Raw genomic sequence first — 115,343 nt, forward strand, 5'->3', positions numbered from 1 at the left:
GGAAATTTGCAAAGTGGCATGGTGCGGCCGAGAGGCTGCTTGAAATCGACGCCGAACTGGTTCGCCTTGTAGAGCGTGGCGGGAAGGCTGTCGGGCGCTTGGCCTCTTTCCACCCATGCCTCGATGGCGCTCAGCGCGTCGAAACTGCCGGGGCCTTCTCCGATCCCGCCGCCACTGCAATGCGCGGTGCCCGGCAACATGAACATGCGGATGTTCTTGTGGAGCTTGTCATAGCCGCCGAACGTCTTCGCAAGATTCTTGTAGTAGTTGACGGACATGTATGGGGTAAGAAGGTGATCGCTCAGGTTCACCCAAAGGATCATCTTGTGATTGCTCTTGATGAGTTTTGCGGCGTTCTTCGGAATATCGCCGATACCCATGCGTAGCGCTGCATTCGCCCTGGCCACTTCCGTTGCCGGTGCGATTACCCGGAAACCGGTAACGGGCCCGGTGCCACCAGAGCCAAACGAAAGTACCGATGTGGTCTCGAACTTTGGATCATTGCGGTGAGAGAAGATGCGGATGACGGTGTCTCCGAGTAGCGCCATGCCGTTGGCGGCACCGGTTGCCGGATTGCCTGTATCGGGCCAGGGATTTGCAGTGCCCGCGTTGGCCGGCGGCAGCATGAGCGAGTTTTGCAGTTCGCTGACCGAATAGCCGGGCTGAACGACGCGCCCTTCCTTGTCCGTGGCTGCGGTCAGAACGGTGCTGACGCTTTCGATCTGCGCCTGCGTAAAGCAGCTGGGACCGGGTTTGTTATCGCTGCAGCGCGGCAGATCCTTTTCAGGCCGGAAGTCGCAGGCCACCGGGTTCTGGATGAGGCCGTCCTTGACACCGTCCACAGCATCGCACTTCGCCATGACAAGCGGGTTGATCTGGGCCACAAGCGATGCTGGCAGGCCCGCATCGGGCGAGCGTACCGTCGCCAGTGAGGCGCCGGTGGTCAGGAATGCGAGATTGGCGAGATTCGCATAAGGTGAGCCCGACACGATCCCGTCAAAAGCCTCGGGAAAGTAGGCTGCCGCAACAAGAGCATCGCGCCCGCCGCCCGAGCAGCCGCAGAAATAGGAATAGGCGATCTTTTGGGCAGTTCCGCTTGCTTTGGCATAGAAGGCGGTCGTGAATTCCTTGCCCATCATCGCCAGGACTTTTTGCGAGCGATAGAGATAGTCGTCGAGGTAATCCTGGCTGATCTCTCCAGGCCCCTTGATCGCCCACTTGCCTTGCGTGAAGCCGGCATGGCCTTCATCCGTCGCGAACGAGGCGTAGCCTTTCCTGATGCTGTCACCGGGCTTGCCCTGATTGGTGATGGTGATGGTGGGAGATGCCGCATCGCTTACCGCAAATGTCCCGCAATGCCCGCCGCAGCCAAGCTGCAGGTATTTCCGGTTCCAGCTTATCGGTAGGGTTGCGAGGAAGTTCGCCGTCTTGCCGGTGGCAGGGTTGGTGACGAAGCTGCCGGTGACCTGGCAATAGGCGGGAAGGTCGCCGCGGGCCGGTGTGAAACGCGTTCCGCCTTCAAGGAATGGGCCTGGTTGCTCTTCGGACGGCAGTTTCCCGATCGTAACCTTGATGTCCAGCTTTGCCGCAATGGCCTGGATCGCGGCAGGTTGGCACAGTTCGGCCATGCTCGGGGCGGCGACACCATCGGTGATTCCGGCATTCGCGCGCGATGACGGTGCGGCGATTGGCGGGGATGTCGGCGTAGCGGCCGCATTTACGCCGTTGCCGAGGTTTCCCGTCGCTGTCGCGGCGATCAGTAACGGCGTTCCGGTCCACAAAGCGATCCGAGATGATAGGCGCATGCTTTTTGTCCCCTGCCCAAATATCGACCTGTTATGTCTACCAACCATTCGGTAAAATTTAAAGGCTGAATCTTGCTTTGACGGTCAAGGCAACCCTTGAGGTTCGGGTCTCGAATAATCCGTCCGCACAGCTTTAGACTTACCGACTATATGGTATATATGGTTCCGACTCGATATGTCCGGGCAGGGGAGGGCTCGGTGAAACGACTCGATATCCAGCAATCAGCATCGGGAGGAAGAGTGCGAGTTGTCGATTTCTAGCGACGCCCTTCCGAAGTGTCTTATCGGTGAAATGAATTATACAACGATATGACGCGAAATATGCGCAAGAAGTTATGATTTTATTCGTCGAAATATAAATAAAATAAAGTACGGGAGAGAAATAAATATGAAGAAATCGAGCAGCCGTTTGCGGTTTGTCGTCGTTCTGAAAGGCGGGGTCGCGGCCTCTGCATTCTGCCTGGCTATCCCGGCCTTTGCCCAGGCCGATAGCCCGCCGCCTCAGGATGACAGCAAGGATCAACTGACCGATCGCCAGATCCAGGAAATCGTGGTCACGGGCACTCTTATTCGCGGCGTGGCGCCGGCGGGCACCAATGTCATCGATGTGTCGCAGGAGGCCGTTCAATCGACTGGTGTTACAACCACCGCGCAATTGCTGCAGACAATTCCGCAACTCGGACAGTTCAACTCGCTCCAGCAGCCGGCAGGCGCTTTTAACAACGTGACGACAAACCGCCCGAACCTGCGCAATCTTCCGGGCTTTCAGACTGCGGGCAGCTCTCCCACGCTTGTCCTTCTCGACGGGCACCGCATCGTCGGCATGGGAATCCAGTCTACCAGCCCCGATCCCGATATCATTCCGCCTGGCGTGATCGAGCGCGTCGAGATCGTTCCCGACGGCGGCTCCGCCATCTACGGTTCGGACGCTGTCGCGGGTGTCATCAATTTCATAACGCGCAAGAAATTCGACGGCGTCATGGTGGATTCCCACTATGGATTCGCGGACGACTACCACGCTTTCGATGCCAATATGACGGCGGGCAAGTCGTGGGACACCGGATCGATCTACATCTCATACAACTATTCGGAACACGGAGCGATCTACGGCCGGGATCGTGACTATGTTAAGATGTATACCAAGACGATTTCCGGCGTTCCCTTCCCGATCACGAGCCTGCGCTGCACTCCGGGCAACGTGCAACTGGTTCCGTCAGGCACGGTCTATGCGCTGCCCTATACTTCCGCCACGGCGACGGCGAACACCGCAAACCAGTGCGACGAAAGCGACGGTGCGCCGATCTATCCGAGCGAAAATCGCCATTCGGTCTTCGCGGGCTTTTCGCAGGACCTCAACGAAGCGCTGAAGGTCGACGTCCGGGCGTGGTTCACCCAGCGCAAGGTGTCTGCGGATCTGGGGCCTATTTACGATTCCCAATACATCGGTCCCGCCTTTATCGGCCTGACACCCAGCCCATACATGGCGGCTTACAAGGTCAATCCGGCCAATCCGTTCGAGATCCATCAGGTTTCGTATTCCTACGGCGGAGACGACACGGAGCAACAGAGGTTGTCGCTCAGTACCTGGGGCGTGACGCCGACGTTCACGGCGGAGCTCGGCAAGGGGTGGCAACTTCGTGGCATGGGCAGCTATGGCGAAAGCACGACTCAGAACATCGTCGGGCAATACAATTCCACCGCGGTTCCGCGTGCTATCGCTACCGGTCTTCTCAATCCCTATGACATCAATTCAAGCAGCCAGTTGGGGCTCGATGTCCTCAGCAATTTTGAATCGTTCGGACGCACGCGCCAGCAACTGATCAACGGCCGATTGATCCTCGATGGCGCCTTGTTCAGGTTGCCGGGCGGAGATGTGAAGTTCGCCGGCGGTGTCGAGTATAATCACGAACAATTGCGCTCCCAGAAGGGCTCCATTGTGCCCGGCACGGAAAACACCGGTTACGAAGGGCTCGTCTATAACGGTGTGACGGTCATCGCGCCTTACGCAAACCTTCCGGTCGTCACGCTTTCCCGCAGCACCAAATCGGCATTCGGTGAAATGGTGGTGCCGATTTTCGGGGTGGATAACGGGTTCGGGGGAATGCGCGAGCTGACCGTCTCCCTCTCCGGCCGATATGACGACTATTCCGATTTCGGCAATACCTTCAATCCCAAGATCGGCGTCACTTACAGACCGGTAAACTGGGTGAAGTTGCGCGGATCGTGGGGCAAATCCTTCGTGGCGCCGAGCCTTGCGGACAGGCCGGAAACCGACGTGACTTCCTATAACCAGGTCAATGGGCTCTCATTCCTGTTGCCGCCGGCCAGCCTCGTTGCCAACGGCACCTATCCTGCCCCGCAGAACAGCAACGTGGCGGTCGTGCTTGGCAGTGCGCCGGATATCAAGCCGGAAAAGGCCACCACGTGGTCGCTCGGCTTCGATATCGAGCCGCCATTCGTTCCGGGGCTCAATCTCAGCCTCACTTACTGGAATATCAAATTCAAGAACCTGATAAATCTGCCGAATTTCACTAATCAGGTTGATTTCTGGACGAACTTCGGCTCGGTCATCACGGTCAATCCAACGCAGGCCCAGATCGATTCCTACCTTGCCCAGTCGGATACGATCGTGGGTTCCGGGTGCTCGGTCGCAGGCACCGGCCCAACCGGCTGTTATGCCATCCTCGATGCTCGCAAGCGGAACTTCGCCAATGTGGAACTGGATGGTCTTGATGCCGCGCTGAGCTACCGCCTCGATGCGGGCTTTGGCTCATTCGATCTGGGGTTCAATGCCAATTACGAACTGAACCGCAAGCAGCAGCCGATCGCAGGGGCGGCCTTCAGCGACTTGCTCGCCGCCAACAACAGCCGTTTCAAGTTCAGCACCGTGCTTGGCACGACGATCAGCGGCCTGCGGGCCCAGGTCACCTGGAATCACACCGGTGGCTATGACCTCGATCCTGCTGTCAGTTCTGCAGGCGAACAGGCACGGGTCAAGTCGTTCAACGTTATCAACCTGTTCTTCAAATATGACGTCCCCGGCGAGGGGATCTTCAAGGACCTCTCGTTCACGCTGAACATCGACAATGTCGTCGATCAGGATCCGCCGCGCTACATCCAGCAGTCGATCACGCCTTCGCAGGATGGCTATATCAACGGCAACACCCTTGGCCGCTTCGTGCAGTTCGGGGTGAGCAAGCGCTTCTGAGCTGATCGCGATGCGCATTTCGGCGCCGCCTTGTGCGGTGCCGAAATGTCTTGCCGGCACCGTGAACGGGTGCCGATGGATGTAAACCGGGAAAAGCGCGGTCAGAACCGGCGCGAGAGGCCGAAATAGAGCTCCAGGTCCGGCGCGTCCTGGTCCAGCCCGGCGTTGGCGCCGGCATCGATCTGAAGGTCTTTCGTGGGCTGCCATCCTAACGAAAGCCCGGAAACATGGGCAACGCTGTGGCCCTGCGGATCATGGTCGGCAGTGACTTCATACTCGGCAGTTGCGCTGAGCGCTTCCCCGATCTTGAGTGACGCGCCGACAACTTCGTCGAAGGCGAAATGTCGGCCGTCGCCATCTTCGTCAACCGCGGCATCGAACTGCGACGTGGTGACGAGGCTCCACTTGTCGGAAAGTTCGTACGACAGCGGTACGCGCGCGCCTGCGGCCCAATCACCGTCGCCGATCGGCTGACGGCCAACGGGAAGCGATATGTAAGGCATCACGGCGATCGACAGGCCCGATCCGTCGGGGTTCAGCAGGTTTCGCCGCAGCGCGAACGTGGCGTCGCCGGAACCGCTGCGATGTTCCACATCGCCTGTCATGCGATCGCGGGTGCGTGACCAGCCGAAGGCAGTCCAGCCGACCTGAATCTCCGCATGCCGGGCCACGCCGTAACGGACAAGCAGTTCCGCCGCTTCGAAGACGTCCTGTCGCTCCTGCCGGTCCTTGTCGAGTGTCCAGTCTCCCATGCCGATTTCGACGGAAGCCCGCCCCGGTTCGAGCGTGCATGCGGGCGTGCCGATGCCGGGGCGGTCGGGGCAATAGTCCGGTTCGTCGGCTCTGGCGGCCGCAGGCATGAGCGTAGAGCCCAGCAGGGCCGCCGTCAGCATGACACCTCGCGACGGTCCCGCAAGACGATGCAAAGAGATCGGCGAACGGGACACTGTCATTCCGGTCATGCTGTGCTCCCAGGCCACCTGTCACGCGGAAAAGGCGCGCGTATTTCTTCCATTCCTGAAGCACGCGCAAATGCGCCCGAAGTCAAGCTCCGGGCGCGTTCCTGCAGGCAGGCATGGGGTAAGCGGCGACAGGATTGGCATGAGCGCCTCCGGCTGCATGGCTGCAAGCCGGAGGCCGTTCGTCGCTCCTGTCAGAACCGGAAGCCGAGCGTGCCCATGATGTTGCGCGGCGCGCCCATGAAGCAGTCGCCACGGGCCAGGCACGAGGCATAGTACCGCTTGTTGAGCAGGTTGGTGGCGTTGACCGAGAAGCGCCACTTGTCCCAGCTGATCTCGGCCAGAGCGTCAACCGTGGTGTAGTCGGGCGTCATGATCGTCCATGCACTGCCGACCGAACGACGCTTGCCGGTGTAGACCACGCCGGTGCCGAGCCGCAGTTGCGCGTCTTCGGACAGGCCGAAGCTCTTCGACGCCCAGAACGAAGCGGTCTGGCGCGGCAGGTAGTCCAGGCTCTGGGTGGCCTTGATCTTGTTGTAGCCGTAGTTGGCCAGCAGCTCGAAGTCGCCCGGCAGGGTGTAGTTGCCTTCCACTTCGATGCCCTTGGTGGTGAGCTGCCCGGACTGGGTGACGGAGTTGTTCTCGCCATAGAGAACACGGTTGCGTTCCTTGATGTGGAACGCCGTCACGGTGACGAGGGCATGGGCATTGGGTTGCCACTTCAGGCCGGTTTCGAACTGGCGCCCGGTCTGGGGGGTAAGCAGGTTGCCGGTTACAGTGTTGATGCCGCTGACCGGAAGGAAGCTTTCGGTATAGCTGAAGAACGGAGAAATTCCCGCGCCGAGTTCGCCGATGATGCCCGCGCGGAAGGTCGTGGCCTTGTCGATCCCGCCGCCGCGATTGTCGACGCGGTCATGACGTCCGCCGAGCACGATCGAGACGCGGTCGTAGAAACGGATCTGGTCCTGCACATAGACGCCGAGCTGCTTCTGGCCCGAGGTGGTCCAGTCGGCGCCGATCGCGGGAATGGTGAGGGCGTCGTAGTCGATGTCGTAGAGGTCGATGACCTCGTAGCCGCTGCCGCCGCGCTTCTTCACCCGGTTCCAGGCGTAGTCGATGCCGACGAGCAGCTTGTGCTCGATATTGGCGCCGGTGTTGAAGTTGAACTGCAGGTTGTTGTCCGTCGAGAAGACGTTCATCCGCGCGACGGTGGCATCGCTGTAGAGACCGATCGTGCGGCCTTCCGGATCGAGGTAGGGGTTCGTCGGGTTGCTGTAGCTGTTGGCGTAGTGCGTGAAATAGTCGAGGTCGCTGTCGATGTAGCGCGCCTTCAGGCTCAGCGTGATGTTCTCGTTGAAGTGGTGCGTGATGCTGCCGCCACCCTGGAGCAGACGGCCGTCATAGCGGTCCCAGCCCGGCTTGCCGACAAAAGTGTAGCGGTCGAGATGTTCGGCATTGTTGGGGTTGGGGCGGAAGGTGCCGACGATCGGCAGGAACTGCGTGGTCGAGCCGGTGTCGTCCTCCTGATAGAGACCCGTCAGCACCACGTCGGTGTCAGGCGTCGGCTGCCAGCGAAGCGAGGGTGCGACGAACACGCGGTCGTCGGGCACATGATCGACATAAGTGTCCGCGTCGCGGGCGCGGCCCACGAGGCGGAAGGCGAAAGTGTTGCTCAGGGCCAGGTTGACGTCGCCGTAGACTTCCTTGCGGTCATAGCTGCCGTAAGTCGCGTTGATCTCGCCGCGCGTCTCGAAAGTCGGCGCCTTGGTCACGAGGTTGACGAGGCCGCCGATCGAGCCCTGGCCGAACAGCACCGAGGCGGGACCACGCACGATCTCGACCTGCGAGAAGTTGTAAGGGTCGGACGTGATGCTGGCATAGAAGCTGTAGACATCGCGCATGCCGTCGCGGAACTGCAGCGCCTCGATGCCGCGAACCACGAAGCTGTCGACGCGGGTGTCGCGGCCATAGGCGTTGGCGGTTACGCCTGCGGCATACTTCACCGTGTCGCTGATGCTGATCGCGCCTTGCGAGAGGTACTGGTCGGCCGTGATGACGGTGACAGGCTGCGGCACCTGGATCGGCGGCGTATCGGTCTTCGTTCCGGCGCGCGAGCCGGTGACGAGGATCTCGCTCGCCGTGTTGTCCTGGTCCGAATCTGCTTCGGCTGCAAAGGCACCCGTCGGCATCGCGACCAGTGCGATCATCGCTACGCCGCACAGCGCGAGCTTTCCTGTTTGCTTCATTTCGATTTCACCCCTCGTCGATGTCGATGTTGGGCACGCGCTTATTCGATAATGAGAGGCGTTCGCAATATCGGTGTAAAATTTGTGAATTACGTTGCAATTAGGACACAGACGCATGGGGGCATGCAAATAACCGGATACACGCGTCGCGCGAGCCGGCATTGCGGGAGATGGGTTTTCGCGATCTACGCGATGGAAGCGCGGGATTACGTTCCCTGCGCGTAGATGCAAAGACGTTCGATCCTGTTCTCGCCATTGAGATAGAAGAAATTCGCCGTGCTGCGCAGGCTTCCGTCAGGCAGGCGTGCCTTGATTTCCACGGCTGCCGCCTGCGGGCCGATCACGCGGGAACCGGGCGTCGGGATTGGCGCGCCGCGATTGAACACGTCAGTCTGGAATGCGCGGATGGCCACCGTTCCCTCGATCAGGCTGCCGTTGGGGAGCGTGACCGTGGCATCGTCGGCGTAAAGAGCGAGCAGGCTCTCGATGTCGCGGGCGCGAATGGCTTCGAAATAGCGATCGGCCACTTCGGACGGGTTCATCGGGACGTTCCTTTCGGCCATTCAGGCAGCATGGTTGGCAAGGATGATTTCGCCGGCCCGCCAACCGATCGCCATGGTGGGGGCATTGGTGTTGCTCCCGGTGATCGACGGCATGATCGAGGCATCGACGACCCTGAGCCCCTCGGTACCGCGCACGCGCAGTTCCGGGTCGACCACGGCTTCGTCGTCCGATCCCATCCGGCAGGTTCCCACGGCGTGGAAGCCTGTGGAACCATGTTTGAACGTGGCTTCCAGCAATTCCTCGTCGCTGATCGCGCAGGGCCCGGGGATCAGTTCCTCGACGATATGTTCGGCAAGGACAGGCTGCGCTGCGAGCTTGCGAATGTAATGCAGGATCGCGACCGCATTCTCGCGGTCATAGGCAGTGGCCATGTAATTGGCATCGATCCTGAGGGGGGCGGACGGATCGCTGGAGGTGATTTCCAGTTCGCCCCGGCTTTCCGGCCGCAGCGTATAGCCGTAGATCGTGATCGCGGGATAGGGACTGACGCCTTCGCGCCCGGGGGTGAACGGTCCCAGTCCGATCTGCGCATCGGGCAGTTTCAGTGCCGGATCGGTCTTGATGAAGCCGCCTGCAACAAAGGTGGAGCGGGCGAGGGGGCCCCGTCCCAGCAGGCCGTATGTCAATATCGAACGGATTAGCCCGAGCCCCTGAAGCCCCTTGTTGCTGCCCCCGCGCCTGACCCGGTACTGCACCGGCAGGGTACGGTGATCGCTCATGTTGCGGCCGACTTGCGGGCGGTCGACCAGGACGTCGATGCCCAGATTGCGCAGCAGTCCGGCGGGGCCGATGCCGGAGCGCTGGAGAATGGCCGGCGAATTGAGGCCGCCTGCGCTCAATATGGTTTCCCGCCCGGCGGTGATGCTGAACGTGCGTCCGCGATGGCGGACATGCACGCCGGTGGCACGTCGGCCTGAGAACGCGATCGACAGGACTTCGGCATCCGTCACTACATCGAGGTTCCGGCGCCGCATCGCCGGTTTGAGGAAGGCGCGCGCGGCGCTGAAGCGCTTGCCATCCTTGCAGATCGTTCGCGGCTGCCGACCGAAGCCGCCGGCCACGTTTGCCTCGACGCTGTTGATGTCCTCGACGACGGGATTGCCAAGGGCGGCCGCGGCCGAGATCGTTGCCCGGAACAGCGGATCGTCGCTGGGCGACAGATTGACTTGCAAGGGGCCTGATCCGCCTCGCGACGGCGCGGGGCCAAGTTCATGGCGCTCTATCTCCGCATAGCAGCGCCCGATATCCTGCCAGCCCCATCCCGGCGCGCCGTTGGCCTCCCACCCGTCATAGTCGTCGGGTGCGCCGCGGGTGTAGACCATGCCGTTGATGGAACTCGACCCTCCCAGGGTCCGTCCGCGCATCCAGAACTCGGCGGGGCGGCCTCCCCCCGGAGAAGCCATATAGCGCCAGATGTAGGGGCTTTCGGGCCCCATCAGCTTCGCCAGTCCCATCGGAACAGTGATGAGCATGTTACGGTCCGATGGGCCGCATTCGAGAAGCAGCACCGAGTTGCGGGGATCGGCCGACAGGCGATTGGCCAGCACGCACCCGGCAGAGCCGGCGCCCACGATCACATAGTCATAGGAAGGCCGCATCAAACAAGACCCAGTGCCGTGCGGATCGCATTGCCCACGGCGCTTGCGCCGTCCGCCGCGCTCATCCGGTTGTGGCAGAAAGCGACGGCAAGGCCTGTCGCCGGATCGGCCCAGCCCAGCGAACCGCCTGCGCCCGGACATGCGATCGCAGTGGCCGCGCCCAGCGCCATGGTGAGCGGCGACTGGCCGTCATACATCCAGTAGCCGCCCTGACTGAGTGGCATCGGCATGCCGAAGAAAACCGGGTCGGGAAGCGTGCCGCCCGGTCGCATCTGGCAACTCATCGCCACGCGTTCCCGCGATAGCAGCCGTTTCCCGTCAAGCTCGCCGCCATTTGCGAGGATCGACCAGAACCGTGCGAGACTGCGTGCCGTGAAGATCCCGCCGACGCCGGCGATAGTCGCCCGGCGAACGTCTTCCCGCTCGAAAATATCGGGCGCGAGCCGGACCTCGAACGGCATTGCCTTTTCGAGGACCGTACCTGCCGGCGGCGGCTGCATGTTCAGCGCATCGACAAGCCTGGCGATGCGCGGTTCGGCTGCTTCCGGGACACCGATCCACAAATCCTCGATATCGAACGGGCCGGCGATTTCCTGTGCCACGAAATCCCGGAAGCTGCGCCGCTCCGGGTCGGTGCGGCGAACGATTTCGCCGACCACCCAACCGAAGGATACGGCCTGATAGGCGGGCTGCCCGACCGGGAAGATCGGCTCCAGCGCGGCGATTCCGGCGGTCATCGCGTCCCAGTCGCACATCATCTCGGGCGTTACCGCAGGCGGCATTTGCGGCGTGCCGGTTCGATGGGAGAGCGCATCGCGAACGGTAACGGCCTCTTTGCCGTTCGAGCCATATTCGGGCCAGTAACGCGCCACCGGACTGTCGTAATCGACAAGGCCGCGTTCCGCCTGGACATGAAGCGCCGTCGCCGCGACGGCCTTGGTCACCGAGAACACATTGAACAGAGTGCCGCCATCTACCTTGCGGCCCGTGGCCGGATCGGCAACTCCGGCCCAGGCATCCACCACCAGTTCGCCATTCAGGTAGGCCGCAACCTGCACGCCGATTTCGGTGCCCTCCTCGACCAGAGCGTCAAGGACCTGTTGGACGGCGGCATTGGCCGCCTGATGCTTCGCCATGTCTACACCTCTCACCGTGGGGCGGCGTGAGGTTCGTGCCTTCGCCGTCTCTGCGAAGTTCATAATAGGTGTGTTATAAGCGAGTCAATCGGGCATTTCCGGCGTAACGGCACCAATATCTCTTTTAAACATGCATTATTAGAATTCCTCTTGAAGAGAATGCGGCTTGCGTGGATGGAACGCGGATGGCCCTGCACCGCGGGCCGAACCTTGGGAGCAATGTGCAAATGGCGCGAAAGCCATCGAAGGAAGGCCTGGTCTCCGGCGCGGTCGACCGGATGAAGCAGATGATCCTCGCACAGGATTCCGGTACGCAAATCGGCTCCCTTCCCGACATTGCAAAGGGGCTGGGCGTTGGCGTCGTGACGGTGCAGCAGGCCGCGCGCGTTCTCGAGCATGAGGGTTTCCTGAAGGTCAAGCGCGGGAACGGCGGTGGCTACTACGGCGCCCGCCCCGACGCTGCGTCGCTGGGGCGGGCCATGGCGGGTTTCCTCCAGGTCAACCGGTCACGCGAGCATGAGGCCATCGAAATCATGACGCTGCTCGACTGCGACCTGATTTCCGCAGCCGCGCTTGCGACTGACGAGGCGCTTCGCGAACGGCTGCGCGATCATGGCCGTCAGATCGACGCCTGCAACACGCCCGAGCAACGGGGCGCTTTTGAGCAGGAGATGCAGGACATTATATACGCGATGGTCGACCGGCCGTTGATGGAGATGCTCGCCCGTGTGACCATGGAGCACTATTCCTCGCATGTCCGCGTGCCGATCTATCCGGGAGCCGAAGGCGCCGAGCGCTGGAAGCAGGAGCGCCACAACATCATCTATGCCATTCTCCGGCGCGATGCCGGGCTTGCCCGGTTCGAGGCGCAGCGCCGGCGGGAGGATATCCTGCAGCGGCTTGCACGGGCGCCGTCGAACGCGGAAGGGCAATGAACGGCGCCGCCCTGATCCGGTCTCTTGCGGGTGATTAACGGTATTAAAAGCGTTTTCCCCTAGCCGCGGGGGATGATTTCGAGCGGTTATCGAAAATGGTCCTTGGCGGTCTTTCTGCTGCTGGCGATGCTGGCGTGCTTCGGCGCCGGTTGGAACAACGTAGCTGCCACGCATGAAACGCGAGAATTCTGCCGGGCGTCGGGTCGCATGTCGGAAGACGTCCTGGCGGTAGCTGCGGAGGCAGGGCGATGGTCTTGTGGCGACGGGAAATTCTCCATTGATGCCGAGCGCGCACTCTTGCGCTTCGAAATCCATGCCGACGAGCCGCTGCCGCGATTCTTCCTTTCAAGGCGGAGCGCGCTTGCGGCGATACATCTGCTTGCCATCGACCGGGATGGTACGGTTCGCCGCCGCTCCATTCCCGCAGACTCCCTGCGCAGTTCGGTCGCCGGCGGGTACTTCATAGCGCCCTTGCCGAACGTGACGGGCGCGACCAGGCAGGTGATCGTCGCGGTTGACCTGCCCAGCCACCGGATGACCCTCGAGAAGGGATATCTCGCGCGGGCGGACGCGACAGGGGGGCTTGCGGGCATGCGATCCCTGCTGGTCCTCGCAGGGCTGGCCGGAATGCTCATCATGCCGCTCATCTTCAATGCGGCGTTTTACCGGGCCTTGCGCGAGCCTTTCGTCCTCTGGCACTCGGCGCTGACGCTTTCGCTGCTGATAACCATCGTGGTGTCATCGGGCTTGTCGGTCATGTTGTTCGATCCCCCTGCCATGACATTGAGCCGGATGGCGACGTTGATCTTCGGGATGACGATCGGGTCGGGGGCGATGTTCACGTACTGCTTCATCGAGCCCGGATCCATGCATCCGTTCCTGCGGCGATTGCTGCCCTACTGCGCGGTATGGTCACTGTTGCTGAGCGTGTTTCATGCGGCATTCCCGTTCATTGCGCGGCCCATCCAGTCGAGCGCCTACACCGCGGCGTTCGCGCCGGTTCTTGCCGTATTCCTGTTGTCGATGATCGATGCATTGCGTCGAGGCAGTCGCGCCGCGAAGTTTCAGGCCGTTGGGTATACGCCGATGGTGGTGGTGGGTTTGATCCGTCTGGTGACCGGCGTGATCCCCTGGGCGCACAGTTCCGATGCCATGCTTCTGTTCTACATCGGCTGTATTTGCGAAGTCCTTTTCACGACGCTCGGCATGGCGGACCGTTTCGTCACGATGAAGCGGGAGCGAGACGGCGCACGCACCGAGGCGGAACTGCTTGAACGGATTTCCGAAACGGACCCGCTGACAGGATTGCTGAATCGCAGGGCGATAGAGCAGCAGTTCGACCAGCTTCGAATCGAAGGCTTCACCGCGCTGGCGATCATCGACCTTGATCACTTCAAGGCGATCAATGACCTGAACGGACATGCTGTCGGCGATGAGGTGCTAAAAGCGGTCGCCCGCGCGCTTCAGCCAACCCTGAGCGTCTGCGCGTACCGCCTTGGCGGTGAAGAGTTCGTGCTGCTCTTGCGCGGCGACGATGCCGAGATTCAGGCCGAGCTTCGGCGCAGGGCCATTCCCGCAATCGTCGCCAATGCCGTTACCGGTCTTGAACGTGCGGTCACTGCCAGCATGGGCATGGCCGTGCTCCACGGGGAGGAAGGTTTCGCATCTCTTTATGATCGGGCCGACAAGCTGCTTTACGAAGCCAAAAGCGCCGGGCGAAACAGAACCCGGTTTGCCTTAAAGTCGCCGCCGCTGGATGGCGTTTTGAGCGGCCGGGCGATGGTGGCATAGACCTAGTTGGCGAGATCGATGCGGGCGGCGACGCGAGCGGCCAGTGGGCGCCCGTCGAGCGCGTCCTCCAGGCGATCGAGCAGCGGTACGAGATGGCCCGCTTCGGCATCCAGTTCCTCGGCGCTTTCGTTCAGCGCTTTCCAGAGGGGGGCAAGCGATGCGACGAGCCGGTCACCTTGCGCTGTAAGTGAGAGGAGCCGACGCCGGGCATCGGCTTCATCGCTTCTGGCTTGGACCAGTCCCGCCGCTTCAAGCGCCCGTCTGGCCTGACTGACGGAGACATGAGTGACGCAAAGCGCATCGGCAATCTCGCCGACCGTCATCGCGCCGTTCAGGACGATCTGGTTGAGAATACCGAACCAGCGCTGTTCGAAGTGGACGTCCTGCGACGCGTAGATTTGTGCCGTTTCGCGGTCGATCCTTTCGGAAAGCCTGCGTAAGCGGGCCCCCAGCGCGGCTCCGCCGACTGCACGACTATAATCCATGCGCTTGTCCGTCATGCCAACGGCCCGGTGAGGAGGCGCTCGGCGATCGCCTTGATTGCAGTCTTGCTCGCAGGCGTAGCCGAACCATTGGTGAAGATCGCGACGCCGGTCGTCGAGGCAGGATCAAGGTAGACGGCGGTGAACACGCCGGGATCGCCGCCCCAATGGTTGATCCGCCGCTTGCCGAGTGCGCTGGATTCCATCCAGCCCAGCCCCTGTCCTGTCACCCAATCCGGCAGGCCCTGCGGTACATGCATGGTCAGCATCTCGGCCTGGTCGGTCGCCGTCAGGATCTGCGCGGGCCCGGCCGCTCCGCGATTGGCGGCTGCAGCGACAAAGGGCATGAAACCTGCAATCGAGGCGCGCAGCATCCCCACCGGAAAATCCGGGAAACCGACCGGTTCGGTCGGGACGATCCGATCATCGACGATGTCGTAGGGAGTGGCCATCAACGCCTTGGGCACGCCGGCGATGGTCCATGAGACCTGCCGCATACCAAGCGGATCGAACATCCTGGCTTGCGTGAATACGCGCAGGTCCTCGTCCGCGACACGTTCCACCAGATATCCGAGCAGCGCATAACCGACATTGCAATAGTCATAGTTCGCGCCGGGGGCCGCTGGCGAGAAACTTCCTGTAACCGAATAGTGTCTGCCGTCCGGCAGGAGATAGTCCTTGAGGAATGTCCCAAGCGGGAGGGAGGAATCCTTGCCAACCGTCCGGAAATCCACCTTGTAGTAAGTTTCGTCCGAGATACCCGACACGTGCATCAGCAGATGCCTGGCCGTGATGGCGGCATGAGGATGGGCGGGATTGAGGACTTCGAAGTCGAGATAGCGATTTACCGGCGCATCGAGTTCGATCCGGCCTGCTTCAACCAGCATCATGATCGCGGTGGCCGTCACGGTCTTGGTGACGGATGCGAGGTGGAACATCGTGTCTGTCGTCACAGGCCGGCGCTGCGCGACATTGGCAAAGCCATACCCACGCGTAAGAACGACTTTGCCTGCCCGCGCAATGCCGACCGCCATGCCAGGGAAGGCGCCGTTTCGAAGCTGTTCCTTCAGGAAGGCATCCAATCGGCCATTGTCCGCCGTTATGTCCAAGGCCGCCGCGGCGCCCAGGGCCGGTGTCGCCATGGTGGCCACGGCACCCGTCAGGAAGGCTCGTCGGTTCAAGGAAACGCCTGGTGCAGAGTGAACAATGTTCGGCATGTGGAATGTCCCGCTGATATATGTAGGCACCTACATTAATATGCGCTCAAAAGGAAGCGCTATTCTTCCAGGCGGACTGTGAACTTCAAGGATTGAAGCTGGGGGAGGCGATTTCGTGATCGTCGGAGAGATGGCTGAAGCGCATCGTGTTGCGTCCTGCGTCCTTCGCTTCGTAAAGGGCACGGTCTGCGGCGCCAAGGCAGCGGGCAGCATGATCGGCATCGACCGGCTTTCCGCGCCTGCCGTCGTTTACGGTCACGCCGATGCTGACGGTGATCCGGCCGAACGGACTTTCCGGATGGGTCATGGAAAGACGTTCCACCGCAATACGGCAGTTTTCGGCCACCCGCAGCGCGCCCGCAGCATCCGTGTCAGGCAAGACCATGACGAATTCCTCGCCCCCGAAGCGGCCCACGGCATCGCCGGCACGGCGGCCCCAGCGCGCGATCTCGCGGGCAATCGCGACCAGGCAGCGATCTCCCGCGAGATGGCCGAAGCAGTCATTGTAGTTCTTGAAGTAATCGACATCGACAAGCAGCAGGGCCATGGACGTTTCCTCGCGATTGCTGCACCGCAACTCTCTGGAAAGCGCGCTTGCCAGGCCGTTGCGGTTGAGCAGCCCGGTGAGATGGTCGGTGCGCAAGGACGACAGGAGCTGCCTGCGGGATTGCCGGAGCCGGGCCTCGATCCGGGCTTCCCGCGAGATGTCCATGGCGCCGATCAGCAGTTCCGCGACCAGCCCTTCGGCGTCGTAAGTCACGCTGAACGAGGGCAGGTAGGTGCGGCTCCGCCAGTAGATTCGGATATCGGGCAGGGGGGTGCCGTGTTCGGCGAACCTGTAGCATCGCTCAAGCATAGGGCCGAGCTGCGGAAACATCGTAGTGGCGCAGGCTCCATCGAGTTCCTCCACCGTATGGCCGGCAATCGCGGCCATCTGCCGGTTGATGAAGACGACGTGACGGGCGCGATCGAGGATGCAGAAGGCGAAAGGCACGGACTCGAAGAACCGGCCGAATACCGGAGTGACATCGGCAGAGGAGCGGTCATGGCGGCTTTCCGGAAACCCGGTATCTTCCGGGCAGGCAGCTCTCACCATGGAATCCATCCTCCTGTTCGACTTTTATGAGCGCCCCTGTTCCCCCTCTTGCGGGCAAAAGTCATGTAAAGGAGTGCAAATTTGTGGCGCTTGTAAAACCTTGTAAAACCGGCTGAAGGACTGCTGCCCAGGACGGTCCGCGCTGATATGCTACCTGCGGGGGCAATGGTGCTGCGGAAAATCCGGGGCGGATCAGGGGCTACGCGCGAATGCGGATTGCAATTCTGGAGGACGATCTCGCCCTTGCCGGCTATGTCGAGAAGTCGCTGCTGGCCAGCGGCAACAGTTGTGCCATGTTTGCGGACGGTCAGAACCTCCTGCATCAGATGCACCGCGAGACTTTCGACATGCTGATCCTCGACTGGAATGTACCGGGCATGTCGGGCCTCCAGATACTGGACTGGATGCGCGAGAATCTGGACAGCAGGCCGCCTTCGCTCATGCTCACGAGCCGGTCTGCCGAAGAGGACATAGTGGCCGGACTGTCCGCCGGTGCGGACGATTACGTGATCAAGCCGGTATCCTCGGCCGTCCTGCTGGCGCGGGTGGCCGCCGTGGCACGGCGGGCGTATCCCACCCCCACCAACCCGGTCGAGACATTCGGCCCCTTCAGGTTCGACAGCCGGGCGGAAACGATCGAGCTGCTGGGAGAAGCGGTGGCCGTCACCGCGAAGGAGTTTGCCCTTGCCACGCTCCTTTTCAGGAACATGAACCGCGCCTTGTCCAGGGCTTACCTTCTCGAAGCGATCTGGGGCGTGCGACCGAACCTGCCTACGCGGACGCTCGACGCGCACATCTCGAACGTGCGCACGAAGCTCAACCTGCGCCCGGCGAACGGTTTCAAGCTCTCGCCGATCTACTCGTATGGCTATCGTCTGGAAGCCCTGACTTGAACTCTCGTTTTCTTTGCCGCGCATCCCTTGCCGCGGCGCTGCTGGCCACTTCGGCAGGTGTCCGCGCGGAGACGCCGGCCCATGTCGCTTACAGCGTCAACCGGAACGACACTCTCTACGACCTTGCCCGGCGCTATTTCGCCGATCCGGCGAGCTATCCGGTGGTTCAGAAGCTCAACAGGATCGGCAACCCGAGGCGGATTCCCGTAGGGCGCATCCTCAAGATACCGCGCTCCATGCTGCGCCGCGAACCCATCGAGGCGGTCGTGCAGAGCTATAGGGGGGCCGTGCTCGTGGGCGCGCGAAGCGCGGCCGTTGGGCTCAGGGTTCGCGAGGGAGATCTGATCGAGACGGGCGAGCGCTCGTTCGTTTCGCTGCGGCTGCCCGATAGCACCACCGTCTCCCTTCCTCCCGGAAGCCGTGTGCGCGTGGAGCGGCTGCGTCGCACCCTGCTGGCGGAATCCGTCGAGCGGCGCTTCGTCGTGCAGCGGGGGCAGGCGTCCGGGATCGTCACGCCGATGACGGACCCTCACAGCACCTTCGAGTTCCTGACGCCCCGCGCGATGACATCGGTGCGCGGAACCCGGTTCCGTACAAGCTACGATCCGGCCAGCGGGGCTTCGAAAGTCGAAGTCTCGGAAGGCAAGGTTGCGTTCCGGGAGACGCGGGAGAAGGAGCAGTTCGTCGTGGCGGGCTTCGGCACTAACGACGGGCTTGCGGCACCCGTGCCGCTGCTGGCGCCGCCAGAGCTGATGTCGCCGGACAGGGTACAGGCCGAGGAGCAACTGGTCTTCGCCGCGCGGCCGGTCGTCGGCGCTGCACGTTATCGCTTTCAGATCGCCCGCGATGCCGGTTTCATGGACGTGCTGGACGAAGCCTATGCGCAAGTGCCGCGCGCCGAATTCGCGGGCCTGCCTCGTGGGACATATTTCGTACGCATGGCCGGCATGGACGGTAACGACCTTGAGGGCCTTGCCTCGACCTATAGCTTCGAGCGCCGGCTCAACCGGCTACGAACCAGTTTCGAGGAAAGTCGTGCCGGCAGATACCGGCAGTTCCTGTTCCGCTGGCAGGCGCCGGATGCTCCGGAGGCCAGTTTCCGCTTCCAGCTGTCGCGCAGTCCCGATGGTTCCGCGCCGTTGGTGGACCAGACCGGCCTGACCGGGGATGCTTTCGTCATCACCGATCTCGCGGCCGGTACCTATTACTGGCGGGTGATGAGCATCGAGGCCTCCGAGGGGCAGGTCTACACAAAATGGTCGTCTGCCAATGAACTGCGGGTCGGGGCCGCGAAGTGAACCTCACGGTTCGCCTCAAGACCGAATGGTGGATCATTGCCGTGCTCGTCAGCCTTCTGGCTGTTGTCCTGACGCTAAGCGATGCGCTCTCGCGGTTGGATAATGCCGCTTACGACCATCTGCTGCAACTCGATCCCAAAAAGTCGGATGGCCATATCGCGCTGGTCGAGATTGACGACGACGCCCTTGCGCAACTTGGCCGCTGGCCATGGGATCGCGGCATTCATGCGCGGCTCGTCGATCGGCTGAGCGAAGCGGCACCGAAGGCGATCGTCTACGATACGCTTTTCACCGAGCCGGGTGCGCCCGCCGGAGATTCGAGGCTGGCCGGCGCTATCGGGCGGGCAGGGAACGTGTTCCTGCCCTTCTTCGTCAGCGCAGGCGGCCTGCCGGGCGGAGGAAACAGGATCGTCGACCCTATTCCGCTGCTGCGGAATGCTGCGAAGGGCACGGGCTTTACCGATTTCCTCGTGGATGCAGACGGGGTGATGCGCTCGGCCCCGGCACCGATCGGCTCCCGCCTGCACCTGATGGTCGAGGTTCACCGCAGCATCGGGAAAGGCGCGCAGGTGCCCGGATCGGGCAGGTTGATCCCCTTTACCCCCGGCGAGCCGTGGCTTCGTATTCCGGCGGCATCGCTCATCGCGGGAAAAGTTCCGGTCCAGGATTTGCGCGGCAAGTTCGTCCTGGTGGGAGTGACAGCCGGTGGTATCGGGCCGCGCTATCCCGTTCCCGGCCTCGGCACGATGTCCGGGCTCGAAATCAATGCCCAGTTCCTGCGCGGGCTGCTCGCCGATCTGATGATCGAGAAAGCGGGGATCGCGGCGCGGATCGGCTTTGCGGTCGTGCCGGTCTGGCTGCTCATGTTGTTGATGGGCCCGTTCCCGCGCGTTTCCCCGGCGCTGGGCCTTGCAGCCGCAACGGCGACCGTCCTGGCGGCCGCCGGCCTGCTGCTTCTCCTTGGACGGATCTGGCTTCCGCCCGCGACCGCGGTCCTGGCTCTCTGTATTGCCTATCCGATCTGGGGGTGGCGGCAACTTGCGATCACGCAGCGCTTCATGCACCGCGAACTGCTGCGTCTGGAGGCCGATTCCACGATCTTTGTGCAGCGCCCAAGGAAGGGGCGGCAACCGCTGCCCTCGACGATTTCACTGCTTACTGCCGCCATCACGAGCAACCGCGACATGAAGCATTTCGTCGCCGAACGGCTCGACCAGTTGCCGGACGCGACCCTCGTCACGAATGGTGAGGGTAAAATCCTGCTCGCCAATGCATCGGCGGGTAACCTCTTCGGGCCGGAGCAGGTCCGAAGCGGCGAGCCCGGCAAGGGTGCTGCACTGCTGGGCCGCTTCCGGCAGGCCGGATTCCAGGAGCCTATCCGCTTTCCCGACATGCCGACCGGGGGGGCGCTCAGTTTCGATGCCATTACGGACGATGGCCATTTCTTCGCCATCCGCTTTGCGCCCCAGCGCTCCGTCGATGGAGGCTTCGTTGGCTGGATCGTCCAGTTCATGGATGTAAGCGAGGCCAAGGCGGCGCAGCGCCAGCGCGACGATATCCTCGAACTCCTGACTCACGACATGCGCTCCCCGCAGGCATCGATCCTCGCCGTTCTGGAAACGGCGCCGAGCGAGAACATCGCGCCGGAAGAAGCGCGCCGCATTCGCCACTACGCGGAAAGGACGCTTGGTCTCGCCGATGGCTTCGTCCAGCTCGCGCGCGCTGAAAGCCTCGAGTATGCCCTGGAGGATGTCGCGCTGGGGGACATGATGATCGATGCGATCGATGATCTCTGGCCGCAGCTCACGGCCAAATCGATTTCGATCGATACCGTCGACGGTGAAGAGCGCCTGATCGTGCGGGTAGAGCGTTCACTCATGACCCGCGCGCTGATCAACCTCCTCGACAACGCGATCAAGTACAGCCCCGTGGGAAGCCATATTCGTTGCACTGTGCGGCAGGAGCCGGGAGATGACAACGAACTGCGCGCGATCTGTGAGATCGTGGACGAAGGCCCCGGACTGGAAGAGGAACACAGGCACAGGCTCTTCGAGCGCTTTCATCGCGGCCCGCTCGGCGCCGGTAGAAGAACGGATGGCGTCGAGCTTGGCCTGAGCTTCGTTCATACCGTTGTGGTGCGGCATCGCGGCGAGGTCCGCTGCGCCAGCGAAGCTGGCCGAGGCGCGACATTCACGCTGGCCCTGCCGCTTGCCGATCAAGGACAAGCCTAGGTTTACGGCCTCGGCGGAATGGACCGTTTACGGCCGGGCGGTTGCCGTCGCGGTGGAACCGCCGAGCTGCGTCAGGAACGCCTGCAAGAGCTGGCCCTCGACGCCGGGCCTGCCTTGCTTCACCGGCTCTTGCCCGACAAGGCGGTAGAGTTCCCGGCCCGTCTCCCGCTGCGAGATGACGAGCGTATAGACCCGCAGTTCGGTGGAACGGGACCGGGTGGGCGGCACGAGCCAGGTCTTTTCGTCCGCCTTGTCCTGAGGCGCGAAGAGGCCTGTCCCGCCGGGAAGCCGGGCCGTGGTGAGCTGGACGAGATAATCCGCCCTTTCCGAGCGCGAGAACCCCCGCGCTGCGAGATCGGCGAGAATAGCGCTCTGCCAGTCGCCGTCGTCTGCCGGCCCGCCAACCAGTTCGATACCGCCCGCCTGCGGAATAGCGCCTGTGGCATTCACAGTGGGTTTCGGCAGGGACGTACATGCAGGCAGCAGGGCTGCCAATCCCAGGAGCAGCGGTGAAGCGGGTACTTTCATCGTCATTTCCGATCAGGCCTGCAGGGTCGAGCGGTCTCGTAGGTGAATTCGCGGCTAAGTCCATCTCATGCAAGCCTTCGCCAACTGAGCGGCTTGCGAATTTACACTGCTTTACATCGCGTCTGAGGGATTTCGCCTATGCTGGGCTGGCCGTTGCAATCCGCTGCGGCCATCTCGATCGCGACGCTGCATTACCCCCCGCGCCAGCGAAAAATACCCCATGTATGGTGATCGAGGTGAGAAGTGATCCGGGCTCGAACCGGGCGCCACCTCCGGCCTCGCTCCCCCCAATGGAGCGAGGCCCTTTCTTTGCAGGCCAGCCATCATAAATGTAAACAATTGTTATCGCTATGGTGATGCAGCAGGCAGGTCTTTAGGGGAGGCGGCGGGCAGCGGCTCAGTCTCATCGACTGCCCCCGAGGAGCCGCTGCCCATCCTTTGCCATCCTTCGTCCGATGGCGTTGCGTTCAGCCGGCGGATGACCTGCTGGTCGATACCCAGTCGTCAACGACGCGTTCAAGCACGGTCAGCGGCATTCCGCCGCCCGCAAGCGCCGTGTCGTGGAAGCCCCGGATGTCGAAGCGGTCTCCCAGTGCCGCCCGCGCCTTTTCGCGCAGACGGACCCATTCGTTGTGGCCGACCTTGTAGGCGCAGGCCTGGCCCGGCCAACTGCAATAGCGCTCCACTTCCGAGGTCGCCCCGCCTTCGGCGCGGCCGGTATTGTCGATGAAATAGCGGATCGCTTGTTCGCGGCTCCAGCCCTTGGAGTGGATTCCGGTATCGACCACCAGACGCACCGCGCGGAACAGCAGGCTTTGATAGAAACCGATCCGGCCCAGCGGATCGTTGTCATAGGCCCCCAGTTCGTCGGCCAGCTGCTCGGCATAGAGCCCCCAGCCTTCGGCATAGCTGGAGAAGAACAGCAGGTTCATGAGCTTGGGCGCCGCCGCGCTTTCCTGCTGGAGCGCGATCTGGAGGTGATGACCCGGGATCGCCTCGTGATAGGTGAGGGTGGGGAGGCCGAATTTCGGCCAGTTGGCGGTGTCGGTCAGGTTGATCCAGTAGATCCCGGGGCGCGTGCCGTCGAGGCTGGGCGAATTGTAGTAGCCCTGCGAAGCGCCTTCCTGGATCTCGGGAGGAACGCGCTTGATCTGCACGCCTGCTTTGGGAAGGCGGCCAAAGGCCTTGGGCAACAGCGCCTGCATCGCCGCCATCTGCTCGTTCAAGTGCGCCACCAGTTCCACCTTCGCGGCGTCGGTGTTGGGATAGACGTTGGCGGGGTTGGCGATCAGGGCCGCCATGCGTTCGCCCACAGTGCCTTGGCTGAAGCCTTGCGACTTCAGCAAGGCGTCGGAGCGGGCGGTCAGATCGGCAACCTGTTCCAGCCCGATGCGATGGATCTCATCGGCGGACATCCGGGTCGTGGTGATGTAGTTCAGGCTATTGGCGTAATACTGCGCCCCTTGCGGCAGGCGCGATACCGAGGCGTCATGTCCGGCCTTGGGCAGGGCGGCCTTCAAGGCATCGTTCTGACGCTGGAGGGCGGGATAGACCCGTTCGGAGACCAGCTTTTCCACGCGCGCGCCCCATTCGCCGGGGATCGACTGTTCATGCGTGCGCCGCACGATCGACTGGACGAGCGTGGATTCGCCGGCCGCCGTGCCCAGCATTCCGGCCTGGAGGCCGATGGTCTTGTTCAGGATGAAATCGGGCGGGATGACGCCAAGGCCGAAATCCTCGCGCATCCGGTCGGTCTCGGCGGTCAGAACATCTGCAAAGTCGTTCACGCGCGAAACGAAGGCCTCGGCGTCGGCTGCCGTCTTGATGGTGTGCTGGTTGTCGAGGAAATCGGCGGTGTTGAGGTAGGCGCCGCCGCCCTGGCTGACCCGGTAGACCTGCGGCCAGCCACCCTGGCCATAAGGTATGGCGTAAGTATTGATGACGGAATCGAGGTTCGCCGCGATCGTGTCGTAATAGATCGCGTCCCGCGAATTCATCGAAGCCCTGTCGAGGGCGCCAAGCTGGGCGCGAGCAGTGCGGACGAGTGCCCGGTCCTTTTCCTCTTGCTCCCGCGTGGGAATCGTCAGGCGCGATTTCAGCGCGGCGCGGGCGCCGGTGTCCAGTCCCAGCTGCGTCGCCGTCTCTGGCGAGGCATCGACCTGGACTTCGAAGTACTTGTCCATGAAGGCGGCAAGGGCAGCGTCGGAACCGGCCGGCGACGCGGACACGCGTGCGAGCGCGGGGCCGGCCGCAACAGCGGCGGCACCTGCCGAAGCGGAAGTGAGGAAACGGCGACGATCGATCATGAAAGCTCCGGCGATAGTTTATGGCCGGAACTTACGCCATGGTTTCAAGCGAATGCAAATGGAGCGGATGATTTCGGGCAGGAAGAGGTGAAGAAGCCGCTCTCCCCATGAAATCATCCCGGGCTTGCCGCCGCTTTTGGACGCCAGTCATTGATCGGCCTCGCCGAACACCGGGGAGGGGCGCCGTTCAGAAGTCGGGATCGAAGCCGGCAACGGCCCGCAGGACGGGCGGACGATGAGCGGTATCCTCGGCTTGCGGCAATTTCTTCTTTTCAGGCACTTTGCCCGGATCGTTGATTTTCGTTCTGTTTCGGCGGGGCGCCGCCTTTTTATTGTTCATCGACTGCCTTGGTACATTCATTGCCTTGGAAGGGAGCCGCCGCGCCGGGCATGCCGGGCGCGGCGGAACCGATCAGAAGTTGACCGTCGCGCCGATGGCGATCTGGCGGCCAAGCGAGTCATACCGTGCCGAGAGCGTGTTGCTCCGCGACAGGCCGTAGTTGTAGGAATTCGGCAGCAGCGGCGGCAGCTTGTCGAAGATGTTGTTCGCCGAGATGCGGAACGAGAAGGCCTCGTCGACGCGGAACGTCATCGCAAGATCGAAGTAGTTCTGCGCCTTGATCCGGTAGAACGTCTCGCGCTCGGAGCTTTCGCTCCAGCCCAGTGCAGGGTCGCCCGAGTTGCTCACGTTGGTCAGCGGGCCGACATAGCGCCAGTTGAACGAGGCGTTGAAAGCGCGATCCTCGGTCGTGTAGGTGGCGCGCAGGCTGTGGGTCCACTTGGGGATCAGCTGGCCGCAGGGACCGCCGTAGTAACCCGCGCAGTTGTACTTGGCGAGGATCGGCGAATCCTGGCCGCCCGCCAGCGTGGTGAGCGAGCCCGAGAAGTCCAGCGCGAGGTCACCGTAACGGCCGAGGCCGAGGGTGTACTGGCCCTGGAAGTCCCAGCCGTGCGACTTGCTCTTGTAGTAGTTGGTCGTGCCGCCACGGATGAACCCGGTGGTGGGGTTGGTGCCCGGGTTGCTCGAGAGCGTACCATCGGCATTGCGCACGAACATCGAGCAGAAGAACTCGCTGCCGGTCTGGAGGCAGCCGTTCGAGAAGTAGTCGTAGTCGTTGTAGCCGATCGAATCGTCGAGATCGATCAGGAAGCGGTCCACGGAGACGACGAGGCCGGGCAGGAACGAGGGCTTGAGGACGACGCCGAAGGTCTTGGTATAGGCCGTTTCGGGGTCGACGGTATAGCCGCCGCGGCGCACGGTGCAGCCGATGTCGGTCGGGCAGACCAGCGTCGGGCTGCCGTAGAGGCTGTCCGCCAGGCCGGTCGCCGCGCAGACTTCGCGCGATGCTGCCGGAGCGCCGTAGACGGGAACCTGCTGGCCGTTGGCGCCGGTCGTGTACGTGACCGTCGGTGCGCAGATGTCGTTGTAGGCCGTGGTGATCCGGTCATAGCTGGTGTTCGAGCCCTGGTAGGCTTCGACGACCGTGGGCGCGCGCTGCGCCTTGTTGATCGATCCGCGGAACGTGATGTCCGAGATCGGCGACCAGATCGCTTCCGCCTTCCAGGTGGAGAACACGCTCGGGTTGGAGCTGTACTTCGAAAGCCTGTAGGCGCCGTTGAACTGGAGCAGTTCGGCGAAAGGCTTGCGCTCGATGATCGGAACCTGAAGCTCGACGTTTCCTTCCCAGACGTGCTGCGAAAGGTTGGCGTCGGAGCCGCCGTTGTTTTCACGCCAGACGTCGTCCGCGTAGCTCTTCAGCTTGTCCTGGCGGAATTCGGCGCCCAGTGCGATGGCCACGCCCTGGTCGGCCCAGGGAGACTGGATGCCATAAGTGCCAAGATCGCCCTGCACGGTGGCGACCATGTCGTAGAGCGTGTTGATCGTGGTGGAGGTGCCGAAGCTGCCCTCGGTCAGGTAGTCGTAGAGCGCCTGGGTGTTGAGGGTGGAATTGGCGCTGAAGGCGTCGAAGGGAACGCAGCCATCCGTGGTGCCGGAGGCGCACTGGAGCTGCCCGTTGACGCTGACCACGTTGAGCGCGTTGTTGACGCGGTCGTAGTCAGGCTGGCCCCAGGTGATGTCCTGACGATTGCGGGCATAAACGCCGCCCACGTCGTAGCTCCAGCCTTGCGCGAACTGGCCGCGCACGCCTGCGGTCGCGCGCAGGCCCTTGTTGAGATAGACGTCCTCGATGTCCTTCACGTTGTTGAAGCGGTAGCGCAGTTCGATCGGCACGAGGTCGGAGGTGCCTGCCGAGCTGCCGCACACCGTCTGCGCCTGCGAGGCCGACATCAGCGGATTGTTGCAATTGACGTAGTAGGGCGAGGAGCCGTCGCCATAGGCAGTCGGGCTGTAGACGCGCGCCGGGTAGGGGTTGGTCGAACGGTCGCGGAACCACATCGCGCTGCCATAGAGTTCAGCCGCGTCCGAGATTTCGAACGAGGTGAAGCCGCCGGCGTTCCAGCGCTTGTCTTCGCGCTGGAAGGAATAGCCGTCATAGGGGTTGGCGGCGAGCGCGGTGCTATAGGGCACGAAGGTGCGCGAACCGTCGGGATTGTTGACGTACTGTTCGCCGCTGGCCGCGCCGGTGCGGGGCGAGATGTAGCCGTAGGGTGTGTAGGTCGATACCGTGCAGCTGAGCGGGCCATCCTTCACCGCTTCGGTCAGCTGGCAGCCCGAAGTCTCGCGCGAGGAATAGGGCACGAGCGCCGCTTCGCGGTAATTGACGTAGCCGCTGATGTGGAACCGGTCATCGAACAGCTTCTTGCCGAAGGTCAGCGAAAGGTCCGCGCGACCGCCGTCCGTGGTCGTGCCGCTGGCGGGCTGGTCGAACCCATACTGGCTGGCAACGTCCGAGATCAGCGTGCGCTTGTTCTTGTGGAGGTAGAAGTTGTAGTTGCCGTTGAGCTGGAGGCCCTCGAAATCGTCATCCATGACGAAGTTGACGACACCGGCAATCGCATCCGAGCCGTAGACCGCCGAGGCGCCGCCAGTCAGCACGTCAACGCGCTTGATGAGCGAGGTCGGGATCATGTTGGCGTCGACGCCGTTCATGGTGCCCACGCGCTTGCCGTCGATCAGCGTGAGGGTACGTTCGAAGCCGAGGTTGCGCAGCTTGATGCGCTGGCGACCGTCGGAATCCTGGTAGTTCTGCTGGCTGTCCGGCGAAATCTGCGGAATGCGGTTGAGAACTTCCTCGATGTTGACGGCGGCCTGTGCGCGGATCGCATCGTTGGTCACCGAGGTGATCGGCGCTGCCGCTGCCGAGTTCGGACGATTGATGCGCGAGCCGGTCACGACGATGGCACTTGCGGCGGAATTGGCCGTGCTGTCGGAGGCGGCATCGTCGGGCGCATTGCTCTGCGCCAGCGCCGGGGTAGCGAGACCCGTGATGCAGGTCGTCGCCAACAATAGTCTCGTGATCTTCCTCATTCGTTACCCCTTTTCTTCCCTGGTATTGATATTGCCTGGTATTAATCTGGTTCTGCCGGGTGCACGCGCTCGGCTTCCGCCGCGGGGACGTCGGGCAATCGCTCGGCTCGCTCGCGCCTCGGGGCGCGATCAGGCTCGGCGGAGGCTTTCCGAAGGACGGATGACGGTCCGGCCGGTCTGGTCCGTTACCGCGTAAGTGAAGCCGGGCTGGATCGCGAAGGCTCCGACCTGGCCGTCCGTGTCGATTGCGAGGAATGCGACCTGGGCGTCCTTCACGGCGTCTCCGCGCAAGGCAACGATATGCTCTACCGCTTCGCGGCAGGCGGCCATGGCCGACATGCCCATGCGCATCGAGCCGACCACTCTTGCGGCACCGGCAATGCGCGTCACTTCCTCGCCCACGCCGGTTGCCGTGGCTGCGCCGACGCCGGGTTCGACCAGCAGCCCGCAGCCCGACTGCGGGGAATCGCCGACGCGGCCGCGAAGCTTGAAAGCCATGCCCGAAGTCGTGCAGGCGCCGGCGAGGCGCCCGTCGGGGCTGCGCGCGAGAATGCCGATCGTGTCATGGTCGAGCGCCGACCCACGCTGGTTCTCGATATTGGCCACCGGCTTGTATTCGGCCTTCTTGAGCCATTCCTTCCACGCCGCCTCTGCCTCGGGCGTCAGCAGTTCCTGCGCTGCGAAGCCTTGTTCGCGTGCGAACTGCGCCGCGCCGTCGCCGACCAGCATGGTGTGCGGCGTGCGTTCCATGACGCGCCGCGCGACGGAGATCGCATGAACGTAGCCTTCGAGCGCGGCGACCGCGCCGGCATGGCCGCGGTCGTCCATGATGATCGCGTCCAGCGTGACGTGGCCATCGCGGTCAGGGTATCCGCCCAGCCCGACGGAGTGATTGGCAAGATCCGCTTCCGGCACCTGCGCACCGGCTTCGACCGCGTCGATCAGTGTTCCGCCGGCTTTCCAGCGAGCATAGGCAGCGGCATTCGCCGCCGCGCCGAAATCCCATGTCGACACCACGAGTGCGGCATTGACGGCATTCTTCGTGGTGCCGGCAGCGCGTGCCGTTCCTGCCGCGACCGATCCGGCCAGGGCAAGTCCCAAGGTGTTGCGACGCGAGAATCCCATGCCCACTGTCCCCCGGCCAGAGATGGCCACCTCGATTTTTCGTTAGTTACGGAACGGCACGCCCTTCCCGAAGCCTGCCTTGCAACAAAGCTGTCATAGGTATTAAATAAATTCAATTACAAAATTCAGATTGGCATTAGATTTTTCCGATTTTTGACGGAATATGTCGCTAATTGGTCTCACCTCATCGCGGAAAGGTCGCGCGATTCCGTCTCAGGCCTGCCTTGGCGGGCGGCCGTGCGGGTCGCGGGCGAAGCCCAATTCAGGCACGTTCTGCATGTGGAAGGTGAGCCTGCCGCCCTTCATGAGCTCCTCATGGCCGATCCAGCAGCGGTCATGTGCTTTTCCGTTCCATTCCACGCGGCCGTAGTAGGGGCGGTCGGATCGGTTGCCCGGTGCGCTGACGATCAGTTCGCGGCCATTGCCCAGCCTGACCCGCGCTTCCTCGAACAGCGGACTGCCGAAGATGTAGATGCCGCTGACGGGATCGACCGGGTAGAAACCCAGAGCCGAAAGCACGTACCAGGCGCTCATCTGGCCGCAATCGTCGTTGCCGATCACGCCTGCCGGCCTGGCACGGTACATCAGCGCCAGCAGGCGGCGAACCATGGCCTGCGTCTTCCAGTGCGCACCGGTCCAGGCGTAGAGATAGGCAACGTGGTGCGAGGGCTCGTTGCCGTGCGCATACTGCCCCACCATGCCGCTGATGTCCGGCGGCGCGTTCTTCGGCAGGGTCGAAGGCGCGTTGAAGAAGGCATCCAGCTTGGCTTCGAGACCGGCCGGGCCGCCCATCGCCTCGGCCAGGCCATGGACGTCGTGCTGGTTGAGGAACGTCGCCTGCCAGCCGTTGCTCTCGGTAAAATCGCGCCACTTGCCCGAATGGCCGAGTTCGACCGGATCGTAGGGCTCGGTCCAGGAACCGTCGTCGAGACGCGGCCGGGCAAATCCGGTTTGCGTGTCGAACACGTTCTTCCAGTTGCCCGAACGTGCTTTCAGCCGCGCGGCGTCGTCTGCAGCACCTGCGGCGCCGGCGATCCTTGCTGCGGCATAGTCGTCATAGGCATATTCGAGCGTGCGGCTGACGCTTTCGAAGACCTTGTCTGCGGGGACGTAGCCCTTGGCGTCATATTCCGGAATGCCGCGGGCATTGTCGAGCACGGGCATCGTGAAGTCGAACGAGCGGCGGCGGATATTGGGCCAGGCGGCGGCGTAATCGCCGGGGGTGCCCTTGGCCATGGCCTCGGCAAGGACCGGCACCGAATGCCAGCCCATCATGCAGCCGGTCTCCACGCCCTGCAGCGGCCAGACCGGCGGGCCATAAGGGCTCTGCTGGGTCTGGCGTATAAGATCGGAAACGAACTCCTCGACCCGCGCGGGCCGGATGAGCGTCTGCAGGGGGTGGAAGGCGCGGTAGGTATCCCAGAGCGAATAGGCGCTATAGGCTTTCTGGCCCGGCGCGAGTTGGTGCACCTTGCGGTCGAGCCCCATGGTGCGGCCATCGACGTCGGAGAACAGCGTGGGGCCGATCGCAGCGTGATAGAGCGCGGTTGCCATGATCGTGCGCTGTTCGGCGCTGCCGCCGGTCACTTCGATATGCGAAAGTTCCTCCGCCCATGCGCGGGCAGCGGCCTGGCGATAGATGTCGAAGTCGAAGTGCGTCGCCTCCGCCGCGAGGTTCGCGCGGGCACCGGCGATGTCCACGGCCGACACGGCGGTGCGCACCACCAGCGGCGCGCTTCCGGCATCGTCGAAGTGGATGGCGGCCTTCAGGCGGCGACCCTTGACCTGCTTGCTGTCGGCAGGCTGGGGGCTGTCTTCGTCACCGAAGAATTCCACCCGGCTCGGCGGGCGGGAAAACTGCATCGCGAAGTAGATGTGCCGGCCCTTGGCCCAGCGGAACACCCGCCGCTGGCCGGTGAGAGTGCCGTCCGCGTCCAGTGCCATTTCCGCATCGTCGATCAGCGGATACTTGTCCGAGGAATCGAGCACGAGATGCGAGAGATCGATCAGCAGGTGGCCGGCTTCTCCAGCAGGATAGCTGTGGCGCTGGATGCCGGTGCGCAGCGTCGTGGTCAGTTCGCTGGACACGCCGTTTTCAAGCTGGACCCGGTAGTAGCCGGGTTCCGCCGCCTCGTTGCCGTAGCGCAGGCGATAACCTTCGTCCGGCCGGTCGAGCGGTCCCGGCTTTAGGCGGACCTCGCCCCGGCAGGGCACGACCAGCACGTCCAGCATGTCGCCGATGCCGGTGCCCGAAAGGTGGGTATGCGAGAAGCCGAGCAGCGAGGCGTCGCCGTGGTGATAGCCGGAGCAGGTGTCCCAGCGCGCAGTGTCGGTATCCGGGCTGAGCTGGACCATGCCGAAGGGCAGGGTGGCGCCCGGGAAAGTGTGGCCGTCGCCGCCGGTGCCGATGAAGGGATCGGCCACGGCATCGGTCCCGGTTCCGGCCGGCGCCGCTTCCGCTGCAAGAGCGCGGGTCGCGCCGGCAGGAACGGCGGCGGCCAGCAGCGCAAGGCGGCAGGAGCCGGACATCAGGTGGCGGCGACTCAAGGCAGTCATGTCTGGCATCCCCAGTCTATGAGGCCCCGTTCTACAAGGCCTGTTTCATAAAAGGACGGCGCCTGTCCGCAGGCAGGAAGCCCCGGACAGGCGCCGGCCCGTGTGCATGCAGATCTTAGTGAGGAGGAGGAGGACCTACACGCTTTTGCACGGGACTTAGAAGCTGAACTGGGCAGTCGCCGCGAAGACGCGCCCGTTCTTGTAGAAGGCGGTCGGCGCCGACTTGGTGCCGCTGTATGAGTAATACGTCGAATCCAGCAGGTTCTGGGCATTGGCCTGAACCGTGAAGTGCTCGTTGATCTTGTAGGAGATCGATGCGTCAAGCTGGTGATAGCCGTCGGTCGAATCCACCGAATTCAGGCGGCCGATGCCGGTGAAGTAGTGGCTGCGCCAGTTCCAGCTCACGCGCGCCTGGAACGGACCCTTTTCGAAGTAGGGGATCACGTTGATGGTGTGCTTCGAGAGGTAGGGCAGGTTCAGCACGTTGCCGTCGGCGTCCCGGCCGCCCTTCGCGTCAGCGAACGTGTAGTTCGTCAGGATGCCGAAGCCGCCCCAGATCGGGGTCTGGAAGCCCAGGGACACGCCGTTGACGGTGGCGTTCGAGGCATTGACCGGGCTGGAGACGATATAGGTCTCGTTCTGCTGGGTCAGGTTGTTGAACAGCACCTGCTGGCTCGTGGTGGTCACGATGTAGGACGAGATTTCGCGGCGGAAATACTCGGCCGAAAGCAGCGCGCTGTGTCCGAAGTACCATTCGGCCGAAAGCTCGTAGTTGGTGGAGGCGTAAGGCTTGAGGTCGGGGTTGCCGCCGCCTGCCGTCAGCTGCGTGTCGTTGCGGCTGAAGGCGCCGGCAAGCTGGCCGTAGCGTGGACGGGCGATGACCTTGGCGATCGAGCCGCGCAGCTTGAGCTGGTCGTTCACTTCCCAGCTCACGTTGATGCTGGGAAGGCCCTTCAGATAGTCGTTCGTGGCGCGGGTCGGCGTGTAGGTGTCGTTTTCGGCGGTGTAGAGGTAATAGTCCGAAACGTCCTGGGTATAGACCGCCCGGTAACCCACGTTGCCGCGGATCGGGCCGGTTTCGAAGTCGAGCTGCACATAGGCGGCGGCCGATTTCTCACGGACCTTGAACGAGGTTCCTTCGTCGAGGCCGGTATCGACGTAGATGCCGTTGTTCAGCGTGTCGATGACGTCGCCGCTGTGCAGCGTCGCGAACTGGTTGGCGTTGCCGCCGGAGCCCAGGCCGCTGAACAGCCCCGATGGCGTCAGGGTGTAGTCGTAGTCGGCAAGGCTGATCGGATCGGTCAGGTAGACCTGCGATCCGGTGGCGCGCAGGCTGTTGACGTGATCCGATGCCTTCACGCCCATGCGCACGGACTTGAAGAAGCCGTCGTCCACGTCCAGCTTGGCGTCGAACTGGCCGTAATGCTCCTTGTCGCGCTGGCGCGAGGTGGCGATGCCGCCGATCTGGTATGCCTGGATGGTGCTGCCGTCCGGCAGCGTGACATCGCGCAGGTCCGAGCGGAAGAACGCGGTGGGGTCGGTCGGCGGGGTGGAGAACGTCACCGAAGTCTGGTTCTGCCCGTAGCTGTAGCTGAAGGGCATGTTGGACTGGAGGTTCATCAGGTATTCGGGGTTGGTGCCGCCCGTGGCCTTGGTCCAGCCCACGTTGCCCGACAACGTCAGGCGATCGGTTGCCTTCCACATGGTGTCGAGATTGTAGCTGTCCGTCCGCACCTTGGTCTTGCGGTAGTTCATGTCCAGCTGCGAACTGGTGGAGGGCAGGTTGGTCGCGCCGAAGGATGCGTCCGTGACGAGCCCGTTGGAGATCGTTGCCGATTCCAGCGCGCCGGCGGCCCACGTCGGAACCACGTACTGCGACTGGCTGAAGTTGTTGTAGGTGCCTTCGATGTGAAGGCCGGTAAGGTTGAATTCGAGGCGGTCGCTGGGCGCCCATTGCACGGCGAACTGGCCGCCGATGCGCTCGCGCGTCTGCTTGAAATAGGCGTGGTTGATGCCGTAGGGATAACGGGCGTTGGCCAGGTCTTCGGCGGTCCCGCCGGTCAGCACTGCGTTCGGGTTGTTCAGCGTGACGTTGCCGTCGGCATCGGTGGACGTGAAGTCCGAGCCGCTGTTGTAGCCGAAGTACTCGACGCCTGCACGGGCCAGCGAATCCCGGTCGTAAGTGCCCGCCACCAGGATGCCGAAGGTCGCGCTGTCGTTCTTCCAGCTGTAGAGCAGCGAGCCTCGCGGATTGCCGATTTCGGAGCGATCGTTGTAGCCGTAGCCGATCGAGCCGTTGATGGTGTTCTTGTCGAGATCGAGCGGCTTGCGCGTGCGCACGATCACGGTGCCGCCCAGCGAACCTTCGTCGATCCGCGGTTCGGGGGACTTGAACACCTCGATCTGCGAGACGATTTCCGGCGCCAGCAACGAGTAGTTGAAGGTACGGCCGGTCACGTCGCCGGAATTGCCGCCCCAGTCTGCCGAAGCGATGGTGTGACCGTCGATCAGGACGCGGTTGAGCGCCGGGTCGGTGCCCTGGATGGAGACGCGCTCGCCGATGCCGAACTGGCGGTCCACGCTGACGCCGGGGATGTGGGACAGCGATTCCGCGACGTTGCGGTCAGGAAACTTGCCGATGCCTTCGGCGGTGATGACATCGACCACGGCGTCCGCATTGCGCTTCACGTTGATCGCGTTCGTCAGTGCGCCGCGGATTCCGCTGACCACGATCGCGTCCTGGTCGTTCTGGTCCTGCGGGGCTTCCTGTGCAAAGGCGGGGGCGGCGAAGCCCATGGTGGCGCTCGTCGCCAGCAGCATTGCGCGTGCTAGTTTCATCATAGTTTTCCTCATGACCCGAACCCGTGAGCGCGCCGTGACGTTATGTTTGCGGAAATGCGTGCCCGATAACTTCCTGCGGACAATGCCAATACAAAGCCAATGTCCTAATTCAATGTCACCAAAATAGATCCTCCTGTCCACCGTAAATTTCTTCTTGCGTGCCGAGGTGGTCGAAAATTGGCGGGAATGGTGGGAAAATGGGAGGTTGCGGCGGCTGGGCTGGCTGTTGGCGGCATTGGCTTTGCGGTGGAACGGGATGGCGCGTCGGGCCAAAGTATGTCCAATTTCCGACAGTGCGAATCGCCGGCCGTGACGGGGCCGGATGTCTTTTGGAAGGGGCGAAGTGCTCGAAATCTGTGTCGAAGATGCCGCCGGTCTTGCTGCCGCTGTCGCCGGGGGTGGCGGCCGGGTGGAGCTTTGCAGCGCGCTGGCGCTGGGCGGGCTGACGCCGCCGCGTTCGCTGGTCCGGCTGGCGGCGCAGGCGCCGATTCCCGTCCATATGCTCTGCCGCCCGCGAGAGGGCGATTTCGTCTACGGGCCGCAGGAAACCGCGCAAGTCTGCGACGATATCGATCTGGCCGCGGAAGCGGGGCTGGCGGGAATCGTCATCGGGGCGGGCGCTGCGGGCGGACTTGACCTGGCGGTTCTCGGCACCTGGCTCGATCATGCCCGGCGGGCGGGAACGGCACGCGGGGCGCGGCTTTCGCTGACCCTCCACCGCGTTTTCGACGTGCTGGACGACATGGAAAACGGACTGGAGCAGGCGGTGGCGATGGGGTTTGACCGGATTCTGACGTCCGGCGGCGCGGTGCGGGCGCCCGAGGGGGTGCGGATGCTTGCGCATCTCCATGAACTGGCCGCCGGGCGCATCGTGATTCTGGCCGGATCGGGGGTCTCGGCCGAGGCGGTGCCGGCGCTGCGCGCGGCCGGAATCGAGGAGTTTCACGCCTCCTGCCGCACCCCCGGCACGGCGACGACGGCATCGGGGCGGCTGGAAGAACTGGGCTTCCAGAAGGGAAACCGGCCGGTGACGGACGCTGCCGAGGTGTCCCGGCTGCAGGCTGCCATCGCGCGTGGGCAAGGCGGGTTGAACGACACCTAAAAGGGGTAGAGCGACACGCAGCGACCGCTGGCGAGGGTGGTGCCGGAAGAAAAACGCGCTTGCCCTTGCGAAACCAATTGCGCATCGCCTGCAGTTGGGGAATACCAATATAGAACTTATGTAGATATTGGTAAGCAGACGCTCCCGTCTGGCGCTTTTCCGCCGACCGGGGGCGGTGCGAAGGAGATTTCGCCGCAATGCAATCCGAAGTTGCTCATCCGTCCCAGTCGCTCATGGCCCGCGAGACCGCCGAGGCGCCGCAGGCCGTTCGCGCGTTCCTGGCCCGCAACCAGGACACTCTCGCATCGCTTGCGCAGGACCTGCGCGGCAGCCCGCCTTCGGTGGTGGTGACCTGTGCGCGCGGATCGTCCGACAACGCGGCGACTTACGCCAAATACCTGATCGAGACGCTGGCCGGTGTGCCGGTGTCCTCTTCCGCGCTCAGCGTTTCGTCGGTGTTCGGCGCCGAGATGCAGCCGGGCCGCGTGCTCGTGATCGCCATTTCGCAAAGTGGCCGTAGCCCCGACCTGCTCGCGGCGGTCGAGGCGCATCGCCGTGCGGGTGCCCGCGTCGTCGCGCTGGTGAATGACGAGACCGCCCCGCTTGCCGATCTGGCGCAGTGGGTGCTGCCGCTTCACGCCGGGCCGGAGAAGTCCGTTGCGGCCACCAAGTCCTACATCGCCTCGCTTGCCGGGGTCGCCGCCATCGTCGCGCAGTGGACCGGCGACGCCGCGCTGACGGAGGCGCTCGGCAGGCTTCCCGATGCGCTGGCCATTGCCGCCGGCACCGCGCCGTTCGATCTGGTCGAACGGCTTTCCGCAGCGACGAACCTTTTCGTGATCGCGCGCGGATACGGCTTCGGCATCGCCCAGGAAGGCGCGCTGAAGCTCAAGGAAACCTGCGGTCTTCATGCCGAAGCCTATAGCGCCGCCGAAGTGCGCCACGGCCCGATGACGATCATCAACGAAGGCTTTCCCATCGTAGCCTTCGCCACGTCCGACGCCAGCGGCGAAAGCGTGCGCGATGCCGCGCGCGAATTTGCCGGGCGCGGTGCGCAAGTCGCGCTGCTCGATGCCGAGGCACCCTTCGGCGAAGGCACGCTGGCCGCGCTTGCGGGCCATGCGGCGCTGGAACCGCTGCTGATGATCCAGTCCTTCTACCCGCAAGTGAACGCACTTTCGCTGGCGCGCGGGCTGGACCCGGACAATCCGGCCCACTTGCGCAAGGTAACCGAGACCCTGTGATGAAAACCGCCTTCGTCAACGGCAACGTCTATCTGGATCGCGCCTGGGCGCGCGATGCCGTGGTGACGGTGGAGCAGGGGCGCATCCTGGCCGCGCAGCGCGGGACGGAAGCCGACGAAATCGTCGATCTCGACGGTGGCTGGCTGGTGCCGGGCTTCATCGACGTGCAGGTGAACGGCGGCGGCGGCGTGCTGCTCAACGATGCGCCGACCGTGGCGGGAATCGCCGCGATCGCCGCCGCCCATGCGCGGTTCGGGACGACCGCCATGCTGCCCACGCTCATCAGCGCGACGCCTGACGTGATCGCGGCGGCGCTGGACGCGACGGACGAGGCGATTTCGGCCGGGGTGCCCGGTTGCATCGGCATTCACGTCGAAGGGCCGGTGCTCAACGCGAAGCGTCGCGGCATCCATACCGAGGGCAACTTGCGCCGGCTGGACGATGCCATGGTGGACCTGTTGACCCGCCCCCGCGCCGGCAAGGTACTGTTCACCATCGCGCCGGAATATCTTCACGCCGATCAGGCCCGTGCGCTGACCGGCGCCGGGGTGGTGCTCGCGATGGGGCATTCCGACGCCGATTACGAAACCGCGCGTGCCGCCTTCGACATGGGCGTTACCGGGGTCACTCACTTGTTCAATGCCATGTCGGCGCTTCATCACCGCAACCCCGGCATGGTGGGCGCGGCGCTGGAGAACCGCACGGCCTGGTGCGGGCTGATCGCCGACGGCTACCATGTCCATCCCGCCGCGATGCGCGTGGCGCTGGCGAGCCGCCCGCTCGAGCGCTTCATGCTGGTGACGGACGCGATGCCCTGCGTGGGATCGGACCTTGCCAGCTTCGAACTGGACGGCCGCGAGATCACCGTGGCGGAAGGGCGCTGCGTGGGCGCGGACGGCACGCTGGCGGGCGCGTCGCTCGACATGGCGGGCGCCGTGCGTAATGCCGTGGACATGGCGGGACTTTCGGTGGCGCAGGCGGTTGACATGGCCAGCGTGCAGCCGGCGGAATTTCTGGGCCTCGGTGCGGAACGGGGCGTGATCGCCGCCGGATATACCGCCGATTTCGTCCATCTCGATCGCGCCATGGCGCCGCAGGCGACATGGATCGCCGGCGAACGGGCATTCTGATATCGATTTCTGGAGACAAGCCAAAACTATGACTGCCTCCGTTTCTTCCATGACTGCCGAGCGGGCCATGACTCCCGCCGGGCACACCATCGTCGTCACGGCTCCGCTGGAGGGCTGGCTGGCGCCGCTGGCCGAAATTCCCGATCCGGTCTTCGCCGGGGGGATGCTGGGCGACGGCGTGGCCATCGATCCCACCGGCGGCATGCTTCACGCACCTTGCGCGGGAACGGTGGCCTCGCTTGCGGCGACCGGCCATGCCGTGACCCTGCGCCTTGAAGGCGGGGCGGAACTGCTGCTCCATCTCGGTGTCGATACCGTGGCGATGGGCGGGCGCGGTTTCACGCGGCTGGTGGCGCAGGATCAGGTCGTGGCGGCGGGCGATCCGCTGGTGCGGTTCGATCTCGATGCCGTGGTGACCGGCGCGGCCAGCGCGATGACGCCGGTGCTCCTGCTCGCCGGTGAGGAATGGACGCTGGAATCGAAGCGCGATCCCGGCCCGGTCAAGGTGGGCGATGTGGTGATGGCGCTGCGCCGCGTTTCGGGGACCGGCGCTGCCATGGGCGAGGCTGCCGGATCGCCGGACGAGGAACTGGTGCGCGAACTGCCGGTTCCGCTGCGCCACGGCATTCACGCCCGCCCGGCCGCGCGCCTGCGGCAGGTGGCGACGTCGTTCGAGGCGGTGGTCCGCATGGAAATCGCGGGCAAGTCCGCAAGCCTGCGCAGCCCGGTTGGCGTGCTGGCCCTTGGCGTCAGGCTGGGAGACCGTATTTCGCTTCACGCGCGCGGCAGGCAGGCGGGCGAAGTGCTCGACGCGCTGGAGGCCCTGATCGCCAGCGGCATGGGCGAACTGGCCCACGCCGATGAACAGCCCCCCGCACAGCCGGTGCGCGTGGCGGCTCCGGCGGCGCAGCGCCGGGTCACGCAGATCGCGCCCGACGGCACCCTGACAGGCGTGGTTGCCGCGCCGGGCGTGGCCGTGGGCGAGGCGGTCCGCTATCGCCTCGGCGAGGTGGAGGTTTCCGAAGGTTCCGGCGATCCCGCGACCGAGCGCGGCCTGCTGGATGAAACGCTGGCGGCGCTGCGCGCGAAGATCGCGCAGGAAAGCGAAGGCGCGCCGCCCCATGCCGCGTCGATCCTCGCCGCCCATGCGGTGATGCTGGAGGACGAGGACCTGCTCGCCGCCGCGCATGAGGCCATCGCGAAAGGCGACAGCGCGGGTGCGGGCTGGCGGCTCGCCATCGGCACGCAAGTCGATCTCCTGCTGCGTTCGGGCGATGCGCGCCTTGCCGAGCGCGTGGACGACATGCGCGATCTGGAACGGCAGGTGCTTTGCGCGCTGATCGGCGGCGATGCCGCCGGCTTCGCGCTGCCGCAGGATGCCGTGCTGATCGCCGAGGATCTGCTGCCCTCCCAGCTCATGGCGCTCGATCCCGAGCGGCTGGCGGCGATCTGCCTCGTCAACGGCGGGCCGACGTCGCATGTCGCGATCCTTGCGGCCGGGCTCGGCGTGCCGATGCTGGTGGCGATGGGCAGCGCGCTGGACGATATTGCCGAGGGCGCGGTTCTGGTGGTCGATGCCGCTGCCGCGCGGCTCGAAACCGGCGCCTCGGCGGAGCGGATCGCCGGGGTTCGCGATCAGCTTGCCCTGCAGGCCGCTCGCCGCGCCGCCGCGCTCGAAGCGCGGGGGCCGTGCCACACCGCGGACGGCACGCGGATCGAGGTCTTCGCCAACCTCGGCTCGCTGGCCGATGCGCGGCAGGCGATGGCGAACGGCGCGGAAGGCTGCGGCCTGCTGCGCAGCGAATTCCTCTTCGTGGAGCGAGCGCAGGCGCCGGGCGCCGGTGAGCAGTTGGAGACGTACCAGGCCATTGCCGATGCGCTGGAGGGCCGTCCGCTGATCGTGCGCCTGCTCGATATCGGCGGCGACAAGCCCGCGCCGTTCCTGCCGATGCCGGCCGAGGAAAACCCGGCGCTGGGCCTGCGCGGCATTCGCGTCGGCCTTGCCTATCCCGAATTGCTGGAAGCGCAGGTCGAGGCGATCCTCAGCGTGCGTCCTGCCGGACAATGCCGGATCATGGTGCCGATGGTGGCCAGCCTGTCCGAACTGCGCGCCGTGCGCGGTGTGGTGGACGGCGTGGCGACGCGTCTGGGCCTTGCCGGGCCGGTGTCGCTGGGCATCATGGTGGAGACTCCCGCCGCCGCCGCAACCGCGGACATCCTTGCGCGGGAGGCCGATTTCCTCTCGGTGGGGACGAACGATCTCACCCAGTATGCGCTGGCGATGGACCGGGGCAATGCGGCGGTGGCTTCGGCCATCGACGGGCTCCACCCGGCGGTGCTGCGCCTGATCGCGCTCACTTGCGAGGGAGGGGCGCGGCATGGCCGCTGGACCGGCGTCTGCGGCTCGCTGGCGTCGGACCCGCTGGCGGTGCCGCTGCTGCTGGGCCTCGGCGTGGGCGAGCTTTCGGCAACGCCCGCGCAAGTGCCCGATATCAAGGCGCTGGTGACCGGGCTCGACATGGAACGCTGCCGCGCGCTGGCCGCGCGTGCGCTGGAATGCGGCTCGGCGGGCGAAGTGCGTGCGCTTGTACGCGAATTTCTGAAGGAGCAGGGGGCATGAGGCGGGTTCTCGAAACGTTGCAGCCGCTGGGCCGTGCGCTCATGCTGCCGATCGCGGTGCTTCCGGTTGCGGGGCTGCTGCTGCGGCTGGGCCAGCCGGACCTGCTCGACATTGCGCTGCTGAGCGCGGCGGGCGATGCGCTGTTTTCGCACCTCGGGCTGCTGTTCTCCATCGGCGTCGCCACCGGCTATGCGCGCGACGGCAACGGCGCGGCCTGCCTTGCCGGCATTGTCTGCTTCCTCGTCGCCACCGAAGGCGCCAAGGTGCTGATGCCGGTGCCGCCGGGCATCGATCCCGCGCTTTCGAAAGAGGCTTTCGCGGCAGCGGTGGCGGCGGCGAAGAGCCAGGCCATCGGGCGGCTCGACGTGCCGATCGGCATCGTCTCCGGCCTGGTCGGCGGGCTGTTCTACAACCGGTTCTCGGCCATGAAGCTGCCCGAATACCTGGCCTTCTTCGGTGGGCGCCGGTTTGTTCCGATCGTTTCGGGCGTGGCCGGACTGGTCATCGCCAGCCTTGTCGGCCTTGGATTCCAGCCCATCGTCACCGGGATCGACGGGGTGAGCCACGGCATCACCGGGCTGGGCGGCTTCGGACTGTTCCTGTTCGGCCTCATCAACCGGCTCCTGCTGGTGACCGGGCTGCACCATGTCTTCAACAACCTGTTCTGGTTCGTCTTCGGCGATTTCGACGGCGCCCACGGCGATATCCGCCGCTTCTTCGCGGGCGATCCCACCGCCGGAAGCTTCATGACCGGCTTCTTCCCGGTCATGATGTTCGGCCTGCCAGCCGCCTGTCTCGCGATGTACCGCGCGGCCCGGCCCGAGCGGCGCAAGGCGGTGGGCGGCATGTTCTTCAGCCTCGCGCTGACCTCGCTGCTGACCGGTGTGACCGAGCCGATCGAGTTCAGCTTCATGTTCCTCGCCCCGGTGCTCTACGCCATCCACGCGGTGCTCACCGGCATTTCGATGTGGCTCACCGATGCGCTGGGCATGCATCTGGGCTTCGGATTTTCGGCAGGACTGTTCGACTATGTGCTGAACTTCGGCAAGGCGACACGCCCGCTGCTGCTGCTGCCGGTGGGCCTCGTCTACTTCGCGGTCTATTACGGTGTCTTCGCTTTCGCGATCCGCAAGCTGGACCTCAAGACCCCCGGCCGCGAGGAAGAGGATGCCGCTGCGCCCGCCGCGAGCGAGGCTTCGGCAGAGCAGACGCGCGGGCACGCCTATCTTGCGGCGCTGGGCGGCAGCGGCAACCTCCTGGAGGTTTCCGCCTGCACCACGCGCCTGCGCCTCATCATCGCCGATCACGGCGCGGTGGACGAGGCGCGGCTGAAGGCGCTGGGTTCACGCGGGATCGTGCGCCCTTCGGACAAGGCGCTGCAGGTGATCCTCGGCCCGGTTGCCGATATCGTCTCGGTCGAGATCCGCGAGGCCATCGCGGCGGGACCTGCCCCGCTGTCGAAGCCGGTGACGGCCCCGGCAGTCACCGAAGCCGCCGCGCAGCTCCAGCTTCCGGCGAACCTTGCACAGGCCCTTGGCGGCGAGGGGAATTTGCGCGGCGCGGCGCGCTATGGCAACCGCCTCAGGGTCGAGCTTGGCGATCCGGAAATGATCGACGATGCGGCGCTGGTCGCTGCTGGAGTACGCGGCGTGGGCGCGACGGAAGGCCCGGCCATCCACTTGCTGTTTGCCGCCGCCGATCTGGACCGGATGGCAGCCTGACACCTGCCCTAACGCGCCCCGTCCCATTCGGCGGGGCGCGTGCGGGCCATATGGTCCGCAATGCGCTGGCGCTGCAGCGGCTCGGCCATATCGGCGCGAACGGTGTAGAAGGCGCTGAGGAAGGCCCGGTCCGCGGCAGTCAGGCCGGGCGGTGCATCGGCATCTCCCTGCGACGTGAACAGCGTCAGGATCGTTGGCGGCCCTTCCGCGCGGATTTCGCCCAGATGCGCGCCGGTGAGACCGCGAATTGCCGCATAGTCTGCCACTTGCCGCAAGTCGCGGTCGGCCATGGCTTCGCGGTCGATCAGAACGACGGAACTGACGATATCGCGGCGCGTGGTTGACGACAGGCGCGTTGACGTCTCCGTCTTCAAGGTCGTCACGCCGGTTGGCGAATAGCTGGGACGGTCACCGTCGCGGCTGCGGATTGCGGCCTTGATCCAGGCCCGGACGGGGCCGGGTTGTTCGAGAATGCGGCGGATATCGGCGCGCGATTGCCCGATCATGGCACCGGATCGCCCGTGGGACAGCCTCTGCACTGCCGCCCGGCTATCCTCCACGAAAACCACCATCAGGTTCGGTGCGCAACCTGCCGCTGCGACGGGCAAGCCTGCCGATGCGGCCACTTCGGCAATCCGGTCGATCACGACCTCGCCCGCCTCCGCAGGCAGTCCGGCGCTGCCGACGCAAAGCGGGTATGTGAACCGGGCCAGCGGCTCGTCGCTTTGGGCCGGGATGGCCATTTGCGCGACGAAGCGGTGGGCGGATTCCCTGGCGTCGGTCGCGGCGCAAGCCGTGGCCGGAACGAGAGCGGCGACTGCCCAAAGGCAGCCGGAAACGATGTTCATGCCAGTTCCCCTTTACGAAAGGGAAGTTACTGCATCCGCTCTCTTTTTCAAGTCGCTCAGGGGGTGACGTAGACGCGCCCCACCAATCCGCTCGGGTTGCCCTCGGTCGCCGCCACCAGCACGGCCAGCGTGCGCGGCCCCGGGCCTGGAGGGATCGCCGCCGTCAGTGCGGCAGGTGCCGCATCGGTCTTGCGCGCGGCCAGTTTGCCGTCGAGCCAGATTTCGGCGGCTCCCGCTATCCCGGCAAAGTGCAAGGTGCCGCCTTCTGCGGCGACCTTCTTCCACGGCGTGAAGCGGGTGCGATAACTGCGCCATCCGGCGCTTCCCGCAGGCGCGGCCACGCCCGGGCGCACGAAGTCCCACGAGTTGTTGTCGCCGTCCACCGGGGCCAGCGCCGGATCGGGCTTCTGCGGGAACAGGGCCGAGCGGCGCCAGTCGGTGATCGCCATTTCCGCCGGGACGACCGGGACTTGCGCGCGCGGTTCGCGCGGCGCCCGGGCGAGGCTGAGACGCGCGGAACGCAGGCCGCCTGCGCTTGCTTCCAGCGTGAGCCGCTGGCCGCTGGCATCGCCTTGGACGATGACCTGTGCAAGACCGTTGAACAGGGCGCGCTTGCTGCCCTTTTCGCTTGCATGGTCGTTGGGGTTGCCGTTGCCGAGGCCAATGATGTGCCCGCCTGAAATAGCGAACTCCACCGGCAGGTTGGCGGTGGGAACATGGCGTCCGCGTGCATCCACGCAGTCCACGGTGATCGCCTGCACGTCCTCGCCGTCGCTGGCCAGCGCCTGCCGGGCGGGCGTCAGGCGCAGGGCAACCGGCGCGCCCACGGTTTCGTGGACGGCGCGGGCCACGACCTTGCCGCCGCGCAGCGCCAGCGCCTCGATCCGGCCGGGGCGGTAGGGCACCTGGAAGGTGTGGCCCATGATCCGGTCGGCGGCGGGCACGCGCTCGATCACTTCGCCGTTCAGCCGCAGTTCGATGGCCTCGGCATTGGTGATCGCGAAGACCTCCAGCGTCTGCCCTTCGCGGCCCGGTCGCTCGTATTCGGGCCAGGTCCAGTGCGGCGCCAGCCAGATCACCGGGGCATCGTCGCGCCAGTGGGCGGAATGGATGCCGAAGGCGGTCTTGGGGAAGCCGCAAAGGTCCATGATGCCGAAGAAGCTGCTGGTCGAAGGCCAGGCATAAGGCGTCGGCTCGCCGTGATAATCGAAGCCGGTCCAGACGAAGCCGCCCGCCACGAAGGGGCGCTCGGCGATCATCTTCCACGTCTCGCGGTGGGTCGCGCCCCAGGAGGCTGCCTCCTTGTCGAACGAGGCGATGACCTGCTGCGCCGGGATGCTCTCGAAGGCGCCGCGCGTTTCGTAGGCGCTGGTGTCCTCTGAACTGGTGATCGGCTTGTCCGGGTGAAGGGCATGGAACTTGTCGTAGTCGCCCTGGTAATAGTTGAAGCCCATGACGTCGACGACGGTGGAGACGTTCTCGGGATTGTAGAACGAACCGTTCATCGCCGCCGTGACGGGGCGCTGCGTATCCAGCCTGTGCACGGCCTTGCGCATCCGGCGCACCATTTCCACGCCCGCATGGGTGCCCTGCATCGGCTCCTCGTTGAACACCGACCAGAGCACGATCGAGGCATGGTTGCGATCGCGGCGGACCATCCATTCGAGCTGCGCCAGATAGTCCGGCGCGGGGTTGAAAAGGCGGTTCTCGCCCATGACCACGAAGCCCAGCCGGTCGCACCAGTCCAGCACTTCCTTGGCGGGGGCATTGTGCGACATGCGGATGGCGTTGCAGCCCATCGCCTTCAGCCGCTGCAACCGCCAGAGCGCCAGCGCGTCGGGGATGGCGGTGCCGACGCCGGTATGGTCCTGGTGGATGCACACGCCCTTGAGCTTGGTCTCCACGCCGTTGAGCACCATGCCCCGCGCGGGATCGAAGCGCACCGTGCGGAAGCCGATGAACTGGCGCCGCGTATCCACGACCTGGCCTTCGTGCAGCAGGTCCACCTCGACGCTGTAGAGCACCGGGCTGTCGGGCGACCAGAGCTTCACCGCGCCGGGCGCGAGCTGGGCGGTGACTTTTGCCTGTTCCAGCGGCGCGACCGCGGCGCTGCCGCGCGTGCGGTGGATTTCGCGGCCTTCGGGGTCGAGCAGACGGGCGGCGATCTCGGCCTGTCCGGTGTCTTCGCCGACGTTCGACAGGCTGACTTCCACCGGCACGTGCCAGGTGCCGTCGTCCTGATGGACCGGATCGCAATAGAGCCCGTCCGTCTCGATCGACAGGGCAGGGCGGCTGACCAGCCAGACATGGCGGTAAAGCCCCGCGCCTTCGTACCACCAGCCCTCTCGCGCGGCGGCATCGACGCGCACGGCGATCCAGTTCACCTCGTCGCCGAAGCGGGCGAAGGGGGTGAGGTCGACGATGACGCTGCTGTAGCCCGACCAGGAGTGGGCCACTTCGCTGCCGTTGATCCATATCGTGGCATGGGTGGCGATACCGTCGAAATGGAGTTCGAGGCGGCGGCCTTTCTGGCTTTCGTCCAGCCGCAGCAGGCGGCGATACCAGCCGATCCCGCGCGGGCGGTAGCCTTGCGAGACATTGGCGTTTTCGCTCACGTCCTGCGCAATGGCCCAGTCATGCGGGAGGTCTACCGTCTGCCAGTCGGAATCGTCGAAGGCCAGCGCCGCCGCGCCGCGCGCATTGCCGGCCTTGACCGAGAGGTAGGTGGCGTTGTGGTCGGTGGGTTCGGGTACCGGCACCTCGCCCTCGTGGAAGCGCCAGCCGCGTTCGAGCAGGGTGCGCGAGGGGTCTGTTTCGGGCAGGCGGGGCGAGGGGCCGGGAAGCGGGGCCGGCATCGGCAGCCCGTCGGCCATGCCCGGTCCGAAGGCCGGGGCGGGAGCGGCAAGGGTCGAAGGCGAAAAGGCGGGCAGAAGGGTGGCGACGGCGCCCGTGGAGGCGCCGCGCAGCAGCAATTCTCGGCGTTTCATGAACCCTCGATCAGCTCGGCGACAAAGTCGTAGGAGTCGCCGCGATAGTAGGAGCGGGTGAATTCGACGGTGCGGCCGTCGCGCAGGAAGCCGTGACGCTCGATCAGGAGGCCGGCATGGCCGGATTCCACGCCGAGCATCCGCGCGTGCTCGGCCCCGAAAGGCACCGCGCGCAGGCGCTGGAGTGCGCGAACCGGGCGGTTGCCGCTCTTTTCCAGCGCGGCGTAAAGCGAATCCCCGACGACATCGAGGCTGGCGAGGCAGTACCCCGCGATCGTCGAGATTTCGAGCGCGAGCGGCTCGTCGTCGGCATAGCGGATGCGGGTGAAACGCAGGACGGTGCTGCCCGGCGCCAGGCCCAGCGCCATCGATTCCTCTGGGTTGACCGGCCCGGTCATGCGCGAGACCCAGGCGCTGGAGGCCCGCTTGCCGCGCGCTTCCATGTCCTCGCTGAACGAGGTCAGCTTCGAGAAGCTCTTTTCCACGCGGGACGCCACGAAAGTTCCGGCGCCGCGCCGCCGCGTCAGCAGGCCTTCCTCGACCAGACCGGCGATCGCCTTTCGCACGGTGATACGCGAAACGTCATACTCGATCGCGAGATTGCGTTCGGGCGGAATCGCTTCGTTCTGGTCCAGCACGCCTTCGGATATCGCATCGCGGATGAGCTGCTGGAGCTGGATGTACAGCGGCGCAGCATTGTCTTCCCGCAGGCGACCGATCCGGTCGGAAAATGACATTCGATCCCCCTTCGGTCCATTCTCTGCGAATGGCTTTACATTGGTCATGTCGCGCTGACAATCGCAGCAAATGGTCGCAGTTCAAGCCCAATTCGCAGGAATAGAATAAGACCTATTGCGGGAAAGGATATATTTTGGTTACGTTGCCTGCTCTGGTCACAAGAAAACGAGGGGCAGGTATGGGCACGACGGCAAAGGGATATCGGCAGCTGCGGACCGGAGGCGTGGTCACCGCCTCGATCCTTGCGGCACTGGCTTTTTCGGCTCCCGCGCAGGCCGCGCCTCTGGCGCTTACGCCGTGGCCCGCTTCCGTCGAGCAGGGCAGCGGCAAGCTGCTGGTCGCATCCGGTTCGGTCATTGCCGTGCCCGCGGGCGATGCGGACGCGGCGGAAGCGGCGCAGCTCCTTGCAGACCATGTGAAACGCGCGAGCGGTCTTGTGCTTGACGCCGGTTCTGGGGCCGGTTCTGGGGCCGGTTCTGGGGCCGGTTCTGCGGCCGGTTCTTCCGGCGCAGCACCCATCCGCTTCGAGCGCGATGCCGCGATTTCCGGCGCCGAGGCCTACCGGCTGACGGTGACGTCCGGCGGCGCGGTGATCTCGGCATCGGGCAAGTCCGGCTTCATCTACGGCGCGATGACGCTGTTGCAGCTGCTGACGGCCGATGCCGGCTCTGCGGGCAAGAGCGCCTCGGTTCCCGTGCTCACCATCCAGGATTCGCCGCGCTTTTCGTGGCGCGGGGTGATGGTCGATCCCTCGCGGCACTTCCAGCCGATGGAATTGGTCTACGCCATCGTCGACCGCATGGTGGAAGTGAAGCTCAACACCCTGCACTTCCACCTTTCCGACGATCAGGGCTGGCGCTTCGAGGTCAAGCGCTATCCCGAACTCACCCGCATCGGCGCATGGCGCCTGCCGCCGGACACCGGCGGCGCCATCGGCCCCCGGTCGGGCGGGTTCTATACGCAGGAGCAGCTCAAGGCGCTGGTGGCCTATGCGGCGGAGCGCGGCATCACCGTGGTGCCCGAGATCGACCTGCCGGGCCATGCGCAGGCGCTCGTCGCGTCCTACCCCGAAGTGGGCGTGCTGGGCGACCGGCCTGCCGTTTCGCATGACTGGGGGGTCAATCCCTGGCTGTTCAACCCGAATGACGCGGGCATGACTTTCGTGCGCAACGTGCTGGACGAACTGATGGAGGTCTTCCCCTCGCAGTTCATCCATATCGGCGGCGACGAGGCGGTGAAGGACCAGTGGGAGCGTTCGCCCGAAGTCCAGTCGCAGATGCGCAAGCTGGGCATCAAGACCGAGAACGAGATGCAGAGCTGGATGATCGACCGGTTCGGCGAATATCTGGCGCAGCATGGCCGCCGCCTGATCGGCTGGGACGAGATCCTCGAAGGCGGCCTGCCCGCTTCGGCATCGGTGATGAGCTGGCGCGGAGAGCAGGGCGCGGTGGACGCGGCCAACGCCGGGCACGACGTGGTGCTGACGCCAGCGCCCAACCTCTATCTCGACAATCTTGAATCGACCCTGCCGGACGAAGCGCCGGGGCGCATTTCGATCCAGACGATGGAAGCGGTCTATCGCTACGACCCGATGCCCAAGGGCATCGATGCCGCCAAGGCCAAGCATGTGCTGGGCGTGCAGGGCAATGCCTGGAGCGAATATATCGTCACCCCCTGGCAGTTGCAGCACAAGCTGTTCCCGCGCGTGGGGGCGCTGGCCGAGACCGCATGGTCGCCCGTGGTCACCGGAGAGAAGGACTATCCCGGCTTCCTCGCGCGGCTGACGCCGCAGATCCAGCGCTGGAAGCAGGGCGGGTTCGAAGTGTCGGACAGCGCCTTCGGCGTGGCCTTCACGCCCACCCAGACCCGCGCAGCCCAGCTCGATGCGAAGAGCATCGGCGTGGCGCTGGCGAACCAGGCCTCCTACGGCACGATCCGCTACACGCTGGACGGCAAGGCGCCGGCGGCGAAATCGCCCGCTTATGCCAAGGCGCTTGTCGTGAAGCCGGGCACGGTCGTCACCGCCGCCAGCTTCGCGCCGGACGGCACGCAGCTTTCCGCCCCGCGCCGCTACGATACCGCGCGCGAGACGCTGCTGACCTCCACCGCCTCCACGCTGGTTGCCTGCCCGCGCGGGGCGCAGGGCCTGCGCGTGCCGCTCACCGCCGATGCGACGGCGAACGGCCCGGCCTACAACGTCAACATCTTCGACACCTGCCAGGCCGACGACCATGCGCCGCTGGCTCATGCGAAGACGATCACCGTCTCGGTCGCGCGGCTGCCGCGCAACTATGGCCTTGCGCATGAGGCATCGGCGCTGATCGAACACTTCGCGGTGACCACGCACGGGGAACTCGTCATCAGCGCGGGCTGCCGCGCGGCGGAAAAGGCCGCAAATCGCAAGCAGAAGGAACATGCGCCGATGCCCGGCGCAACGGTGCTGGCCACGTTCGCGCTGCCCGATCCCGACGCTTCGCCGCAGCAGTACACGTTCACCGCGAACCTGCCTGACCGGCCGGAGCTCAAGGACGAGGCCGACGTCTGCTTCCAGTTCACCTCGCCGCTTTCCGATCCGTTCTACGCGGTAGAGAAGGTGGTCTACGGGGAGAAGGCGAAGTGAGGATGGCGGGCAGGCTTGCAGGTCCGTTCGCAAGCGGGGCGCTGGCCCTCTGGCTGGCGGGCGTTTCGGGGGCCGCGCTGGCGGCCCCGCCCACGCAGACCGCGCTTGACGAGGGCTGGCAGGCCCGCATCGCGCCGGGCGATACAGCTGCCGTAAAGGCCCATCCCAAGGCCGCGCGCTGGTTCCGCGCGCAAGTGCCGGGCACCGTGCAGCAGGACCTGATCGCCACGCGGCAGGTGCCCGATCCGTTCCTCGGCACCAACGAGGCGGCGATCCAGTGGGCCGGGCTGACCGACTGGGAACTGCGCCGCACGCTGGACGTGAGCGCCGAAGCCATGGGCCGCGAGCATCTCGACCTCGTGTTCGACGGGCTGGATACTTTCGCAACCGTGTTCATCAACGGCAGGCAGGTGCTCAAGGCCGATAACGGCCACCGGCAGTGGCGCGTCGCCGCCAAGGCATTCCTCAAGCAGGGCCGCAACGAGATCCTCGTGCGCTTCGCCTCGCCGATCCGCACCTTGCAGCCGATGGTCCTGGCCGAGGCGCATCCGCTGCCCGGCGAATACGATTCCGCCTTCGGGGATGAGCCCAAGGGCAAGCAGACTTCCGCCTATATCCGCAAGGCCAAGTACCATTACGGCTGGGACTGGGGCCCGCGCATCGTCAACCAGGGCATTTCCGGGCCGGTGCGCCTGGAAGCCTGGGACGAGGCACGGCTCGGCGCCTTCGAGGTCGTGCAGGAAGCGCTCGGCAAGGACGAGGCGCGGCTGGTGGCGAAGTTCCGCGTCTTCGCGGACAAGCCGGGCAAGGCGCAGTTCGCCGCCCGCGTGACCGGACCGGACGGGCAAGCGCTCGCCCCGGTCTCGCGCGAGGCTTCGTTCGATGCGGGCGAAAGCGTGGTCACCGTGCCGCTGACGGTCGCCGCGCCGAAGCGCTGGTGGCCGGTCGGCTACGGCGATCAGCCGCTCTACAAGGTTTCGGGCGAGATCGCTTCGGGCGCGGGCGCCGGAGCCAAGGCGGCCCGTATTATCGGTCTGCGCGAGGTCGAACTCGTGCGCGGGGGCGGCGCTTTCGGCTTCCGGGTGAACGGCGTGACGGTCTTCGCCAAGGGCGCGAACCTCATTCCCTTCGACATGTTCCCCTCGCGCGTTACCGACGCGAAGATGCAGTCGCTGCTGGAGGATTCCCGCGCGGCCAACATGAACATGATCCGCGTCTGGGGCGGCGGCTACTATCTGCCGGACAGCTTCTACGACATGGCGGACCGCATGGGCCTGATGGTCTGGCAGGACTTCATGTTCGGCGGCGCGGTGCCGCCTGCCGACGTCGCCTACCGCGAGAACGTGCGGATCGAGGCGGACCAGCAGGTCGAGCGGCTCGGTTCGCACCCCTCGATCGTGATCTGGGCGGGCGGCAACGAGGTTATCTCCGGCTGGGAAACCTGGAGCGACCGCAAGGCCTGGAAGAAGGCCGTCGGCGCCGAGGAACACGAGCGCATGGCGACTTCGATGACCGTGCTGTTCGACCGCGTGCTGCGCGGCGCCGTGACGGATCATTCGCCGACCACGCCCTACTGGCCGGGTTCCCCTTCGACCGATTACGAAGGCCCGGTCGATACCGATGCCGCGGGCGACCGCCATTTCTGGGATGTTTGGTCGGGCTCCAAGCCGGTCGAGAACTATACGCTTTCCTGCCCGCGCTTCATGTCGGAATACGGGTTCCAGGCGATGCCGGTCATGGCGACGATCCGCGGTTTCGCGGGCGATGCGGCGCAGGCGCCGGACAGCCCGGTGATGAAGGCGCACCAGAAGTTCCTCGCGGGCGAGGGCAACGAGCGCCTGAAGTTCTACCTTGACGCAAGGCTGCGCCCGGCAAAGGATCTGGCGGACTTCGTTTACCTCACGCAAGTCAACCAGGCGCAGGCGATCGATATGGCCGCGCGCCATCACCGGGCCTGCGCGCCGGTGACGCTGGGTTCGCTCTACTGGCAGCTCAACGATGTCTGGCCGTCGATCTCGTGGGCGAGCGTGGACTATGAGGGGCGCTGGAAGCTGCTGCACTACGCCGCGCGGCGCTTCTTCGCCCCGCAGGCGGTGGTGGCCGAGCACAAGCAGGGCGTGACCAGGGTCAGCTTCGCGTCGGACGCCACCAGCCCGGTCGCGGCGGAGTGGCGCCTGACCGGCTACGGGATGGACGGCACGAAGCTGGGCGAAGCGGGCGGGGCGGTGACGCTGGCTCCGACGACCGCCACTACCGTTCCCGATGTGTCGGACGCTGCGGTCTTCGCGAGTGCTCCGGTAGAGGCGAGCTATGCGGTGGCGGAACTGGTGATCGGCGGCAAGACCGTCTCGCGCCAGATCGTCGAGCGTGCCTTGCCAAAGGCCATGGCCTATCCCGCGCCCGGCCTTGCCGCGACGTGGGACGGCAAGGCGGTGACGATCACCGCCAAGGCGCTGGCCCGCGCGGTCATGCTCGATTTCGGCGCAGTGGATGCGCAGGCTTCGGACAACGGCTTCGACCTGCTGCCGGGTGAGAGCGTGCGGATCGAGATCACCTCGAAGGCCGATGCGGCGGCGCTGCGCAAGGCGCTGGTGCTGCGCACATTGGCGGGAGAAGGGTGATGAAGGCGCTGTTCCCGATCACCCTCGCCATGGTTCTGGCGGCGCCTGCCGCCGCTCAGGACCTGTCGGGCGAGGCCGATCCCGCCGTGCTCGCCGCCATCGCCAAGGCCGATCTGGCCGAGAAGGCGGACCAGCTCCAGAGCACCGCACCTGCCGCGAAGGCCATGGGCCTGCCCGCCTATGACTGGTGGAACGAGGGCCTCCACGGCCTTGCCCGCAACGGCGTGGCCACGGTGTTCCCACAGGCGGTCGGCCTTGCCGCGACCTTCGATCCGGCGCTGATGGAAAAGGTCGGCACCGTCGTCTCCACCGAGGCGCGCGCCAGGTTCAATGCCAAGCCCGTGGATGCCGACCGGCGCATCTACGAGGGCCTGACGATCTGGTCGCCCAACATCAACATCTTCCGCGACCCGCGCTGGGGCCGGGGTCAGGAGACTTACGGCGAGGACCCGTTCCTCACCGGCTCGCTGGCGGTCGGCTTCATCAAGGGTCTGCAAGGCCCCGATCCGCTCCATCCGCGCGTGATCGCGACGCCCAAGCACCTCGCCGTCCACTCCGGCCCCGAGGCCGGGCGCGACAGTTTCGACGTGGATGTCAGCCCGCAGGACCGCGAGGCGACTTACCTGCCCGCCTTCCGCAAGGCCGTGACCGAGGCCAAGCCGCTCTCGCTGATGTGCGCCTACAACTCCACCCACGGGGTGCCGGTCTGCGCCGACGATGCGCTGCTGAACGGCACTCTGCGCCGCGACTGGGGCTTCAAGGGCTTCGTCGTGTCGGACTGCGATGCAGTGGCGAACATCTGGATGTTCCACAATTACCGCTACGACGCCGCCGAGGCTTCGGCCGCGGCGATCAAGGCGGGCACTGATTTCGACTGCGGCACGACTTACGCCGCGCTCACCCAGTCGGTGGCGCGCGGCCTGCTCACCGAGGCCGAGGTCGACCGCGCGCTCGCCCGCTCGCTGGAGGCCCGCTACAAGCTGGGCATCGCCTTCGGGGCGGCCAATCCTTGGGCGAAGATCAAGCCGGGCGAAGTCAACACCCCCGCCCACCGCGCCCTCGCGCTGGAAGCCGCGCGCAAGTCGGTGGTCCTGCTCCAGAACGAGAACGGCCGCCTGCCGCTGAAGGCCGGAACCCGCCTCGCCGTGATCGGCACCAATGCCGACGATCTCTCGGTGATCGAGGCCAATTACCACGGCACCGCCGCCGATCCGGTAACGCCGCTGGAAGGCATCCGCCGCCAGTTCGGCGCGGCCAACGTCGCTTATGCGCAAGGCTCGGTGCTGGCCGAGGGTGCGCCCGTGGTCGTGCCGGAAACCGCGCTCGTCGCGGATGGCAAGCCCGGTCTTCGCGCCGAATATCTCGACATGTCGGGCAAGCGCGTGTTCGTGCGGCAGGATCGCCGCGTGGACTTCAACCTCACCCGCACCGCGCCCAAGGGGCTGGACGCCAAGGGCTTCAAGGTGCGCTGGAGCGGATCGCTGGTGCCGCCGGGAGCGGGGACCTATCGCCTCGCGCTCGACATTCCGGCCTGCTGGAAGGACTGCACCCGCCATGACGACGTGCGCCTGAGCATCGGCGGCAAGGAACTGCACAGCGGCGTGCTCGGCAAGCAGCGGGTCGAATTCGACATCGCATCCGATGGCTCGCCGCAGCCGATCAGCCTCGAACTCGACCATTACGGCGAGGACGAGGGCCTGCGCCTCATGTGGCTGCCGCCCGCCGAGGCTCAGCGCGCCGAGGCCGTGAAGGCCGCTTCGCAGGCCGACGCCATCGTTGCCGTGCTGGGCCTTTCGCCCGATCTCGAAGGCGAGGCGCTGCAGGTGCAGGTGCCCGGCTTCGTCGGCGGCGATCGCAGCGATATCGCGCTGCCCGAACCGCAGGCCAAACTGCTGGAGGCGCTCCACGCCACCGGCAAGCCGGTGATCGTCGTGCTGACGAATGGCAGCGCGGTCTCGGTCGATCCGGCCATGGCCGATGCCGTGATGACCGCATGGTATCCGGGCGAGGCGGGCGGCACCGCCATTGCCGAGACGCTTGCCGGGGCCAACAATCCCTCGGGCCGCCTGCCGGTTACTTTCTACAAGTCGACCAGCGACCTGCCCGCCTTCGTCGACTATTCGATGAAGGAGCGGACCTATCGCTACTTCACCGGCAAGCCGCTCTGGGCCTTCGGCCATGGCCTGAGCTATACGACTTACGGCTACGAGGGCGCCAAGGTTTCCGCGCCCGCGCTGGGCCAGCCCGTGACGGTCACGGCCACCTTGCGCAATCTTGGAAGCATGGCGGGCGAGGAAGTGGTGCAGGCCTATGTCGTGTCGCCGGTGATCGAGCCGCGCCCGATCATGACGCAGGGCGTGTTGCAGCGCCAGCTTGCCGCCTTCACGCGCGTTCCGCTGGCAGCGGGCAAGTCGCGGGAAGTCTCGCTGACTATCGATCCGCGCAGCCTGTCGGTCGTGGATCGTCGGGGCACGCGCAAGGTCGTGCCGGGCGACTACAAAGTGTGGATCGGCGGCGGACAGCCGGGTGACGGCGCGGGCGCATGGGTGCAGTTCACCCTGACCGGACAGGCGCAGGAGCTGCCGAAGTGATGACTAAGACAAACCTCGACCGCCGCAGCACGTTGGCAGGCGCCATGACCGGTGCCGCCGCGCTCGCCATTCCGGCCACGGCCCGTGCGGTGACCATCCCCATGCCGCAAGGCGGAGGCCGTCCCCCGGTGTCGGATCGCCGCTACGTCAGCCGCGCGGTGGAGGCCGAGATCGACCGCGTATCGCGCAAGATTGCCGATCCCAAGCTGCGCGCGATGTTCGTGGGCTGCTATCCGAACACGCTCGACACCACCGTCTACATGGACAGCGTGGACGGCCGTCCGGACGCTTTCGTCATCACTGGCGACATCCCCTGCCTCTGGCTGCGCGACAGCACGGCGCAAGTGCTGCCCTACCTCCATCTGGTGAACAAGGACCCGGCGCTCACCGCGCTGTTCCGGGGCCTGATCGCCCGCCAGTCGCGCTCGATCCTGATCGATCCTTATGCCAACGCCTTCATGCGCGATCCGTCTGCGAAGACCAATCTGTCGTGGGCGCTGAAGGACCAGACCGACATGAAGCCCGGCGTCGCCGAGCGTAAATGGGAGATCGACTCGCTCTGCTATGCGATGCGGCTCGGCTTCCGCTACTGGCGCCAGACGCGGGACAAGCTGCCTTTCGACCAGACCTGGGCCGAAGCCTCCCGCGCCTGCGTGCGCACCTTGCGCGAACAGCAGCGCAAGGGATCGCCCGGACCCTATCGCTTCCTGCGCACCAGCAACCGGCCGACCGAGACCATGCAACTCGACGGCTGGGGCGCGCCGAGCCGTGCGGTCGGGCTGATCCACTGCGGTTTCCGCCCCTCGGACGATTCCTGCACGTATCCGTTCCTGATCCCGGCCAACCTCTTCGCGGTGACATCGCTGCGCGAGATGGCCACCGTGGCCGAGCAGGCCCGCGGCGACACCGCGCTGGCCGCCGATGCCCGCGCGCTGGCAAGCGAGGTGGAAGCGGCGCTGCGCCAGTGGGGCACGATGCTGCTGCCGGACGGCCGCCGGGTCTGGGCCTACGAAGTGGACGGCTTCGGCAACGCGATGTTCATGGACGATGCCAACGTCCCCTCGCTGCTGGGTCTTGCCTTCCTCGAATGCGTGGACGCCGCCGATCCGCTCTGGAAAGCCACGGCGGAGGCCTGCTGGTCGGACGCGAACCCCTACTTCTTCCGGGGATCGAGGATCGAGGGCATCGGCGGGCCGCATGTCGGGCTTGGGCAGGTCTGGCCGATGAGCCTAATCGTGCGCGCGCTGTCGAGCAGCGATCCGCTGGTGATCCGCGCGATGCTGCGGATGCTGCGCGATACCGACGCGGGCACCGGCTTCATCCACGAGGCGGTGGACAGCAACGATCCTGCCAAATTCACGCGTGACTGGTTCGCCTGGGCCAACGGGCTCTTCGGGGAACTGCTGGTCAAGCTGGCCGATACCCGGCCCGAACTGCTTTCCGCGCCGCTCTGACACGCGCCTGCCTTTACCAAAGGACTGACGATGGACTTTTCCCGCCGCCGTTTCCTCGCCACTTCCGCCGTCGCGGCGACTGCGCTTGGCGCCGACGCCGCGCAGGCCGCGCGCCGCGCCGCCGGTGATGCCGCCGCGCCGCTGCCCTCGGGCGCGGTTCCCTCGGCGCGGCAGTGGAACTGGCACGCGCACGAAATGTACGCTTTCGTGCACTTCGCCATGAACACCTTCACCGACAAGGAATGGGGCTACGGCGACGAGGACCCCAAGTGGTTCAACCCGACAGATTTCAATGCCGACCAGATCGTTGCGGCGGCCAAGGTTGCGGGAATGCGCGGCGTCATCCTGACCGCCAAGCACCATGACGGCTTCTGCCTCTGGCAGACCCAGCTTACCGAGCATTCGATCCGCAACAGCCCCTACAAGGCGGGCAAGGGCGATATCGTTGCGGAAATGTCGGAGGCGTGCCGCCAGGCGGACATGCTGTTCGGCCTCTATCTCTCGCCGTGGGACCGCAACCACGCGGAGTACGGCCGCCCGGCCTATATCGACTATTACCGCAAGCAGTTGACCGAACTGTGCACCCGCTACGGCAAGCTGTTCGAAGTCTGGTTCGACGGCGCCAACGGCGGTGACGGTTACTACGGCGGCGCGCGCGAGGCGCGCAAGATCGATGCGCCGAAGTATTACAACTGGCCCTCGATCGTAAAGCTGGTCCACGAACTTCAGCCCGATGCCTGCACGTTCGATCCGCTTGGCGCCGATGTGCGCTGGGTCGGCAATGAGGACGGCGTGGCGGGCGATCCCTGCTGGCCGACGATGCCGAACGTTCCCTATGAGCAGGATGTGGGCAATGCGGGCCTGCGCGGGGGCGAGATCTGGTGGCCGGCGGAAACCGACGTTTCGATCCGGCCCGGCTGGTTCTATCACGCCGACGAGGATTCCAAGGTCAAGAGCCCGGCGCGCCTGATCCGCCTCTACGACGAATCCGTGGGCCGGGGCACCAATCTCAACCTGAACCTGCCGCCTGACCGGCGCGGCCGGATCGCCGATCAGGACGTGAAGATCCTCAAGTCGTTCGGCGATGCGATCCGCGCGACCTTCGCGAAGGATCTGGCGCAGGGCAGCGTCGCCCATGCCAGCGCCTCGCGCGGGGGCCGCTTCGTGCCCGCCCAGGTGCTGGACGGCCAGCGCGAGACCTACTGGTCCGCGCCCGACGCCGTGCTGACCCCCACATTGACGCTCGACCTCGCGCCGGGCACGCGCTTCGACGTGGTGCGCCTGCGCGAATACCTGCCGCTGGGTATCCGCGTGACCCGCTTCGCGGTGGAAGCGGAGATCGACGGCCAGTGGCAGCGCCTTGCCGAGAAGGAATGCATCGGCGCGCAGCGCATCATCCGCCTGCCGCAGCCGATCGCGCCGCGCCGGGTGCGGCTGGTCGTCCTCGAAGGCAGCGCGGCGCCGGCGATCTCGGAATTCGCGCTGTTCGCCTCGGTGGCGCCTGTCGATGTGCCGGCGATCGTCTCGACCGATCCCAGCGTGCTGGATTCCACCAAGTGGACCATCGTTGCCGCCAGCGCGCCGGGCGCGGAACGGCTGCTGGACAATGATGCGGCGACGATCTGGAAGCAGCCCGCCCCCCAGCCGGGCAAACCCGCGCGCGTGACGGTGGACCTTGGCCGGGCCGAAGCGCTGGGGGGTTTCACGCTGACGCCGTCCCGGCAGGTCATGGCCGATTCCGCGCCGCCCCGGGGCTACGTCGCCGAGACCAGCCTTGACGGCAAGACCTGGAAGCGCAGTGCGGCAGGGGAATTCGGGAACATCGCTTATGCGCTCGCCACCCAGCGCATCGCCTTCGCCGCTCCGGTAAAGGCACGCTATCTGCGCCTGACCTTCGAGGCCACGGCGCTTCCCGCCGGGATGCTCGCCATCGCGGGGCTGGGCGCCTTTACCGGAAGGACCTGAATTCGGCGCAGGCAGGGCTGGGGGGCGGCGCCGAAGCGCCGTTTTCAGGCCTTGCCCGCCTCGATGGCGATGCGGATCGCCTCCATCGTGTTCTTGGCGCCGAGCCTGGCGATCATGTTGGCGCGGTGGATCTCGACCGTCCTCGGGCTGATCGACAGTTCCTTGCCGATGAGGCGGTTCGACTGGCCTTTCGCCACGCCGATCAGCACTTCGTGTTCGCGCTTGGTCAGGCGCGAGATCAGCGAGGCGGCGGCGGATTCGCGCGGGTGATAACGCCCCGGCACATCGGCCGTGCTTGCCGCCCGGGTGAGGATATCGCGCAGTTCCGCCATGTCCTTGGTCGGGATCACGTAATCGGCCGCGCCTTTCGATATCAGTTCCACGATCCGCCGCACATTGACGACGAGGCTGTATATCACGACGGGAATGCGCTGGGCATTGATCGATTTCACGAGGAAATCGTCCAGCACGTTGTCGTTGTCGCCAATAAGAGCGATCGTGGGGTGACGCGCCGAAAGATCGGTGAATTCGCACGAATATTGAATATTAAAAATATCGTCGACCTGCTTGAGGATCGAGGTGACGTATTTCTTGCGTTCGTTGTCATCGTCGATGAGTATGATGTTCAGCGTGTCGTTCATGTCCCTGTTCCGTGAATGATATTGATGGATTGCCGGTTCTGGTCGCTGCGCGATGGCCGGTGGTTCATTCGGCCGCCGGGAGGCCGGGCGCGGCGTCCGGCCGCCGGGGCGCGGTGCGCCTGATCCTCATGTTCTTCACCTGCCGCATGACCTGCGAGGCGGCCCAACGCGGGGCGATGGCGGCGAGAAGCAGCGTGTTGCGGTAGGACGGCCGCCGTTGCCGGTTGGCGCTGAGGCGCCGGATCTGCACCGAGGCGAGCCGGGCTTCGCGCGCAGACAGGCCGGAATCCTTCCATGCGGCGATCTCCTGGTGAACGCGCGCTTCCGAAGCGCGGATCTTGTCGATCGGCGCGATCGAGATGAGCTGTCCGGGAGAGCGCCGGTACCAGTAGCGCACGCTGTTCTCGCGCCAGAAGGTCGCGCCGAGATGGAGCAGTTCGAGGTAGAAGATGATATCCGCGAAATAGAGCGCATCCTTGAAGCGGACGGCGGCGGTCTTCGCGCTGCGGCGGTAGCTGAACCCGGTCGGGCCGCCGATCGGGTTCCAGGCGACGGAATGGCGCGGAATGATGCCCTGGGGCAGGTCCGGGATGGTCATGCGGACATGCCTGACGCTTTGCCCGAAGCTCAGCCCGGCGATGGAGATGCAGTCCACCTGCGGATTGCCCTGGTAGACGCCGACCGCGCGGCGCAGGTGATCGGGGTCCCACACGTCATCGGCATCGAGGAAGAACACGAAGTCGCCGGTGGCCCGGTCCAGCGCGGTGTTCCTTGCCCCGCCCGGTCCCTTTTCCTGGGCATTGTGCAGGAACAGGGTGGCGACATTGCCGTGCCTGTCGTCGGCCGGCAGCACGGCCTGCCTGTCGTCCACCACGATCAGGTGCTCTATCTCTATGCCGGAATCCTGCCGCGCGACGGACTGCCTGGCTTCCGCGAGGAAATCGTCCAGGGCGAGTGTCGGGGTAACGATGCTAACTTTCATGGGCGCTTCTCCAATAGAAGAGCGAGGACAGCAGATTCTCGCGGATGCAGATGGTGAGGTAGGCGAGCGCAACGCAGGCCTCGATGATCGTCAGGGTTGCCGCGGCGCCGAACAGGCCCATCAGGCGGGTCATCGCGAAATAGGCGGGAATGCCGATCGCGCCGGTGGTAAGGGTTACCTGCCGCACGATGGTGTCGCGCTTGGCCGCCAGTACCGCATTGTTGACGAGCAGGGTGGAAAGGCCGACCAGCGCGGGCAGCGGCGCCATGATGAGGATGCAGCGGGTGATGCCCTCATAATGGTCGAGCCCGATGGCGGTCAGCAGCGCCGGTCCGCCCAGTGCGATGACCAGCGACATCCCCACAGAAAAGAGCAGGGCCGTGCCGTTCAGGCGCAGCAGCCGGGTGGCCAGCTCCCGCTCGCCCGAGGCATAGCGCACGCTCAGCGGATAGGCGGTCATGAACAGCGGTGCCGAGCCCTGCTGCATCGCCGTCACCAGCCGCTGGCACAGGCCGAACGCGCCGACGATCTCGGGAGACTGGACGATGCCCAGGATCAGCACGCCGGCGCTGGTGTAGGAAAACACGCCGAGCTTCATCACGAAGATGTCCCGCCCTTCGCGCAGGAGCGATGCGGCCAGTTTCGGCCTGAAGCTCAGCGCGAAGTAGCCCTTGCGGTGCAAGAGCAGCAGGCCCGAGAGATGGATCGCCAGGATCGCGCCGCACTGGGACAGGAACAGGCCGTCGATGCTGTGGAAATGGTAAGCCACCAGCGCCACGCCCAGTCCCGCCAGCCGCACCGGCGCGGTCAGCAGCAGGAACTCCCTCTGCAGCGACAGTGCGATGAAGATCCAGGTGGGGATGATCCCGTTCAGCACCATGAACACCAGCACGCACAGCGCCGTGGCCACGCCGATCGAAGGTCCGGCAATGCCGATCGCGACGAAGGCGGCGAGCAGCGCGGCGAAGAAGAACCCGGTCTGGACGAGCATGATCGCGCCGATGACTTCGGCGATCCGCGCGGGGTTCTCCAGCGCCAGCGAGATTTCGCGGGCGCCGGAGTACCGGAAACCGTATTCCAGCCCCACCAGCACGAGCGAGCCCGCGCCGAGGTAGAACACCACTTCGGACCCGATCACCTGGCTGGCCATCGCGGCGGCCAGCCAGGTGATGAACGCGGGATATCCGATCTGGAAGCCGTGCAGCACGAAAGTGGACGCGAGCCTCATGGCGCGCAGGCCCGGCGATGGCGGGCGAAGGAGCCGGGGGCGGTCATGGTGCGGTGCGCTCCGCCAGATGCCGTTCCCAGGCCAGCGCATGGCGCACGATCGTGTCGAGGTCCTCGTGCGCGGGGCGCCAGGGCAGGGCGGCGGTGATCCTGCCGTTGTCCGCCACGAGGGCGTTGGGATCGCCCGCCCTGCGCCCTTCGAGGCGGCGAACTATCGGGCGGTTGGTCACGCGGTCCACCGCATCGAGCACTTCCAGCACCGAGAAGCCGCGCCCGTAGCCGCAATTGAAGGTGTGGCTGGCCGCCGGATCGGCGATCAGCGCGCCAAGCGCGAGGACGTGCGCGTCGGCAAGGTCCGACACATGGATATAGTCGCGCACTCCGGTGCCGTCTGGCGTGTCGAAGTCGGTCCCGTAGACCGACACCGCCTCGCGCTTGCCCAGTGCCGCTTCGACGGCGACCTTGATGAGATGGGTGGCGCCCAGCGTCGATTGCCCGGCCCGGTTTTCAGGGTCTGCCCCGGCGACGTTGAAGTAACGCAGGGCGCAGAAGTTCATCGGATGAGCGGCAGCGACATCGCGCAGCATCTGTTCGGTCATCAGCTTGGACATACCGTAGGGATTGATCGGCGACTTGCCGGAGTCCTCCACGATCGGCACGATTTCGGGGATTCCGTAGACCGCCGCGGTGGAGGAGAAGATGAAATGGCGCACCCCGCACGTAACGGCGCTTTCGATCAGCGCGCGGCTGCGGACGGTGTTGTTGCGATAGTAGCCCAGCGGATCGCGGACCGATTCCGGCACGACGACCGACCCGGCGAAGTGCATCACCGCGCCGATCCCGTGCTCCCGCATCGCCGCCTCGACCAGCGGCTGGTCGGCGATGTCGCCCTGGACGAAGGGAACGTCCTGCGGGACCGCCCAGCGAAAGCCGGTGGAGAGATTGTCTATCACCACGACCGGCCATCCGGCATCGCGCAGCGCGAGGACCGCGTGGCTGCCTATGTATCCGGCTCCGCCCGTCACCAGTACGGCGGGCTTTTCCGTGATTGAACGCATGATTGGACTGCCTTTGTATGAATGTCGTGTCTTGTGGGGAGTGCCCGGCGGTCAGCCCACCAGGGCAAGGACCTGCGGGGCATGGTCGGGGGTGAGGAAGTAGCCTCGCCGCATCTTGCACTTGATCACGTCCCGGTAACCGGCCCGCGCCAGCGCGGTCCGCAGGTCGTGAACGAAGACGCGCAGGGCCGATACGCTGTGCTTGCGCAGGCAGACGATGGACGCCAGTTCATGGTCCCCGCGCGGGCAGCCCGGTGTCGCGAGCAGCTCGATCAGGAGCATGGCGCTTCCCCGGTAGCGCAGGTCGAGGCGCTGGCGGATCTCGTCCACCTCCAGCGAGCCGAGGCGGCGCGCCTCTCCGGCCGCGCCGTGGTACATCAGGTCCAGCGCCACCGACTTCATCAGCCGCGCCTGCGCGAGGTTCTGGTCGGCCAGTTCGAGCAGCGAATGGGCCAGTGCATGGCGTTTCGAGGCGAGGTCCGGGCCGAACTCGCACTCAAATCGCGGCTTTGCCGGGAAGGCGCCGTTTCCCGGCGTGCCGCGGCGTTCGAGGGCCGAGGGGATCATGCGTCCTGTACCGCCGTGCCCAGATCCCGGACTTCCTGCGACCGTCCGCGCGACATCACCAGGATATCGTCTCCCGAGACGACGACGATCAGGTCCTGCACGCCCAGCAGGGCAACGCGCTGCCCGTCGCTTTGCACCAGGCAGTCGCGGGCATCGCGCCAGAATACCGGGCCGCGTGCGTTGTTGCCCTGATCGTCGCGGTCGAGCACGTCGTAGAGCGCGTCCCAGCTTCCCACGTCCGACCAGCCCAGCGCGGCGGGCACTACGGCCACCCGGTCATGATGTTCGAGCACCCCGTGGTCGATCGAGATCGAAGGGCTTGCCGCAAAGGCTGCGGGCAGGGGATGCACGGTCTGGGCCGTGCGGTCGGCGCCGGCCATGGCGTCCCGGACGCTGGCGGCCACGGCGGGCTGGTGCGTGTCGAGAGCGGCCATGATCGCATCGGCGCGGAACAGGAAGATGCCCGCGTTCCAGTGATAGCCGCCTTCCTCCAGCATCGCCCGTGCCCGCGCCGGATCGGGTTTCTCGACGAAGCTGCCGACCTGCCAGACACCGGCTGCGAGCGGTTCGGCGGCGCGGATGTAGCCGTAGCCGGTATGAGGGGAATCCGGCTCGATCCCGAAAGTGCAGAGCCAGCCTTCGCGGGCCAGCGGCGCGGCCTGCGCGATATGCGCCATCAGCGCTTCCGGGCGGCGGATGGCGTGATCGCTGGGCATGATCAGCAGCAGGTCGTCGCCCCGTTCGGCCATCGCGGCGGCCAGGGCGATGGCGGGGGCGGTATTGCGGGCCTGGGGTTCCAGCACGACGCGGAAATCCTGCACGCCGGCATCGTTCATCTGCTGCACCGTCTCGGCCCCGAAGGCCGCGCCGCCGATGACGATGGGCGGCGCGAAGACACTGCGGTCGCGCACGTAGTCCGCCGTCATCTGCAGCATCGTGCGTTCCGAAAGCAGCGGCAGGAACTGCTTGGGCCGGTCGGGGCGGGAAAGCGGCCAGAGCCGGGTGCCAGAGCCACCGGAAAGGATGACGGGTATGATCTTGCGCGCTTTAGTCATGGCAGGGCACTTTCCTTGCTTGCGGCGTCGTCCGGTGCCTGTCTCGCCGCCGCCCGCGTCAGCGCGGGCCACAGGACAAGCAGGATCGTCGGCAGAAACATCGTGATGAGAAGGTCATGGAGCGAGGACCGCCAGTCGCTTTCGGCACCGGCGGGGCGCGCCATGTCGAGCGCCTCGTTGAGGCATTCGGCGATGAACACGCCCAGCCATGCCATGCGCAGCGAGGCAGGCCTGACCAGCAGGTGGATGGCGGCGAAAAGCAGGACGCCCGCAAAGGCATGAAGCGCGTCCGGGGCGATCCCGGTGCCGCGTTCCAGCCAGACCTTTGCGGCCGACCAGGCCATGGCGATACCGGCGATCACGGGGCGCTCCTGAAGAACGTGCCTGGTCCGGCGAGGATTTCGATCCGGTCCGCGGTTCCCGGCGGCTTTTGCGAAAGGCGCAGGGCCGAGGTGTACCTGTCCCCTCCGGCGGCGGGCACGAGATCGAGGACATGGGCAGGCTCGGGCGCCATGTAGCGGCGGCACCAACTGTCGCTTTCCGCAAGCCGGAAATGCCCTTCGAGCGCATCCAGCCAGACTTCGGTGCCGCCTTTGGTCAGGCGGATGAGCGTGTCTCCCCTGGGGGCCAGTTGCCATTCCGCCGGGATCAGGAAGCGTGCGCGGGCTTCTCCTTTTCGTCCCGCCCAACTGTCCGCGATCACCACGCCGCCTTCGGCAAAGGCCGAGACGATGCGCCTGACGGTCCCTGCTGCCGTCGTCAGGCGGCCTCCCACCGCCTCGCCGGGACAGTCGCGCAGGTCGTCCGGCGCGATCGCTTCGGCGGCGGCGAGGCGGCCGACCTTGAAGCAGCCGAGGTACTCGACCGGCTCGGCGCCCTCGAAGCAGGGACCGTTGTGGCTGGCGGCCGACCGTTCGTGAGTCCGGCGCGGGCCGGTCGAGTATTGGGATGTGCCCGGATCGACGAACAGCCGCTCGCCTTCGACGTCGACTTCGACGGCGAGGAAATCGGCATGGCCGTGGCCGGGGTTCCAGCCGGGGCCGATCGGTCCGGCGTCCATCCAGACGTCGATCGCGCCGGCCGTCAGGCGCGCATAGCCCGCGTTGGGAAGGCGGCCCGACAGCGCGCGGGCCGGATCCTCGGGCCCGAGGATGTCCCGTGCGGTGGGGGTCTCGCCCAGCCAGCTGTCATTGAACAGGGCAATGTCCCCGTCGCGGTGGGACAGCATCCGCCAGGCCCGTTCCGCCGCCTTGGCGCGCTCGGCGGCAAGGGCGCGGGTCGCTTCGCTCAGGAAATCGGAGGCTGCGAAGATGTGCAGAGCCATGACGCTGAGGCCCTGGTACATGGCCGAACGTTCGATCTGCATGCCGTCCGCGAGGATCGTCTGCATGACGATCGCGCTGACTTCCCGGTCGAGCCGCCTTGCCTGCGCCGGGCTGTAGCCCCGGCAGGCCATGCCATAGAGGCACAGCGCGGCAAGGTTGCGCTCGGTGTGGTTGTTGCGCAGGTCGTGTTCCACATTGGCGCGGACGAAGGCCGCGTCCCGGTGCAGGAAACGGCTGATACGCGCGCGCAGTTCGGGATCGGTGCACCCCTGCGCGGATGCGAGGACGAGGCCGCTCAGCACGGCGAGAATGCGGTGGGATGCGCCGTAGGGAGACCAGATCGTCCGGAACGGGGCAGCAAGATCGAACCCGGCCGCGCTTTCGAAACTGTCCAGCAGCGCGTGAATCGTCGGCTCGTCGGCCTCGCGGCCTCCGGCCAGCAGGCTGTGCAATATTTCGAGCTGGCACAGTTTCATGCGCCAGAGATTATGGTCGTTCTCGCTCTCCAGCCGGTGCCGCCAGTCTATGGCGGCGATGCTGCCGAAATCGACCCTTGTGCCCATCAGTTCGAAAGCGCCGCGCGCGGCATCGTCGCAGGCGGTGCGGTCCGCACGGTAATAGCGGCCGATGAAGGCTGCCAGCGCGACCGGAACCGTGGCCTGCTTTGCGCCTGCAAGCGCGGGAAAGCGGGATGCGCGGCGCTCCATCGCGCGGCCATAGGCGCCGGGTGCGAGGGCGGCGAAGCGGTCGCGCGCCTTGCGGCGGATCTGGTGGACCAGAACCGGAAGGGGAACCCGGCGCAGGGCCGAAAGCAGTTGGCGGGACATCATCGAACTGTCGCTTGCTGGATCGAGGAGTGGGGCGGGCCAAGGCGTCGGCGCGCGGGCTGAGCAGGGGGGGCGGGCGGTACGAGGAAGCCTGCGAGCATCGCCGCAACCAGTTCCACCGGGAGCATGCGGACCGGGTAATCGACCAGCGAATGGAGCAGGAGGACGAGGATCCCGGTCCAGGCCGCGATCCCGAGCCGCCGGGCGGAGCCGGTTTCGCGCAGGGCCGAGACCCCTCTGCGCAGCCACCATGCGATCCCGGCCGCGAAAAGCAGGGTTGCCGGCATGCCGCCTTCGAGCATGATTTCGAGCAGGTCGTTATGCGCGTGGTTGACGTAGTGCGTCCCGACATGTTCGAGCGGCTCCACCGTCTGGAACACGCCGGCGAAAGTGCCGTAGCCGGAGCCGAACGGCCAGAAGCGCGCGATCGCGGTCCCGCTGTCCTGCCAGAACGACAGTCGCTCCATGTTTCCGTTGCGGATGCGGTCCATGACGATGCGGACCATCGCGTTGTTCATGGCAAGCGCGTATGCGCCTGCCGCAACCAGCGGCAGCACGGCCAACCACCTGAGGCGCCGCGCGGGGATCGAGGCCGCCAGCGGCAGCAGGCTGACTGGCAGCAGGAGCAGGCCCGCACGCGATGTCGTGGCGATCACACCGGCGGCAAGGCTCGCCATGAGCAGCAGGGCCAGGATCGAACCCGAAGCCTTGCGCGCGGCAAATGTGCAGGCCAGCGCCACGGCGACCAGCAGGAAGCTGGCCTGGTGGTTGCGGTTGGCGAACAGGCCGGTGGCATAGCCAAGATGCCCTTCGGGATAGAGCGTTCCCCACTGGCCCGCCGAAAGCAGTTGCATCACGCCCAGCAGGAGGCTGGCGAGCGCGCATCCGATGGCGACGGCGCTCAGGGCAAGGCGTTCGCGCAGGTCCATGTGGGCAACCGCCAGCAGCATCGCGGCTGCGGGCAGGAGCGCGGCCAGCGCGCGGCGGGTGGCGGCCGGGTCCAGGCTGAGCGGATGCGCGGCTTGTCCGGCGCCGACATGATCGGCGATGGCGGCGGCGAGTTCGCGTCCCGGCATCGCCCGCCAGACCGGCGCCGGCAGCGGCACCAGCTGGAGAGCCGCAAGCCCGGCCCATGCGGCCAGAAGCGCCAGCGGCACCAGCGCGCCGCGCCCGCGCATCGGCAGCGGGCTGGCCAGAAGCCATGCGGCCACGGCGATGGAGGCCAGTTCGATGGCGATTTCCGCCACGGCATGGCCGCTGCCGCCGCCGCCCGCCAGAACGGCCAGGATCAGGAGCAGCGCCGCGCCCGTAAGGCCGCGATGGCTGCCCGCAAGCAGGTCCGGCGATGTCATGACCGGTCCTCCGGGCCGTCCGGGGACGGGGTGATGAGGACGCGTTCGATGCTGGCGTGGCTCGGCGCCGGATCGTCCGTTCGGCGGGCGGCGAGAGAGAGCACTTGCGCGGTGCAGCCGGACTGCGGCACCGCGAAGGACTGACGCCAGCGCCCTGCCGCCGCGGTGCCGACCATCGCGATCGAGGGGCCGCGGGGCAGGCAGTCCACGGTCCAGTGCAGCGCGCCGCGCCGGAAGGCGGCGCTGGACGGCATGAGCGCGTCGATGCTGTAGCGGCCCGGCGCCAGCACGATATGCTGGCTCAGCAAAGTGCCGAAGGCGGATTGCCCGGCGGTGACGGAAAGCCTGCGCGGAGCCTTGCCGCCGCTGCCCGCCACCATTTCGAGTTCGGCGCCCGGCACGCGCTGCGCGCTCCAGGCGAAGGGGGCGGCACTGCCGGAAGGGGCGGCGGGATCGAGCTGCGCGAACGCGGGATCCAGCACCGGCGTATCGCCGGTTCCCGCATGGGCGATCCACAAGGTTCTGGCGCGGCGGTATTCCCGGCGATCCACCAGAACTTTCACATAGGCGATCAGGTCGTCCCGTCGGTGCGGCGCCGGGCCTTGCAGCCACTGCGCCAGCAGCTGTTCGTGCGCCGTTTCCAGTTCCGGCGGCAGGGTGCCGAGCTGCCGGAAGAAGCCGTCCTGCCAGGACGGCGCGGCGGCGAGACGGTCCAGCAGGGCGTCGCGGCCGCGCGCGTCGGTGGCGGCGCGGTGAAGCACGGGCAGCAGCAGCGGTTCCAGCGCCGGCTTGCGCCGCAGCAGCGCATCGATGCGCCGGATCGCCTGCGTTTCGTCTCCCCGGCGGACTTCGTCGGCGATCAGCATCGTCTGGGTCCGGCTGTCGCGCCAGCCCAGCTCGCCGCCAAGGCGCGCCAGCACCAGCGCTTCCGGCCCCTTGCCCGTGCGCTGGCGAAGCAGCGCCAGTTCCCGCAGCGCGGCCGCGTCATAGGGCCGCTCCGCCAGCCTGTCCGCCAGCGACGTTTCCGTGGCCGCCGCAGAGGCAGGGCGCAGCCGGTCGAGGTTGGCCTGGACGACCAGCACGGCCCCGGCAAGCGCCGCGCCCAGTGCCAGCAGCGGCCTGCCCGCGTGAATGAAGGATGCGTGGGCAGGGGTCATCGCCGTCCCAGCCAAGAGCGCGGACGGCGCGCTTCCTCATCGTAGCGATAGTAGGACTCGTAGCCGTAGCCGAGCGTGCGGACATCGACGCGATTGAGAATGACCCCGCGCAGCGTCGCCCGGCTGAGCCGCAGGCGGCGCAGGGCCGAGCGGATCGTCTTGCGGCGCGTCTGGCCCGCATCGATGACGAACAGCGTCGCCTCGACATGGACGGCGATGCTCGGCGCATCGGCGAGGCCCAGCATGGGCGGTCCGTCGATGATGACGATATCGTACATCTCCTCCAGCTGGCCGATCAGCCAGGGAAGGGTGCCGGATGCCAGCAGTTCGGCGGGATTGGGCTCCGCGGCGCCGGCCGAGATGAAATGGAGGTCGGCGATGGCGGTGCGGCGCACCACGTCCTCGATGGCCTTTTCGCGATTGAGGAGGTCCGCTAGCCCCGCGTTGTTCTCGAAAGAGAGCAGCTTGTGCATCGAGGGGCGGCGCATGTCGGCGTCTACCAGGAGCACGCGGCGGCCGATCTGCGCAAAGTCCCGCGCGAGGGCATAGGCGGTGCTGGTCTTGCCTTCGCCCTTGCCGCAACTGGTGATGAAGACGGTGCGCGGCGGCCCGTTTCCGCCTGCAAGCTCGATGGCCGAACGGATCGTGTGGATCGCCTCCGACAAGCTGGAATTGCGCTTTTCCACTTCGTCGCGGAAAGTCACGCCCGCGTCGAGGCGCGGGACCATGCCGAGCCCGGTGACGCCCAGCTTGCGCTCGGCATCGTCCACCGTGCGCAGCATGTCGTCTAGGTTTTCGCGCAAGTAGATCACGCCGATCGCGGCGACGAAGGCGGCCAGCAGCGAAAGGCCGAGATTGACGGGGAGATTGGGCGCCACCGGGCGAACCGGCGTCGAGGCGAGATCGACGATCGAGATGTTGTTGGCCGAAACGCCCGCCGCCGCGCTCACTTCCTTGAAGCGCTGGAGCAGCCCGTCGTAAAGTTCGCGATTGGTCCGCACTTCGCGGCGCAGGATGGTGTAGCGGATCGACCGGTCCTGCTCGCTCAGCGTCGCGTTGCGCAGCCGTTCGACCTCGCCCTGCATCTGCTGTTCCTGAAGCTCGGCGGCGCGGAAGCGGTTGCGGATCGAACTGCGGATATCTTCGGCGAGATGGGCGATGCGCTGGTTGAGCGCGGCGATCTCGCTGCGCAGGCGGATGAGGTCGGGATGGTCGTTCTGGCGGCGCTGGCTTTGTTCGGCGTAGCTTCCCTCCAGTTCCGCGCGGCGTTCCATCATCGTCTGGATCGCCGGATTGGAGAGCACTTCGGGCAGGCTCATCAGCGGGGCGGAACGGGTGGTGGTCCAGAGCTGTTCGGCGTCGATCCGGCGCGAGCGGGCCTGGGACAGGGCATCGTTCGATTCGATCAGGCTCGATGCGACGAGGGACGGCGCGCCGCTGGCGGCGCTTCCCGCCTCGCGGATGGCGTCCGTGTCGATGATGCCGCTGGAGCGGGCATAGCCGACCATGCTGCGTTCGGATTCCTCAAGCCGTTCCTTGGCCTGTTCGAGCTGCTCGCGCAGGAACTGGCGGGCATAGACCGAGGTGTCGAACCGGCGGCTGAGGTTGCTGGAGATCATCGTATTGGCGAAGGCATTGGCGACCTTGGCGGCCATCGCCGGGTCCGGACTGTCGAATGCGATGCGGGCCACGCGCGAACCGTCTGGCAGGGTGATCGACAGGTTGTCGCGCAGCACGGCGATCACCTGCTCGCGGTGCGCCTCCCCGGCGCCGAGCGTGCCCATCGCGCCTGACAGCGGCTTGACGTGCATGGCCTCCAGGAAGCCGTTGCCGCCGAACAGGCCCAGCGTTTCGGCAACCCGGATCGCCAGGGCGCGGCTGCGCAGGATCTCGGTCTGGGTCTGGAGGAAGCGGTCGGCGTCCTGGACGGCCTGCACCGGCTCGATATCGGGTGCGTCCAGCACGCGCGATGCCTGCTGGTCGATCTGGATGCTGGATTCGGCGCGGTAGGTCGGCACGGTCAGCACGGTGACGGTCAGACCCAGCAACAGGCCCGCGCCGCAGATCAGCAGGACCAGCCAGCGATGGCGGACCAGCGCTGCCCTCAGCCCCTCAAGATCGATCTGCGACCCGGCGAAAAGCCAGGAATCCGGCGCGGCGTGATCGCCGTGGGCCGGCAGGGGGGAATGGGAAAGGTTCGGCATCAGCGGGCATATCCGGTCAGGGCAGGGCGGCAGGGGGCGGCGGCGGGATGGCTCATCGGTAGGCCCGGAACACGGCGACGAGCGGCGCCGTCGTCAGGATGTCGCGCCAGGCCGCCTTGAGCGACGAGAAGCCGACGACCACGGTGTCCCCGCCAAGGATTTCGGGATCGGGCAGTTCGCCTCTGCGGATCATGCCCACGTCGAAGACCGCGCCCATGGCCTTGCCGTCGACCGTGCGCAGTATGACGATTTCGCCAAGCGCGGAGATGCGGCTGGTCCCTTCGGCCATCGCGATCGCGCCCAGCAGCGTGGTCCTGCCCTGCACGGGGTAGATACCCGGCTTGGTCACGGAGCCTTCCACCACCACCTTCTGCGACACCGCCGTGGTGAGATTGACGGAAACGTCGGGATTGCGAAGCATGCGCTGGCCGAGCCGGGCGGCGATGTCTGACGCAAGCCCGTCCGTGGTGAAGCCGCTGGCCCTCACTTGTCCGATCAGCGGCAGCGAGATGTTGCCGCCGGTGGTGATCTGGACATCCTTGAGGCTGAGGTCTGGTTCGTTCAGCACGGTGAGGCTGATGACGTCGGAAGGGCCGAGGATGTAGTCGCGCCCGCTTTCGGGGGAAACGGCGGGGATGACCTGGTAGGCCGCCTCGTCACGCGGCAGGTCGGGGCGCGCGCAGCTTGCGAGGAGCGAAGCCAGCACGGCGCAGCCAAGCACGCCGGAAATTCGGTGGGGCCGCGGGAAAAGGGGTGTCACGTTCGCTGTCCTGGATTGAAGGGGTGTCGAGGGGGCGTTCCGTTCGAACCGGGCGGGCATCACACGGGATGGCCTCCGAACCGCTTTCGCAGGGGCGCGAGCCGTCTGGTCGTCAGGCTGTAGGCCAGCGACGAGATCGCGATGGTCGCTGCAAGCGAGAGCACCGCGCGCAAGTGCGGAGAGACGACGAACCGCTCGGCCAGGGAATAGACCGGATAGTGCCAGAGGTAGAGTTCGTAGCTGGTCTTTCCGAGGTAGCGGATGGGCGGCAGTTCGGCGATCCGGCGGACCCAGGCGTTACGCGCCGGGAAGATCGCACCGCAGAAAGCCGCGCCGATGGCGATGCTTTGCGGCGTGTACTTGAAGGCCGTCTCGTAGAACCCGGACCAGTGGACCAGCGAGAGCAGCATCGCCAGCGCCCCGCCCCAGAGCAGCACGGCGCCATGGCGTTCGATCCATGCCTGCCCGATCCGGCCCCCGTCGAGCAGGAGGGTGAGCAGCACGCCCCAGCCGATCGCGTCGATGCGGGTCAGGGTGAAGTTGTAGTTGATGTCGTCCGCGAACCGGGGCGTGGCAGCCCACATTAGCATCCGCAGCACCAGTGCGCCTGCCAGCACCGCCGAGATCATGCGGATCCGGCCCGCGCTGCCCCGTACCAGCAGGAGCACGGGGGGAAGCAGCAGGTAGAAATGCTCCTCCACCGCAAGGCTCCAGAGCGGTTCGAGCGCGTCGTAACCGGCATTCCAGCCCAGCAGGCGGGAGCCTATCTTGTGCACGTTGCCGAGGTACGAGAACGAGAGCAGGACCTGGCTCCAGGAGAAGCCGGCCGGGTCCGTCAGCGCCAGCAGGGGCACTCCGACGATCCCCATGAGCGCGAGCGGCGGCAGCAGCCTGATGAAGCGCCGGACATAGAACCGGCCAAGCGCGATCTGTCCGTATGTCTTCTCCTCGGCAAGCATGAGCCGGGTAATCAGGAACCCGCTGATGAAGAAGAAGATCGAAACCCCGAAGCCGCCGGGGATATAGGGCACCAGCTGGTAATGGGCGGCGATCACGATCGCCACGGCAACGAGGCGCAGCCCGTCGAGCCCGCTGACGTAGCCGAAGCGGGCATGGGTCTGGTTGGTATGCGCGGTCATGCTGCCATCTCCCGGTGGGCCGGCACGGCGGGCAGGGCGCTGCGGTTGCCGGTACGGAATCCGGGATTGAGCGCGAGCCCGATCAGCAGCCAGAAAGGCGGATAGGCGGCCGGGAAGCTCTGCACCCAGGTCATGAACATCATCGCCAGGGCAAGCGGCACGTAAGGCAGGGCCGAAAGGCTCACGGTCCTGAAGAGCAGGAGCACGAAAGCCAGCCCGGCCAGGCCGTATTCCAGGAACAGCACCGGAAAATAGGCGACCGGCGATCCGGTGAAGCTCAGCGGGACCGAAGCCGCGTAATAGCCGGTCAGGCCGAAGAACCTGCCGAGATCGTACTGCGCGTAGAGCTGCGCGCCGACCTTGAGGAAGGAGCCCGCGCCGTAGCCCATCAGCCGGGAATCGATCATGCCGAGGATGCCCACGGCATTGTGGACGATGCGGTAGGACAAGGTGGTGTTGAGCAGGCCCGAGGGCGAGCGCAGCGACAGGATGACCAGATCGAGCCCGCGCACGCCCGTTTCGGGCGCCATGCCGATGGTCAGCACGAGCGCCGCCGCCACGCCGCCTGCGGCGAGCAGGCGAAAGGCCACGGCGCCCCGGATATCGGCCCGGCTGCCCGCGCCTTCCCGCGTCAGGTAGAACAGGCTGCCAAGCACGATCACGGCGAAGAAGCCCGAACCGGACTGGGACAGCGCGACATTGAACAAGGCAAGGCCGATGGGCCAGGCAGGCACCTTGTATCCGCGGTCCGACAGGACCTTGCGGGTTATCAGCGCCAGCAGCACCATGAAGGCCATGGTGAAGCCGAAGTCGGTGGCCTCGGGGGCGAGCCCGGTCGCCCCGCGCCCGCCGGCCACGCCCTGCGCCGTGGGAACCAGCGGCTTGGTAATCGCCAGGTACAGGCCCTTGCTGACGAACCCCAGCACCGCAAAGCCGCTCCACAGCGGCAGGGTGATCGTGAGCACGCGCCACAGCAGGATCGGCGAGACGTAGGGCGCGGCCACGATGATGGCCCAGCAGATGACGAAGCTTGCCGACCGGCGCAGGTAATAGTCGAGCCCAACGTTGCCCGGGTCATTGACGTAGAGCATGAACCACAGCGCGAAGGCCAGCACCAGCAGCTGGAAGCCGTTGATGCGCAGCGACGATGTCAGCACCCGGTGCAGCACGAAGGCCCAGCACAGCAGCGCGGCCCAGGGCTGGACCTGCGAAGGCGCGGCGATCGGGCCGAACACCAGGTAGGGCAGGCAGCACAGGACGACGGCGCCGGCGAGAAGGCTGGCGCTGATGATGTCGTCCCCGTCTTCGGCGGCGAACGGCGGGGCAACGTAAAGCCTGTCGGTCATGCCGGTACGGCTGCCCGTTCCTCGACCGGATCGGCAGGCAGGCCAAGGCTTTCGAAGATGGCTTTTTCAAGCTTGAGGAAATGGGATTCCCAGGTCCAGTTGCTCTCGACGTAGCGCCGGGCGGCCGCGCCGAGGGCGGCGCCGCGCCGCGGGTCGGAGAGGATCCCGATCACGGCATCGGCGAAGGCGGGCGCTTCGTCCGCCAGCAGCAGCGCGTCGCCCGGGGCCATGGTGCCCTCGTTGGCGATGGAGGTGGCGACGATCGCCTTGGCGCTGGCCATGTATTCGATGAGCTTGTTCTGCATTCCGCCCGCCGCCCGCATCGGATTGATGCAGACGCTGGCAGATCGGATGTTGATGCCCATGTCGCTGACCGTCCCGGTCACGCTGATGCCGTCACGCCCGTCGAGCTCGCGGATCGGCGCGGTGGGATCGCGGCCCTGGATGACGAGGCGGGCATCGGGAACGGCGGCGCGGATACGCGCCCAGCAATGCTCGACGAACCACAGCACCGCCTGCACGTTCGGCTGGTAGAGCATCGATCCCGAGAAGACGACGCGGCCGGGCACGATCTCGTCCGGGCGGGCGGGGCGATAGTGGCTGAGGTCGGTGCCGTGAGCGCCGTAGACCCAGTTGTCGATCTCCGGCTGGCCCTGCGCGGCGCAGACCGCCTTGACCTTTGCCACGTCGGCCGGGCCGATCAGCACGGAACGGGTGAAGCGCTGCCAGACGCGTGCCTCGTACCACTCGCAGCGCGCCGTCTCGATCCGGTAGAGCCAGCGCCGCACCGGGTTGCGTTCGTTTTCGAGGATGCGGCGGGTATTGAGCGACTGCGAAAGTTGCATCGCGAGGAAGGTCGCCGGAAAGGTGGTGGCATTGCGATGGAGGCGTGCGGGCGGCTGCAGCACCGCGTGGGCGCTGCGCATGTAGTAGCAGTAGATCACGTCATAGGCGTTCGAACGCGTGGCGGCGGCGAGTTCGCGTGCCAGCACTTCGTTGCGGAACATCGCGACCTGGGCGGGCTCCCGCCTGAACAGCCCGGCGATCAGCCCTCGCAAGATCCGCACCGGACCGTGCCGGTAGATGCGAAGCTTGCGGCAATTGCGCTCCAGCCACTCGCGCTGGGTTCCCGACAGTTTCCCCTGCATGTCGAGCGTGTAGAGGTCCACATCGTGCCCGCGCGCGGCCAGAAAGCTGATGAGATGCGCGACGGTCAACTGGTCGCCGCGCATCATCGGGAAGGGCAGCCTGCTGTAGACGATCGCAATCCGCAGGGGGCGATCGCTCGGCGGGCAGTCCATGACTTTGGGAAGCGCCTCCATGGTCACGGCAGACGGTTGGTGCTGACATGCTTGCGCGCGTTCACCTTGAGGTCGGCGATGAGGCCGATGGTGTCGATCGCCAGGTCCCATTCCTCGCTCTCGGCCACGTCGCGCGGCACGAACAGGCGGTTGAGCGCGGGCAACTGGCTATAGGCATAGCCCAGGTTCTGCCCGATCAGCTTGGAGGGGATCAGGGTCGGGTCGTAGACCGAAAGCTGATATCCGGATTCCAGCAGCTTGCGGGCAAGATCGACATTGGCGCTTTCGCGCAAGTCGTCGCTGTCCGCCTTGAACGAAAGGCCCGCCATCAGCACCTTGCCGCCTTCCGGCACGTTTTCCCGCACGTACTGGAACAGGAAGTACTTGTGGCTCTCGTTCGACCGCAGGACGGAATCGATCATGACGGTATGCGCGCCGACATCGGCGGCGATATACTGGAGCGCGCGCACGTCCTTGGGCAGGCAGGAGCCGCCGAAGGCGCCGCCCGGGCGCATGTAGTAGGGCGAGATGTTCAGCTTGGTGTCGGAAACGAAGATCTCGTGAACGCTCTGCGCGCTGATGCCGAGCTTTACCGCCGTTCGCCCGATCTCGTTCGCGAAGGCCACTTTCACCGCGTGCCAGGTGTTGTCGACGAACTTGGTGAATTCCGCTTCGCGGAAGCGGGTGACGAAGGTGGGCGCGGCGATGCCGTCGTAAAGCGCCGTCATGTTTTCCGAGGGCGCGCCGTCCACGGTGCCGATCACGATCTTGGGCGGGTGGAAATAGTCCTCGATCGCGGTCGCTTCGCGCAGGAATTCCGGGTTGTAGACCAGTTCGATGGCCTGCGGCAGGCGGTCGCCCAGTTCCGCCTCGAAGATAGGGTGAACCAGCGTTTCCAGGCTGCCCGGCCGGATGGTGGAGCGGTATACCACGGTCAGCGGACGCGGCCGGTTCGTGGTGACCGCGCTGGCGATCTGGCGGCTGACCTCGCCGATATACGACATGTTGTGCGAACCGTCGGGTCCGCTCGGCGTGCCCACGCAGACGATCGCCATGTCGCATTCGTTGACGAGGTCGCCGGCGTTCTGGGTATAGGACAGGAGCCCCAGCTCACGGCCTTCGCGCAGCAGTTCGTGAAGGCCCGGTTCGGCGATCGGGCAGCCGCCGGCGTTGAGCTCCGCGACCTTGGCCTCGTTGACCTCGACGCCGCTGACCATGTGTCCCGATCGTGCCAGGCACGCGGCCGCAGTAAGGCCGACATAGCCCATTCCGAAAACAGCAATATGCATTACGCCAGTTCCTGTATGTATGCGTTCGGTCCGGCCGGGCTTTCACCCGGCGGAGATGCAAGAAGGGAAAGTGTTGGTCAGAAGGCGGACTTGCCGCTCAGCGCCATGACGGTCCGGCAGACGATCCTGATGTCGCCCGAAAGGGACCAGTTGCGGACATATTCGAGATCCGATTCCAGCCGGTTCCTGAGGTCGGTGTCTACGAAAGTGGTCCCGCGGAAACCGCGCACCTGCGCCAGTCCGGTCAGTCCCGGTTTGACGGCGTGGCGGTGCCAGTATGCCGCATCGACTTCCCAGTAGAGCTGGTCCCCGGCCTTCGCGCCGAGCGCGTGGGGCCTTGGTCCGACGATGCTCATGTGGCCGAGAAGCACGTCTATCAGCTGCGGCAGTTCGTCGATGCTGGTGGCGCGGATGAAGCGGCCGACGCGGGTGATCCGGTCGTCGTCGCGACCTCTCGTCAGCTGGCTGCCGTGGAGATCCTGGGTCTCCACCTTCATGCTGCGGAACTTGTGCATCAGGAAGGTGCGGTTGCCGCGTCCGATGCGCGGCTGGCGGAACATCACCGGGCCGGCGCTGTCGATCCTGACGGCAAGGGCGGTGAACAGCAGCAGCGGCAACAGGGCCACCAGCGCCGCGCTGGCAAACAGGATGTCGAACCCGCGCTTGGTGATCCGCTGGTCGAGCGAGAGCGGTTCGGCCGCGACCTTGAGCGTGGTGCGTCCGTCGAACTGGCCGGCTCCCATCGGCGCCAGTTCGCCGACTTCGTCCACCACCACTTCCACCGGAACATTGGCGCCTCGCAGCGCCGCCACCCACAAGGCGCGCTTGTCGGAGGCACAGGCCACGACGACGCGATCGGCGTTGTTCGCCAGCGTGCCGAGACGGGCAAGGGCGGCGGGGTCATTGAGATCGGCGCGCAGCCCGTGGGCCTTCACGTCGACGATGATGCCGTCGGAAATCGCCATGGCCGTGGCCATCGACTGGTCGTCCAGCAGCACGATCGTCCGGGCATGACCCGACCGCGCGCGCCACCAGCGCGACGCGAGCAGGCTGGCCAGCCCGAACCGTGCGACACCGATGGTCAGGGCCGAAGCGCCGACCGCGCAGGCGAGGGTTTCCGAAATGCGGCCGGTCGTCCGCTCGAACAGGGCGGCCAGTACCAGCAGCGTCAGGAACGTCACGAGGATGGCGAGCCAGGCCCGCTGCACGCTGCGCACGGCATTGGAGGCCAGCGCCGGCGAAAAACTGCCGCCGTAGCAGGCGACTGGGAAATAGGTGGCCGCCAGCATGAGCATGACGTGTTCGTGGAGGTTTCCCCAGGCGGCGGGCCAGGACGCCAGCAACAGGGCATGGCCGGCCAGGAATCCGGCGCCGTCGGCCGCCAGCAACTGGCATCCGGTCAGCAGGAAGCGGAGCGGCTTGCCATAAGGCGCGGCGACGGCGTCCCGCAGCGGCAGGTCGCCGCTGTCGGGTGCCTCGATGAAAGGCATTGGACTTTGAACGGAAGTGAGCACACGCCCCCCTATCGCCGGGCGATACCGTCCGGCGCGACTGTGTCTTCAATGGATGTAACCGCCTCCCCCAGAGGCGGCGCGCGGATCAGGACGCCGGGCTGGCGGGCGGATCGTCGGAGTTGCTGATGGCAACCGCGGTCAGGCCGCCTGCGGCAATGATGCCGCCCAGAGCCCATAGCCACGAGCCTTGCAGGAAGCCTCCGCCCGCCGCGGCGGCAGCGCCGCCGCCGCCGGCAGCGGGCAGGCCTTCGGCGCCGGTCTGCGTGGCCATCCTGGTGCTGGCGCGCTTCACGCGCTCGGGCGCCGGAGGCGCTGCTGCCACGAGGCCGAATGCGGCAATGCCCGCGATGAGATAAGTCGGACGAAATCCGGACATGTGAAATTCTCCAATCCGTGGCAGATACATCTCAAGATAATCTGCCGTATGGTGGGAAAAATTATTGCATTTTTATTTTAATAAATGCGTTTTTCGAAGTGTTTTCGTTATCTGAAATGGTGTCGATATAAATGTATCGAGATAAATTCTGATATTTAACGAGTGAATTCATATGGTATTGCGAACGGAGAGGTGCGGCCGGGCAGTTGTTCGCCCCCACGAAACAAGGTGCCGCACCTCTCGGCCTTCGGAGGCGACCCGAAGGAAGTTGGACGCCCGCAGGACGCCGGCCTCTTCACTGGACGAATCTCAGCGAAGGTTCCGGCGCGCACTGCCAGCCCCGTGATGTTTCCGGCGGTTGCGGAAGTCCGTCCGCCACGTAAGGTCTTGGTCGGCAGCCGCAGGGCTGGCCCCAGAGGTAGCCCTGCTGCCAGTTCACCCCCGCCTCCAGCGCGATATTCCGGTGCTGGGAGGTCTCGACCCCTTCCGCGACGACGGTAGCGCTGATCGACTTGGCCAGTTGAGCAAGGGAAACGAAGATCGCGCGGCCACGCTCCGAAGCGGTGGCCCGGCGCAGGAACAGGCTGTCGATCTTGATGATGTCGGGCGCGAAAGCCAGCAATTGTCTGACCGAAGCGTACCCCGTGCCGAAATCGTCAAGCACGATGCCGCAACCGAGGCGGCGCATCGTATCGACGAACCGCACGGCATCGGAGACTTTCGGGAAAGATGCGGTTTCGGTGATTTCGAGCAGCAAGCGCCGGGCGATGTGACCGTTGCGCCGCAGGGTCGAACGGATGTCGTCCCACCAGGGATCGTCGCTCAGGCTCAGGGCGGACAGGTTCACCGCGATCTGGATGTCCTCCGAGCGTTCCAGTTCGGCGATCACCTGCCGGACCATGAAGAGATCGAGCAGGCGCACGAAGCCCAGCCGCTCCATAGAGAGGATGTAGGTCCCGGGGCGTTCCGGCAGGCCTTTGCTGTCGGATAGCCGGGCGAGCGCCTCGAAGTAACGGGTCACCCCCGAGTCCGCGCAGCGCACTTTCTGCCAGAACGGGCGGAGGCCTCCGCTTCCGGCAGTGCCGTCCCGCATCGACTTGAGCGCCGTGAGGGCGTGGGAGACGATCGCCATGTCGGCCCGGTAACGCTCGGCTTCCTCGCCATACTCGGGAAGGGCGCCGACGAAGGGAAACATCCATTCCGAAACATCGCCCGGGCTGGCATCGTCTTCGCCGGAATCGCTTTCGCCGGAATCGCTTTCGCCGGAATCGCTTTCGGGGGTGAAGATGCTCCAGCAGGCCGAAACCCAGACATGGATCGGCCCCGCCTTGCTGGCGAAGGCCAGCAGCGGGATCGCCTCGCAGACCGTCGCCGCCCAGGCCGTGCCGGTCTCAGGGGTCATCGTGTCGCCGAGCCGGGTGCCGCGCTTGATCCTGACCTCCAGGATATCCGCGCGGCATGTCTCCATGGTGCCATTGTCCTGAACGAGCCGGGCGATATGGTCATGAGCGGTCGCCACCGCCTCGGAAGCGAGTTCCTGGCCATAGGCGGCCACGAGATGCGGATAGTTTCCAATGCGGAACCAGAAGAGCGCCGTGTCAGGGTATCTGGCCAGGCGGGCAACGTGAGCCGCGCCGGCCCTGGTGCCCTCGGTTCTTCGTCTGTCCGCGTTAATAGCCATTGCCAACCCCCACATCAGCAAGACTCCGAGTGGAACTGCCGTGTCTGAGACGGTTTAGCCAAAAGTGTCTCAAACCGCCCGGAGCGGGGTTTTGGTAGCGGCGTTAACGCTATGTCTTTACCGGATAATCCGTCACCGCGAGGGCTTCATCATATGCCATGGACTGTCTATAACCGGCACGGACAACGCAAATATCTTACTAATAATGAGATCGACGCATTCATACGTTCCGCACGTAATCGAAGTGCGGATGTGCGAACGTTTTGCTGGATGCTGGCCTATACTGGCTGCCGAATCTCCGAGGCGCTGTCGTTGACCGTCGACAGTATCGATTTCGAGGCCAAGCACGTCATTATCCAGTGCCTGAAAAAGCGCGGCAAACGAATATTTAGGGCAATTCCTCTTCCGCCCAACTTTCTGAGAGTTTTGTATCAATGGCTCCGATCGCGCTCCAGCGACGATCCCGAGCTGTGGCCATGGTCCCGCATGACGGGTTATCGCCGGATCTGCGAGGTCATGGAAAGTGCGGGAATAACCGGCACTTATGCCAGCCCCAAGGGTCTGAGGCACGGTTTCGGCGTCCGTGCGATCCAGGCCGGAGTGCCGCTTACACTGGTCCAGAGATGGCTTGGACATGCGGACATCAAGACAACAGCAATCTATACCAGCGCAGTCGGACCAGAAGAGCGGGAAATCGCGGCCCGTATGTGGCGGCAAAAGATCACGGAGAAATCGAAATTCTCCGATATGTTGCCCGGTGACGACTTGGTGGAATTCGCCGGAGAACCGGTATCGACCGAGAAGGTGGCAGAGGGTGTGTCAGGCGGGTCAGTTAACAGGCCGTCGTCGAAGGATATGGTAAACCCCGGTAAAGGTGATTTACTTAATCTGCCGGTTAACGGTGATCCGCAGCCTTGGCCGCAGAAAGCATCACAATCCCCTCTAAAAAGAATAACCTATTGCTCTGTGATACACTTTTGGCTAAAGTGTCGCGATCATTTTCGTTGTAATTCAAGGACATGCGTTGATCCTGCGAATAATTTGGCCGATCCGGCGAACGACCCTTCGGCAGGCTCCGCACGCCTCTGTGGGCGCTCCGCAAGAGCCTTCTGGCCTCTGGGCGTGGAGAGTGCTCTCCAGTCGCTTTACGACGGTTGTTAATGTTAGTTGTTAAGGGCGCGGCTTCCGATTCCAGCCTTCCCTGTCAGGCGCGGCTGGCCTGGAAGAGGCCATTCCGGCCTGATGCTGCCTGAAGCGGTGTCCAGTCGTTCTGTTTATGCAGACACTTTCCTCAATTCTTTGGCTTCACCTTCTCAGGCCTCAATTCTTCCGGTCTTCAGGCCTTTGATATCCGTCATAAGCCGCATGCCACGGCGATCGGACGGACGGGCCCGCTGAGGCGTGCTCCCCGCCCTGCCGATGACGAGGCAGGGGATACGAGCGCACATTTGCGGGTGCCAATTACAATACATTCATGGCGCGAGCGCTCTTTCGTCCCCGGCGCCCAAATGCCAGCGCTTCCCGCCGGAACGTGGTCCATGCGGGACAGGTCGCCTTCGCGGCGGCGGCATGACCGCCGCAAGGCGGTATTCACGACTATAGCCCGGCGCGAAACCGGCCGGCGGGGTCTTTCGGGGTAAGGGGCGGGCAACTATGCGCCCGTGAGCCATCCTCTTGCGCTCAGCGAATGGTCTTGAGGCGCCGTGCGGGGGCGCCGCTCCTCGATGCCGGGCAGGGCAGAGGAAATGTGGCCGAGCAGAACGCCCGGCGCAGGAATCAGGACCGCGGCCGCAGCCGCGATCCGTCAAATTCTTCCGTTAAGTCCGTTACGACCGTTCAGGCTGCGCTTTTGCGCTGGAGCCGGAAGCGGTGCAGCAGGCATTCGGTATATCCGTTGGGCTGGGCGGCAGCTTCGAAGATCAGGGCGCGGGCGGTCTGGAATGCAACCGAACGCTCCCGATCCCGTGACATCGGGCTGTAATCCGGGTCAGCCGCGTTCTGGGCGTCGACCTTTTCCGCCATGCGGGCCAGCGCGGCTTCCACGTCGTCTTGCGTGCAGACGCCGTGAAGCAGCCAGTTGCCGAGCGCCTGCGCGGAGATACGCAGCGTGGCGCGATCTTCCATCAGCCCGACATCGTTGATGTCCGGAACCTTGGAGCAGCCGATGCCCTGGTCGATCCAGCGCACGACGTAGCCGAGGATGCCTTGCGCGTTGTTGTCGAGTTCCCGCTCGATAGCGGTCCGGTTCCAATCCGTGGGGCGGCCCAGCGGAAGCGTCAGCAGGTCGCCCAGCGATGCCGGGGGTTCGGCTGCGCGTTCGGACTGGCGCGTTGCCACGTCCACCGCATGGTAGTGCGTGGCATGAAGCACTGCCGCCGTGGGCGAAGGCACCCAGGCGGTGGAGGCACCGCTGAGCGGATGGGCGATCTTCTGCTCCAGCATGTCGGCCATGCGATCTGGCGCGGCCCACATGCCCTTGCCGATCTGCGCCCGGCCGGAAAATCCGGTCTGGAGGCCGATCTGCACGTTCCGGTTCTCGTAAGTGACAAGCCAGCGGGCGCTTTTCATGTCGCCCTTGGGCTGCATCGGCCCGGCCTGCATGGACGTGTGGATCTCGTCGCCGGTACGATCGAGGAAGCCGGTGTTGATGAAGACGATCCGGTCCTTCACCGCATGGATGCAGGCTGCCAGATTGGCCGATGTGCGGCGCTCTTCGTCCATGACGCCGATCTTGATGGTGTGCCGGGCCAGACCCAGCATGTCTTCCACCGCATCGAACAGGTCGTTGGCGAAGGCCGCTTCGTCCGGCCCGTGCATCTTCGGCTTGACGATGTATATCGAGCCGGCCGGGCTGTTGCGATAGCGGCCCCTGCCGTCAAGGTCGTGCAGCGCGATCAGGCTGGTGACGACGGCATCGAGTATGCCCTCGAAGGCCTCGCTGCCGTCTGGCAGGTGGACGGCGGGCGTGCGCATGAGGTGCCCGACATTGCGGACGAGCAGCAGGCTGCGGCCGCGCAGCGAGAACGGGCTGCCATCGGGCGCGGTGTAGGCGCGGTCCGGCGAAAGGTGTCGTCGCACCGATTTGCCGCCCTTCTCGAAGGTCGCTTCGAGATCGCCTTGCATCAGGCCCAGCCAGTTGGCGTAGCCATCGCGCTTGTCCGGCCCGTCCACGGCGGCGACGGAATCCTCGAGGTCGACGATTGTGGTGATCGCGGCTTCAAGCTGGATATCGGCAATGCCCGCCGGATCGGCGGCGCCGATGGGATGGGCGGGATCGATCACGATCTCGATGTGCAGGCCGTGATGGCGCAGCAGGATGTTGGCCCCCCGGCGCCCGGCGAACGCGGCAGGATCGGCAAGCGCGGGATCGCCGCCCGCAAAGTCGGCCCAGGAGCCGTTGGAGAGCGGGACCGCGCGGTCGAGGAAGGCCCTGGACCAGGCGATCGCCTCAGCGCCCCGTTCAGGATCGTAGCCCGGACCCGTGGCTTTGCCGGGCAGGGCGTCGGTGCCGTAGAGCGCGTCGTAAAGGCTGCCCCAGCGCGCATTGGCGGCGTTGAGCAGGAAGCGGGCATTGAGCACCGGCACGACAAGTTGCGGCCCGGCGATCGCGGCAAGTTCGGGATCGACGTTTTCGGGCGCGATCCTGAAAGGTGCCGGCTCGGCTGCGAGATAGCCGATCTCGCTCAGGAATGCCTGATAGGCGGCAGCATCGAAGGGCTGGTCGCGGTGCGTCCGGTGCCATGCGTCGATGCGGGCCTGAAGTCGGTCGCGGGTCGCCAGGAGGGCGGCGTTGCGCGGGGTGAAGCGCGCGAAGATCACAGCAAGGTCGTGCCAGAAGGCCTCAGGGGCGATCGCGGTGCCGGGAAGGGCCTGCTCCTCGATGAAGGCCGCGAGCGAGGATTCGACGGAGAGGCCGGCGCGGTCGATCGTCTGGGTGGCCATGCGGCTTATTCCTTCGTTGCAAGCCCGGCGGCGGCGATCCCCGCCAGGGCGCAGGCTTCGTCGTTGTCCGAAAGGTCGCCGGTCACGCCGACGGCTCCGATCACGGTATATTCCGGGCTGATGACGAGCAGGCCGCCGGCGGCAGGAACGATGCCCTGCGGCGCGATGGCGCCGAGCGAGGCCACGAATGCCGGACGGTCGGCAGCCATGGCCGCAACGGCGCGCGAGGACAGGCCGAGCGCCAGCGCCGTCGCCGCCTTTGCCGTGGCGATCTGCGGGCGCAGGGTCGAGGAGCCGTCCTCGCGTCCAAAGCTGACGAGATGGCCACCGGTATCCAGCACGGCGACCGTCAAGGGCTTGAGCCCCATTTCACGGCCCTTTTCGAGCGCGGCGGAAACGATGGCACGGGCCTGTTCGAGCTTGATGGACATGGACACTCTTCTGCTCGGGACATGGGAAAGAACGGACGGCGCCGTTTGCTGGGCGCCGTCCGAGTGAGGGACCGGTCTGGCGGTGCGTCCGGCTCAGTAACGCTTGCCGCGCTTTTCGAGGATCGCGCGGGTGGTGGTGTGCGTGTTCGTGGGCCTGGGCGTCGGCATCTGCTGGATGCGCCGCACGTTGAGGCCGTGGCCCATCGCTTCGGTCACCAGCTCGCCGTCGCGCATCACGAAGCGTCCGCGCACCAGCGTGTGGATCGGCGCGCCGCGGGTTTCGTAGTCCTGGAACGGGGTGGAAGATCCCTTGGACTTGAGCAGCGCGGAATCGACCTTCACCACCTTGTCGAGATCGACGACGACGATATCGGCGTCCGAACCCGGCAGCAGCGCGCCCTTTCGGGGATAGAGGCCGAACGCCTTGGCGGGCGCCAGCGAGGTCATGCGCACATACTGGTTGAGCGTCATGCGGCCATTGGCGATCTGGGTGAGCATGAGCGGCATCTGCGTCTGCACCCCGGTGAAGCCGCAGTCGGCGCGCCAGATGTCGTCGTTGTGCTTTTCCGCGTGGCTGTGCGGGGCATGGTCGGTGGCGATCATGTCGATCGTGCCGTCGGCAACGCCCTGCCAGAGCTGCTCCTGATGAACTTTCTCGCGCACGGGCGGATTGACGCGGATCAGGGACTTCTTCTCGGTATAGGCGTGTTCGTCCAGCAGCAGGTAGTGCGGGCACGTCTCCGCCGTGATGTCCACGCCGCGGGCCTTGGCCTCGCGCAGGGGGCGCAGTTCGTCGCCCGAGGAGACGTGGAGGACGTGGATGCGTGCGCCGGTCCATTCGGCCAGGATCGCCGCGCGCGATACCGCCTCCACTGCGACTACCGGCGGCCGCGCGTCGAGATGGGCGAGCGGGTCGCAGCAGTCGTTCTCGCGCAGCTTCTTCGAGCGGCGCGCCATGATGGAGGCATTCTCGGCATGGAGCGCGACGCGGTAGCCGTGCTTGGCGACGATCTCGAAACCTTCGAGGATCGCGCCGCTGGGCGGAGAGGGCAGGTTGCCGAAGGTATTGCCCATGAAGCACTTGAACCCGGCCACGCCGCCTTCGATCAGCGCTTCGAGCTGGTCGAGGTTGTCCTCGCCCAGGAGCCCGTAGATGCCGAAATCGACATAGGCCTTCTTCGCCGATTCCAGCTTCATGTTGAGCGCTTCGACATTACCCGTGGGCGGGTTGGTGTTGGGCATCTCGAACACCGTGGTGACGCCGCCCATGGCCGCGCTGGCGGTTCCGGTTTCCCAGGTTTCCTTGTGGGTATAGCCCGGATCGCGGAAATGGACGTGGGCGTCGATGGCGCCGGGGAGGATGTACTTGCCGGTGGCGTCCACCACTTCGGCGGCGTCCGGCATCGCCTCGGGCGCGCCGATCGCCAGGATCGCGCCGTCCTTGATGGCGATCGAGGCTGCGAACATGGCGCTGTCAGTGACGAGGGTTGCGCCGTTGATGACGATATCGGCGGTCATGGGCTCAGCAGTCATGGGGCGTTCCGTATGCAATTCAGGGTTCAGAGCGAGGCCCAGCCACCGTCGACCGGCAGGTCGACGCCGGTGATCTGGCGCGAGACGTCGGAGGCGAGGAACAGGCAGGCCGAAGCCACGTCCTCGGCCGTGCTGATCCGGCGCAGGGCATATTCGGCCGCATGCTCGGCGATCACTTCGTCTTCGGTCAGCCCGCGGGCTTCGGCCATGCCGGGCATGACCTTGGTGCGGAAGCGCGGCCCGTCCACCATGCCGGGGGCGACGATGTTGACGTTGACGTTGTAGGGCCCCGCTTCGATCGCGGTGGACTTGGTGATGCCGCGCAGGCCCCATTTCGAGGCGGAATAGGCCATGCGCCCGGCGCGGCCGTGCATGCCGAAGGTGCCGCCGACATTGACGATCTTGCCATAGCGCCGGGCGACCATGCCGGGCAGCACCGCGCGCATCATCAGGAAGCAGCCGCCCATGTTGAGCTGGATGATCTCGTCGAAGCCTTCGGGTGTGGTTTCCCACGCCGTTGCGCCGACCGGGCCGGTGCCGCCGGCAACGTTGACGAGGACATCGACCGGTCCGAAATGGGATTCCGCTGCAGTGACGGCGGCAGCGCAGGCTGCGGGATCGGTAACGTCGCACTTGACGACAAGGGCGGACGAGATTTCGTCGATCGCCATCTTCAATATATCGAGCGCTTCGGTGTCGCGGCCCAGCAGAACAAGTTTGGCGCCTTCTTTGGCGAACGATGTAGAAATGGCCGGACCCATGCCTTTACCCGCGCCGGTAATGACAACAATTCTATCCTTCAATTGCAGGTCCATTGGAACACCCCGAAGACGTGATTTAAATAATACCCCGATGATAACAATAATGTTGACCGGCGGGCGATATTGTGAGTTTTACGAGGAAGCGCTTCTTCCCAAGCCGCTGCCTCGTGACGTTCGTTGCATAAGGGATGTGCCGTTGCCCAAGTGGTGTTAAACCACGGGCAGGGTGTAGCCGAAAATCGAACGGAGTCGCAGATGGCGCTACGCAACCAGAGGATCTGGCAATATATCGATGAAGTCGCGCGGGTCGGGTCCGTGCGCCAGGCGGCCGAACGGCTGAACGTCACCCCCTCGGCTCTGCTGCGACGAATTCAGGACGTCGAGCACGATCTGAACTCGACCATTTTCGAGCGGCACACCTCGGGTGTCAGGCTGACGGCTGCCGGCGAGGTGCTGATCGGCTGGATCAGGATGCAGACATCGGAACTGCGCCGGGTCTACTCCCAGATCGAGGAGCTCGAAGGGCTGCAGCGCGGCGAAGTCCGGATTGCCTGCAGCCAGGCGGTGGCGCGCAGCTTCGTGCTTCGCCACGTCGCCGATTTTCGCGAGAAGCATCCCAACGTCAAGTTCAAGGTCAGCGTTACCGACCACAGCACCGCCGTGCGGGCGCTGATGGAATACGAGATGGACCTGGTGCTGATCTTCCGCCCCCTGCGCTCCTCGGAGCTGCATCCGATCATGTCCATCGGGCAGGGGCTGGTCGCGGTGATGGCGGCGGACCATCCGCTGGCCAAGAACGAAGTGCTGCGGCTCAGGGAATGCGCGCATTACGACGTGGCCATGCCGGACATGGCCTTCGGCGGGCGCGAAATCGTGGAGAGCCGCCTGCTTTCAAGCTCTGCCAAGCTCAATGTCGCGGTGGAGGCAAACAGCTTCGATTTCCTGGCAGAGCTGGTTGCCGGCAGTGATCTGATTACCTTCCAGATCGACATTGGCGCCGATGTGTGGCGCCACGATCCGCGCTTTGCGGTGCGGCGGATCAGCGATATCGACCGGACTTACGGGCCGCTGGTGCTGGGGCAGCTCAAGGGGCGCCCGCTGCCGCTGGTCGCGGCCAAGTTCGCCGAGCAGATCGCGCGCGACCTCAACGATTGCCGTTCGCTGCCGACCATCCCGGGCAGCGAGAACTGGTACGCCGACGAGGACGAGGAAATCGACGAGATCGCTGTCGAGAAATGAACCGGAACAGGTGAACCTGGGGCGGGGGATTTTACCCCCGCCCCAGGTTTCTAGCCGGTGAAGCCGTAGTCCCGGCTAGCGCCCTCGGGCGTTATCATCCCTTCCTCGATATCGCGGCGGACCTTGGCGGGATCGCGTGTCGCGGGCGCGCCGAGCCCGGCGCCGCCCGGGATTTCCAGCACGAGCCGCTCGCCCGCCGGAATCGCCTGAAGCCCCTTGGCGCGCATGGTCTTGCCGCCCGACGTCGTGACTTTGCCCGCCGCTCCGTCATGCCCGCCGTCGCGGCCCCTGGCGGGGCGTTCGACCCGTTCGAACATGGCGAGCACTTCGAAGCCGCTGCCGTCGCGCATGCCCACTTCCACCGTCTGGCCCAGACCGCCGCGGCGTTCGCCGGGGCCGCCGCTGTCGGCGCGCAGTTCCTTGCGCCAGATGACGATGGGGGCCGAACTCTCGGTCACTTCCACCGGCATGGCGCGCACCCCGCTGGGGAAGGCGGTGCCGGACAGGCCGTCCTGCTCGGGCCGCGCGCCGGAACCGCCGGAGTTGAAGAAGATCGCATCGAAGCTCTCGCCCTGCCGCGCATTGCCCTGGGCGGGCAGGTTGCCGCGAAGCTGAACCGACCACAGGCACGAGCTGCCCTCTGCGGGAACGCGGTCGGGGATCGCCTGAGAGAGGCACCCGAACACGAGGTCCGGCAGCATCTGCCCGATGACGTGGCGGGCCGCGACCGGCCATGGCCGCTGGACGTTGAGGATCGAACCTTCCGGCGCGGTGACGACGAAAGGATCGAGCGCGCCGAAGTTGTTGGGCACGTCTGGCGAGATCACGCAGCGCAGGCCGAACACGGTGTAGGCGCGGCAGTAGTTGAGCACGACATTGATGCCGCGCGGTAGGCAGGGATCGGTGCCTTCGTAGTCCATCGACAGGGTATCCCCGGCGATGGTCAGCGTGCCCACCAGCGTCACCGGCTTGTCGTAACCGTCGATCACCAGGGTGCTGGTCCACTGGCCGTCAGGCAGCCTGGCGATCTCGGCGCGGGTTGCCGCCAGCGAGCGCTCGATGATGTAGTCCGCCACTTGCGCAAGGTCGGCCATGGCGAATTCGCCCAGCATGGCGCTGAGCCGCCGCGATGCCGCCTCGTTGCTGGTGATGTAGGACAGGACATCGCCCTTGACCTGCATCGGCATGCGCACGTTCTGGCACAGGATATCGATGAGATCCTGGTTGATCCGGCCCGCGTCCGCCAGCTTCAGCAGGGGGATCTGGAGCCCTTCCTCGTAGATCGAGCGGCCGTCCGGCCCTTGCCCGAGCCCGCCGATGTCGACCTGGTGGCAGCACACGCCGAACAGGCCGACGACCCGCCCGTCATGGAACGCGGGCGAAACCACGGTGACGTCGTGCAGGTGCCCCGCCGTGAGCCATGGGTCGTTGGTGATGAAATGGTCGCCCGGCTTCATCGTGGCGACCGGGAACTTGGCCAGGAAGTGGCGCACGCCCTCTGCCATCGAATTGACGTGGCCGGGTGTGCCGGTAACCGCCTCGGCTATGAGACGGCCTTCGAGGTCGAACAACGCGGCGGACAGATCGCCCGCGTCGCGCACGGTGGTGGAGAAAGCGGTGCGCATCAGCGTCTGCGCCTGTTCCTCGACGATCGAGATCAGGCGCGTCCAGATCACCTGCATGCGCAGTTCGGTGAGGGCGGTGCCGGCGGAAGTCTGGCTCATCGGGAAAGTCCTTGGTCGCGGCGGGTCAGTACGAGATAGCCGCGTTCATCCATGCGCCCGTTGAAGCGGGGGGAGACGACGGTGGTGGTCTCGCGCTCTGCGACGAGGGCGGGGCCGGAGAACCGGTCTCCGGGCCGCATCTCCTCGCGGGCATAGAGTGCGAAGTCGAGCGCTTCGCCGGTGGCCGGGTCGATCACCTTGCGGCTTCCGACGGGCGCGGCATCGCGCGGCGTCGCTTCGGCCGCCGCCGCCTCCGAGGCGAAACCGCCCGCGCCGACAGTGACGCGCCATGTCAGCATCTCGATCGGCAGGTCGAGCACCATGCCGCCGTATTGCGCACGGTATGCCTGTTCGAACGCCTCCCTGAGCACGGCGATATCGCCGGGGCCAAGCGTGCGGGTGGGGAACTCGAAGGGGATTTCGTAGCCCTGTCCCTGATAACGGGCGAGGCAGACGCGCTTTTCCGTCTGCTTCGCACCGGGCGCCCCGGCGCTCACAAGGTTTCGCGCCTCGCCTGCCATCTCATCAAGCAGAGCGTTCAGCCTGTCGATGTCCACCGCGTCCAGCCGCATGGTGAGGCTGCGCGCGACTTCGTAGGAGACCGGCGCGCGCAGGAAGCCCACTGCCGAACCGACCCCTGCGCCGGAGGGAATGATGACGGTGCCGATGCCCAGCTTTTCGGCGAAGCTGACCGCGTGCAGCGGGGCCGCGCCGCCGAAGGCGATGAGGCTGCGTTCGTCCAGGGTCATGCCCTGTTCCACCGCGTGGACGCGGGCCGCGCTTGCCATGGTCTCGTCGACGATCTCGCTGACGCCGACGGCGAGGGTTTCGGCGCGGCCGTCCCAGAGGCCGAGCCCGGCCAGCGCTGCCTGCGCGTTTTCGGGCCTGAGGGTGACCTTGCCGCCCGCGAAGCGCGAAGGGTCGATGCGGCCCAGGGTAATGTCGGCATCGGTCACGGTGGGCCGCTCTCCGCCCCGTCCATAAGCGGCGGGGCCGGGCTCGGAGCCGGCGCTGTGCGGGCCGACGGCGAGGCGTCCGGCACTGTCGACCGAGGCGATCGAACCGCCGCCCGCGCCGATCTCCACCATCTCGACGACGGGGATGCGCAGCGGCAGGCCGCTGCCCTTGCGGAAGCGGTGGACGCGGCCGACCTCGAAGACCTGCGAGGTCTGCGGGGCGCCGTCGTTGATGAGGCATATCTTGGCCGTGGTGCCGCCGACATCGAGGGCGAGCACGCGGTCCGCGCCGCATTCCGCCGCGACCGAGGCCGCGAAGATGGCGCCGCCCGCCGGGCCGCTTTCGACCAGCCTCACCGGGAAGCGCGCGGCGGTATCGACCGTGGTGAGCCCGCCCGAGGACAGCATGAGGTAGAGCGGGCAGGTGAAGCCCATTTCGGTGAGACGGCCTTCGAGGCGGCGCAGATAGGCGTCTACGAGGGGCTGGACATAGGCATTGGCCGTCGTCGTCGAGAACCGCTCGTATTCGCGCATTTCCGGCGAGACCTCGCAGGAGAGCGAGATCGAGACGCCGGGCATTTCCTCGCGCAGGATTTCGGCCGCGCGCTTCTCGTGCGCATCGTTGACGTAGCTGTGGAGGAAGGCGACCGCGACGCTTTCAACGCCCTGATCGCGAAATGCGGCGGCGGCGGTGCGCACGGCGTCCTCGTCCAGCGGGACGAGCACTTCGCCCAGCGCATCGAGCCGCTCCGGCACGCCGAGGCGCAGGCGGCGCGGCACCAGCGGGGCGGGTTTTTCCATGCCGATGTCGTACTGGTCGAACCGGCTTTCCGTGCCGAGCGCCAGCGCGTCGCGGAACCCCTCTGTGGTAAGCATGGCCACGGTCACGCCGCGCCGCTCGATCAGGGCATTGGTGGCCAGCGTGGTGCCATGGACGACCAGCGAGACGTCGGCCGGTTCGATTCCCGCTTCGGCAAGCAGCAGCGTCACCCCGTCGAGCAGTGCCCGTTCGGGGGCATCGTAAGTGGTGAGCAGTTTGGTGGAATGGCGCCGCTCGCCGATTTCGAGCACGACGTCGGTGAAGGTGCCGCCGATGTCGGCGCCGATCTTTGCGGTCATATGGGGCTCAGTTGTAGGCTTCATGAGGATTCTTGGAGAGCTGGCTGTAAAAACGGGCGAGGTGGTCGGCGACGCGGACGGGCGCATAGCGCGGGCCTTCGCCCAGCAGTTCGGGCAGGGGCGCCACGGTCACCGTGCGGTCCGGATTGGCGAAATAGGGGACCGAAAAACGCTCCACGTCGGTGCGGTTGCGCACGCGGTGGTAGTTCGAGATGAAGCGGCCGTTGGACCACCACATCATCATGTCGCCGACATTGATGGTGAAGGCGCCCGGGATCGGCGGTGCCTGTATCCATGCCCCGTCGCGGCGCTTGACCTCGAGCCCGCCAATCGCGCCCTGGGCCAGGATCGTAAACGGACCTTCGTCGGTATGGGAGATCATGTTGGACACGTCGGTGTCCGCGCTGTCCGGGAGCACGGGGTAATAGTTCAGGCTGAGCTGCGAAGGCGGCTGGCTGAACCAGTCGTCGAACCGGCTTTCCTCCAGCCCGAGGCCAAGCGCGAAGGCGCGCAGCAGTTCGCGGCCAAGGGCCAGCATGGCGCCGAGATAGTCCTCTCCGGCCTCGCGGAATGCGGCCATGCCTTCGGGCCAGCGGTTTGCCTGGTCGAAGATACGGGCATGTTCCATGTCGCCCGGATCGGCGGGCCATTCGTGCTGGAGGCGGTACTGCTCGAACATCCGGGTATTGCGCGAAAGGGGCTGGCGTTCCGGCATCGGGATATAGCCGCGATACCATTCGGGCGTGGCATGGGCGCCGGCACGTTCGGCGGCGGGGCGGGCGAAGAAGTCGGCGGCGGCGGCGAAGATCGCGTCGATCACCGCCTGCGGCACACCGTGCCCGGTGAGGTAGAAGAAGCCGATCTCCTCGCAGGCCCGCGCGATCTCGCTTGCCACCGTGCGGCGGGCTTCCGGATCGCCGCTCAGGAACGGCGCGAAGTCGATCACGGGAATTTCTTCGAGCGAGACGGCGGCTGCTGCCGCAATGTCGTCCTCGCTTCTTTCGCTACGGCTCATTATCGAGACTCCTTGATGGCGCGGGCCCCGGAAAACTGCGGAAAATCAGCCGGGAGCGGCAGGCCATGATCCATTCGCCGTGAACTGTTTAGGACAACACCCATGGCCCCGGCGGTGCTTTTTCGGTGCGGACCCGTCGCCTAATGGTCACCTTCCCGAACCGTGATCTTGCGCTACCAAGTCATCAGGGAAGCCCAATCAAGGACGATAAATGCGGATGACGCGCCGATGAGCCTCGAAGGCAAGGTTGCCATGGTGACGGGAGGGACGCGCGGTCTCGGCCTGGGCCTCGCACGGGCGCTTGGCCGCGCGGGCGCCGGCGTGGCGATCGTGGGCCGGGATGCGGCAACCGGAGAGCGGGCGGCGGCATCCCTCGTTGCCGAAGGGCTGAACGTCATCGCCTGCGCTGCGGACGTATCCGACGATGCCTCGATGTGCGAGGCTGCCGCCCGGACCGAACGGACACTGGGCGCGCCCGGCATACTGGTCTGTGCGGCCGGTGTCGGGGCGCCCCGCCGCCCGGTCTGGGAAGCGAGCCCGCAGGACTATCGCGGATGCTTCGACATCAACGTGCTGGGCGTGGTCAATGCCATGGCTGCCGTGATGCCCGGCATGACGGCGCGGGGCGAAGGGCGTGTCGTGGCCGTCGGCGGGACTTACGGGCACAAGGGCGTGGCCGGGTTCTCGCTCTATTCCGCGTCGAAATGGGCGCTGCGCGGGCTGGTGAAGTCCGCCGCGCTCGATGCGGCGCCGCACGGGGTGAGGGTCAACATGATCTCGCCCGGCGGGGTCGAGGGTGAGCGTATCCACCGCCTGTTCCGCGAAACCGCCCAGCGCAACGGCGAGCCCGAGGATGCGCCCCTGAAACGCTTCCTTTCCGGAACGGCGCTGGGCCGCCTCGTTACCGAGGACGATATCGCCGCAGCCCTGTTCCACCTCGTCGGACCGGCGGGGCGCATGATTACCGGGCAGGACATCGTCGTCGATTCCGGCACCGTCATCTAAGGAGACCTCACGAAGTGACCGATATCACCGGGTTCAAGCGCGATACCCAGGCACTCCACGCAGGCCGCGATCCGAAGAACAATTTCGGCGTCGTCAATCCGCCGGTCTACCACTGTTCGACAGTCCTGTTCGATTCCGTGGAGGCCCTGCTCGAAACGCGGCGCGACCGGGCCTCGGGCGCCTTCGAAGGCTTCACTTACGGACGCGAGGGCACGGTGACGACGCGTGCCTTCGAGGATGCGATCACCCTCCTGGAAGGCGGTTACCGCGCGATCACGACGAGCTGCGGCCTTGGCGCGATCTGCGCCTCGCTCACCGCGTTCCTTTCGGCGGGCGACCACTTGCTGATCGTCGACAGCCTCTACGGCCCAGCCCGCGATTTCTGCGAGAGCTTCCTGCGCAAGTTCGGCGTGGACGTGACCTATTACCGGCCGGACGTGGGCGCCGGGATCGCCGAGCTGTTTCAGCCGAACACCCGTGTCGTCTACATGGAGAGCCCCGGTTCGCTGACCTTCGAGATGACGGACGTTCCCGCGATCGCGAAGGAATGCCGGGCGCGGGGCATCTGGACGATCTTCGACAATACCTGGGGCTCGCCGATCAATTTCCGGCCGCTGGAGCACGGCGTGGACGTCTCGATCAATGCCGCGACGAAGTATATCTCAGGCCACTCCGACCTCATGCTCGGCATTGCCGTCACCACGGAGGATGCCTTCATCCCGGTCAAGAAAACCGCGTCGGCATCGGGATACTGCGCCGGGCCGGACGATATCTACATGGCCATGCGGGGCCTGCGGACCCTGCCGCTGCGCATGAAGCAGCATCATGCCTCGGGGCTGGCCATCGCCGAATGGTTGCAAGGCCGCCCCGAAGTCCACCGCGTCATGCATCCCGCGCTGCCGGGCGATCCCGGCCATGCGATCTGGCAGCGCGATTACGACGGCGCCTCCGGCCTGTTCGGCTTCGTGCTGGAAGCCTGCACGGACAAGCAGTTCGCTGCCTTCATGGACCATATGGACCTGTTCAAGCTCGGCTATTCCTGGGGCGGTTATGAAAGCCTCGTGGTGCCGACTTACCCGAACACCCTGCGTTCGGCGACGGAGTGGTCCGCCCCCGGCCCGGCCGTGCGCATCCATGTCGGCCTCGAAGCGGTGGAAGACCTGATCGCCGATCTCGAACGCGGCCTTGCACGCCTTGTCGCTGCCGCCTGACCCTACGGACACACGATAAATGACCCTGATCGACATTACCGCCGGCCCGTTCCGGTTCGTTGCCCGGCTGGAGGAGGAACTCGCTCCTGTCACCGCCGCCCGTTTCAAGGCGATGTTGCCTTACGACGAAAAGCTGATCCATGTCCGCTGGAGCGGCGAGGGCGTGTGGATTCCGCTGGGCGATGCGCACTACGACCTGCCCTGGGAAAATCCCACGCGCTATCCCGCGCCCGGCCAGTTCATCTTCTATCCCGGTGGCTACAGCGAGTGCGAGATCCTGCTTGCCTATGGCGGCGTGGCTTTCGCCAGCAAGCTCGGGCCGCTGGCGGGCATTCACTTCCTGACCATCGTGGAAGGGCTTGAGCATCTGCCCGAGCTGGGCCGAACGGTGCTCTGGGAAGGCGCGCAGGGCGTCAGCTTCCGGTTGAGGGATTGAAGCCATGGCAGTTCGCGACGAGAAACTGCTGATCGGCGGAGCATGGCTTCCGGCGGAATCCGGTGAAACCTTCGAAACCCGCAATCCGGCGACCGGCGAAGTGCTGGCCCGGATCGCGCGGGGCACGGCGGGTGATGTGGACCGTGCGGTCGATGCCGCGCGGCGCGCCTTCGAGGAAGGGCCATGGCCGCGCTTCTCGCCGGCCGATCGGCAGAAGCTGATCCTGGGCCTGGCCGACCTGCTGGAGCGCGATGCCGAGCAGTTCGCCCGGCTGGATACGCTGGAGATGGGCTCGCCGATCCGCCACACCCGCGGCTCGGTGGCGATGCTGGTAGACCTGCTGCGCTATTTCGCGGGTATCGCGCGGTCTGTCGAAGGCACCACGAACCGGCCGTCCGATCCCGGAACTTTCGCCTGCACGGTGAAGGAACCGGTTGGCGTTTGCGGGGCGATCATCCCTTGGAACGGACCGCTTTGGGCCAGTGTTCTCAAGCTCGGGCCGGTGCTCGCAAGCGGTTGCACGCTGGTGCTGAAGCCTGCCGAGGACGCCAGCCTCGCGCCGCTGCGCCTTGCGGAACTGGCGCTGGAAGCGGGCGTGCCGGAGGGCGTGTTCAACGTCGTCACCGGTTTCGGTGCCGAGGCCGGGGCGGCGCTCGCCGCGCATTCCGGGGTGGACAAGATCGCCTTCACCGGCTCGGAGGCGACGGGCCGCCGCATCGTCCAGGCTTCGGCGGGCAACCTCAAGCGGCTCTCGCTGGAACTGGGGGGCAAGTCTCCCAATATCGTGTTCGCCGATGCCGACCTCGAAGCGGCGGCGAAGACCGCGGTGATCGCGGCCTTCGCCAATTCCGGGCAGGTTTGCAGCGCTGGAACGCGTCTGTTCGTGGAGCGCGCGGTTCACCGCGAATTCGCCGCCGAAGTCGCGCGGATCGCGGGCACGCTGAAGATCGGCGATGGTCTCGATCCCGAAACCGACCTCGGCCCGCTGGTTTCGGCGCGTCAGCTTGAGCGCGTCTGCGGCCATATGGATGATGCGCTGGCGGCGGGCGCGGCGCCGCTCTCGGGCGGGGGCAGGCTGTCGGGCGCAGCCTACGACAAGGGCTTCTTCTTCCCGCCGACCGTTCTCGTCGAGGCCCGCGACGACATGCGCGCGGTGCGGGAGGAAATCTTCGGCCCGATCCTGGCGACGCTTCCTTTCGATAGCGAGGATGAAGTGATCGCCCGCGCCAATGCCACGGAATTCGGGCTCGGCGCCGGGGTCTGGACGAGCCATCTCGGCCGCGCGCACCGCATGGCCCGTGCGCTCAAGGCGGGCTCGGTCTGGGTGAACTGCTACAACCGGATCGACCCTGCGGTGCCGTCGGGCGGGATCAAGGCGAGCGGGCACGGCCGCGAATACGGCCGCCAGCACGTCGAGGAGCATTTCCAGACCAAGTCGATCTGGATCGACACGACTGTCTGAACAAGGAAGGTTTTCGGCGGGGCAGGCGATCCTGTCCCGCCGAAGTCAGATCGCCGAAGTCAGAGCCACTTCGGCACGACCGGCTTCTCGAATGCGGCCAGCGCATCGATCAGCGCTTCGGGATCGGCTTCGAGGACGATGCCCTTGCGATGTTCCGGCGGCAGGAACTTCTCTTCGATCATCTTGTCGATGAAGGCCATGAAGGGTTCGTGGAAGCCGCCGACATTGTAGAGGCCCACCGGCTTGTCGATCTCGCCGAGCTGGTTGAGCGTCCAGGCTTCCATGAATTCCTCAAGCGTGCCGATGCCGCCGGGCAGGGCGATGCAGGCGTCGGCGATCGACAGCATCCGTTCCTTGCGCACCCGCATGGATTCGACCACTTCGTGCAGCGAGAGGCCGGGGTGGAGGTGGCCCTTGTCGAACAGGCGCTGGTTGATGACGCCGTGGACGTGCCCGCCCTCTGCCAGGGCCGCATCGGCAAGAATGCCCATCAGCCCCTTGTGCGTGCCGCCATAGACGATCCCGATCCCCTTGCGGGCCAGTGCGCCTCCAAGCGCGGCGGCGGCATGTTCGTACTTGTCGCCCAGGCCGGTGTTGGAGCCGCAGAAGACGGCGACATGGCGGATTTCTCGCGGGGACTGGCTCATTCTGGGGGCGACTCTCGAAGCGATTAAGGGGTTCAAGGTCTATGTTCTAAAAACTGGCGCGGCAACGAGGTGTGCGGTGCGGTTTCGGCAACGAGCCGGGGTGGTCTCGGCAACACGCGGCGCGCGCGCGTTGAGGCATGACGCGGGAAGTGGCCGAAGGCTGCCGCAGCGAACGGTCCGCGAAAAGGGCCGAAGGGCGCGTAACGCCCGCGCGGCAAGCCGGACAGGGCCTCGGTTCGATGATTGACGGATTAGACGCCCATGACACCTGAACAGAACGATCTCGTCACCCTCAGCGGCCGCGACCGCCCGCTTGGCGCGCTGCTGCGGCGCTACTGGCAGCCGATCGCGCTGCTGGAGGAACTGGAGGGACCGCGCCCGGCCAAGGCGGTGAAAGTGCTGGGGCAGGACATGGTGCTGTTCCGCGACCAGGAGGGGCGGCTGGGCCTGCTCGATCGCGATTGTCCCCATCGCGGCGCCGACCTTGCCTTCGGGCGGCTCGAGGACGGCGGACTGCGCTGCCTGTTCCACGGCTGGCTGTTCGATGTGGACGGCAACTGCATCCAGACGCCGGGCGAACCGGCAGGCTCGAAGCTCTGCACGCGCGTCAGGCAGCGTGCCTATCCGGTGATCGAGCAGGCGGGCATGATCTTCGGCTTCCTGGGTGAAGGCGAGCCCACGGCTTTTCCGGGGCTGGACTGCTTCGCGGCGCCCGGCAGCCATGTCTTTGCCTTCAAGGGCTATCTCGACTGCAACTGGCTTCAGGCGCTCGAGGTGGGGATCGATCCGGCGCACGCCAGCTTTCTTCACCGTTTCTTCGAGGACGAGGAAGCGGATGCCTATGGCAAGCAGTTCCGCGCCCGTTCGGCCGACAGCGACATGACCATGATCCAGGTCCTGCGCGAGTTCGAGAACCCGGACATCACGATTTCACCGACAGACATCGGCTTCCGGCTCACCGCGCTGCGCCCGCTGCCTGAAGGGCAGACCCATGTGCGCATCACCAACCTGTTCTTCCCGCAGGCCTTCGTCATTCCGCTGTCGGAGACGATGACGATCACGCAGTGGCACGTGCCGATCGATGACACGAGCTGCTACTGGTACGCCGCCTTCACCAGCTTCACCGATGCGGTGGACAAGGAGGAGATGCGCCGCCAGCGGCTGACGCTTTACGAACTGCCGGACTACAAGCCGCGCCTCAACCGCGCGAATGATTACGGTTATGACTTGGTGGAGCAGAAGAGCCGGACTTACACGGGCATGGGCGAGGATATCAACGTTCACGACCAGTGGGCCGTGGAGTCCATGGGCCGTATCCAGGATCGCACGCGGGAGCATCTCGGCACGACCGACAAGGGCATCGTCGCGTATCGCACCATGCTGCTCAGGCAGCTCCGCAAGATGGAGAACGGCGAGCGTCCGCTGCTGGACCTGACGGCGGAAGAAGCGCTGGCGGTGGTGGATCCGGGCACGGTTGACGGGGTGGCGCCTGCCGGAGCCGATCTCGAGGCGTATTGGCGCGCTGTCGATGCCCGCCGCCGCGATGCCGCGCCCTGGGCGGCACCCGCGAACGCCGCCGAATAAGCGGGGAGCGCCATGACCGGATTTGTCGAGGCTTATGGCCTGTGGAACGAGGACCAGCGCCGCCTCGCCGCCGAAGTGCTGCGCCGGGTGGAGGCGGACGAGGTATCCACCGTGCGGCTCGTCTTTGCCGACATGCACGGCATCGCGCGCGGAAAGACCCTGCTGGCAGGCTCGCTGGAGGGCGCTTTCGAGGATGGCTGCGCGATCACCTCCACGCTGCTGCTCAAGGACACTGCGCACCGTACCGTAGCGCCGGTCTTCTCGGCCGGGGCGGGGATCGGCAATGCCGATCTCCAGGGCGGCGGCGATGTCGTCATGGTGCCCGATCCGGGGACGTTCCGCCTCCTGCCCTGGGCGCCCGGTACCGGGTGGATGCTTTGCGATCTCTACCACAATGACGGCCGCCCGGTGGTTTCATCCACCAGAAGGCTGGCGCGGGACGCCTCGGCTCGGCTGGCCGGGCGCGGGTTCGAATTCGTCAGCGGGCTGGAGGTGGAATTCTATCTCACCCGTCTGGAAGATGCGGCGCTGAGCCCCGAGGATGCCGGCCAGCCCGCGCGTCCGCCGCGTGTCTCGCTGCTTCACCAGGGTTACAATTACCTGACCGAGCAGCGCTACGACCAGATCGAGCCGATCGTCGATGTTCTGAGGCAGAACTGCCTGGCGCTGGGCCTGCCGCTGCATTCGATGGAAGTGGAATTCGGCCCGAGCCAGTGCGAATTCGTGTTCAAGGTCGGCTCCGGCATCGGCCCGGCCGACGACATGGTGCTGTTCCGTGGCATGGCCAAGCAGGTCGCCCGGCGGCATGGCTATCACGTCAGCTTCATGTGCCGCCCGCAGCTTCCCGAAGCCATGGCGAGCGGGTGGCATCTCCACCAGTCTCTGCGTGACCTGAAGACCGGAGCAAACGCCTTCGCGCCGCAAGACGGTGCGCCGGGGCTATCCGCGGTCGGGCGGCAGTTCCTGGCCGGATTGCTGGCGGGTGCGGCGGCGGCCACGCCGTTTTCGACCCCCACGATCAATGGCTACAAGCGCTACCGCCCGAACTCGCTGGCGCCAGACCGTCTTGCCTGGGCCGAGGACAATCGCGGCGCGCTGCTGCGGGTGCTCGCCAGGGGGCCTGCGAAGCTGCGCCGTATCGAGAACCGCGTGGGTGAGCCCGCAGCCAACCCCTATCTCTATCTCGCCTCCCAGATGGCGACCGGACTGGCGGGTATCGAGGCGGGACTGGAGCCGCCGGAATCGGTGGATTCTCCTTACGCTGCCGAGGCGGAGCGGCTTCCGCGCAGCCTTGAGGCGGCGCTGGACCTGCTGGATGACAGCACATTGCTGCGCGGTGCCTTCGGCAGCGATTTCGTGGATCATTTCCTGATGATCAAGCGCGCGGAAGTCATGCGCTACAACCAGACGGTGACCGACTGGGAGCACCGCGAATACTTCGACCTGTTCTGAATCGGAAAAAGGCGCGCCGTCCCAAATCGAACCGGGACGGCGCGGCCTTTGCACGGCGTTATAGCGTGGCGCCGCCGTCCACGACCAGTTCCTGCCCGGTGACGTTTCGTCCGCCTTCGCCGACGAGATAGAGTACCATGGCAACGATGTCCTCCATCTCGCTGGGGCGGTTGAGCGGAATGCCCATGTCCGCGACATAGGCCTTGAGCGCTTCCTCCTCGCTCAACCCGCGTTGCTGCGCCAGCGCCCGCCAGTTCGCCTTCATGCGCGGCACGGCGATGGGGCCGGGGGCGATGTAGTTCACGGTCACGCCGTCAGGCCCCGCTTCGAGGGCGGCACTGCGGGTCAGCCCGCGCAGGCCCCATTTCGAGGCGGAATAGCTCGATCGTCCGGCCCGGCCGCGCATGCCGTGGTTGCCGCCGATGTTGACGATCCTGCCCGATCCGGCCCGGCGCATGACCGGCAGCAGCCGCGAAAGCACGATGAACGGCGCGCGCAGGTTGGTGGCAACCGTGCTGTCGAATTCCTCAAGGCTGAATTCGCCGATCGGCGGCGATAGCGGCCCGGTATAGCCTGCCGCGTTCACCACGACGTCCACCGTCCCGCCCGACCAGTCGAGGAAGGCGTCCAGCGCCGCATTCAGGGCTTCGCCGTCGCGCACGTCGGCGGTGAGCACGAGTGCCTCGCCGCCGTCCGCGCGGATGATTTCGGCGGCGGCTTCCATTTCGGCGGTCCGCCGCGCGACGAGCGCAACGTCATAGCCCGCCGTGCCGAGCGAGAGTGCGATCTCGCGCCCGGTGCCCGCGCTGGCGCCGGTCACGAAAGCGACGGGGCGTTTGCCGGAGGCTCCCATCACTTGGCGTCCGCGAAGAACTTGCGCCTGGATTCGGCCTGGATCTTGTAGATCGAACTGCCCGCGCGCGAGGGGAAGGGGAGTTTGACGTAATTGTCCTCGAACCGGACTTCGGTGGTGGAAGGCCCGCTGACGATGCGGGATTCGTATTCTTCCCAATCGACCTTGTAGAACAGCGGGAATGCATCGCTGGCGGCATATTCGTAGAACAGGATCCGGCGCGGATCGCCCGAGCGGTTCACGCTCGATCCGTGCAGCGTCATCGGGTGGTGGAAGCTGACGGTGCCCGGAGGGCCTTCGAGCAGCGCGGCCCTGGACATGTCGAACTCCGCCGTGTCGACCGCGCCGCAGAAGAAGCCTTCCTCGTCGTGGTGATCCAGAAGCGGTCCCTTGTGGCTGCCGGGGATGACCTGCATCGCGCCATTGGCCGCGCTGGCGCCGTCGAGTATGATCGAGGCGACGCAAGTGGACATGTTGGTGTGCGGCGCGAAGGCCCAGTCCTGATGCCATTCCAGCGCGGCGCCGCCATTGGCCGACTTCATGTTGATCTTGGTATGGCTGAGCCGGACCAGCTTGCCGATGATCGCGGTGAGGATTTCCAGCACCTGCGGATTTCCTGCCTGCGCGGCGTAATAGGGGTCGATGCGGTTGGGCTTCTTGATGCGCTGGATCGTGCGTTGTCCATCGGCATCGGTGTCGAAATCGAACCAGGCATCGTCGCCTTCCGCCTCTGCGGCGCGGGCGGCGACTTCATCGGTCAGCGCGCGGAGCCTGTCCAGCACGGGCCCCTGCAACAGGCCGGGGACGACCACGTAGCCGTGCTCGTGATAGAAGGAAATGATCTCGTCGAGGTTCATGGCTCAGTCCTTGGGGAGAGGCAGGTCGGTGACGACCATATGCGCCTTGTAATGCGTGATGCAGAGCGGCAGGCGCGCGGCGCGCACCGCGTTCTGCCCGGTGGCGCCGCAGGCCCAGAATACCGGGACTTCGCCCGTATTCAGCCGGGTCAGGCCGTGCCCGCCGTAACTTTGGCCCAGATCGCCGATGCCGAGATCCCCGGGCAGGGCGAGCGATACCGGCGCGCCGTGGAACTGGGGGTAGCGGGCGGAAAGGATCGTTGCGCGCACGGCGTCTTCCGGCGAGAGCGCACGCATGGAGACGATCAGCCTGCCGCCGAACGGGCCGACCGGCACCGTTTCGCGCGCGGTCTCGTACATGGCGGAGACATTGCCTTCGTCCAGATGTCGCAGGCGCACGCCGTGGCTCTGCAGGATCGCCTCGAACGAGAACGAGCACCCCAGAACGAAGGACACAAGATCGTCTGCCCAGGCATGGCGGGCATCGCGCGGCGTCTCGGCCAGTTCGCCGTCCCGGAACACCATGTAACCGCCGGTGTCGCGCGCCAGGTCCATGTCGGCGGCGAGTTCGGGAATCTCGCGCGAGCCCGGCGCGCTGCGGCCCAGGATGGGCAGCGCCTGAGGGTTCGAACGGCAGTAGAGTTCGAAGGCGTCGGCATGGGCTTCGGGCACGGCAACGAGGTTGCCTTGCACATGGCCGCGCGCGACATGGTTGGTGAAGCCGGTGAAGCGCCCTTCGCGGATGGCGCGGCGCACGGCGGCCGGATCGTCGGTATCGAAGTCAGGCCGGGCGATGTCGATCAGGGATGCCTGGGTCATGCCAGCATAGATAGCCAACCAGGGTGTTGCCGAGAGTTGCTTTTTCATGCCTGAGCCGTTGCCGATCCGGCCATGGGCGGAATGAAAGCGCTCGTGCTTCGCTGCGCTTTTGCGGCAATGGAAAGGGCGAAAGCAATCATGGCAGGCATATTGGTAATCGGCGGGGCGAACGGACTGGGCGGAGAAATCGCGGCGGCCTTCGCAGAGGGAGGAGACCGCGTGCTGCTGGTGGACGAGTGTGCGGTTCCGGCGGGGATCGCGCCGGGCGTGGATTTCCTGAGGCTCGACCTTGCCGCCGCCGATACCGGCGCGCGGGCTGCGGCGGAGGCTGCGGGGCTTTTCGCGGGGATAGACAGTGTCGTCATCGCGGCGGCGGCCATGGAAAGCGCTCCGATCGCGCAGTGGACCGTCGCCATGTGGAACCAGGCCGCCGCCATCAACTTGCGGCTGCCGTTCCTGGTGACGCAGGCGGCCCAGCCCTGGCTTGCGCAGTCCGGCAACGCCAGCGTGACGATCGTTTCATCGACCGCGACGATGCGCGGGCAACCCTTCACTCATGCCTATCAGGCGACCAAGGCCGGTGTGGCGGGACTGGTGCGCAGCCTTGCCGCCGAACTCGGGCCGGAGGGGATCAGGGTGAACGCGGTGCTGGCGGGGTGGCTCGATACGCCGCTCACACGGGCCTATTGGGACGGCGTGGAGGATGCAGCGGCGCAGCGCGCGCAAGTGGACGGACGCATTCCGCTGCGCCGCCACGGGACGGCAGGCGAGGCTGCCGCGCTCGTGCGGTTCCTGGCATCCGGCGCGGCGAGTTACCTGACCGGGGCGATGCTTCCGGTGGACGGAGGCGATACCGCGGTGTGATCTGCCGCATGCGGCTGCGCCGCTTTTGCACTTGTTCTCGCACCCACCGTCGGAAGCGCGGCGAGGCAGGCGATCAGCCCGATCACGGCGATGGCGACGTAAGCGCTCCAGTGTGTGAGCGAGAAGTAGATCGTCGGCGTCAGGAACGAGGCGATCGAGACGAACTGGTTTACCAATCCCGCCACGCTGCCGCCCCCGATATCCTTGGTGGAAAGTGCGGGCATCGTCGCCATGCACACGCCGGTCGCGGCGCCGTAAGTGAAGAGCCAGGCCATGAGCCCGGCTATCGCCAGAACCAGCGGGCTGGTCGGCAGGAACAGCGCGGTCTGCGCCAGGATGCCGATGACCACCACGATGGCGAGCAGGCGCCGGGGCGGGAAATCGCGGGTGAGCAGCGCGCCGGTAACGGTTCCGCCCAGCAGGACGGCCGCGATCTTGGCGACGGCGACGATGCTTGCCGATGCGGCAAGCGAAACCCCGTGGACCTTGGCGATGTAGGTCGCCGCGGCAAGGCTGGTGCCGTAGGAGATCATCGCGGGCATCGCCATGGCAAGGCCGAGCATCAGGATTGCGGGATGGCGCAGCCCGGCGAACAGGCTCGTCAGTTTCTCCCGCGCGCTGGCGCCCCTTGCGCGAATCAGCGCGACATGGGGCAGCGCGAACGATCCGGCGGTGCAAAGCGCCATGAAGGCGCCGTGGAGCAGGATCGCCCAGCGCCACGCCTCGCCGGCGGTGAATGGCGCCGCGATCAGCAGGCCGAGCGAGAAGCCGGTCGGCGCGTAAGTGGACCAGAGCGTCATCGCCCTGGTTCGTGCCGTGCCTTCCAGCGCGCCGATCAGCATGGCGGCGCCGCCGTTGAGAATGCCCAGATAACCGATCCCCGCCAGCAGCACGCCGAAGTTGAGCAGCCAGATGTCGTGGGCCAGCCACACTATCGCATCGGCCAGCACGAATACGGGCGATGTCAGCAGCAGGACGAGGCGAGGGCCGAGGCGGTCCACCACGCCGCCGCCGATGGTGGCGACGATCGCTGCCGGAAGCGAGAAGAGTGCTATCGTCAGGCCGATCGCCGAGGCCGGGGCGTGCAGCGATGCCGTGATCCGCAGCGCCAGCGGCGAGAGGATGCCGACGAGAGCCATGCTGCCCAGCCCGATGGCGTAGACGAGGGCTACGGTCGTCCAGTTCCCTCGCGGTCCGGTGCTTGCCATCGACACTGCCATTGCGACCATCTCCTTGTTCGCCTCGGAAGATAGGCCGGGGTCATGATCGGACAAGGCGGGTTCGGAATCTGCACCGAGGCGTATACTTTTCGGTGAAGCGGTCCGCGGCCGATCCGGCGGGGCGTTGCCGCAGATGCAATGGGGCGATGCGGGAACGGCGTCCGCATGGCCGGTGGAAAGGGCGTAGGCTCGCGGCAGCATCAGCTCGCGATCAGAAGGAGCGAACGATCTCGACATGAAGAACAGGCCCCACATGAAGACCCGCCTTTCGCATATGGCCCTGCTGGCGGCGGTTTCGCTGGCGGCGGGCGTTCCGCTGACCGCACAGGCACAGGCAGGATCGGCCGACCTCGGCCATATCGACGGCGACGGCGGCGTGACCGATTTCTACCGCTGGGACGGAACCATCGGCGCGCCGGGCCGGATGCTGCGGCAGGAAGCCCTGCCTGCCGAACGCACCCAGCCCGAGGCCGGCAAGGCGATGCGGGTGCTCTACAGCTCGACAAGCGGTGTAGGGCAAGGGGCCGTCGCGGTTTCCGGCATGCTGTTCCTGCCCAAGGGCAAGCCGCCGAAGGGTGGCTGGCCTATCGTCACCTGGGCGCATGGCACGACTGGTTTTGCCGATGTCTGCGCGCCTTCGTGGACCGGCACTTCGGAGCGCGACAAGGAGTATCTCGAAAAGTGGCTCGCGGCCGGTTTCGCGGTTGTCGCCAGCGATTACGAGGGGCTGGGAACCAAGGGCGTCCACCCGTACCTGATCTGGCGTTCGGAGGGACGCTCGGTGCTCGATGCGGCACGGGCGGCGCTGGGCGCATATCCCGCCGCGCTGTCCAATCGTGTACTGGTCGTCGGCCAGTCTCAGGGATCGGGCGCGGCGCTGGGGGCGACCTATCTGGCGAAGAGCTATGCGCCGCAGCTCCACATGCTGGGCACCGTGGCGACCGGACTGGTCATGACTTTCGATACCCCGCACACGGCCGACTACGTTGCCAAGTCCAATACTCTCACCGATCCGCACTACATGCCTCCCGGTTTCGCCATGCTGCGGATCGCGGGGATCGACCGGGCGCTCCATCCCGATCTGGACCCGGCCGATTTCGTGAAGCCCGCCGGCCGCCCGCTGCTGCGGACATCGCGCAAGGCCTGCCTGCACGATCTCTTCGCGCAGGCCGACAAGGAGGGGCTGACTGGGCAGCAGGTCTTCGTCGAGAATATCGATCCGATAGACGGGACGATGAGCGCCAACTTCGATTTCCCCGATGGCCGAATGCCCGGCCCGATCTTTGCCGGTACGGGCCTTGCGGACGACATGGCGGGGACGCAGGGACAGTACAACGCCGTCAAGGCGATGTGCGCGGCGGGCAGCAACATCCAGTGGCATACTTATCCCGGCGAGGATCACGGCAGCGCGGTGAATGCTTCGGCGCGCGATTCGATCCCCTTCGCGCGGGCCCTGCTGGCGGGAAAGGTGCCGCAATCCAATTGCGCGTCCATCACCCCGCCCGGTCCGGTCCAGAAGAAGGCCGCCACCAGCAGCTGATCCGAACGCCCTTTCCGCAAGAACGAAGGCCCCTGCCATTGGCGGGGGCCTTTTATTTTGGGCGCCGCCGCACAGAGCGGCTGCACGAACGAGAACGGCGGGAGCATCTCTGCCCCCGCCGCCCTGTGCGACCCTTTCGGGATAGCTGGCCTCAGTAGCGGTACTGCAGGGTCATGCCGACCGTGCGGGGACGATAGCTCTGGTTGTAGTAGAGCGACGAGCCGATCGAGTCGTGACCGCGCGAGAGAACGTCGCTCGAATTGAGGAGGTTCTCGACGAAGACCGAAAGGTCCACGCCGCTGAACCGGGCACCGGCGCGGGCCGAGAGGTAATTGCGGGCATCCAGTTCGGTCAGGCCGGAATCGTAGCCATAGGCGCCGGAAACCGAGGTCTGGTAGGTATGGCTGGCGAAGGTGAAGTCGCTGCGCAGATAGGCATCGACGCCCTGGCCCACTTCACGCTCGTAAGTGCCGTAGAGGTGGCCGGTCCACGAAGGGCCGCCGATGTGCTGGCCGTCGGCCTTCAGCATCAGGCCGTTGCCGCCGAATACGTCATGATCATAGGTCAGATCGACATAAGCCACGTTGCCGCCCAGCGTCAGCCCCTCGACCGGCTTCACGTCGAGCGAAAGCTCCCCGCCCTTGCCGGTGGCATTGCCCAGGTTGTAGATGAACGAGAACGAACAGGTCGGCAGGCGTACGGACTGCTGGATGTTCTTCCACTTCATCAGATAGACGCTGGCGCCGAAGTTCACCTTGCCGCCGAAGAGGGAGTTCTTCGTGCCGGCTTCGTAGGACCACAGCGAGTCCGAGGTATAGGCGGTGGGGCTTTCGGTCAGGCCCAGCGTGGCAAGGTCGCCGGTGCACAGGTCGCTCAGGATCCTGGCCTGTGCGCCGCCGGGGCGGAAGCCCTTGGTCGCCGAGGCATAGACCATGTTGTTCGGCGCGATCTTGTACGAGATGCCGAACTTCGGCGTCCAGGCGCCTTCCTTCATGTTGGCGGTGGTGACGGTGCGGACGTTGCCGGTGGTGGTGCCGTCGCCGACGTTCACGAAGTCGAAGGCGACGTGGCTGTAGCGGATGGCGGCGGTGAGGGTCAGGTTCTCCATCGGCTTCACGTCGACGCTGCCGTAACCGGCGATCTGCTCATCCTTGGCATGGACGAGATTCACGTAGCTGAAGCGGCCGTCGTATTGCTGATAGCCGTTGATGAGCGTGCCGGGGATGCGCCCGGAGCCGGTGTAGTTGCTGAAGTCCTGCTTGGTGTGCGCGTAATAGACACCGGCGGTCCAGTCGATCAGCTTGTTGTCGTAGGACTGGAGCCGCGCTTCCTGGACGAAGTTCTTTTGCTTCATCGTCAGGTAGTCGTTGGTGTTGTCGAGATCCTTGTTGGAATAGACCCCGAACGGATTGCCCGTGCGCAGCACCGAGAAATAGGTGGCGTAGTTGAGCGTCTGTTCCTGCTTGCGGGCGAAGTACGAGGTGTTGGAGATCAGCTCGATGTTCGGCGCGATGTTCCAGTCCACCTTGAGCGAGGGGAGGTAGAACGTGTCATTGCTCGGTTCGAGGGAATAGACGCCGGTGTGGTAGTCGTTGTCCTTGGCCAGCCCGTAGCCTTCCCAGTAGTCGTCACGGGCATTGGCCTCGACGTGCTGGTAGTAGAAGCTCGGGGTGATGGTCAGGGTGTCGGTGGGCTTCCAGCCGAGCGATGCGCGGATGACGGTGGAGTTGCCCGAGTTCACGTCCTTCTTGATGACGGTGTCGGTGCCCTGTGCGACCTGGTCGATATAGCCGCCCGAATACTGGTACCAGCCGCTCACGCGGAAGGCGAGGTTGTCTGTGATCGGGGCGCCGAAGGCGAGGCCGGCTTCGTAGCTAGGCGCGCCTTCCTCGGTGAAGGACACTTGCGAGCGGCTGTAGATGCTCAACTTGTCGTAGTTCGGGCCAGGGGTGATGAAGCGCACCGCGCCGCCTTCGGCACTGGCGCCGAACAGCGTGCCCTGCGGTCCGTAGAGCACTTCCACGCGGTCGAGATCGAAGACCTTGGGATAGGGGTTGCCCCCGTAGTAGCCGACGTTGCGAATCTGGATCGGGGTATCGTCGATATAGATCGCGGTGGTGGCCGAACCCACGTCCGAGGCCATGCCGCGGATCGAGATGTTGCTGCCGTTATTGGCGGAAACGCCAGAGGACGGCGCGAAGTTCAGGGCAGGGGTCATTCGCGACAGGTCGTCGATGCTGCGGATGCCCTGCTGGTCCATCAGTCGCTTGTCATAGGTCGCGACCGAGATCGGCACTTCGTTGATGCTCTGCTCACGGCGCAGCGCGGTGACGACGATAGCCCCGGAATCGGAGTCGGAGCCGGTTGCCGAACGCGCGGCCTCGGCAGCTTCCTCAGCCAGCGCGGCCTGTGCCCCGCCAGCCAGCGCGATGGCGGCGCAGGACGCTGCAAGCAGCCTCAGCCGCGACGTGTGACGGGTAGTGAGCCCATTGGGATTGTTGATACGGGACATGACGCGAAACCCCTTTTCTGGTCGGAACTCTCGAATTCCCTTTCGACCCTCTCTCGCGCCACGCTTGGTCGTTTCTGTGCTCACGTGGTCCTCCACTGTCGGTTTGCCGGGTTCCCGAAGATGGTCCCGGCCTTTTGCTTGGCCGGGCTGTCCGGCACGCCGCGCCATGAAGGCAAAAATTTCCGGGCTGGACCATTGCAACTAACGAACCGACCTGTTGCCAAATCCGTGCGTTCGTCTTCCGTGTTGTCGCAAACCGAAGTCCGGACATACATTTTGGCAACGCGCAGGGTATCTCGTCCTGCCTATGGAAGATCCCATGGCTCACATCTGGAACTGCCTTTCGGGAATGCCCACATGACCGGCGAGACGTCGTCCCGCCTGCTTCGTGCCGGACGCGTGATCGCGAGCGCCGACGGCAAGGTCCTGGGGCCAACCGAGATTGAGATCGGCGCGGACGGCCGCATCGCGGCCATGCGCGCCATCCCGCCGCAGAGCCTGACGCCGGAGGAAGCCGGCGCTCTGATGATGCCAAGCCTTGCGAACGGGCACGACCATGGACGCGGGCTGAGGACGCTGGCGTTCGGCGCGGCTGACCAGTCGCTGGAAACCTGGTTGCCCGATCTTGCGCGGCAGCCGCGTGTCGACCCCTGGCTGAACGCGGCGGTGGCGCTGGGAAGGCTTGCGCAGGGCGGGGTGGGCGCCGTCAATCACTGCCACAACACGCAGGACGGCCGGGCCCTGTTGGAGGAGGCCGAAGCCGTCTCCCGCGCAGCGCGGGACGTGGGCATACGGGTGGCCTTCGGATGGCCGTTCTTCGACCGCAATCCTTGCGTTTACGGCGACCTTGCGCGGCTGGCCGGATTTCTTCCGGACGAACGCCGGCGCGCCGTGCTTGCCGCCGGGGCGGGGATGCGGGACCTGCAAACCAACCTTGCCCTGTTCGAGAAGGCAAAAGCGCTGGAGCACGAACATTTCGTGCTGCAATACCACCCGGTTGCGCCGCAATGGACCCGCCCGGAAACGCTTGCCGCGATTGCCCGCGCTTCCGCCGCGGACGGGCGCCGCATTCACATGCATCTGCTGGAAACCGAACTGCAGCGCGAATGGGCCAAGGCGCATCATCCCGGCGGGTTCCTCGCATGGCTGGACGGGCTGGGGCTCCTGAGCGATCGGCTTACCGTGGCCCATGCGGTCTGGCTCGAACCCGAAGACATCGCGCTCCTTGCCGAACGGGGGGTGACGGTCTCGATCAACATGTCCTCCAACTTGCGGCTGCGGTCGGGGGTGCCCGATCTCGCAGCGCTGCTCGATGCCGGCGTGCGCGTGGCATTCGGGCTGGACGGAATGGCGCTGGACGACGACGAGGACATGCTTCGCGAGCTTCGCCTCGCCTGGCACGTCCACGCGCGGACCTCTTCCTGCGGGCGCGGGCTCGACCCGAGCGCGGTTCTGCATGGAGCTCTGGAGGCGGGGCGCAAGTCGGTGCTGGGCAGCACGGAAGGTGCGGCCATCGCGGTGGGCGCCCCTGCCGATATCCTCGTGCTCGATTTCGCGGCGCTATCCGCGGACAACATCCTGCCCGAACCCGATACGATCTCTCTCGTCATCGGCAGGGCCCAGTCCCGGCATGTTCGATGCCTGCTGGTGGGAGGGCGCCGGATTGTCGAGAACGGGGCCTGTGTCGGTGTCGATCTCTCGGAGCTGGAACGCAGATTGACCGCGTCGGCGCGAGCGTCGCTTGCGGCATCTCCGCCGGACCTTGCGGCCATTGCGGAGATGCAGGGAGCAGTGGCGGCGTTCTACGGCTGCGGATGCCACCGGTCAGGCGGCCAAGACCCGATCTGACCGGGACTATCACGATACCCGGCGGCAGTACCTGCGCGTTCCCCGCCAAACCTTACGGGAACGCGCAGGTGCTGCCGACTATTTGACGACCACGCGGACCCGGCCGAGATTCTGGATGCGGCCGAATGCCGTCTCGCGGTCTCCCTCACGTTGGGAAATGCCGCGCAGGGCCGGGAAGTAAGTGCCCGGTTTGTCGAACTTGTGCGTGATGGTGACGGTGGCCGTCCTGAGGCCGCCTTTCACCGGAGACTGGACCGCGAAAGTGCCGGTTCCTTCGAAATCCCACTCCGCCGCGATGACGGTGCCGGTTCCGGGCGGAACCTCGATCGTGCCCCGGAAGGTCACGGTCTGTCCGGCGGCAATGTCCGCGCGCTCGCCGCCATTCGCCTTTAGAACGATGACCGGCTGGATGCCGCGGCGTGCGGCGGCCGTGGGCGGGACGATGATCTGCCCGTCGTCATAGCGGTAGCTGGTGGAGGCGGGCGGCGCGATGCCCTTTTCGACCCACAGCGCCACGTCGCGCAGGGCCTGGTTGAGCACAGGCACATAACTGACGGTATGGATCGCGTCCTCCTGCGTGTCGCTGTCGCCATGAAGGGCGTGGTCGGTGAACCACAGCCGGAAATGGTCGTCCGCCTTCGCGCCGAAGTGCTTGTCCACCCGCGCGCGGTACCAGTCGGCCGACCAGGGATAGGCTTCCCGGTCCCACAGGGATTCGACCAGGATCATCTTGCCCTCGAAATTGCCCTCGGGGACCGACCCTGCCGTCGCCTTGGTGAACAGCGGCCCGAGCAGCATCGGCCGCTGGGGATAGATCGGTTTGCCGTCGGCCCCGCGGAACTGGTCCCACACCTTGAATTCGGCTTCGGGCACCTGGTGGCGATGATAGGTTTGCGCGGCGAGGAAGTTGCTGTTGTCCACCTGGACTTCGTCGCCCGGTGCCAGCTTTGCGGCCACGGCGGGGTCGACGATACCGAAGACGGCAGTGTCCCCGTCGATGCGGCTCAGCGTCAGCCGCGCCCCTTTCGCGGCGCCCGACAGGACGATGAGGTCGCCGCCAAGGAACTGGACGGCCGGCGGCGGAGAGGACAGGCGAATGGCGACGACATATTGGGCCTCCTTGCCCTGCATCGCGGCATAGCTGTCATCGACGTTGCCGGTGGTCTTGCCGTTGGTCACGCTGGTTTCGAGCTTCTGCCGTTTTGCATCCGCGCCGGTGACAAGGGCGGCGATCGCCGCCTTGTGCTGCAGGCGATAGCCGGTGAAGCTTTCGGGATGATCGAAGCCGTAATAGCCCGGTTTGGTCCAGAAGTCCGTGAAATAGCCCGGATCCGCCATGACGACGCCGCCGTAAAGCGCGGCAAAGCCGTGGATGCCCATGGTCTTCCAACCGAACCAGGACTGAAGCGGAAAGCCCATGCGCGTCACTTCGCGCAAGGCGGCTGCCTGCTCGGCGTTCAGCCCGGCATAGGGATCGCCGCTGCCACCGGGCTCCATGGCATCCACGATCTGCGGGAACTTGCCTTCCAGCAGGCGCATGGCATGCATTCGCACGGTGAAGCTGTTGGGGATCGCCATGCTGGAACCGAGCACATGCGGGACCGCGCCGTCCCAGACGCCGCGCGTGTTCTCCATCGATCCCACGGTGCGATAGGCGCCCCCGCTGCCGCCATAGGCATAGCCGTAAGGCCGTTTGCCGCCGTACATCTGGAGCGCCACGACGCGCGAATACTGGGCCGCCGCCGCATTGGCACGGTAGGCGCCGATGGTGGGGTCCTTTGAACCGAACCCCGCCACAGCCGGTCCGCCGCCGTTGGTTTCCACGAAGTATCCGCCGCTGGAGATCGAGAAGGAGATCTTGTCATTGGCGGGCGAAGTGGGTTGCTGGGCCAGGTTCTCGTTGTCGGGCGCGGGGGTGAAGTGCTGGAAGAACCGCCCCTGATATTGCCCTTTCGGCGGGAAGTAGAAGGAGAAGCGCGTGTCGGTCCCCTTGAAGCCGCCATGGACGTAGCGATGGCGGACCGGTGCGTCCCGCCATTCGTCGATATCGATATAGGGCTGCGCGAAGACCGGATCGGGGATCGGCGCGCTTGCGGGCGTGGTTTCGGTACCGGCGGGCGATCCCTGTGCCATCGTCCCTCCTGCCATTCCCCCTGCGAGCAGGGTCGAGGTCAGGGCAAGCCTGACGAATTTGCCGGTGATGCCGCTATTCTTGCGCGCGCGTTTCATGCCGCAGGTTCCGTATGCTCGTGAGGAAAGGGTGCCGCCGCCGCCCCGGAGAGCGGGCGGCGACGGGGAGACGGCCGATCAGAACTTCTTGCTGATGCCGAACTGGAACACGCGGCCGATGCTGGTGACGGCGTAGCCGTCCAGCGAGTTCAGCGAACCGTTGTAGACCGGCGGGTCCTTGTCGAAGAGGTTGTCCACGTTGAAGGTCAGCGACAGGTCCTTCATCGCGCCGCTGCCCTTGAAATCGTATTGGGCGAACATGTTGATGGTGTCGAAAGCCTTGACCTTAGACTGGTTGAGGTTCGATGCCAGCGGCGCGACGTTCCAGCCGCCGAGGTGGCGCCAGGTGGCCTGTGCGCGCAAGTTGCCGAATGCGGCGCCGAGCGTGGTGGACAGGATGAAGCGGGTCTGCGCCTTCACCGTATCGACGAAGCCCGCACCGGCGACGGCCTGCTCCTTGCGGTTCAGCACGTAGTTGCCGTTGATCTGCGTATAGACCGAGCCGAAGCCGGTCGGCTGGTCGTAGGCGAGCGAGAAGTCCAGGCCGTCGGTATTGACCGCGGCGAGGTTGGTGCGCCTGCCATCCGCAATCGAATAGACCTGTCCGGGAACCACGGTGTAGGGCGAAACCGCCGCGAGCCCGTCCGGCACTTGCGACGCCAGCGCGTTCACCTGCGCGATCGTCGGGTTCATGACGTAGTTGTTGGTGAACAGGCTGTAGAAGGTGGACGGGTTGAACACCGGCGGAATGTCGATCAGGTCCTTGAACCGGATGTTGTAGTAATTGAGCGTGGCGAGGAACCCCGGCAATGAAGGGGGTGCGATGTCGAAGCCGAGCGACCAGGTCGTGGCCTTCTGCGGCTTCAGGTCGTTGCCGCCGCCGCCGAGGAAGATCTGTGCCTGCCCGGGCTGGGGGGCGACATTCGGATTGGCGAACAGGATGAACGGGAAGGCGAAGATCGTGGCCGGGGCGGCGTCGGCGCCGTCCGCAAGGCTGGGTGCCTGGAAGGACTTGCCCCAGGTGCCGCGCAGCTTCAGGCCGTCGAACGGCTCGTAAGTCACGCCGAACTTCGGATTGAAGGTGCCGCCGAAGTCGCTGTAGTGATCGTAGCGGCCCGATGCCGACAGGCTCAGCGAATAGAAGCCTCCTGTGCGGTTTTGCTGACCGAAGACGGGCACCTGTACTTCGCCGAAAAGCGCGGCGATGCGGCGGCTTGCGGTGTTGAAGGGCATATCGTCCACCGCGCTGGCGCTGACGGTGCCGTCGATCCGGGACTGATACTTCTCATAGCTGTATTCACCGCCCGCCGCGATCTTCACGTCCCCGCCGGGCAGATGCGCCAGGCTGCCGTCGACGACAACGCGCGTGTTCAGCATCTCGTTCTTGCCCAGACCATAGTCGAGGAAATTCGAGATCAGCGGCAGGACGGCGGCATTGGCCGGGTTCGACAGGTTGTAGGGATCGAAGTTGCCGGTGAGGACGAGCGTGGAGAGGGTGCCGTCGTCGATCTTCTCGTTGGCGACTTCTGACCGGCCGCGGCCGTAGTTCCCCAGCCAGCGCAGTTGCCAGCCGCTGCCGAGATCGGCGGTGAGGGTGGGGGTGACGCCCCAGGTCTCAAGCCTGGTGCTCTGCCGGGTATGCTCGCCCAGCAGCGAGGAGAAGTCCATCGAAACGGACTGGGCCTGGAAGCTGTTGGCATCGCCGGTGTTGCGATAATAGGGGTTGAACACAGTGCCGGGAACGAATGGATTGATCGGCGCGATGGTGGCCGTTGCGGTAACGGGGCCACCGTCGCCCTTGTTCACGCGGTTCATGTAGAATGCGCGCACGTCGAAGGTGACCGGGCCGCCGTCATCGAACGAAAGGCCGGTGAATACCGAGTGGCGTCGTTCGCTGGGATAGAAGGTGCGGTTGTCGCTGACGTCGCAGCGGTTGCCGGAACCGGCTGTCAGCCCCGGCAGCGCATAGACCGTGGATCCGATAGAGACGTTGCCGGCCCCGCAGGTCAGGTCGAACGGCAGGCCGGAGGTATAGTCCAGCCGGCGAACGTAATCTCGGTCCCGGCCATAGAGCGAATCGTGCCAAGCGTAGTTGTAGCTTGCATAGACGGACAGCGCGTCCCAGGTCTTGCCGACCGTGACGTCGGCATTGACCGACTGATAGTCGTCCGCAACGCCGTAGCGTCCCCTGGCTTCGATGCCGTCGAAACGCTTGCGCGTGATGAAGTTTATGACGCCGCCGACAGCATCCGCCCCGTAGATCGAGGAGCCGCCGTCGAGCACGATCTCCACGCGCTCGATCGCGCCGGGCGCGATGGCGTCGGGATCGGGAACGGTCTGGCGAACGCCCATGCCGGGAAGGCGGTGTCCATCGACCAGCACCAGCGTTGACGAACC

80 protein-coding genes (2 of these 80 cut by a window edge) are annotated in these 115,343 nt (G+C 65.7%); 27 read left to right on the forward strand and 53 right to left on the reverse strand.

Annotated features, from left to right (window positions below; translation table 11 throughout):
• Positions 1-1,805, reverse strand: partial view of a tannase/feruloyl esterase family alpha/beta hydrolase gene (locus tag ACLIMP_RS18595; RefSeq protein ID WP_443478795.1) — the 5' portion only. The gene continues 124 nt to the left of window position 1, outside the view; only the first 1,805 of its 1,929 coding nucleotides appear in the window; its start codon is at positions 1,803-1,805; its stop codon lies beyond the left edge, outside the window.
• A gap of 388 nt (positions 1,806-2,193) precedes the next feature.
• Between ACLIMP_RS18595 and ACLIMP_RS18600 the strand changes: the two genes are divergently transcribed.
• Complete coding sequence (locus ACLIMP_RS18600) at positions 2,194-5,013, forward strand: TonB-dependent receptor domain-containing protein (protein WP_443478796.1); 2,820 nt, start codon at positions 2,194-2,196, stop codon at positions 5,011-5,013.
• A 101-nt stretch (positions 5,014-5,114) separates the two neighbouring features.
• Here the strand turns inward: ACLIMP_RS18600 and ACLIMP_RS18605 are convergent, their stop codons facing one another.
• The 5 genes from ACLIMP_RS18605 to ACLIMP_RS18625 form a co-directional block, all read right to left on the reverse strand.
• Positions 5,115-5,975 carry a transporter gene (locus ACLIMP_RS18605; RefSeq protein WP_443478797.1) on the reverse strand — a complete coding sequence of 287 codons (861 nt, stop codon included), beginning with the start codon at positions 5,973-5,975 and terminating at the stop codon, positions 5,115-5,117.
• Positions 5,976-6,166: 191 nt separating this feature from the next.
• Positions 6,167-8,218: a TonB-dependent siderophore receptor gene (locus ACLIMP_RS18610; protein ID WP_443478798.1), complete on the reverse strand. Its 2,052-nt coding sequence runs from the start codon at positions 8,216-8,218 to the stop codon at positions 6,167-6,169.
• A 206-nt stretch (positions 8,219-8,424) separates the two neighbouring features.
• Positions 8,425-8,760, reverse strand: a complete 336-nt coding sequence (locus ACLIMP_RS18615; RefSeq protein WP_185999522.1) for a YybH family protein — start codon at positions 8,758-8,760, stop codon at positions 8,425-8,427.
• 21 nt (positions 8,761-8,781) lie between these two features.
• A complete protein-coding gene (locus ACLIMP_RS18620; RefSeq protein WP_443478799.1) occupies positions 8,782-10,380 on the reverse strand; it encodes a GMC family oxidoreductase in 1,599 nt (532 codons plus the stop codon).
• Entirely contained in the window at positions 10,380-11,516 is a 1,137-nt protein-coding gene (locus ACLIMP_RS18625; protein WP_443478800.1) for a serine hydrolase domain-containing protein, read from the reverse strand. The genes ACLIMP_RS18620 and ACLIMP_RS18625 overlap by 1 nt, the downstream gene beginning before the upstream one ends.
• Positions 11,517-11,743: 227 nt before the next feature.
• Here ACLIMP_RS18625 and ACLIMP_RS18630 point away from each other — a divergent pair, with 227 nt between their 5' ends.
• Together ACLIMP_RS18630 and ACLIMP_RS18635 are read left to right on the forward strand one after the other, a co-directional pair.
• Complete coding sequence (locus tag ACLIMP_RS18630; protein WP_443478801.1) at positions 11,744-12,451, forward strand: FadR/GntR family transcriptional regulator; 708 nt, start codon at positions 11,744-11,746, stop codon at positions 12,449-12,451.
• Positions 12,452-12,553: 102 nt separating this feature from the next.
• Positions 12,554-14,242, forward strand: a complete 1,689-nt coding sequence (locus ACLIMP_RS18635) for a sensor domain-containing diguanylate cyclase (protein ID WP_324699457.1) — start codon at positions 12,554-12,556, stop codon at positions 14,240-14,242.
• Between the two features lie 2 nt (positions 14,243-14,244).
• Here ACLIMP_RS18635 and ACLIMP_RS18640 read toward each other — a convergent pair whose 3' ends face one another.
• The 3 genes from ACLIMP_RS18640 to ACLIMP_RS18650 all read right to left on the reverse strand — a co-directional run bounded on the left by ACLIMP_RS18640 (position 14,245) and on the right by ACLIMP_RS18650 (position 17,037).
• Positions 14,245-14,727, reverse strand: a complete 483-nt coding sequence (locus tag ACLIMP_RS18640) for a MarR family winged helix-turn-helix transcriptional regulator (RefSeq protein ID WP_443478802.1) — start codon at positions 14,725-14,727, stop codon at positions 14,245-14,247.
• A gap of 11 nt (positions 14,728-14,738) precedes the next feature.
• Entirely contained in the window at positions 14,739-15,905 is a 1,167-nt protein-coding gene (locus ACLIMP_RS18645; RefSeq protein ID WP_443478803.1) for a serine hydrolase domain-containing protein, read from the reverse strand.
• 121 nt (positions 15,906-16,026) lie between these two features.
• Complete coding sequence (locus tag ACLIMP_RS18650) at positions 16,027-17,037, reverse strand: sensor domain-containing diguanylate cyclase (RefSeq protein WP_443478804.1); 1,011 nt, start codon at positions 17,035-17,037, stop codon at positions 16,027-16,029.
• Between the two features lie 209 nt (positions 17,038-17,246).
• Here ACLIMP_RS18650 and ACLIMP_RS18655 point away from each other — a divergent pair, with 209 nt between their 5' ends.
• The 3 genes from ACLIMP_RS18655 to ACLIMP_RS18665 are packed head-to-tail and all read left to right on the forward strand — an operon-like array spanning position 17,247 to position 21,459.
• Positions 17,247-17,930: a response regulator transcription factor gene (locus tag ACLIMP_RS18655; RefSeq protein ID WP_185999528.1), complete on the forward strand. Its 684-nt coding sequence runs from the start codon at positions 17,247-17,249 to the stop codon at positions 17,928-17,930.
• A complete protein-coding gene (locus ACLIMP_RS18660) occupies positions 17,927-19,228 on the forward strand; it encodes a FecR family protein (RefSeq protein ID WP_443478805.1) in 1,302 nt (433 codons plus the stop codon). Before ACLIMP_RS18655 ends, ACLIMP_RS18660 begins: the two co-directional genes overlap by 4 nt.
• Positions 19,225-21,459: a CHASE2 domain-containing protein gene (locus ACLIMP_RS18665; RefSeq protein WP_443478806.1), complete on the forward strand. Its 2,235-nt coding sequence runs from the start codon at positions 19,225-19,227 to the stop codon at positions 21,457-21,459. Before ACLIMP_RS18660 ends, ACLIMP_RS18665 begins: the two co-directional genes overlap by 4 nt.
• Before the next feature lie 27 nt (positions 21,460-21,486).
• Here ACLIMP_RS18665 and ACLIMP_RS18670 read toward each other — a convergent pair whose 3' ends face one another.
• The 7 genes from ACLIMP_RS18670 to ACLIMP_RS18700 all read right to left on the reverse strand — a co-directional run bounded on the left by ACLIMP_RS18670 (position 21,487) and on the right by ACLIMP_RS18700 (position 34,245).
• Positions 21,487-21,987, reverse strand: a complete 501-nt coding sequence (locus ACLIMP_RS18670) for a DUF4136 domain-containing protein (protein WP_324699464.1) — start codon at positions 21,985-21,987, stop codon at positions 21,487-21,489.
• Positions 21,988-22,454: 467 nt separating this feature from the next.
• Entirely contained in the window at positions 22,455-24,293 is a 1,839-nt protein-coding gene (locus ACLIMP_RS18675) for a DUF885 domain-containing protein (protein ID WP_324699465.1), read from the reverse strand.
• Positions 24,294-24,480: 187 nt separating this feature from the next.
• Complete coding sequence (locus ACLIMP_RS18680; protein WP_443478807.1) at positions 24,481-24,633, reverse strand: hypothetical protein; 153 nt, start codon at positions 24,631-24,633, stop codon at positions 24,481-24,483.
• Between the two features lie 72 nt (positions 24,634-24,705).
• On the reverse strand, positions 24,706-27,723 hold the full coding sequence (locus ACLIMP_RS18685) for a TonB-dependent receptor domain-containing protein (RefSeq protein ID WP_443478808.1): 3,018 nt from the start codon (positions 27,721-27,723) through the stop codon (positions 24,706-24,708).
• A 129-nt stretch (positions 27,724-27,852) separates the two neighbouring features.
• Complete coding sequence (locus ACLIMP_RS18690) at positions 27,853-28,848, reverse strand: glycosylasparaginase (protein ID WP_324699468.1); 996 nt, start codon at positions 28,846-28,848, stop codon at positions 27,853-27,855.
• A gap of 213 nt (positions 28,849-29,061) precedes the next feature.
• Positions 29,062-31,404 carry a GH92 family glycosyl hydrolase gene (locus tag ACLIMP_RS18695; protein ID WP_443478809.1) on the reverse strand — a complete coding sequence of 781 codons (2,343 nt, stop codon included), beginning with the start codon at positions 31,402-31,404 and terminating at the stop codon, positions 29,062-29,064.
• Between the two features lie 156 nt (positions 31,405-31,560).
• Entirely contained in the window at positions 31,561-34,245 is a 2,685-nt protein-coding gene (locus ACLIMP_RS18700; RefSeq protein WP_443478810.1) for a TonB-dependent receptor, read from the reverse strand.
• Positions 34,246-34,588: 343 nt separating this feature from the next.
• Here ACLIMP_RS18700 and ACLIMP_RS18705 point away from each other — a divergent pair, with 343 nt between their 5' ends.
• The 5 genes from ACLIMP_RS18705 (at position 34,589) to nagE (ending at position 42,062) form a co-directional block, all read left to right on the forward strand.
• Positions 34,589-35,347, forward strand: coding sequence for a copper homeostasis protein CutC (locus ACLIMP_RS18705; protein WP_443478811.1), 759 nt, complete (start codon positions 34,589-34,591; stop codon positions 35,345-35,347).
• Positions 35,348-35,544: 197 nt separating this feature from the next.
• Complete coding sequence (locus ACLIMP_RS18710) at positions 35,545-36,591, forward strand: SIS domain-containing protein (RefSeq protein WP_324699472.1); 1,047 nt, start codon at positions 35,545-35,547, stop codon at positions 36,589-36,591.
• Positions 36,591-37,721 carry an N-acetylglucosamine-6-phosphate deacetylase gene (gene nagA / locus ACLIMP_RS18715; protein WP_443478812.1) on the forward strand — a complete coding sequence of 377 codons (1,131 nt, stop codon included), beginning with the start codon at positions 36,591-36,593 and terminating at the stop codon, positions 37,719-37,721. Before ACLIMP_RS18710 ends, nagA begins: the two co-directional genes overlap by 1 nt.
• Before the next feature lie 28 nt (positions 37,722-37,749).
• Positions 37,750-40,341: a phosphoenolpyruvate--protein phosphotransferase gene (gene ptsP, locus ACLIMP_RS18720; protein ID WP_443478813.1), complete on the forward strand. Its 2,592-nt coding sequence runs from the start codon at positions 37,750-37,752 to the stop codon at positions 40,339-40,341.
• Entirely contained in the window at positions 40,338-42,062 is a 1,725-nt protein-coding gene (nagE, locus tag ACLIMP_RS18725; protein WP_054435650.1) for an N-acetylglucosamine-specific PTS transporter subunit IIBC, read from the forward strand. The genes ptsP and nagE overlap by 4 nt, the downstream gene beginning before the upstream one ends.
• A gap of 8 nt (positions 42,063-42,070) precedes the next feature.
• On the opposite strand, the gene ACLIMP_RS18730 is transcribed toward nagE, so the two are convergent.
• The 3 genes from ACLIMP_RS18730 to ACLIMP_RS18740 are packed head-to-tail and all read right to left on the reverse strand — an operon-like array spanning position 42,071 to position 46,634.
• The gene (locus tag ACLIMP_RS18730; RefSeq protein ID WP_185999539.1) at positions 42,071-42,910 is read right to left on the reverse strand and encodes a hypothetical protein; all 840 of its coding nucleotides are present in this window, start codon (positions 42,908-42,910) and stop codon (positions 42,071-42,073) included.
• 56 nt (positions 42,911-42,966) lie between these two features.
• The gene (gene galA / locus ACLIMP_RS18735; protein ID WP_443478814.1) at positions 42,967-45,897 is read right to left on the reverse strand and encodes a beta-galactosidase GalA; all 2,931 of its coding nucleotides are present in this window, start codon (positions 45,895-45,897) and stop codon (positions 42,967-42,969) included.
• A complete protein-coding gene (locus tag ACLIMP_RS18740; protein ID WP_054435645.1) occupies positions 45,894-46,634 on the reverse strand; it encodes a GntR family transcriptional regulator in 741 nt (246 codons plus the stop codon). The genes galA and ACLIMP_RS18740 overlap by 4 nt, the downstream gene beginning before the upstream one ends.
• 179 nt (positions 46,635-46,813) lie before the next feature.
• Here ACLIMP_RS18740 and ACLIMP_RS18745 point away from each other — a divergent pair, with 179 nt between their 5' ends.
• The 5 genes from ACLIMP_RS18745 to ACLIMP_RS18765 are packed head-to-tail and all read left to right on the forward strand — an operon-like array spanning position 46,814 to position 57,886.
• Positions 46,814-49,255 (forward strand): beta-N-acetylhexosaminidase, encoded by a 2,442-nt coding sequence (locus ACLIMP_RS18745; RefSeq protein WP_443478815.1) that lies wholly within the window; start codon positions 46,814-46,816, stop codon positions 49,253-49,255.
• A gap of 2 nt (positions 49,256-49,257) precedes the next feature.
• Positions 49,258-51,876 carry a beta-mannosidase gene (locus ACLIMP_RS18750; RefSeq protein WP_443478816.1) on the forward strand — a complete coding sequence of 873 codons (2,619 nt, stop codon included), beginning with the start codon at positions 49,258-49,260 and terminating at the stop codon, positions 51,874-51,876.
• Positions 51,876-54,467: a glycoside hydrolase family 3 C-terminal domain-containing protein gene (locus ACLIMP_RS18755; RefSeq protein WP_443478817.1), complete on the forward strand. Its 2,592-nt coding sequence runs from the start codon at positions 51,876-51,878 to the stop codon at positions 54,465-54,467. The genes ACLIMP_RS18750 and ACLIMP_RS18755 overlap by 1 nt, the downstream gene beginning before the upstream one ends.
• On the forward strand, positions 54,467-55,921 hold the full coding sequence (locus ACLIMP_RS18760; protein WP_324699478.1) for a glycoside hydrolase family 125 protein: 1,455 nt from the start codon (positions 54,467-54,469) through the stop codon (positions 55,919-55,921). Before ACLIMP_RS18755 ends, ACLIMP_RS18760 begins: the two co-directional genes overlap by 1 nt.
• A gap of 30 nt (positions 55,922-55,951) precedes the next feature.
• On the forward strand, positions 55,952-57,886 hold the full coding sequence (locus tag ACLIMP_RS18765; protein ID WP_324699479.1) for an alpha-L-fucosidase: 1,935 nt from the start codon (positions 55,952-55,954) through the stop codon (positions 57,884-57,886).
• Between the two features lie 44 nt (positions 57,887-57,930).
• Here the strand turns inward: ACLIMP_RS18765 and ACLIMP_RS18770 are convergent, their stop codons facing one another.
• The 19 genes from ACLIMP_RS18770 to ACLIMP_RS18860 form a co-directional block, all read right to left on the reverse strand.
• Positions 57,931-58,527, reverse strand: coding sequence for a LuxR C-terminal-related transcriptional regulator (locus ACLIMP_RS18770; RefSeq protein WP_324699480.1), 597 nt, complete (start codon positions 58,525-58,527; stop codon positions 57,931-57,933).
• Between the two features lie 64 nt (positions 58,528-58,591).
• A complete protein-coding gene (locus ACLIMP_RS18775; protein ID WP_443478818.1) occupies positions 58,592-59,509 on the reverse strand; it encodes a glycosyltransferase family 2 protein in 918 nt (305 codons plus the stop codon).
• A complete protein-coding gene (locus ACLIMP_RS18780; RefSeq protein WP_324699482.1) occupies positions 59,499-60,737 on the reverse strand; it encodes a lipopolysaccharide biosynthesis protein in 1,239 nt (412 codons plus the stop codon). Before ACLIMP_RS18780 ends, ACLIMP_RS18775 begins: the two co-directional genes overlap by 11 nt.
• 43 nt (positions 60,738-60,780) lie before the next feature.
• Complete coding sequence (galE, locus tag ACLIMP_RS18785) at positions 60,781-61,794, reverse strand: UDP-glucose 4-epimerase GalE (protein ID WP_324699483.1); 1,014 nt, start codon at positions 61,792-61,794, stop codon at positions 60,781-60,783.
• A 51-nt stretch (positions 61,795-61,845) separates the two neighbouring features.
• Positions 61,846-62,361, reverse strand: coding sequence for a hypothetical protein (locus ACLIMP_RS18790; protein WP_185999549.1), 516 nt, complete (start codon positions 62,359-62,361; stop codon positions 61,846-61,848).
• On the reverse strand, positions 62,358-63,416 hold the full coding sequence (locus ACLIMP_RS18795; protein ID WP_324699485.1) for a mannose-1-phosphate guanylyltransferase: 1,059 nt from the start codon (positions 63,414-63,416) through the stop codon (positions 62,358-62,360). The genes ACLIMP_RS18790 and ACLIMP_RS18795 overlap by 4 nt, the downstream gene beginning before the upstream one ends.
• Positions 63,413-63,778, reverse strand: a complete 366-nt coding sequence (locus ACLIMP_RS18800; protein ID WP_054435637.1) for a hypothetical protein — start codon at positions 63,776-63,778, stop codon at positions 63,413-63,415. Before ACLIMP_RS18800 ends, ACLIMP_RS18795 begins: the two co-directional genes overlap by 4 nt.
• Complete coding sequence (locus ACLIMP_RS18805) at positions 63,775-65,571, reverse strand: heparinase II/III family protein (protein ID WP_443478819.1); 1,797 nt, start codon at positions 65,569-65,571, stop codon at positions 63,775-63,777. The genes ACLIMP_RS18800 and ACLIMP_RS18805 overlap by 4 nt, the downstream gene beginning before the upstream one ends.
• The gene (locus tag ACLIMP_RS18810) at positions 65,568-66,920 is read right to left on the reverse strand and encodes an O-antigen ligase family protein (protein ID WP_324699487.1); all 1,353 of its coding nucleotides are present in this window, start codon (positions 66,918-66,920) and stop codon (positions 65,568-65,570) included. Before ACLIMP_RS18810 ends, ACLIMP_RS18805 begins: the two co-directional genes overlap by 4 nt.
• Positions 66,917-68,077, reverse strand: a complete 1,161-nt coding sequence (locus ACLIMP_RS18815; protein ID WP_324699488.1) for a hypothetical protein — start codon at positions 68,075-68,077, stop codon at positions 66,917-66,919. The genes ACLIMP_RS18810 and ACLIMP_RS18815 overlap by 4 nt, the downstream gene beginning before the upstream one ends.
• Positions 68,074-70,281: a GumC family protein gene (locus ACLIMP_RS18820; protein ID WP_443478820.1), complete on the reverse strand. Its 2,208-nt coding sequence runs from the start codon at positions 70,279-70,281 to the stop codon at positions 68,074-68,076. Before ACLIMP_RS18820 ends, ACLIMP_RS18815 begins: the two co-directional genes overlap by 4 nt.
• Positions 70,282-70,333: 52 nt before the next feature.
• Entirely contained in the window at positions 70,334-71,041 is a 708-nt protein-coding gene (locus ACLIMP_RS18825) for a polysaccharide biosynthesis/export family protein (RefSeq protein WP_185999555.1), read from the reverse strand.
• 59 nt (positions 71,042-71,100) lie between these two features.
• A complete protein-coding gene (locus ACLIMP_RS18830; RefSeq protein ID WP_443478821.1) occupies positions 71,101-72,180 on the reverse strand; it encodes an acyltransferase family protein in 1,080 nt (359 codons plus the stop codon).
• Complete coding sequence (locus ACLIMP_RS18835; RefSeq protein WP_324699491.1) at positions 72,177-73,526, reverse strand: hypothetical protein; 1,350 nt, start codon at positions 73,524-73,526, stop codon at positions 72,177-72,179. The genes ACLIMP_RS18830 and ACLIMP_RS18835 overlap by 4 nt, the downstream gene beginning before the upstream one ends.
• The gene (locus ACLIMP_RS18840; protein WP_443478905.1) at positions 73,523-74,848 is read right to left on the reverse strand and encodes a glycosyltransferase; all 1,326 of its coding nucleotides are present in this window, start codon (positions 74,846-74,848) and stop codon (positions 73,523-73,525) included. The genes ACLIMP_RS18835 and ACLIMP_RS18840 overlap by 4 nt, the downstream gene beginning before the upstream one ends.
• A 2-nt stretch (positions 74,849-74,850) precedes the next feature.
• Complete coding sequence (locus ACLIMP_RS18845) at positions 74,851-76,116, reverse strand: nucleotide sugar dehydrogenase (protein ID WP_324699492.1); 1,266 nt, start codon at positions 76,114-76,116, stop codon at positions 74,851-74,853.
• Between the two features lie 77 nt (positions 76,117-76,193).
• Positions 76,194-77,606, reverse strand: a complete 1,413-nt coding sequence (locus ACLIMP_RS18850) for a sugar transferase (protein ID WP_132468900.1) — start codon at positions 77,604-77,606, stop codon at positions 76,194-76,196.
• A gap of 109 nt (positions 77,607-77,715) precedes the next feature.
• Complete coding sequence (locus ACLIMP_RS18855) at positions 77,716-78,006, reverse strand: hypothetical protein (protein ID WP_324699493.1); 291 nt, start codon at positions 78,004-78,006, stop codon at positions 77,716-77,718.
• 295 nt (positions 78,007-78,301) lie between these two features.
• A complete protein-coding gene (locus ACLIMP_RS18860; protein WP_324699494.1) occupies positions 78,302-79,687 on the reverse strand; it encodes an EAL domain-containing protein in 1,386 nt (461 codons plus the stop codon).
• Between the two features lie 153 nt (positions 79,688-79,840).
• Between ACLIMP_RS18860 and ACLIMP_RS18865 the strand changes: the two genes are divergently transcribed.
• Complete coding sequence (locus ACLIMP_RS18865) at positions 79,841-80,848, forward strand: tyrosine-type recombinase/integrase (RefSeq protein WP_324699495.1); 1,008 nt, start codon at positions 79,841-79,843, stop codon at positions 80,846-80,848.
• Positions 80,849-81,523: 675 nt separating this feature from the next.
• Here ACLIMP_RS18865 and ACLIMP_RS18870 read toward each other — a convergent pair.
• The 4 genes from ACLIMP_RS18870 to ACLIMP_RS18885 form a co-directional block, all read right to left on the reverse strand.
• Positions 81,524-83,629: a malate synthase G gene (locus tag ACLIMP_RS18870; RefSeq protein ID WP_443478822.1), complete on the reverse strand. Its 2,106-nt coding sequence runs from the start codon at positions 83,627-83,629 to the stop codon at positions 81,524-81,526.
• Between the two features lie 5 nt (positions 83,630-83,634).
• Entirely contained in the window at positions 83,635-84,060 is a 426-nt protein-coding gene (locus ACLIMP_RS18875; protein WP_324699497.1) for a GlcG/HbpS family heme-binding protein, read from the reverse strand.
• Between the two features lie 93 nt (positions 84,061-84,153).
• Positions 84,154-85,593 carry an allantoinase AllB gene (allB, locus tag ACLIMP_RS18880; protein ID WP_231636213.1) on the reverse strand — a complete coding sequence of 480 codons (1,440 nt, stop codon included), beginning with the start codon at positions 85,591-85,593 and terminating at the stop codon, positions 84,154-84,156.
• Between the two features lie 26 nt (positions 85,594-85,619).
• Positions 85,620-86,408, reverse strand: a complete 789-nt coding sequence (locus ACLIMP_RS18885) for an SDR family NAD(P)-dependent oxidoreductase (RefSeq protein WP_324699498.1) — start codon at positions 86,406-86,408, stop codon at positions 85,620-85,622.
• Positions 86,409-86,609: 201 nt separating this feature from the next.
• On the opposite strand from ACLIMP_RS18885, the gene ACLIMP_RS18890 reads away from it, so the two are divergent.
• Positions 86,610-87,593, forward strand: coding sequence for a LysR family transcriptional regulator (locus tag ACLIMP_RS18890; RefSeq protein WP_054441770.1), 984 nt, complete (start codon positions 86,610-86,612; stop codon positions 87,591-87,593).
• Positions 87,594-87,643: 50 nt separating this feature from the next.
• Here the strand turns inward: ACLIMP_RS18890 and ACLIMP_RS18895 are convergent, their stop codons facing one another.
• Genes ACLIMP_RS18895 through ACLIMP_RS18905 form a run of 3 tightly spaced genes read right to left on the reverse strand, consistent with a single transcriptional unit; the run spans position 87,644 to position 92,407 of the window.
• On the reverse strand, positions 87,644-89,317 hold the full coding sequence (locus tag ACLIMP_RS18895) for a hydantoinase B/oxoprolinase family protein (RefSeq protein ID WP_324699499.1): 1,674 nt from the start codon (positions 89,315-89,317) through the stop codon (positions 87,644-87,646).
• The gene (locus ACLIMP_RS18900; protein WP_324699500.1) at positions 89,314-91,392 is read right to left on the reverse strand and encodes a hydantoinase/oxoprolinase family protein; all 2,079 of its coding nucleotides are present in this window, start codon (positions 91,390-91,392) and stop codon (positions 89,314-89,316) included. Before ACLIMP_RS18900 ends, ACLIMP_RS18895 begins: the two co-directional genes overlap by 4 nt.
• Before the next feature lie 7 nt (positions 91,393-91,399).
• The gene (locus tag ACLIMP_RS18905) at positions 91,400-92,407 is read right to left on the reverse strand and encodes an isopenicillin N synthase family dioxygenase (RefSeq protein ID WP_324699501.1); all 1,008 of its coding nucleotides are present in this window, start codon (positions 92,405-92,407) and stop codon (positions 91,400-91,402) included.
• Positions 92,408-92,635: 228 nt separating this feature from the next.
• Between ACLIMP_RS18905 and ACLIMP_RS18910 the strand changes: the two genes are divergently transcribed.
• Genes ACLIMP_RS18910 through ACLIMP_RS18925 form a run of 4 tightly spaced genes read left to right on the forward strand, consistent with a single transcriptional unit; the run spans position 92,636 to position 96,521 of the window.
• On the forward strand, positions 92,636-93,412 hold the full coding sequence (locus tag ACLIMP_RS18910; RefSeq protein WP_132468898.1) for an SDR family NAD(P)-dependent oxidoreductase: 777 nt from the start codon (positions 92,636-92,638) through the stop codon (positions 93,410-93,412).
• 14 nt (positions 93,413-93,426) lie between these two features.
• Complete coding sequence (gene metC, locus ACLIMP_RS18915; protein ID WP_324699502.1) at positions 93,427-94,623, forward strand: cystathionine beta-lyase; 1,197 nt, start codon at positions 93,427-93,429, stop codon at positions 94,621-94,623.
• Between the two features lie 19 nt (positions 94,624-94,642).
• Positions 94,643-95,059 carry a DUF3830 family protein gene (locus ACLIMP_RS18920; protein ID WP_054441779.1) on the forward strand — a complete coding sequence of 139 codons (417 nt, stop codon included), beginning with the start codon at positions 94,643-94,645 and terminating at the stop codon, positions 95,057-95,059.
• Between the two features lie 4 nt (positions 95,060-95,063).
• The gene (locus ACLIMP_RS18925) at positions 95,064-96,521 is read left to right on the forward strand and encodes an aldehyde dehydrogenase family protein (RefSeq protein ID WP_324699503.1); all 1,458 of its coding nucleotides are present in this window, start codon (positions 95,064-95,066) and stop codon (positions 96,519-96,521) included.
• Between the two features lie 59 nt (positions 96,522-96,580).
• On the opposite strand, the gene ACLIMP_RS18930 is transcribed toward ACLIMP_RS18925, so the two are convergent.
• Entirely contained in the window at positions 96,581-97,168 is a 588-nt protein-coding gene (locus tag ACLIMP_RS18930; RefSeq protein ID WP_324699504.1) for an LOG family protein, read from the reverse strand.
• Between the two features lie 261 nt (positions 97,169-97,429).
• Here ACLIMP_RS18930 and ACLIMP_RS18935 point away from each other — a divergent pair, with 261 nt between their 5' ends.
• Both ACLIMP_RS18935 and ACLIMP_RS18940 read left to right on the forward strand, forming a co-directional pair.
• The gene (locus ACLIMP_RS18935) at positions 97,430-98,752 is read left to right on the forward strand and encodes an aromatic ring-hydroxylating dioxygenase subunit alpha (RefSeq protein ID WP_324699505.1); all 1,323 of its coding nucleotides are present in this window, start codon (positions 97,430-97,432) and stop codon (positions 98,750-98,752) included.
• A 12-nt stretch (positions 98,753-98,764) separates the two neighbouring features.
• Positions 98,765-100,204 carry a glutamine synthetase family protein gene (locus tag ACLIMP_RS18940; protein WP_324699506.1) on the forward strand — a complete coding sequence of 480 codons (1,440 nt, stop codon included), beginning with the start codon at positions 98,765-98,767 and terminating at the stop codon, positions 100,202-100,204.
• 58 nt (positions 100,205-100,262) lie between these two features.
• On the opposite strand, the gene ACLIMP_RS18945 is transcribed toward ACLIMP_RS18940, so the two are convergent.
• The 3 genes from ACLIMP_RS18945 to ACLIMP_RS18955 are packed head-to-tail and all read right to left on the reverse strand — an operon-like array spanning position 100,263 to position 102,733.
• Entirely contained in the window at positions 100,263-101,057 is a 795-nt protein-coding gene (locus ACLIMP_RS18945) for an SDR family NAD(P)-dependent oxidoreductase (RefSeq protein WP_324699998.1), read from the reverse strand.
• Entirely contained in the window at positions 101,057-101,914 is an 858-nt protein-coding gene (locus ACLIMP_RS18950; RefSeq protein WP_324699507.1) for a phytanoyl-CoA dioxygenase family protein, read from the reverse strand. Before ACLIMP_RS18950 ends, ACLIMP_RS18945 begins: the two co-directional genes overlap by 1 nt.
• Before the next feature lie 3 nt (positions 101,915-101,917).
• Positions 101,918-102,733: a D-glutamate cyclase family protein gene (locus ACLIMP_RS18955; RefSeq protein WP_185999574.1), complete on the reverse strand. Its 816-nt coding sequence runs from the start codon at positions 102,731-102,733 to the stop codon at positions 101,918-101,920.
• Positions 102,734-102,871: 138 nt separating this feature from the next.
• On the opposite strand from ACLIMP_RS18955, the gene ACLIMP_RS18960 reads away from it, so the two are divergent.
• Complete coding sequence (locus tag ACLIMP_RS18960) at positions 102,872-103,597, forward strand: SDR family NAD(P)-dependent oxidoreductase (protein WP_324699508.1); 726 nt, start codon at positions 102,872-102,874, stop codon at positions 103,595-103,597.
• On the opposite strand, the gene ACLIMP_RS18965 is transcribed toward ACLIMP_RS18960, so the two are convergent.
• Positions 103,546-104,817 carry an MFS transporter gene (locus ACLIMP_RS18965; protein ID WP_324699509.1) on the reverse strand — a complete coding sequence of 424 codons (1,272 nt, stop codon included), beginning with the start codon at positions 104,815-104,817 and terminating at the stop codon, positions 103,546-103,548. The two genes, ACLIMP_RS18960 and ACLIMP_RS18965, sit on opposite strands and share 52 nt — an antisense overlap.
• A 235-nt stretch (positions 104,818-105,052) precedes the next feature.
• Here ACLIMP_RS18965 and ACLIMP_RS18970 point away from each other — a divergent pair, with 235 nt between their 5' ends.
• Complete coding sequence (locus ACLIMP_RS18970) at positions 105,053-106,357, forward strand: lipase family protein (RefSeq protein WP_324699510.1); 1,305 nt, start codon at positions 105,053-105,055, stop codon at positions 106,355-106,357.
• A gap of 151 nt (positions 106,358-106,508) precedes the next feature.
• On the opposite strand, the gene ACLIMP_RS18975 is transcribed toward ACLIMP_RS18970, so the two are convergent.
• Positions 106,509-108,869 carry a TonB-dependent receptor gene (locus tag ACLIMP_RS18975; protein ID WP_292635891.1) on the reverse strand — a complete coding sequence of 787 codons (2,361 nt, stop codon included), beginning with the start codon at positions 108,867-108,869 and terminating at the stop codon, positions 106,509-106,511.
• 357 nt (positions 108,870-109,226) lie between these two features.
• Between ACLIMP_RS18975 and ACLIMP_RS18980 the strand changes: the two genes are divergently transcribed.
• Positions 109,227-110,717: an amidohydrolase family protein gene (locus tag ACLIMP_RS18980; RefSeq protein WP_443478823.1), complete on the forward strand. Its 1,491-nt coding sequence runs from the start codon at positions 109,227-109,229 to the stop codon at positions 110,715-110,717.
• 78 nt (positions 110,718-110,795) lie between these two features.
• On the opposite strand, the gene ACLIMP_RS18985 is transcribed toward ACLIMP_RS18980, so the two are convergent.
• Positions 110,796-112,946: a hypothetical protein gene (locus ACLIMP_RS18985; RefSeq protein WP_443478824.1), complete on the reverse strand. Its 2,151-nt coding sequence runs from the start codon at positions 112,944-112,946 to the stop codon at positions 110,796-110,798.
• A 78-nt stretch (positions 112,947-113,024) separates the two neighbouring features.
• On the reverse strand, positions 113,025-115,343 hold the 3' portion of the coding sequence (locus ACLIMP_RS18990) for a TonB-dependent receptor plug domain-containing protein (protein WP_443478825.1). The gene runs 372 nt beyond the window's last position; only the last 2,319 of its 2,691 coding nucleotides appear in the window; the start codon falls outside the window, past its right edge — the gene reads right to left on this strand; it ends in the stop codon at positions 113,025-113,027.

This window comes from Novosphingobium aeonii, assembly GCF_052279045.1.
In the GTDB taxonomy this organism is placed as follows: Bacteria; Pseudomonadota; Alphaproteobacteria; order Sphingomonadales; family Sphingomonadaceae; genus Novosphingobium.

Coding starts and splice junctions, on each gene's coding strand:
- ACLIMP_RS18600 (WP_443478796.1), top strand. CDS start 2,194: ATGAAGAAATCGAGCAGCCGTTTGCGGTTTGTCGTCGTTCTGAAAGGC.
- ACLIMP_RS18605 (WP_443478797.1), bottom strand. CDS start 5,975: ATGACCGGAATGACAGTGTCCCGTTCGCCGATCTCTTTGCATCGTCTT.
- ACLIMP_RS18610 (WP_443478798.1), bottom strand. CDS start 8,218: ATGAAGCAAACAGGAAAGCTCGCGCTGTGCGGCGTAGCGATGATCGCA.
- ACLIMP_RS18615 (WP_185999522.1), bottom strand. CDS start 8,760: ATGAACCCGTCCGAAGTGGCCGATCGCTATTTCGAAGCCATTCGCGCC.
- ACLIMP_RS18620 (WP_443478799.1), bottom strand. CDS start 10,380: ATGCGGCCTTCCTATGACTATGTGATCGTGGGCGCCGGCTCTGCCGGG.
- ACLIMP_RS18625 (WP_443478800.1), bottom strand. CDS start 11,516: ATGGCGAAGCATCAGGCGGCCAATGCCGCCGTCCAACAGGTCCTTGAC.
- ACLIMP_RS18630 (WP_443478801.1), top strand. CDS start 11,744: ATGGCGCGAAAGCCATCGAAGGAAGGCCTGGTCTCCGGCGCGGTCGAC.
- ACLIMP_RS18640 (WP_443478802.1), bottom strand. CDS start 14,727: ATGGATTATAGTCGTGCAGTCGGCGGAGCCGCGCTGGGGGCCCGCTTA.
- ACLIMP_RS18650 (WP_443478804.1), bottom strand. CDS start 17,037: ATGGTGAGAGCTGCCTGCCCGGAAGATACCGGGTTTCCGGAAAGCCGC.
- ACLIMP_RS18655 (WP_185999528.1), top strand. CDS start 17,247: ATGCGGATTGCAATTCTGGAGGACGATCTCGCCCTTGCCGGCTATGTC.
- ACLIMP_RS18670 (WP_324699464.1), bottom strand. CDS start 21,987: ATGAAAGTACCCGCTTCACCGCTGCTCCTGGGATTGGCAGCCCTGCTG.
- ACLIMP_RS18675 (WP_324699465.1), bottom strand. CDS start 24,293: ATGATCGATCGTCGCCGTTTCCTCACTTCCGCTTCGGCAGGTGCCGCC.
- ACLIMP_RS18680 (WP_443478807.1), bottom strand. CDS start 24,633: ATGAACAATAAAAAGGCGGCGCCCCGCCGAAACAGAACGAAAATCAAC.
- ACLIMP_RS18685 (WP_443478808.1), bottom strand. CDS start 27,723: ATGAGGAAGATCACGAGACTATTGTTGGCGACGACCTGCATCACGGGT.
- ACLIMP_RS18690 (WP_324699468.1), bottom strand. CDS start 28,848: ATGGGATTCTCGCGTCGCAACACCTTGGGACTTGCCCTGGCCGGATCG.
- ACLIMP_RS18695 (WP_443478809.1), bottom strand. CDS start 31,404: ATGACTGCCTTGAGTCGCCGCCACCTGATGTCCGGCTCCTGCCGCCTT.
- ACLIMP_RS18700 (WP_443478810.1), bottom strand. CDS start 34,245: ATGATGAAACTAGCACGCGCAATGCTGCTGGCGACGAGCGCCACCATG.
- ACLIMP_RS18710 (WP_324699472.1), top strand. CDS start 35,545: ATGCAATCCGAAGTTGCTCATCCGTCCCAGTCGCTCATGGCCCGCGAG.
- nagA (WP_443478812.1), top strand. CDS start 36,591: ATGAAAACCGCCTTCGTCAACGGCAACGTCTATCTGGATCGCGCCTGG.
- ptsP (WP_443478813.1), top strand. CDS start 37,750: ATGACTGCCTCCGTTTCTTCCATGACTGCCGAGCGGGCCATGACTCCC.
- nagE (WP_054435650.1), top strand. CDS start 40,338: ATGAGGCGGGTTCTCGAAACGTTGCAGCCGCTGGGCCGTGCGCTCATG.
- ACLIMP_RS18730 (WP_185999539.1), bottom strand. CDS start 42,910: ATGAACATCGTTTCCGGCTGCCTTTGGGCAGTCGCCGCTCTCGTTCCG.
- galA (WP_443478814.1), bottom strand. CDS start 45,897: ATGAAACGCCGAGAATTGCTGCTGCGCGGCGCCTCCACGGGCGCCGTC.
- ACLIMP_RS18740 (WP_054435645.1), bottom strand. CDS start 46,634: ATGTCATTTTCCGACCGGATCGGTCGCCTGCGGGAAGACAATGCTGCG.
- ACLIMP_RS18745 (WP_443478815.1), top strand. CDS start 46,814: ATGGGCACGACGGCAAAGGGATATCGGCAGCTGCGGACCGGAGGCGTG.
- ACLIMP_RS18750 (WP_443478816.1), top strand. CDS start 49,258: ATGGCGGGCAGGCTTGCAGGTCCGTTCGCAAGCGGGGCGCTGGCCCTC.
- ACLIMP_RS18755 (WP_443478817.1), top strand. CDS start 51,876: ATGAAGGCGCTGTTCCCGATCACCCTCGCCATGGTTCTGGCGGCGCCT.
- ACLIMP_RS18760 (WP_324699478.1), top strand. CDS start 54,467: ATGACTAAGACAAACCTCGACCGCCGCAGCACGTTGGCAGGCGCCATG.
- ACLIMP_RS18765 (WP_324699479.1), top strand. CDS start 55,952: ATGGACTTTTCCCGCCGCCGTTTCCTCGCCACTTCCGCCGTCGCGGCG.
- ACLIMP_RS18770 (WP_324699480.1), bottom strand. CDS start 58,527: ATGAACGACACGCTGAACATCATACTCATCGACGATGACAACGAACGC.
- ACLIMP_RS18775 (WP_443478818.1), bottom strand. CDS start 59,509: ATGAAAGTTAGCATCGTTACCCCGACACTCGCCCTGGACGATTTCCTC.
- ACLIMP_RS18780 (WP_324699482.1), bottom strand. CDS start 60,737: ATGAGGCTCGCGTCCACTTTCGTGCTGCACGGCTTCCAGATCGGATAT.
- galE (WP_324699483.1), bottom strand. CDS start 61,794: ATGCGTTCAATCACGGAAAAGCCCGCCGTACTGGTGACGGGCGGAGCC.
- ACLIMP_RS18790 (WP_185999549.1), bottom strand. CDS start 62,361: ATGATCCCCTCGGCCCTCGAACGCCGCGGCACGCCGGGAAACGGCGCC.
- ACLIMP_RS18795 (WP_324699485.1), bottom strand. CDS start 63,416: ATGACTAAAGCGCGCAAGATCATACCCGTCATCCTTTCCGGTGGCTCT.
- ACLIMP_RS18805 (WP_443478819.1), bottom strand. CDS start 65,571: ATGATGTCCCGCCAACTGCTTTCGGCCCTGCGCCGGGTTCCCCTTCCG.
- ACLIMP_RS18810 (WP_324699487.1), bottom strand. CDS start 66,920: ATGACATCGCCGGACCTGCTTGCGGGCAGCCATCGCGGCCTTACGGGC.
- ACLIMP_RS18815 (WP_324699488.1), bottom strand. CDS start 68,077: ATGACCCCTGCCCACGCATCCTTCATTCACGCGGGCAGGCCGCTGCTG.
- ACLIMP_RS18820 (WP_443478820.1), bottom strand. CDS start 70,281: ATGCCGAACCTTTCCCATTCCCCCCTGCCGGCCCACGGCGATCACGCC.
- ACLIMP_RS18830 (WP_443478821.1), bottom strand. CDS start 72,180: ATGACCGCGCATACCAACCAGACCCATGCCCGCTTCGGCTACGTCAGC.
- ACLIMP_RS18835 (WP_324699491.1), bottom strand. CDS start 73,526: ATGACCGACAGGCTTTACGTTGCCCCGCCGTTCGCCGCCGAAGACGGG.
- ACLIMP_RS18840 (WP_443478905.1), bottom strand. CDS start 74,848: ATGGAGGCGCTTCCCAAAGTCATGGACTGCCCGCCGAGCGATCGCCCC.
- ACLIMP_RS18845 (WP_324699492.1), bottom strand. CDS start 76,116: ATGCATATTGCTGTTTTCGGAATGGGCTATGTCGGCCTTACTGCGGCC.
- ACLIMP_RS18850 (WP_132468900.1), bottom strand. CDS start 77,606: ATGCCTTTCATCGAGGCACCCGACAGCGGCGACCTGCCGCTGCGGGAC.
- ACLIMP_RS18855 (WP_324699493.1), bottom strand. CDS start 78,006: ATGTCCGGATTTCGTCCGACTTATCTCATCGCGGGCATTGCCGCATTC.
- ACLIMP_RS18860 (WP_324699494.1), bottom strand. CDS start 79,687: ATGGCTATTAACGCGGACAGACGAAGAACCGAGGGCACCAGGGCCGGC.
- ACLIMP_RS18865 (WP_324699495.1), top strand. CDS start 79,841: ATGCCATGGACTGTCTATAACCGGCACGGACAACGCAAATATCTTACT.
- ACLIMP_RS18870 (WP_443478822.1), bottom strand. CDS start 83,629: ATGGCCACCCAGACGATCGACCGCGCCGGCCTCTCCGTCGAATCCTCG.
- ACLIMP_RS18875 (WP_324699497.1), bottom strand. CDS start 84,060: ATGTCCATCAAGCTCGAACAGGCCCGTGCCATCGTTTCCGCCGCGCTC.
- allB (WP_231636213.1), bottom strand. CDS start 85,593: ATGACTGCTGAGCCCATGACCGCCGATATCGTCATCAACGGCGCAACC.
- ACLIMP_RS18885 (WP_324699498.1), bottom strand. CDS start 86,408: ATGGACCTGCAATTGAAGGATAGAATTGTTGTCATTACCGGCGCGGGT.
- ACLIMP_RS18890 (WP_054441770.1), top strand. CDS start 86,610: ATGGCGCTACGCAACCAGAGGATCTGGCAATATATCGATGAAGTCGCG.
- ACLIMP_RS18895 (WP_324699499.1), bottom strand. CDS start 89,317: ATGAGCCAGACTTCCGCCGGCACCGCCCTCACCGAACTGCGCATGCAG.
- ACLIMP_RS18900 (WP_324699500.1), bottom strand. CDS start 91,392: ATGACCGCAAAGATCGGCGCCGACATCGGCGGCACCTTCACCGACGTC.
- ACLIMP_RS18905 (WP_324699501.1), bottom strand. CDS start 92,407: ATGAGCCGTAGCGAAAGAAGCGAGGACGACATTGCGGCAGCAGCCGCC.
- ACLIMP_RS18910 (WP_132468898.1), top strand. CDS start 92,636: ATGAGCCTCGAAGGCAAGGTTGCCATGGTGACGGGAGGGACGCGCGGT.
- ACLIMP_RS18920 (WP_054441779.1), top strand. CDS start 94,643: ATGACCCTGATCGACATTACCGCCGGCCCGTTCCGGTTCGTTGCCCGG.
- ACLIMP_RS18925 (WP_324699503.1), top strand. CDS start 95,064: ATGGCAGTTCGCGACGAGAAACTGCTGATCGGCGGAGCATGGCTTCCG.
- ACLIMP_RS18930 (WP_324699504.1), bottom strand. CDS start 97,168: ATGAGCCAGTCCCCGCGAGAAATCCGCCATGTCGCCGTCTTCTGCGGC.
- ACLIMP_RS18935 (WP_324699505.1), top strand. CDS start 97,430: ATGACACCTGAACAGAACGATCTCGTCACCCTCAGCGGCCGCGACCGC.
- ACLIMP_RS18940 (WP_324699506.1), top strand. CDS start 98,765: ATGACCGGATTTGTCGAGGCTTATGGCCTGTGGAACGAGGACCAGCGC.
- ACLIMP_RS18945 (WP_324699998.1), bottom strand. CDS start 101,057: ATGGGAGCCTCCGGCAAACGCCCCGTCGCTTTCGTGACCGGCGCCAGC.
- ACLIMP_RS18950 (WP_324699507.1), bottom strand. CDS start 101,914: ATGAACCTCGACGAGATCATTTCCTTCTATCACGAGCACGGCTACGTG.
- ACLIMP_RS18955 (WP_185999574.1), bottom strand. CDS start 102,733: ATGACCCAGGCATCCCTGATCGACATCGCCCGGCCTGACTTCGATACC.
- ACLIMP_RS18960 (WP_324699508.1), top strand. CDS start 102,872: ATGGCAGGCATATTGGTAATCGGCGGGGCGAACGGACTGGGCGGAGAA.
- ACLIMP_RS18965 (WP_324699509.1), bottom strand. CDS start 104,817: ATGGCAGTGTCGATGGCAAGCACCGGACCGCGAGGGAACTGGACGACC.
- ACLIMP_RS18970 (WP_324699510.1), top strand. CDS start 105,053: ATGAAGAACAGGCCCCACATGAAGACCCGCCTTTCGCATATGGCCCTG.
- ACLIMP_RS18975 (WP_292635891.1), bottom strand. CDS start 108,869: ATGTCCCGTATCAACAATCCCAATGGGCTCACTACCCGTCACACGTCG.
- ACLIMP_RS18980 (WP_443478823.1), top strand. CDS start 109,227: ATGACCGGCGAGACGTCGTCCCGCCTGCTTCGTGCCGGACGCGTGATC.
- ACLIMP_RS18985 (WP_443478824.1), bottom strand. CDS start 112,946: ATGAAACGCGCGCGCAAGAATAGCGGCATCACCGGCAAATTCGTCAGG.